This is a genomic window from Halococcus hamelinensis 100A6 (assembly GCF_000336675.1).
In the GTDB taxonomy this organism is placed as follows: domain Archaea; phylum Halobacteriota; class Halobacteria; order Halobacteriales; family Halococcaceae; genus Halococcus; species Halococcus hamelinensis.
This window is the reverse complement of record NZ_AOMB01000035.1, coordinates 1-93,636: the sequence shown is the minus strand read 5'-3', so window position 1 is coordinate 93,636 and position 93,636 is coordinate 1. Positions and strand designations below refer to the sequence as shown.

Genomic DNA, 93,636 nt, shown 5'->3' with positions numbered 1-93,636 from the left:
ATCTCCATCGAGTCGCCCGAGAGGTCCCGCATCGTGTACTCAGCGTTCGGGTCGCTGAGCTGTGTGTAGTCGACCATCGTCGGTAGTGGATTCTACGTGGAGAGTTAAATGAACCTCGTTATGTGTCCCTAACCTCCGTTTCGGTGAAGTACGTCCGACCCGTTCGGGGTACCACCTTCGAGTTGTTTATGTTCACACTCCCGGTAGCGGCGATATCTGAAGCGGAGTGGCCAACGCGGAGTTCGTAGGAACCGTCGTGGACCCTCAGATTCATGTCACGGTCGTGGTAGGCCAACTGCGTCGCGTCGATTTCGAACGATATCCGTGTCGACTCACCAGCATCGAGCGAAACACGCTCAAATCCCACTAGCTCCTGAACCGGTCGCGCTTGATCCGGCGATTCAGCGTGAGCATACAACTGAACCACGTCGCTTCCTCCGCGACCCCCAACGTTCGTGGCGGTGACGCTCGCCGTGACCGAGCCAGATGCGCCGAGAGTGTCCGTCGAGACCTCGAAGTCGTCGTACTCGAACTCGGTATAACTCAAGCCATGCCCGAACGAGTACAGCGGTTCGCTCTCGGTGTAGACGTGGTCCTTGTTCGCCGAGTTCGGACGACGATCGTAGTGGACCGGGAGCTGTCCGACCGACCGCGCGAGCGACACTGGAAGATGGCCACCTGGATTGTAGTCACCGAAGAGGACGTCGGCGATACCCGTTCCACCCTCCTCGCCGGGGAGCCACGCCTGTACGACGGCAGGCACCTCCTCAGCGACCCACTCGATCGAGTGGGGTTTTCCGCTCACGACCACGACGACCAGCGGCGTTCCCGTTTCGTGAACTCGTTCGAGGAGTTCGGTCTGGACGCCCGGGAGACCGAGGTCCGTGACGTCCGATCCTTCGCCGCTGGTCGGGAGTGCCGGATTGGTCACGTCCTCGGCATCGGGGTCGGAGAAATCGACTGCCGAACGCGCGCCGACGAATGCGAGCGTCACGTCCGCGCCGGCGGCTGCCTCGACGGCTGCATCGAATCCGTCGGTACTTGGACCACTCGTCGTACAGCCCTCCTCATAGGCTATCTCGGTGCCGTCGGCGTGTACGCGGATGGCATCGAGCGGCGTCGTAGCGTCGAGCGACACTTCCGCTTCGGGATAGTGCGCGGGATAGGCGTAGTCGCCCATCATCTCCTGACCATCGTCGGCCTTCGGACCGACCACGGCGAGCGAATCGGTATCGTCGAGCGGCAGGAGCTCGTTTTCGTTTTTGAGTAGAACGATCGATTCCCGTGCGGCACGTTCGGTGAGTTCCGTGGCCGCCTCGGTGTTGAACGCGTCGGCCGCCACGCTGGCGTCGACAGTCGAGTCGTCGACGAGGCCCTTTCGGAACTTCATACGGAGTACGCGGCGGACGGCCTCGTCGAGCGTTGCTTCGCTCAGTTCACCGTTCTCGATCGCTTCCGGGAGGTGCTCGTAGCAGTCGGTGGCCGGGAGTTCGACGTCGATACCGGCTTCGAGGGCCATCACGGCGGATTCGCGGTCGGAGTCGGAGACGCCGTGTTCTTCTCTGAGGAAATCGACGCTGTAGTAATCGGAGACTACCGTTCCGTCGAATCCCAGCTCACCCCGTAAGAGGTCCGTCAAGAGCCATTCGTTGCTCGCAGAGGGGATCCCGTCGATATCGTGGTAGGCGTTCATCACCGATTCGGCTCCCGCAGTCGTGATTGCGGCCTCGTACGGGAACAGATGGGTCTCGCGTAGCTCGCGGGGACCGACGTTCACCGACGCCCGATTCTTCCCGCCTTCGGAGGCGCTGTGAGCAGCGAAGTGTTTCAGCGTCGCCGAGATGCCGTCCTCGATCGAGGGGCCCTGAAGACCGGCTACGTACGCACTCGCCATCGCCGCGACGAGATACGGGTCCTCGCCGAAGGTCTCCTCGACGCGACCCCACCGGAGGTCGCGAGCAACGTCGAGCACCGGCGAGAGCGCGTGTGTCGTCCCGATGGCCGCCATCTCCGACCGAGTTCGCTCCATGACCTGCCTCATCAGATCGGGATCCCAGCTACTCGCCATTCCGATGGATTGGGGGAACGTCGTACCCTCCGGGCCCATGTACCCGCTCAGACACTCCTCGTGGGGGATCGCGGGCACGCCGAGCCGTGTCTCCTCGAGGATAGCCTGCAGCTCGTTCGTGACGCGTGCGGCCTCGGTCGGCGGGAGGCTTCCTTCGCCGCCGATACGGGTCAGGTGGCCGATCCCGTTCGCCAGCAGCTCTTCGGCGGCGTCTCGATCCAGTTCGCCGTCCTCGTCTAGGAGTTCGTCCGCGTTCACCGAACCGAGCTGTGCGGCTTTTTCCTCACGCGTCATCCGCGAGAGTAGGTCCTCGACCCGTCGTTCCGTTGGAAGGGATCCGTCTCGATATACCGGGTTTTTCGTAGGGTCCTGCATTACAGTTCGTGGATTCATCGGGACCGGTCTTAACGATTCGGTCCACGATGGACGGGTGGTGGTCGGTGACCCGACCGTCGCTCGGTCGCCGACCGGCGAGGACACACCCTCCGAATTTATCACCTGTCCACCAGTGTGGTTCATCTACGATGGCATTCCTCGACGAGGAGTACCTCCTCGAAACCGAGACGGCCCGAGAACTATACGAAACGATCCGAGGGCTCCCCATCCTCGACCCCCACAGCCACGCTGACGTGGCCGAGATCGTGGCGAACGAAGGCTGGGACGACATCTGGGAGGTCGAAGGGGCAACCGACCACTACGTCTGGGCGGCGATGCGAAAGCGCGGTGTTCCCGAGAACCGTATCACGGGCGCGGCCTCGAACCGCGAGAAGTGGAACGCCCTCGCGGGGGTGTTTCCCGAACTCGCCGGAAATCCCACCTACGAGTGGATCCACCTCGACCTGAAGCGCCGGTTCGGCATCGAGAAACCGGTCTCTGCCGAGACCGCCGACGAGATCTGGGCGGAGACGGCCGCCCAACTCGAGGAGGATTCGATGCGCCCCCAAGCGCTGCTCCGGGAGATGAACGTCGAGGTCGTCTGCAGTACCGACGACCCCACCTCCTCGCTCGACCTGCACGACCGTGCGTCGCGGGAAGTCGACGGTGTGGACGTGCTCCCGACGTGGCGCGCCGACCGCGCGGTCCACATCGACCATCGCGACTGGGACGACTTCATCGGGGATCTCGACGCGGCGACCGACGACGACGACGTGAGCGGGTTCGACGGATTCCTCGACGCGCTCGCGGCCACCCACGACCGCTTCGCCGAGCACGGCTGTCGGGCGAGCGACCTGAGCGTTCGCGAGCCGGTTTCCCGCTCCGTGAGCGAACCCCGCGCGAAGGAGATCTACGAAACGAAACGACGTGGAGAAGCACTCAGCGAACGACAGGTGAGGGACTTCAAGGCGTTCATGCTCGAATACATCGGTTCCCTCAACGTCGAGAAGGGCTGGGTCACACAGCTCCACATCGGCCCCGTTCGGGATTACCGCGACGAGCTGTTCGAGGAGCTCGGGTCGGCCGCCGGGGGTACCGTGACCACGGGCGACATCGAGATCGCCGAAAACCTGCGGTACTTCCTGAACACCTTCGACGGCGAGGGCGAGGTCGTACTCTACTGCGTGAACCCCACGCACTATCCGACACTCACGACCATCGCGAGGGCGTTTCCGAACGTCAGCGTCGGCCCCGCGTGGTGGTTCAACGACAGTCCCGTCGGGATCGAAGGGCAACTGGAGTACGTGGGCTCGGTCGACCTGCTTGCGAACCACGCAGGGATGGTCAGCGATTCACGGAAACTGCTCTCGTTCGACTCGCGCTTCGAGATGTTCCGTCGGTCGCTGGCGAACGTCGTCGGCCGGCAGGTCGAGCGCGGTCGCGTGCCGATGGACGTGGCGCGTGACCTGGTCGAGCACGTCGCTCACGACCGGCCGATGGAACTGTTCGGATTCCGGTAACCGGCGCGTCGCTCGCGACGACCACCGGTCCCTTGGATTGCCGCTTCGGGAATCTGTTTCGGTCGGTCGGTGCTCGAATCGGTATGGGAACCACGGTGACGGTCTGGAACGAGTTCGTCCACGAGCGCGAAGACGACGACGCGACGGCAGTCTACCCCGATGGCATCCACCGAACGATCGCCGACGCACTCGACGAACGTGGCTTCGATACCCGAACGGCGACGTTGGACGAACCCGAACACGGCCTCACCGAGGACGTACTCGACGAAACCGACGTGCTCGTCTGGTGGGGTCACACGGCCCACGAAACGGTCGACGACTCGGTCGTCGAGCGCGTCGCCGACCGCGTCCTCGGCGGGATGGGCCTGCTCGTCCTCCACTCCGCGTCCCTCTCGAAGGTCTTCCGGTCGCTGCTCGGGACGACCGGGACGCTCCGCTGGCGCGAGGCCGACGAGCGCGAGCGGCTCTGGGTGACCGACCCCGGCCACGAGATCGCCGCCGGGGTCGAGGACTTCATCGAACTCGCGGAGGCGGAGATGTACGGGGAGCCGTTCGACGTACCGACGCCCGACTCGGTCGTGTTCACTTCGTGGTTCGAGGGCGGTGAGGTGTTCCGCTCCGGGTGTTGCTGGCGTCGCGGGAAGGGACGGGTCTTCTTCTTCCGTCCCGGTCACGAGACACACCCGATCTACCACGACCCGACGATCCAACGTGTTCTCGCCAATGCCGCCGAGTGGGCGACCCCCGCCGTCGAGGACCGTTCGACGCCAACCCTCCGGAACGTGGACCCATGCGAGCGGATCGAGGGCTACTCGTCGTCGAGCGAGTCGGAGTGACCGGCGGCCGTTCCGGCTTCTCCCCTCACTCGTCGCCGGCGTCGCGTTCGACGTCGGCCAACAGGGTGTCGACAGCAACCGTCTCGCCCGTTTCCGCGCTCTCGACGGCGGCGAAGACGAGGGCCATCGCTCGGAGGTTGTCGCGAGCGTCGGTCGCCATCGGTTCGCCGCCCGCACACCAGTCGGCGAACTGCTCGACCAGCCACGCGTTCCCCCACTTCCCGCGGTCGTCGAGGTCGACGTGGTCGCCCGCCTCGAAACGGGTGTTCCCGGTGAAGCGTTCCTCCCGGGGATCGTAATCGAAGCGCCGTATCTCGCCGCCGTCGAGTGCGAACGTCGTATCGCTACAGTCGACCCGGATGTGTTCGGCCCCCCATCCGTTGAACGTCTCGGCGAGGGTATTCAACCCCTCGTAGCTGACGCTGGTGCCGCTCTCGGTGACGAGGTGGACGACGACGTTCGGATCGCCCGCGAAATCGGAGTGAGGTGGGTTCCACGCGTTACAGAAGACCGTCCGGACGCGCTCGTCGACGAGGTCGGCCAGCAGGTCGAGGTGGTGTATCGACCCTTCGACGAGCATCGGGTGGCGCTCCACGTCGTAGAGGCGTTCGGGCTTCCACGTGCCGTACGAGCGGGCGTTGATCGCGTACCGACAGTAGCAGTTGTCGACGGATCCGGCGTCGGCCGCCCGAACCCGTCGACGGAGCGTCGTCACGTCCCGCCGGTAGCGCTGTGTCATGGTGACGCCCACCTTCAGGCCCGCGGCTGCCGTCCTTCGGGTGATGCGTGCGGCCGCCGCCATCGTGTCGGCCAGCGGCTTCTCACAGAGGAGGTCAAGGTCGCGCTCGATTGCGAGGTCGACGAGCGGCTCTCGGACGCCCGGTGGGACGACCAGCGCCAGTGCGTCGGCGTCGCGCTCGTCGACGGCGTCGGCTACCGAGGCGTAACAGCGCTCGGCCGGCAATCCGAGCAGTTCTCGCCCGCGTCCGAGCGCGTCGTCGTCGGGGTCGACCGCGGCCACGACTTCGACCGTGTCGTCGGCCACGTTCGGCGGCAGGAAGTCCCGACACCACGCCTCGCCCTGATTCCCGGTGCCGACCTGGATGATGCGAACCGTCACGGGTGACAGTCCGGAACCGAGGGCATCACCTTGCCGGAACCGGCAACCCCGGTCATCCCGACCCGGCGGCGAACGACCACGCGCGTTCGGTCGTCGCATCCGGATTCTCCACACGCAAGCTGAAACCGGGATCGAGAGCGGGCCGAGGTGAGGGTCGAATCGCGGCTACCGGTCGGCGAAGTACGGGATGATCTCCTCCTCGTAGTGGGTCATCGTTTCCTCAAAGTCTCCGACCGGGATCACGACGAGGTTGTCGACCCCTGCGTCCTGAAACGCCTCGATGCGCTCGATCGCGCGTTCGGGGTCGCCCGAGACGCTGATCGCGTCGACGGCCTCCTCGGGGATCCGGTCGGCGGCCGCGAGCAGTCGCTCCTCCTGCTCGTCGGTGAACGCCATCTCCCGCATGAGCGGCGTGTTCTCGGCGACGTCCTCGTAGCCCATGGCGGCGAGCAGCGGCGGCCGGAGCGCGAGGGTGGTCCGGTTGCGCTCGATGGCGGTCCGGCGGGCCTCGTCGGCGTTCTCGGTAACGGTGGTCGGAACCATCACCGCACGGTCGATCGACTCGGGGTCCCGACCTCGGTCCTCGGCCACCTCCAGAACCCGCTGGAGGTCGGCCTCGTACTCGTCGGGCGAGTAGATCCACGGGAACCAGCCGTCGGCGACCGCACCCGTGAGGCCGCGCATGCTCGGCCCGTATCCGCCGATCCACAGGGGCGGACGCGGCTCGCTCGCCGGTTTCAGTCCCATGTGGGCATCGTCGAGGTCGAAGTACTCGCCCGCGAACGAGAGGGGTTCCTCGGGCGTGGACTCCCAGAGACCGTCGATCACCGCGACGGCCTCCCGGAATCTTCGGTAGGGGTTCTCCCAGTCGAGATCCGCGATCGGCGCGAAGTTGAAGGCCTCCCCGGCACCGATACCGAGCCCTGCGCGCCCGTCGGTCATCCGGTCGAGCGTCGTGATGGCGTGTGCGAGCTCGGTCGGGTGGCGACGCACCGAGTCGGTGACCCCGGGGAGCAGCGTGGCCTCGTCGGTGCGCTGGCCGATCGCGCCGAGAACGGTGAACGCCTCCCACGGCGGGTCGACGAGGAACTCCGTCGACCCCGTCGGATGGAAGAGGTGGTCGGGCACCGTGATGGTGTCGAACCCCGCCGACTCGGCGCGCACCGCCTGGTCGACGGTCGCGCCCACGTCGCCGTAGCTGACGACCTGGCAACCGAAGCTCATGTCCGTCGATGAGAGTGAGTTCATCGCTTCGAGTATCGGGATATCACAATAAATATCTGGTCGTTCGCGTGCTCGTCCTTGTTGCCGTGTTCTCGGGAGCGGGGTTCCGATGCAGCGGGACCGAGTTCACGCTCGGAGTTCGCGCTCCGTTCGTTCGGAACGCATCGCCTTCAACATCCCTCGGAGATAGCCCACCGTGAACGACCGTCCTCGGTGTTCCCAGTCGGAATCGCCCTCCACATGGGGGGTGTGGTCCGGGATCATCATTCCGTCGAAGCCGACCTCGTCGAGCAGCTTCAACACCTCGTAGGCGTCGTAGTTGCCCTCGTCGACGAAGGTCTCCTTGAACGTCGGAATCGTTCCTTCGACGTCTCGGAAGTGGACGTAGAACAGCTCGTCACGTTCACCGAAATACCGTATCACCGCCGGAAGGTCCGCCCCCATCTCGGACCAGCAGCCGAGACAGAGGTCGAGGCCGTGGTTGTCGCTGGGGACCAGGTCCATCGCGCGCTTGAAGTTCTCGAAGTTTCGGGCGATCTGTGGAACACCGCCCAATCGCTCCATCGGCGGGTCGCTCGGGTGAAGACACAGCTTCACGCCCGCTTCCTCGGCGACGGGGATCATCTCGCGCAGGAAGTACTCGTAGTTCTCCCACATCTCCGACTCCGTGTACTCGCGCCCGTGGGTGAGGCTTTCATCGGCCGCTTCGGCGTCGAACGCCGACACCGACGCGCCGCCGCGGACGGTGTCGTTTCCGGTTCGCCAGACGCCGGCAGGTGCCCAGTGGTAACCGAAATGCGGGATGTCGGCTGCACCCATGTTCCGGACCCGGTCTTTGAGCCGTCGTAGCTGGTCATCGCGTTCGGGTCCTCCCATCATCACGTCGCCGTAGAAGGAGACGGGGACGTTTTCGATGGCGTTCAACCGCAGACCCGCGTTCTCGACCCGCTCGCGGAGCGTCGTCAGGTCATCGACCGACCACTCGCCAGTACGTGAGAGGGGCATTCGTTCGCCGTCGGGCATGTGTTCGTAATTCGAACTGTACTGATACAGGTTCAACAGAACGTCGTTAACCCCGAGCTGCTTGATGAATCGCAGTCGTTCCTCGGTTGGTTCCATGAACTGGCCAAGTCCGACTCGCATTCGCGTATCGGAGGATATCGGTATCGGGTCACTGTCTTCGTCGACCGGCATATCTCACGGGTCGATTCGAGGGGGTAAAAGCGTGCTGGACGGCGAGAGGTACTAATCAACGAGAAACTGCGATTTTTCGGCACGAAAGGCGACGAACACCGACCACACCTATTTAGGCGGTTGTCGTGAAACAACGGTCGATGACGCTAGCGAGCAGTACACACGGATCGGTCGACGGAGACGACGTTCACATCGCCTACATCGGGGGTGGGAGCCGCCAGTGGGCACCGGCGCTCTTCCAGGACCTCGCACTCTCGGGGATCGACGGCGAGGTCCGTCTCTACGATACCACCTCCGAAAGTGCCGAACGCAACGTCCGTTTCGGTAACTGGGTCGACGACCAAGAGAACGCGACCGCCGACTGGAGTTATGGGGCGACCGAGACCGTCGAAGCCGCACTCGACGGCGCGGATTTCGTGGTCCTCTCGACCCAGTACGACCCGGCCGAGACGTTCGTTCACGACCTCGACATCCCACAAGAGTACGGCATCCACGGTGCGGTCGCGGCGACCACCGGCCCCGGCGGACTCTTCCGGGCGATGCGGACGATACCCGTCTATCGCGAGTTCGCCGCTGCGATTCGTGAGCACTGTCCCGACGCGTGGGTGTTCAACTACACGAACCCCGTGCATTTCATCACCCGCGCGCTCTACGACGAGTACCCCGACATCAACGCGATCGGGCTGTGTCACGAGGTGCTCGGAACGCGCGAACGCCTCGCTCGGTACGCCACGGATCATCTCGGTATGGACGCCTCGCGTGAGGATATCTCGGTCAACGTGAAGGGGATCAACCACTTCACCTGGGTCGACGAGGCGAGGTGTCGGGGTGTCGACCTCTGGCCGTTGATCGACGACCTCGCCGGACGCGAGGAGGCTCGCCGGACGTTCACGACCGAGGACCTCGTCGACGAGAGCGTGTTCACCGACAACTGGCAGGTGACGTGGGAGCTCTACCGGCGTTTCGGCGTACTCCCGGCGACGGGCGACCGCCACCTCGTCGAGTACGCGAACTGGTTCATCCAGGGCGGCGAAGCGACGTTGAACCGGTGGGGCGTCAAACGTACCGGCAGCGACTACCGCGCCAAGCACTGGACGCCCGCCGAATCCGACCAGACCACCGACGTCGAGGCGTGGATGAGCGGCGAGCGCGAGTTCACCCTCGAACCCTCGAACGAGACGTTCATGGACGTCCTCGGCGCGCTCCTCGGCGAGGAAACCTACGTCACGAACGTCAACCTCCCGAACGAGGGCCAGATCGAGGACCTTCCCTCGGACGCAGTGGTGGAGACCAATGCCGTGATTCGGCGAAACGAGGTCAGACCCATCGCCGCCGGTGGCTTTCCCCGTCCGGTCCGGAGCCTCATCCGCGGCCACATCGACACCCAAGAGACCGTCGTCGAGGCCTCGCGTACAGGCGATCTCGATGCGGCGTTCGAGGGGTTCCTGATCGACCCGCAGGTCCGCAGCCTCCCACCCGACGACTCGCGGGAACTGTTCGCGGACCTCGTTGGAGCGCAAGAACGATACCTCGAAGACTGGGACCTCGACGGTTCGACCGTGCTCGCCGAGTCGGCGGCGTATCCGACCGAGTAGCCGTTCCCGACCGGACGAACCCACACGACTATTTGGGTCGGCTGCGGTATCGGAGACGATGACAGCACGGACGAGCCTCCGTTCGGTCGCCGAATCGCGGGGATTCGACGTCGGTGCGGCGGTCGACGCCGACCTGCTCCGCAACGATGCGGGCTACTGGAAACTCCTTCGACGGGAGTTCACGACGGTGACGCCGGAGAACGCGCTCAAGATGGGACCCCTCCGACCATCGCCCGATACGTACGACTTCGGGGACGCGGACGCGGTCGTGAACTTCGGTCTGGAGTACGATATGACCGTCCGTGGACACACGCTGGTCTGGCACAACCAGACGCCCGAGTGGTTCGAGGAGTGGGCGTACACCGACGATGGGATCGAGGGGTTCCTGCGCGACCACATCCACACGGTCGCGGGGCGGTATCGAGACAAAATCGATGTCTGGGACGTGGTCAACGAGGCCATCGCCGACGATGGCTCGATGCGCGAGACGGTCTGGTACGACGCGATGGGCGAGGCGTACCTCGACGAGGCGTTCGGGTGGGCCGACGACGTTACCGACGCCGACCTCTACTACAACGACTACGGGGCCGACGGGATCAACGAGAAATCCGACGCGGTCTACGACCTCATCACGGGGATGCTCGACCGCGACGTCCCCATCGACGGCGTGGGACTCCAGCTACACGCCCTCCACGACGAACCCGATCCCGGGTCGGTCGCCGAGAACGTGTATCGGTTCGAGGACTTGGGTCTCGACGTCCAGATCACCGAGATGGACGTCGCGTACCCCGAAGGAGAAGTGCCCGAGGACCACCGCGAACAGCAAGCCCAGTACTACCGCTCCATCGTGGAGGCGTGTCTCGATACGGGCTGTGAGACGCTCGTCACGTGGGGCGTACGCGATGGTGACTCGTGGGTCCCGGGATGGTTCTCGGGGCTCACCGACGACCCGCTCCTGTTCGATGGGTCCACCCCGAAGCCAGCCTATCACGCCATCATGGATGTACTCGCCGAAGGCTCGGACTGAAAACCGTCGCCGGCGATCGATTCGTGCCGGTCGTGGTCAGTCCTCTCGTGGCGGAACGGCCCGATTCGACTCCGTCAGCGGTACCCGACCGTGTTCGTCCGGGATCTCGGAGTGCTCGTAGAAGAACGCGACGAGGGTATCGCGCCATCGCTCGGCCTGGACGACCTGTTCTTCGAGCCGCTCGGCCACATGGCGATACCGTCGGTCATCGATCCTGCCCGCGAGTGCTTGCCATCGCTCCCGGAGGTCCCGCACCACCTCGACGCCCGAAAAGCAGTTGTCGTAGAGCCGTTGGACCACCGTCGTCCCGTCGGCGAGTTCGTACTCCCACGGCAGGTGATGGAAGAACAGAAGCAGTTCCTCGGGACACGTTTCGGGGTCGTCGTAGGTTTCGGCGACGGGCTCGTGATACTGGCCGACGTAACCGCTCCCTCCCGAGGTTCGGTCGATCCCGATGCCGTCCTCGGTCGCGCCGTGATAGCCCGGCCACTCCGCCGGCGAGGGGTCGTAGTGGTTCTCGAGGCGCGCCTCGCCGTTGTACATCATGTGGATCAGCCCGAGGCCGCCGGTCTCGTAGTCGACGGTGGCTGGCAACGAATCGTGGAGGATTCCACTGACGGTGTCGATAACTGCCGGATCGCCACCGAACGTCTGTCGCACCCACTCGTCGGTGACCGTCTCGGTGTCGAGGTCGGGGTCCCACGCCAGCCGTCCGAACCCGTAGAGGTTCGCCTGCGAGAGGTAGTTTCCCGTCCACGTGGGGTCCTCGCCCACGACGCCGACGCCCGCGATCCCAGCGCCCTCGCTCCCGGAAAAGACGTCCTTCGCGGGGGAACCCTCGCCGCTAGCGTGCGTGTCGAAGTCGAGAACCTCCTTCCACTGCGGCACGAGATAACAGGTGTGGACGCCCTGACCGGTGTACTCCTGGGTGATCTGGAGTTCGCAGGCGAGGTCCGTCCCGTCCATCGCCCCGAACAGCGTCGACACCGGCTCGCGGGGCTGGAAGTCGATGGGACCGTTCTTGACTTGGAGGGTGACGTTGTCGAGGAACTCGCCGTCGAGCGGCTCGAACGTCTCGTAGGCCTGGACCGCACGGTCGTCGTGGTCGGCGTAGACGAACGCGCGCCACCAGACCCGTCCCCCGTGGGGTTCGAGCGCGCGCGCGAGGACGTTCGCTCCCTCGGCGTGCGTCCGGTCGTAGTCGTAGGGACCGTTCTGGCCCTCCGAGTCGGCCTTGACGAGAAAACCGCCGAAATCCGGGATCGCGTCGTACACTTCCTCGGCCTTCCGTGCCCACCACTCCTCGACGTCGGGGTCGAGCGGGTCGGCCGTGTCGTAGTCGTCGATCAACATCGGGGCGGCGTAGTTGACCGAGAGGTAAGGTCGGACCCCGTAGCGCCGAAACACCGACGCGAGCGCCGCGACCTTTTCGAGTCCGTCCTGGGTGAGGAGTTGCCAGCCGGCCTTCCCGGAGACGAACTCGTTCGCGCTCCCCCGGCCGGGGATCTTGGTGTTGACGTTGTTGAGGACGACCCCGTTGATCCCCACCGAGGCCAGTAGCCTGGCGTAGTCGACGTACCGTTCTCGGAGGTCGGGAAGTCGCTCCCAGTCGAAGATGGACGGACCAGCGTAGCCCCGTTCGACCGACCGTCGGAACGGGTCGTCCCAGTGGTCGATCACTCGCTCGTGGTTCGCCGGTTCCTCCGTGACGTCGAGGTCGTCGATAGGGTGGCCGTTCGCCATGCGACGGAGGAGGTGGAAGGTACCGTAGACTAGTCCTCGGTCGGTCGAAGCCGTAACGACGACGCACTCGGCTCCCTCCCACTCGACCGACCGGATACGGAACCCGCCGTCGCCGAGCGCCGCCACTCGGTCGGTCGAAACCGAGTCCGCGATCATCTCCATCTCGTCAGGCGTCCCGACCGCGAGAAACCCCTCCACCGACCGCGGCGGATGCTGCCAGAGATGGGGCTCGCGTTCGAGCAGCCCGGTCATCGCGCGTCGGAGTTCGTCGCGAACGGCACCCAGTTCGGGCGAACCCACGGATGCGTAGACGTTCTCACACCGCGTTCGATACGATTCACGACGCTCGCCGTCGGCTGGCTCGTATCGCAGCCAGCAATCGTCGTAGGATTCGAGTGACATAGCCGCATGATCCCGCCGCCTCGGCTAAAGCGTTGCCGGTCATCCGAATCGGGAATCGAACGGAGATATCGAATCGAGCGACACGAGAGCGAGGGCTGTCGCTCATCCGGAAGTGTCCCGCCATCTCGTCCTTTCGACGGTAGTCACCACCGGATCCACCGATAGTGGATCTTATATGTCACGGTCCCCTGGCTCACGCCATGGTACCGAACGACCGAAACAACGGGGGAAAACGGGTCAAATCCGTCCAGCGAGCGTTCGACGTGATTCGGGAGATACAGGGGGCGGGAAGCGTGCGAATCGCCGATTTAGCCGATGGGTTGGAGATGCCGAGAAGCACGGCGCACGTCTATCTGAAGACGCTCGAATCGGAGGGGTTCGTCACTCACGACGATACCGGATATCGACTCAGTTTGCGTTTTCTCCAGACAGGAGTCCTCGCTCGGCACCAATACAGGATCTACTCGACTGCGAAATCGGAAGTCGACAAACTCGCCGAAGCGACGGGGGAAGTCGCGAACCTCGGTATCGAGGAGAACGGATTCCGAGTGATACTCTATCAATCCGAGGGAAGCGACGCTGTCTACGACAACGCACTGACCGGTGAACACTCGAAGATGCACCTGACCGCCCTCGGGAAAGTACTCTTGGCGTACCAGCCATCGGAGTACATCGACGACATCGTCGACCGACGCGGGCTCCCTGCTGCGACCGAAAACAGTATTACGGAATTCGAGGACCTCATCCGGGAGTTCAGAACGATCGAACTACAGGGATATGCTCTAGAGGACGAAGAGCGCAGGAGCGGTATCCGTTCGATCGCCACGCCGATAATCGCGAACGGCACGCTCCTCGGTGCGCTTTCGCTCTCAGGTCCCAAAGAACGCCTCAGGGAGCAACGGATCGCGGAGGAACTGCTCCCGGAACTTCGGAACACGACCAACATCATCGAAGTCAAACACACATACGACTAAGCGCTCGGATCTGCTACTTCACGTGGTCATCGCAACCTGACCCGGACCCTCGTAGGATCGCTCTCGTATGTCGTCCAACCATGGTAGATCGAAATACTCTAATTCGGAACGGATAGAGTGTATATATCGATAAATTTGGACGTTATCCCACAATATTCTACAATTCGTGCCGAAAAGTCAGCTGCCGTACTTATCGACAAATCTACATTATCTCGCTTCCTCTCTGCAGTGTGCCACGGCCATTGTTCATTATTCACCGTGTATAACACGCATATGGTTGTTACTAACGGGCAGCCAGCACGTCTTCCAACACCGACCGGCATACCGCTCAACTCGGACGAGAGCGATCCAGCACTCGACGAAACGTGTGGTCGATCGAGCACGACTAATTCCACTAATCGTGGACCGGACCGATGGACTCGGGTCTGCACTTCGAACGGACCCATCACTACGCTCACCAAGCAGATACAGGCCAGTCCGTGGTGGGTCGCCGTCTATCGCCCGATTCACATTCAAAACGGACCAGTAAATGCTTCCTGTGGGGTGGAATGTTGGAAAGTAGAGCCTGAGAAGGTGGTCCTGGTCCGACCCATGGGAACGATGGCCAGCGGACGACCCTCACGTTTTTAAATTGCCGATGCATGCCTCGAACCATGAACGAAGAATCCCCTCCTCCACTCTCAGAGAGCGGTTCACAAGCGATCTCATCGGAAGACAACAGACGTGAGCTACTCGCCGCGCTCGACTCCCCGAATCCATTGGTTCGCCAGGAGGGGCTCGAAGTCTGTCAGAGCGTCATCGACGAGGATATCCACGCCATAGAACCCTATCTCGACGAGATCGTAGAACACGCCGCCGACGACGACATCACAGTTGCGCTACGAACACTGGAGCTCCTCGATACGGTCGTAAACGAGAACCCGGATATGCTCGAAGGCGAACTGTCACCGCTCGTCGAGGCGCTCAACACCGAACACACCAACATACAGTCACGCGGTGGACGGCTCCTCGCCAGGCTCGTCGTCGATCGCCCCAGCTTTCTCACACCGCATGTCCGGGGTATCGTGGAAGCCCTCGAAGCGACCGAACTCGACTCGAAGCCGCGCCAATTCGACGAGCTCACTGGCGACCCCGTGACCCGGCAAACCCTCCAGGAGCACGAGGAGACGGAACGCAAACGGCGTATCTCTAGCCGTCGAACGCTGATCAACGTAGTGGTCGCCATTACCGAAACAGCGCCCGGCTCCGTCTCCGGAACCGTAGACGGCCTCGCCGAACTGCTTGACGATACGGACCCAGCGATCGTGGGGGGAGCAGTCGATGCGCTCGGTGAGATCGCAGCACGGGATCCGTCCGCCGTCGTTCCGGTCCGCGGTCGCCTGGTCGACTGCCTCGACCATGGCCGAACGGTCGTGCGTGCCCGTGCTGTTCGGGCTCTCGGGCGACTCGGCGACGATAGCGCCGTACCGAAACTCCGGTCAGTCGTGGAGAGCGACGACGACGAAGACGTTCGGGAACTCGCAGCGGAAACCGCGGACTTCCTTTCGAGTGGGTCGTAGATAGTCAACGAACGTCCGCAGGGTTCAGTCGTCCATCGCTCGTTTCGTACAGTACCAGTGGGTCGCACTGAAGAAGAGAAGTGCGGCGACGACGAGGACGATGTCGATGACGAGAATGGGGTAGGATCTGTCACCAGGTTCGACGAACAGCAGCGAGAGGAGGAGAAACAACCCCATCGCGATAACGAGGGCGATTATGAGCCGCATCTGTCGACGCTGAGCGCAGACGAGGTCGAGCAGCGTAGACGTTTTCGACATGGATCACGTTCGGGGGAGGGTTTTTAAAAGCGTAGCGGTGGGCCAGCCGTCCGTTCTATCGTGGCCCAGAGCGTTGCTGGTCACTGGATCGATAGCGAGTTCTTCCTCGGTCATCAGTGGCGATTCGTGTGTCACACCATCCATAACATTTATTAGCAGGCGTATAATCATTGTTCATGTAATGGGGCCCGATAGGAGTCAGAGCGACTACGACGAAGTGATCAGCCGCCGAAAGATGCTGGCGGTAGCCGGAACGTCGGGGATGGCTGCACTCGCTGGATGTACCGGTAACAGCGATGGAAGTGGGAACGGCAGCGGTGGTAACGGGAGTGGCGGTAACAACGGTTCAGGATCCGGTAGCGGCGGAGGCGGTAACAACGTACACGACGTCGCGTTCAGGAACGCTTACACCGGCAACCCCGCGGACCTCCATTTCAACTCGTCGGGGAGTCAGAACTTCGCGTGGCCGGCGGCGAGGCCGGTCTTCGCTCCGTTCCTGAAGTACTCGTTCAACAAGGACGAGTTCATTCTCGGTGCGCTGAGCGACCTACAGGTCAAAGCTCAGCAAGCGACGCTGACGTTCCGCGACGACCTGAAGTGGGACAACGGGGACGACTGGACGACCGAGGACCTCGACGTCCAACTCAAACTGGCGAAGAAGACGGGGACCTCCCTCTGGGGCTACCTCGACGGATACGATTTGGTCGACGAGAAGACCGCTCGATTGAACCTCTCCGGGACGACCAACCCGCGGATCATCAAGTTCGAACTCACGAACTGGTTCGTGGATACGAAAGCCGAGACCCACAGACAGTGGCTGGACGCCTCCGAATCCGAGTTCCTCCAGTGGGCGTGGGAGGACCCCGTCGCGAGCGGCGCGTTCTCGTTCGTGGGCAAGGACCGACAGGCGTTCGAGTACGAGCGCAACCAACAGTTCTACGGGGCCGACAACGTGAACTTCAACTCGTATCTGATCCCGAGTTTCGGTGGGAACACCGCCCAGCAGCAAGCGCTGATATCGGGGCAGGACGTCGACGCGGCGACGAGTCTGTTCGTTCCCCCCGAGATCGTCGACCAGTTCCCGGACTTCATCGAGGAGGTCAACATTCCAGCCAAGTGGGGATACGGTATCGTCTTCAACCACAACGACCCCGTCTTCGGACAGCGCGCGGTCCGACAGGCAGTCGCCCACGTGATCAACCGGCAATCGATCGTCGAGAACGCGGGTCCGCGCTCGAAGTTCGTCACACCGATCCCCTGTGGGATCGCGCCGAAGGACCAGGAGTACTGGCTGGGTGATTGGCAGAGCGACTTCGAGACCTACGGTGCGAAATCGAGCCAGACCAACAAGGCGACCAAACTCCTCCAGGACGCAGGGTTCTCCAAACAGGGCGGCACGTGGCAGGACGGTAACGGGAACACCGTCGGCGGGGATTACTTCTCGCCGGCCGGGTGGACGGACTGGACCACGATGACACAGACCACGGTCAACCAATTGAACGACTTCGGCTTCGACTTCTCGATCAGTACGCTGCCGACGAACGACTGGTTCAGCCGGTACTCGAACAGCAACTTCAAGATGGGAAGTCTCTACTGGCTGCCCGGCGGGTCCCGGTCGACGTTCCCGTACTTCCCGCTCTACTACCAGCTCTGGGAGCCGGAGATCGGCGGTGGCCACGGCTACCGAGAGAAGGCCGATTCCGAACAGACGATCCCGGGCCGGAACGGCGGGCAGATGACGCTCAACCCACTGCAGGCGACCGAGAAGATCGCCCAGCAACCGAGCGACGAGAAGTCCCGCCCCTTCGTCCAGCGGTCCGCGTGGCACAACAACATCGAGTTGCCGTTCCTCGGTCTCGTCTCCAAGTTCGAACAGTCCTGGACGACGACCGACGAGTGGACGGCACCAAACAAGAACAGCCTCCACCGACGCGTCAAATGGCCGCCGTTCTGGTGGGTCAACAAGGGCGAACTGCAGTACAAAGGCTAGTTCGATAACTATAACTAACTTCATTTACGTTATCCAACAATGGATTACTACCTGAAACGGACGGCAAAGATCCCGATAACGATACTCGCGGTGGCGACGCTGACCTTCGGCCTGATCCGGCTGCTGCCGGGCGGACCCTTCACGCAACTCCGAATCGAGCTCCTCCAGCAGGGGGTTCCCGTCGAACAGGTGAACGCACGTATCGAGGCGTTGCAGAACATTCGCCCCGACGCACCGCTGTGGCAGCAGTACATCGATTACCTGATCGGCATCGCTCAGCTCGACATGGGGGAGTCCATATCGCTGGGCCAACCGGTCGTGGACGTGATCGCGGGTGCACTCCCGTGGACGGTGTTCCTCGTCTTGACGTCCACGGTGTTGATGTTCGTCATCGGCGTGCTCGTCGGTGCGGTGCAGGCGTACTGGGAAGGCTCCCGATTCGACCAGTTCTTCTCGGGCGGGTCGATCTTCCTCATGTCGGTCCCCTACTACATATTTGCGGTCATCTTCGTGTTCTTCTTCGCCTACCAGTTCGGTTGGTTCCCCACCGGGAACGCGGTCGACCGCGGTCTCGAAGCCGGTCTCAATCCGACGTACATCATCAGCGTCCTCCACCACGCTGCGCTCCCGATCATCGCGTTCACCATCGGCGGGATCGGATCGACGGCACTCAACATGCGCGGCAACAGTATCCAGGTACTCGGCGAGGAGTTCGTCGAAGTCGCCCGACTCCGCGGACTCACCGACGGGCGCATCGCGACCAGATACGTCGCACAGAACGCCATTCTCCCGATGTACACGGGGTTGTTGCTCCTGATCGGGTTCCGACTCGGCGGAACCGTGGTTCTAGAGGAGATCTTCTCGTACCCCGGCCTCGGTTACTACCTGATCGAGGCGGTCAACGCGAACGATTACCCGCTGATGATGGGGTGTTTCCTCGTTATCACGGTGACGCTCGTCGTCGCGGTCTACATCGCCGACCTGACCTACGGTCTGATCGACCCACGGATCAGCACGGGTGATTCCGATGGCTACTGAGGCGGATTCCTCGTCGGACGAGATAGACTGGCGCTCCGAGGCGTCGTCGGTCGAGGTGACCCGCCGCGAGCGTTTGAACGAGTTCTACCGCAAACGGCTGTACGAGCCCGGTCTGATCGCGTGGTCCGACATGCGTACTCGGATCGGGCTCTCTATCCTGAGCGTGTACATCGCCATGGCGGTCGCGGCGGTGTTCGGTCTGTGGCGGAACCCGTCGCCCAATCAGGCCGAGCGGCTTCTCGCCCCGTTCCAGACGATACAGTACCCCCTCGGGACGACCCAGTCCGGCGTCGACCTCCTGGCGTTGATGATCGACTCGACGCCGTTCATCCTGTTGATGGTGTTGGCGGGCGGGGTGTGGGCGACCAGCCTCGCGGTCGTCGTCGGTACCGTCTCCGGGTACAAGGGCGGGGCCGTCGACAGCGCCATCACGTCCATCTCGGATTTCGTCATGGCGATCCCGGGTCTCCCGTTGGTGATCGTCTTGGCGATCACGCTGAGCCCCGAGAACCCGATCTTCCTCGGCGTCGTCCTCACGATCAACTACTGGGCGGGCTTGGGTCGGTCGATACGGTCACAGGTCCTCTCGATACGACAGAAGAGCTACGTCGAGGCGTCGCGAACGATGGGAACCAGCACGCCGCGCATCATCCTGAAGGACATCCTCCCGAACATCATGCCCTACGTGATGGTCAACTTCGTGCTCGCCGCGCGATACACCATCTTCGCGTCGGTCGGGTTGTACTTCATCGGCGTTCTGCCCTACACGGGCCAGAACTGGGGAGTGACGTTGAACAACGCCTACAATCAGGGTGGCCTGTTCACCTTCCAGGCGTTGCACTGGCTGCTCGTCCCCATCGTCACCATCGTCGGGCTCACGTTCGCGTTGGTTCTGATAAGCCAGGGTATGGACCGCATCTTCAACCCGCGCGTCAGGACCCGCCTCACCGGCGAATCCGAGACGGTGACCGAGGAGAACGAATCAGCGACCACGGAGTCGATGTAGATGGCTACGAACACCACATCCGGACCCCGAACGACCACGAGCACCGTCGATGACCCGATCATCGAGATCAGCGATACGAACGTCACCTACAGCGGCGGCGAAACGCACGTCCTCGAGGACGTCAACGTCAACATCGACCGACACGAGGTTCTCGGCATCGTCGGCGAGAGCGGGAGCGGCAAGTCGATGTTCGCCTCCGCGCTTCTCGACGCCGTTCCCGACCCCGGCAAGCTCAGCGGGCAGATACAGTACCACGGCCAGGACGGGTCGACGGTCGATATCCTGGAGTTGAGCGACGAGGAACTGCGGCAGTTCCGCTGGGAGGAAGTGTCGATGGTCTTCCAGGGGGCGATGAGTTCGTTCAACCCCACGATGAAGATCGGCGGGCACTTCAAGGAGACCCTTCGCACCCACGATAGGGACGTCTCGAAGGGTCTCGATTTCGCTCGGGAGCTCCTCGAGAACCTCTACCTCGAACCCGAACGCGTGCTCGATTCCTATCCACACGAGCTCTCGGGAGGGATGCAACAACGGGCGCTGATCGCGCTGAGTATGGCGTTGAATCCGGAGGTGTTGGTGATGGACGAGCCGACGGCCGCGCTCGACCTGCTGATGCAGCGGTCGATCCTCCAGCTCCTCGACGACCTCCAGAGCGAGTACGACCTGACGATCGTCTTCATCACACACGACCTGCCGTTGGTCGCCTCGCTCGCCGACCGGATGGCGATCATCTACGCGTTCCAGTTCGCGGAGATCGGTCCACGCGACGAGATCATCGGCAACTCGGCGCATCCGTACACCCGGGCGTTGCTGAACGCGACGCCGAACCTCGACGCGCCGCTCTCGGAGATGGAGCCGATCGAGGGCGAGGGACCCGCCCCGGTGAACATCCCTTCCGGCTGCCGGTTCCACCCACGATGCCCGCTCGCGACGGAGAAGTGCCAGCGCGACGAACCGCCGCTCGCCGCGGTCGACGGCGGTACCGAACATCGAGCCGCGTGTCACTACCACGACGAGGCCCGCGAGGAGATCCCGCTCAACTTCGGCGAGACGGACGCCAGCCCCGAGCCACCCCGTTCGTTCGAGGGGCAGAAGGGACGGAGCACGGCCGACGCCGAACCGCTGCTCTCGCTCGACGACGTCGAGGTTCACTTCACGAAAGAGCAGGGACTGCTCGAACGGTTCAGCGGCGACCCGGAGGTGGTGCGGGCGGTCGACGGCGTCTCGCTCGACATCGAAGAACAGGACCTAGTCTGTCTGCTCGGCGAGAGCGGCTGTGGCAAGACCACGCTCGGCAAGACGATGATCGGGCTTCAGCGGCCGACCGGCGGCTCGATCGAGTACCAGGGACAGGACATCTGGGAAGCGGACGAGAGCGATAGCGACGTCTCGTACGACGATATCCGCTCCGCGCTCCAGATCATCCACCAGGACCCGGGCAGTGCGCTCAACCCGAACCGGCGGATCGCCAATATCCTCGCCGAACCGCTCCGACACACGTATCCGAACATCGGCAGGAACGAACGTCGGAGCCGGATGCACTCGTTGCTCGAACGGGTCGGGATGACGCCGGCGGGGGATTTCCTCGACCGGTATCCCCACCAGCTCTCCGGCGGTGAGAAACAGCGCGTCGTGCTCGCGCGCGCCCTCCTGATGAATCCGGACGCGATACTCGCCGACGAGGCGATCAGCGCGGTCGACGTCTCGCTTCGGATCGAGATCATGGACCTGATGTTGGAACTCCAGTCGGATTTCAACACGTCCTTCCTCTTCATCAGTCACGACCTCTCGAACGCGCGGTACTTTGCCGAGCACGGGGACGGACGGATCGCCGTGATGTACCTCGGCGAGATCGTCGAGATCGGGTCGGCCGAACGGCTCATCCACGACCCGCGCCACCCCTACACGGAAGTCCTCCGGTGGGCCACGCCGGACCTCGACTTGGACGCGATGGGAGCCGACGACCCACCGATCAGGGAGATCGACGTACCGGACCCGGTCGACCCGCCCTCGGGCTGCCGGTTCCATACGCGTTGTCCCGTCGCCCGTGAGACGTGTCGTGAACAGCACCCCGACCTCCTGGACGTCGAGGGTGCGGGTGGAAGCGCCGCGTGCTTCCGCGAGGACCCGGACCACGAGTACTGGGACAGCGAACCGCTGGAAGGGGCAGCCAGGGAGGACGCGCTCGCGGATGATTGAGACGAACTATCGCCGGTCACGGGCCTTGGACGGCGTCGAGCGAGACGGAGATCGGGCCGACACGGGCTCCGGACGAAGGCCACGGATGTCTCACGCCACTTCGGATGGGGGGAAGTAACGTGGAACGCGCACTGGTGGTCGTCGACGGAACCGACCAAGGCGACCGGCTGCTCCAGAAGGCGGGTGCGATCGCCGCTGGGGTCGGAACGAAGCTATACCTGTTCGCGACCGTCGACCCGGACGAGTTCGACGAAACCAGAGCCACGCTCGACGTCATCGCCGACGTCGAGAACACCTCCTATAGCGACCGGGACGCGCTGCAGTCGATCCACACCCGTCTGGAGCAAGCAGTAGCGGAGACGTTCGAGGAACCCGCGTTCGAGTACGAGACCATCGGTTCGGTGACGGACCCGGACGACCGCGCCTCGCGGATCATCGCGGCTGCGAGGGAGTACGACTGCGAGCACGTCTTCATCAGTGGGCGGAGCCGCTCACCGACCGGAAAGGCGCTGTTCGGCGATACGGTCCAGTCGGTGCTCCTCAACTTCGATGGCGACATCACGGTTCGTCTCGGGTGAGGAGCACCTCCTTCGGTCGAACCGCGATGGCGACAACGATATTACGCTACGGACGATGCTTCCTACATCGATGAGACGATACGAACCGGAGTGCGAGGGCGAGACGCTGTTTCTCGTTGCTGCGGACGACCGAGTCGAGGTCGGTGAGGTCGACGATATCGTGGCCGCCGTCGGTAGCGATACGTACACGATCGAGTACGACGAGAAACAACGGACACAGCCGTGGCTCGACACCGACGACGGCGTTCTCGATATCGACGTTCGCGAATCCGTGACGACGATCACCCACACCGGCGAGTTCGTCTCCGGAATCCGCGAGTACGACATGACGACCGAGCGGTACGGGCTGCCGAGGCGGACGGTCGAGTTCGCGGACCGGTTCGTCGACGTTCTCGAACGACAGGGCACGAACGACTCCGGCTCGTAGCGTTTTCGTCGGGAGAGGACCGTTCTCCTTTCTACCGTTCGGTCACCTTCGTGGTACTTGGAGTGTCCCGGAACGAGGTCGAGTCAGTCGTTCCCGGCGGTGCTCTCGGGCCGGTACTTTCGGCTGATCCGTTTCCACCGTTCGGAACGGAACCGATAGTAGCTGATGAGCGCCGAGGGGAGACTCTCGCCGAGGAAGGCCAGATACAACCCGACCAAGCCGAGCGACGTCGTCGCGCCGAGATAGGTGAGCGGAATCGCGAACACGAACATCCCGACGGCACGTCCGTAGAACGGCCAGTTCGTGTCGCCCGTCGCATCGAGCGCACCGGCGATGCTCTCCGTGACGCCCTGTGGAACGACCGCGAGACAGGCAGCGTACACGAACCCCGTCGCTACCGGGACCATCGACGATCGAGGATCGGTAACGAACACCGCGACGATCTCCTCGGCGAACACCGCGACGACGACCGCTCCGAGAAGGTACGTCGCCACCGTGAAGTACGTTATCTCGTGACCGTAGACCGCCGCACGATCCTCCTCGTTCGCCCCGAGCGCTCGACCGACGAGACTGCTCGCGGCGAGACCGAATCCCCATCCGGGCACGTTCATCAGTCCCCATATCCGCCGGCTGACGACGTAGGCGGCGACGACCTGTGGGCCGAAGGTGCCGACGAAAACGAGTATCGGAAACCGGGCCACCGTCCAGACGGAACTGCGGCCGACGACCGGCAGGCCGATCGAAACGAGGTCGCCGAAGACCCCCCACTGAACGTATCGCTTGGAGACGTCGATACGTACCGGAAACTCGCCGATCACGGGGAGCCGACCGACCGTCAGACCCAGGGCGAACGCGGTCGTGACCAGCGCAGCGGCGATGATGGTACCGAGTGCGGCCCCGGTGACCCCCATCCCGAGCCCGAAGATCAGGACGGTGTTGAGAAGGGCGTTGACTACCGCCCCGCCCGAGCGGACCACCATCGGCGTCCACGCGTCGTCGACGCCGACCAGCACACGGCTTCCGATCTGGTTCAGGATGGCGAACGGAACCCCGAGCGCGAGAACCCGGAGGTACTCCGCGCCGAACCCGACGGCACCGGGGTCGTCGCTCAACGACCCGACGAGTTCGAGCGGAAAGACCCAGAACGCCGCGGCGACGGGGAGACTGATGACGGTCACCAGGAGAGCGCTCGAACGAACGACCTGTCCGAGTTCGTCGTCGGCACCCGCACCGTATCGCTGGGAGACGAGCGCGATCGTGCCCGCAGCCATTCCGCTGCCGATGGCGAACGTCATTCCCCAGTAAGGTCCCGCGAACCCCATCCCTGCGATGGCCGTCGAGCCGGTGAATACACCGACCATCGCGACGTCCACGACGCTTTTGGACATTCGAGCGAAGCCCGTGACGATGCGGGGCCACGCGAGCTCGGTCGTCTCGTGGGCACGGTTCCGGTCGACGAGGCTCAATCGTTCGAGAACGATGCCGATCCCGATGAGGAGGGCTCGGAGGGGGTTCGTCTGGATCGCCACTTCTCTCACCCTATCCGAGACCGATGATAAGTCTTGCTCATACGAAGGTGGGTGGATTCGGCCTTCGAGTGATACTTCCGATGCGAACGGGTGAGCCAGCCCGAACGATAGTCAGTTGGTGGCGCGATCAACACCGGAGCCTCGGGCGATGACCTACAACTCGATAGTTCTGCCAGTCTCGCTGCTCTCGTAGATGGCGGCGAGCGTTCGTAGATCGACGAGACCGTGTTCGGGCGTTCCGTGGGGGTCGCGTCCCGTGAGGAGACGGTCGGCGAAGTAGTCGAACTCCTCTTCCATCTGGTCGACTTGCTTCCCATCGATGTCGACGGTCTCCCCACTGACCCGGAGCTCTAGGCTGCTCTCGCCGTGGAAGGCGGGTTCGATCAGCAGCATTCCATCCGTCCCGACGACCCGGAGGTGGCTGGTCTGGTGAGCGTTCTGGGACGCGGTGTAGGTCCCGTAGACGTCGTCCTCGTAGGCGACGGTGAACGCTGCGACCTCGTCGGGAACCGCCGAAAAGGCGTCGTGGTCGCTGTTCATCATCGATTGGACCGCGACCGGGTCGCGGTCGAGGACGAACCGTGTGGTGTTGATGGAGTAGATGCCGAGGTCCATCACGCTCGTCCCGTAGCCGGCGAGGGCGGGGTCGAGCCGCCACTGGTCCGCTCCCCACCCGAGAATGCCCTGGGACATATCGCCGTGGACGTGAACCGGGTCGCCGACCGCACCCGCCCTGACCAGTTCCCGTGCCCGTCTGACCACGGGTTCGGTGTGCATTCGGTAGGCAATCATCGCCGTCGTGCTTCCATCCTCGCAGGCATCGACGATCCCCTCGCCACGTTCGACCGTCGCCTCCATCGGCTTCTCACAGAGGATCGGCTTGTCGTGCTCGACGGCGGCCTCGACGAAGGGGAGGTGACGGGCGTTCGGAGTGCAGACGTAGACTGCATCGTAGGCGTCGGTCGCCTCGCCGGCCACGAACTCGTCGTAGGTGAGTCCGACCTGTATCGATCCGTGCTCGTCCTCGACGTTCGCGGCCTTCTCCGCCGACCCACTCACGACGACGGTCGTCCGACAGAACGTCGAATGCTCGACGGCGGGCATCGCCTCGTCGCGGGTCCACCACCCCAACCCCACCATGGCGAACCGAACGACGCCTTCGTCCTCGTTCGATTCGAGCCAATCCCGGTGCGAATACGACTCGACGTACGAAAGGATGCTATCGGGTTCCACGGGACGATATTCGACGTGCCACATCATAAATCATAAGCTTCGGGTTCGGTCACGGCCCACGCCGCTCCGTCGTGCCGATGATGTGGGGGCCGGTACCGTGGTCCGGCTCATCCGCTACGGGCCGCACTCCCTCTTTCGTGCTACTCGATCCCGATCCGAGCAGGCCGGCGTTCGTGGTTCCCGGTCACTCGTCGGTTGGAGCAGGCGAGAGCGCTCCGGATTCGACCATCGTCTCGAACGGGCTCTCGACCCCGTCGAGCGGGAGGTCGACGCGACCACGGCGGCGCACCGATTCGTAGCCACCGAACAGGACCTCGGTGGTGTTGAGGCCGACCCGCCCGGCGATCGGCGATTCCTCGCCGGTTTCGAGCGCCTCGATGGCGCTCGCGACCGAACGGTCCTGAAGCACCGACCCGAACCGGTCGTCGTCCTCGGGCGTGCCGTGTATCGTCTCACCGTCCACGTTGACCGTCTCGCGAACCCCGTCGTGCTCGTGTTCGAGCGTCGGTCCGTCGGCGACGTCGATACGAACCACGCCCTCGGTCCCCCGTAGCACGAACGCGGCGTCGACCATCGGGGTCCCCTCGCCGGTCGAGAGTAGGCCGTAGACGCCGTTGTCGTAGCGCCACTGGGCGAACATCTGGTTCTCCTGGTGGGCCCCGAACCGGACGTCCTCCGCGCGGTAATCGAGCTGGGCGATGACCCACTCGGCGGGTCGGTCGTCGTTGAACATTCCCGCGAGGTCGACGGTGTGTGCCCCGGTGTCGAAGAAGTCACCCCACCCGATCTCGATCCGCTGGAGGTCGCCGATGGCTCCCTTCGCTATCAATCGGTTCGCCGCGACGAACGGCCGGCCGAACCGGCGCTGGCGGTTGAACGTGAGCTGGACGTCGCGCCGCCAGCAGGTCTGGACCATCCGCTGGGCGGCCGGCCACGACAGCGCCATCGGTTTCTCGCAGTGGATGGCGTCGACGACGCCGCTTCGGGCGCAGTCGACGACGACCATCTCGTGGATGGCCGGTGGCACGGCCACGCTCACGATGTCGGGTTCGACGGCCGCGAGCATCGTTTCGTAGTCCTCGAAGACGCGTTCTTCGTCGAGGCCGAACGTCTCGGCGAACGCGGTGGCGTTCTCGGGGACCACGTCGACGCACGCGACGAGCCGACAGTCGTCGTTCTCACGGTAGGCTTCCGCATGGCGATAGCCCATCGCAAACCCCTCGACGGTTGGATTTCGTGGGTCTGGACCGGTTCCGATGACGGCGACGGTGTACTGAGCCATTTCGCGCCGGAGGGTGGTCCGGGAGCAGTATAGCCGTTTCGTTCATGTGATGTGACCGAGAGGTTTATTCGCTCGCTCGACGACCACCACCTATGGACGTCCTCTTGATCGGCGGCACCGGACTCATCAGCACCGGCATCACACGCGGACTCGTCGCTGCGGGCCACGACGTGACCTGTTTCACGCGGGGCGAGACCGATTCGACGGTTCCGGAGTCGGTGGAGTTCGTCCACGGCGACCGAGACGACCACGACCGGTTCACAGCGCAGGTCAGGGACCTAGACACCGACTGCGTGATCGATATGGTCTGTTTTACACCCGACCAAGCCGACCGAGCCATCGAGGCGTTCGGTGACGGGATCGACCAGTACGTGTTCTGTTCGACGGTCGATGTCTATCATCGTCCGACCGAACGCAACCCGGTCACCGAAGATGCGGCGCGCGACCCTCCCGTGAGCCAGTATGGTGCGGACAAGGCGGACGCGGAGGACCGATTCATGGCAGTGGACGACGAGCTGTTCGCTACTACCGTGATCCGGCCGTGGAGCACCTACGGCGAAGGGGGCACGCTGCTCCACTCGCTCGGGACCGACACCCGCTACATCGAGCGGATCCGAGCGGGTGACCCCATCGTCGTCCACGGCGACGGAACCTCGATATGGGGGCCGTGCCACCGTGACGACGTCGCACGGGCGTTCGTCGCCACCGTCGGCAACCCCGACGCGTATGGGGAGGCCTACCACGTCACCAGCGAGGAGAACATCACCTGGAACCAGTACCACCGTCGGGTCGCCCGCGCGCTCGATGCACCCGAACCCGACCTCGTCCACGTGCCGACGGACCAGCTCGTCGCGGCCGTCCCCGACAGGACCGGGATGCTCGAGGACCACTTCCGGTTCAGCACCGTCTTCGACAACACGAAGGCACGCCGCGATCTCGGATTCACCTACTCCATCCCGTTCGAGACGGGCGTCAAGCGTACCGTCGACCATCTCGAAGTTCACGATGCGATCGACGCTGGGGACGACCCGGCGTACGACCGGCTCGTCGAGGCGTGGCGCGAATCGACCGATGCGTTCGTCGAGACGGTTCGTTCGGAATCGACGTAACGTACATTGTTTCGTTCAGAAACGGCGATGAGCGTCCGAAGCAGAGTCAAAACTCGTCGAGGATATCCGCGCCGTGGCCGGCCGACGCCGCAGCATCGGCGGAGTCGTTGGCCCCGACGAGAGGCCCATTATCTGAACTAAAACTGTGAAAGCATCTGTCTATCAGTAGCCCTATACTACCTCTTTCGGTAAGAAGTCCTTACGTAGATACTGTTCATGACGGGACAGCTCATTTGGAAACTATCCCATCACAACTCCACCAGTTGTTCCGAGGGTCGGAGGAAAGCGAGCGACACAGCGGTTCATCTTGGGAAACCATTCAAAAGGATGAAGCCACCAAAAAGATCGAGATGGGTACTGTAACAAGAGGACGACCTGTAACAGAGCATGCTAACTCGATTAGCCCCTCAGTGAGTTCATCGAGGAGTTCTCCAGAGCCTACGCGAGTCACTTATCCGTGAAGAAACTCGTCGGAGGTACCGTAACGCAACCGATTTTCTTCCCGCGCAACTCCACCGGGCCCAATTTATCAGGAAGTATTGGAGACCGCTCAAGCCGCTTCCGAGGAATCGTGCGGGCGATGATTTTCTGAAATCAAAGTATGACCGATCTCGTGATTGATACAGTCTCCCTATCATATCACGCAATAACTTATCTCTTCTACGAACGAGGTACTGAAATTTAACTCTCCATGTTCTATCCCACAAGACGGCAACATGGAATATTTTAATAGTAAAGTCTATCTGGGATACTGTGCGAATATCTTTGAGATCTCAAGATACAATTTTTGAGACTGTTCGTTGAATCCAAAAGCAGTTTGTATTGGTGATGCCAGCGAGCGATGAGTGTCGTCTTCCCCGGCGTAACCACTCGTATGGAAAGAAGCATCCCCGACTCGGTGTTATCCTCGTAGACGACCTCGGGTGTGAATTCACGCCACTGAATGGGGATGCGGGCGGAGGTCGTGTCGGGCTGGTGGTAGACAACGACACGTATCGATAGGTGCTTGAGTGTGACCAGCAGCCGTCGTGATGGCGAGTAAAACCATGGGTTTCGGGCAGCGATGTTACAATAGAATGAATAACCTTATAGAGACAGAACAGTGTAACAATATCATGGCAGATAGCTACCGGGTAGGGATGATTGTTCCCAGCTCGAACGTTACGATGGAAACGGAGATACCGGCGATGCTGCAAGCACGACCCGGGCACTATCAGGAGGATTTTACCTTCCACTCTAGCCGGATGCGAATGCAGAGTGTGACCCAGGAGGAACTCGAACGAATGGACGAACACTCCGAGGACTGTGCGACTCTTCTGTCGGATGCGCGGTGTGACGTTCTTGCGTACGCTTGTCTCATCGGGATAATGGCCCAAGGCCCCGGATACCACGAGGAAAGTGAGTCGAAGCTCCACCGGAAAACCGTCGAGAACGATGGTGCTGCACCCGTTGTCACGAGTGCTGGAGCGTTGGTGCGGGCACTCGAACGGTTGGAGGCCGAGAACGTAGCGCTCATAGCACCGTATATGGAGGACCTCACTCGAACGGTGATCGACTACTTCGAGCACGCAGGTGTCTCCGTAGTCGACTACGAGGCTCTCGAGTGCCCCGACAATCTCGAGGTCGCGAAGCTCGACCAGCGTAACCTCATGAATATCGCTGAAGGGCTCGACACGGACAGCGCCGATGCGCTCGTCCTCTCGTCGTGCGTGCAGATGCCCTCGCTTGCTTCGGTTCAAGCCGCCGAGGACAAATTCGGTCTTCCAACGTTCTCTGCGGCATCTGCAACGACCTACGAGATCCTCGACCGACTCGGTCTTAGCACCCAGGTCCAGGGCGCAGGACGTCTTCTCGACGGTGGAATGAACGAACAGAACCGACACCGATAGTGAACTGCTGACTAGTCCTTACGTCGCCATCGCACGTCGTAGAGAAACCCCCGAACCTCTCTGATGAGCCACACTTTCGAAACGAGGCTTCCATTGGACCGTCTGTCTGGTCTGCCGGCGGGATGTGCCACCTCAAAACGACGATGCTCCTTCGTCCATCGTTTCACTCACCGTCGGCCAGATCGACTAGGGCCGCAACTGCGTGTACACCCCGTTCCGGGGCTTGAAATGTCGGTACACCAAGCCTCTCCATTTCGAGGCGCTCGTCTTCGAGCGAGCCGGCGGGTCCTGCAACGGTGAAGAGGACCGGTTTGTCGACGTCTCTGGAAAGCGCTCCGAGTTCCTCCGTCGGATAGCCGAGCGAATCCTCGTAGATCTCGTAGACCACCAGTATATCGATGTTTTCGTCGCGGGCGACCACGTCGATCACCTCTCCAAATTCGGGTAGCGGTCGACCCGTATCGACTGGATTCCCCGTGTAAGTGATTCCCTGGAGGAGGTCGTCGATCCGCTCGTAGCTTTCGGGTGTGAGGTCCGGAAATTCAACGCCACGTTCGTCGAGCTCGTCGGCGATGATGATCCCGGGACCGGCCTGGGCTGTGACGATACCGACGTTTCGACCCCGGGGGCGCGGTGAATCCGCGATCACGCGACTCGCATCCAGCATCTCGGTCACGGACGAAACGAATACGACCCCCTCTCCGACGAGCCTCTCCTCGTAACTTTCGCGGCTCTGAATCGGGGCAGCGGTGTGCGAGCGAACGAACTCATCGATGTTCTCGCAGCCGACCTTGTAGATCACGATCGGTGTTTCCGCGTTCCGACAGGCGGCGATCGTGTTCTCGATGTCCTCGGTGCCCTCGATGTGAACGGCGATCGCTTCCGTCTGAGGGTCGTCGTCGAGCACCGGTATGAGGTCCGCGAACCCGGTATTCGCCCGGTTTCCGAGCCCGAACATCGTCGACACGCCGTACTCCTCCCTATCGAGCTGGAAGGACGAGGTGATACCGACCCCACCGCTTTGAGCGAGAAGCGCAACGTTTCCGGTCTCGATTTCGCGTATCTGCGGGACGAACGAACCGTAGAGACCGAGACGAGGAATACAGTAACCGGCCGTGTTCGGTCCCAAGACCGTCATATCGTGTTCTTCGGCCGTCCGGACGACATCCGCTTGGAGGTCTCGACCCGCTTCGTCGACCTCCGCGAAGCCGCCAGCGAAGATCACGGCCGCACCGACGCCGCTCTGGCCGCACTCTTCGAGGACTTCGGGCACGGTCGTGCTGGGAACACAACAGAGAGCCAGGTCCGCTTCGACGTCACGAACCGAATCGAAGAACTCGTACCCGTAGACACGTCCCGAACTGGAAGGATTGATCGGATACACGTCCCCGTCGTAGGACCGAATGTTCGTCATCGCGTCATTGCCGAGCTTACCGGGGGTTTTCGATGCACCGATGACTGCGATGCCGTCCGGGTCGAAGAAATCCGTTACTCCCATGGACGGACGAGGGCGAACGATGTAATATAATTTGGGGAGCGAGCGGTATGAGACCCTTCCAGTTCCCCTACAAGCGACGAGTAACCGAATCAGCTCTCGTACTCCAGATAGCGACGCCCCTCTTCGGTTTCGGCGAGCACGTTGTCGAAGATCGCGGCCTCCGTTTTGAATTTGTGGACGCTGTGGAGCATCGTGTTGTGGAAGTGAGATATCAGCACGCCATACTCGACGAAGAAGTCGTGTACCCACCGTTCCATCCGGTCATCCGTTCGAAATTGCGCAAGCATATGCCACTGATAACCGCTGTCTGCCGTGAAGAACATCAGTATATGCGGGTCGTTCAGTAGCACCTCGTAACACTCCTGCCAGTTTTCCGCGAACTCGGAGAAATCGAACGAGAGCCGGAACAGATAATGACGAAATATATCCTTGTTCGGGAGGATGGTCTTCCGGAAGATGCCTTCCTCGGACAGCGTTCGGAGTATTTCGTTCACACGATTGTGGGAAAGCGAGATCCCGTAGTTCTCCTCAAGAACGTCACTGAGTTCCCGAGTTGAAGCAGTAGGGTTGTCGACGCGTGCTTTGAGGATCGTGATGTCACGGGGTGACACATCGAGCGAATCGTTGTTCATCCAGTGAGACTCTCTGGAAGGTATCAGTAAAAAGTCGTTCGATGATGAGAGGGGTACAGTAGACTTATATCCGGTCCATCTGTAAAGGGACCGTCAATCGATGAGCTTTGTACGAACCTGGACCGTACGGTTCTCCGACACGGATCCCTTCGGTATCGCACATTACCCGCGGATGATAGACGCGGTTCACGAGACGTCCGATATGTTCATGGAAGCGATCGGGTGGCCGTACTGGGAACTCCACGACCGGCACGGACTGGGTCTCCCGCTCGTGTCTATGGACTTCGACTTCCAGGGGCAAGTAGCGGGTGGAGACGAGGTCGCGATCGGGTTAGAGGCGAACGTGGGGAACTCCAGCGTGGAATTCGACTACCACGCAACTCACGACGGCGAAACCGTCTTCGAGGGAACGGAACACCGTGTCTGTGTTCCAGTCGGCGCTGACCGAAGTGTCGCGGTTCCAGCGGACCTGCGGAGCGCACTCGAAGAGGGTGACCCCGATTCCCGGTAGATCCGCGGAGACAAGTGGAGTCCGAGGAGCCGGGCGTTGTAAACTCCGTTCACCCGACACAGTGGTCGCTCGATAGTCCGTTGGTCGTTGTATTCCCCGGTGGGTGGGAGTATGTCCCTAGATCAGACCCAGACTGGCAGCCGCGTGAGTCAGCCCAGCCGCGATAGGGATGAGTAGCGCGGTCCGGAGCACGAGCAGAACAGTGAGGTCACGAAACCGCATCGGGATGTCATCGAACATATCGACCATCATGGGGGCCGACGCAGCGAAGAAGATCGCCTGCGCACTCGTTACGATCACCACGAACGACTTCGTCAGAACGTCAGTCTCGACAGCGACCGTTGCACCCACGAAGTACTCACCGGCACCGGCGATGATCGCTATCGCAGCAGTCTCCGGGTCGGGGATGCCGAGAACGTCCATCACCGGAACGACCGGGGTTGCGAGGAGTTCGAAGACGTCCGTGTACGCAACGAGAAGGAGAACGGCGGTCGCTATCGTCATTATCGTACCGAGAATGGTGGCCGTGAGTTTCGTTCCATCGACGAACCCGTCGATCCCCGCTCGCAAGATCGACTTGCCCTCCTCGGCAGTCTTGACCCCTTCGTTGAAGGCGAACTGGAAGTAGTCCGTCACGGAGCCGGAGAACTTCGGCTCCGGGTCCGGCTTCGCGATATACTCCTCCGGAACGGTCGAGAGTGGTGGAAGACGGACGAGGATCACGGCCACGGTCAGCGTTGCGATCAGGTACAGGAGGAGTAAAACCGGGAAGATGTTCAACACACCGAGAATGGCAGCGACCGCACCGACACTCCCGAGGTTCGCCGTCGCAAAGCAGGTGCAGATCGCGAACACTTCACGTTTGTTGTACCCACCACGATCGAAGACGTTACGAGTGAGGTAGTATCCGATGCTGAACGAGCCGAGCCACGAGGCTGCACTGTCGAGCGCCGAACGACCGGGGAGATTGAATAGCGGTCGCATGACCGGCTGGGCCAGTGTGCCGATAAATTCGAGCCCTCCGAGCTCGGCCAGAAGGTTGACGAATATCCCCCCGATCGGAATGACGAGTACGATCGTAATCATGAGAACGTCCCAGGACGTACCGGCGATAGCGTCGGAGAGCAGCCAGTCCGGACCGACTTCGAAGAACATAGCTAGAGCCAAGGGTATCGCGACCACACGAAACGCCCAGAAGAGATTCGATGTCTGCCAGTAGCCCGGTTGGATGGAGTCGCCGAGACGTCCGTTCAGATCCACGATATCGTGCGAGTGGATCATCGATATGCTTGTCAGGATCGCACCGAAGAATATCACAAACAACACGAACAGCTCTACAGCGAGCAGGGACGTAGACTGTACGAATCCCAAGAGAACATCGAGCGGTATCGTCGTTTGCCCCTCGTACTGCACCGGAAAGAGGAAGAAAAACGCGCCGACGCCGAATGCAACGAGGAACTTCAGCGTCGGTTGGAGTCGCTTCTCGGTACGTTCCGTATCACCTATCGACTTCTGCTCAGGCGACACCGACTCTCCCGAGATGTGATCGTCATCTTGCCAGCTTTCGCTCCCGAACATAGAACGACGGACAGGTTCGTTAGCATTAAACATAACGATGGTATATGGGGATCGGCTCTTCGCCTACTACCGTCGCGTCGTGTTCGTGTCTCCGTCGAACCACGTTTCTGGCCTGGTGCGCCGATGACCGGTCTCCCTCCGACGTCAACGAAACCTCAGCCAACCGCAAGTACTATACTGTCACCTTCCCTCATTATTTCGCATGGAGAGCGGGACTACGGATGAGCCAGTACTGGTAGCTGGTGCCGGACCAGTTGGGATGTCAACCGCGCTTGCATTACACGCACGTGGGATCGAAACGGCCATTCTCGAGGCCGAACCCGAGGACCGGGACCGCTCCGGAAGCCGAGCTATCTACGTACACGGGTCCACGCTTCGAACACTCGAACGAGTCCATCCCGGACTCGGGACCGACCTCGTGGAGGAGGGGCTCGTCTGGCCGACACGTCGAACGATGTATCGTGGCAAAACCGTGTTCGACCGGACGTACGAATCGCCCGGGGGTTCCGGGGAGATCCCACACTTCACCAGCATCCCGCAGGTCGTCACCGAGCAGTATATGCTCGAAGCCCTGGAGGACGTCGGCGTCGATATCCACTGGGAGGCCGAGGTCGATTCGGTCTCCTCTTCGGCGGAGAACGTCCGTGTACAAACCGCCGATGGTCGAGAGTGGGAGGCTGAGTACGTAGTCGGTGCCGACGGTGGTGGGTCGACCGTCCGGAGTGAAATCGGGGCGGACTTCGAGGGTGATCAGTCCGAGAACGCCTTCATCATCGCCGACATAGCGGACGAACGGATAAACGACGACCATCCCGACCTAGAGCGCCTGTTTCACTACGATGCACCCGAAGCCGACGGCCGGAACGTCCTGCTCGTCCCGTTCGCTGGGGGCTGGCGGCTCGACATCCAGTGTATCGAGGGCGACGACCCCGAAAGACTCAGCAGTACCGAGAAAATGCGGGAGTTCGTCGGTGATATCATGGGTGAAGAGTACACCGATAGGTTGGATTGGGTGTCGTCCTACTACTTCCTGCAGGTCATGGCGGATACGTTCATCGACGAACACCGCCGTGTACTACTGGCCGGCGAGGCGGCCCACCTCCTGGCACCGTTCGGTGCCCGGGGAATGAACTCCGGGATCGCCGACGCCGATGAGGCTGCCTCGGCGATCACCGTGGCACTCAATGCACGTACTGCTGCGGTTGCCCGAGACGAGGTCGAACTGTTTGCCGCCCGTCGTGAGAAGGCTGCAGAATACAACCTCGAGGCGGCCGGACAGGCCCTCGAATATCTCCAGGGGGAGAACCCCATAACGATCCTTCGGAAGAAAGCGGCCGCCGAACTATCGGACCACTTCGAAGTGGCCGGGGAGTGGCTCGACGATGCACCGTACGGTCCCCACGGGTCCCCACCGATAGTATCGACCGGAAACTACTGAGTCGAGTTCTACGGCCCGTCGGTTCCCTCCGTTGGCGAAGTGTGTGCTGTCTTCAAGGAGACCATGTGCCTGCGTTTTCACCCCAGGTTCAGCCGTTTGGTAACCCAGTGGTCGCGAGCGGCCATCACCAGTGCCCTCTCGTCCGCGAAGTCGGTGGTCTCGGCTACGAACTCGTCCCACTCCCGATGGGCCACTCGTTCGAGTTCGTTCGCAGAATCGGCCGTACTCGGGCTTGCAGCGACCATCTCATCGAACGAGTCGAACTCGCTGTGTGACCGTACGAACGTATCGTCGAAGAGGTCCGTTATGGGGAGCTCCTCGTCCTGGTCGTAGACGTCGTCCGCGTCTGGGATCGAGTCACGTCTCCCCTGAGTCGCGTCGAAATTCGGTTCTAGCTCCATAGCTTCCGTTGGATTCGATTCCTTGTAAACCCACTCCATCCAGGTTCGCTCAGGGGCTGCACCGTGACGTGCGGAAAGCACAGCATCCGTTCGAGGTACGCCTTCTCCCCCGGTGTTTCAACCGATAAAACGAACCCCCGTCCACTATTTAGAACGGAAACTCACGGGGTTCGTGTTGAAGTGATATCCACTTCTTTTCGGTCACCTCGTCGAGAATGTCTTCGCTGTTGTACCCACCCACGCCCGAGGCTCCCGTCCCGCTGAACGGAACGTGCGCTTCGTCGTTGATGGGTTGGTCGTTGACGTGGATCATCCCGGTTTCGATCCGTTCAGCGATACGCTTCCCCGAAGCTACGTCGCCGGCGTGGACCGACCCCGAGAGACCGAATTCAGTGGCGTTGGCGAGTTCGACGGCCTCATCGACGTCCGAGAAGGGGATGATTGGTGCAATCGGGCCGAAATGTTCGTTGCAGGCAGCGGCCATGTCGTTGGAGACGTCGGAAAGGACGGTCGGCGCGACGACCAGCGAATCCTCCACATCGTCGAGCTCGACCGTCTCCCCACCGGTTTCGAGTGTCGCTCCGGCCTCGATCGTCTCTTCGACGTACCCGAGCATCTGGTCGCGCTGAGACTCGTCGATGATCGGCCCGACGGCTACTTGCTCGTGGGCGCTTCCTGCTGGGAGTTCCTGTGCCCGTTCGGAGAGTTTCGTCACGTATTCGTCGTAGACGTCCTCCTGTACCAGGTGGCGATTGATGGAGATACAGACCTGGCCCTGGTGCGTGAAACTCCCGAACACACCGGCATCGACGGCTGCATCGATATCGGCATCGTCCGTGACGATGTGTGCGTTGTTACCACCGAGCTCCATTGCGGCGACCGCGAGGTTCTCACCGGCAGACGCCGCAACACGGCGTCCGACCTCGGTCGAACCCGTAAACGCGACCACGTCGCTTTCGGGATGACCCGCGACACGGTCGCCGATGTCGGAACCGAAACCGGTGACGACATTCAGGATCCCCTCGGGCAGCCCTGCCTCTTCGAATAGACGCGCGAACAGCAAGCCCCCCACGATAGGCGTGTTAGTGGCCGGTTTGAGGACGACAGCGTTTCCAGCCGCGATCGCGGGCGCGACCGCTCGCATCGAGAGGTTGAGCGGGAAGTTCCACGGCGAGATGACCGTCACGACGCCCTGTGGCACGCGTTCGACGATGTTTTCCTTTCCGGGGATATTGGAAGCGGCATGCTCGCCTTTCATCCGCCGAGGAAGCGTCACGGCCTCGGCAGTCTGGTCGGTCGCCAGATGAAGCGACGTCTCTCCCATTCCACGGGTACCGCCCGCCTCGGAAGCGATGAGTTCGATTATTTCGTCTTCGTATTCGTCCAGCGATCCGAGCACCGCCCGGAGAACTTCCTCCCGACGAGCCGGCGGTGTCTCTCGCCAATCGCTCTGTGCTGCGGCGGCAGCCTCGTAGGCCGCATCGACGTCGGATTCGGTCGCGGCCGGTACGGTCGCTACGTTCTCACGTGTCGACGGATCCTCGATTTCGATCGTCTCGCCCCCGTCCGCCTCCCGCCACTCTCCGTCGATGTAGAGACGATTCCAGTCCCCGTCGATTCCGTGTGGTGATGGCTGTGATCGAGTCACACACCCGTGTAGTAATACGAGATGATTAAAGTTTACTATTGGTCTGCAGGATCGCCGTTCGGGCGGGGCTATGGGGCCGATGGCCGAAACGGGATAATTTATATGTCCGGCTCGTGGTGTGTCGGTATGCGACTCGTTAGATTCGACGACGACCGGCTCGGCCTGTTGAACGACGGCAGTATCGTTGACGTCACCGATCGGCTCGGTCTCCGGACGAACGACCCCCTCAAAGAGTACTGTCGCAATAGCCTCGATGCTCGCGAATACGAGGACGAAGAGCCCGACTACGACCTCGAGGAGGTCGCGATCGAGTCACCGGTACGCCGTCCGGGGAAGGTGATCGCTGCACCGTTGAATTACGAGAAGCACGTCGAAGAGGCGCTTGCGGACAAGGACATCGTCACCGATGAGTGGTTCACCATCGAGGATAAAGGCTACTTCCTCAAGGCACCATCGAGCGTCGCGGGGCCGGAAGACGGTATCGAACTTCCGTTCAACGACCGACGCGTCGACCACGAGATCGAACTCGGCTTCGTTATCGGCTCGGACATCAAGGACATCGACGCCGAGGACGTCTGGGATGAGATCCTGGGGTACACGATCCTTCTGGATGTCTCCGTTCGCGGTGACCAGGACCGTTCGAATCGCAAATCCTACGATACGTTCACCATCATCGGGCCGTGCGTCGCGACACCCGACGAAGTCGAGGACCCACACGACCTCGAAATGGAGTTGCAGCTCAACGGCGAAACACGCCAGCAGGAGAACACCGGCGGCATGATCTACAGCTGTGCCGACGTCGTCGAGTACGCATCCATCGGGACGACGATCGAGGCTGGCGATGTCGTGACCACCGGAACGCCGGCGGGAGTCAGCGCGATCACGGGCGGTGACGTGATCGACGCCGAGATCGAAAACGTCGGATCAATGACTGTCGAGGTCAGCGAACGCGACGTCGCGTTCCAAGACATAAACGTGCAGAAGAGCCAGCAGGACAACTAAGCCGGGCGGGGCTGTCGTTGCTGTCGCAACCTATGATATAGAATAGTTGTATAGCCAGCGCAGACCGTGGCGATTCTCTGGTCACGTACTTACGATGGTTGTGCTTCGGCGTATAGGTTGAACGCCTCGAATACCGGCCGGTCGGTCATGCCGAGGAGGGTCGCCTCGTCGTCGGGTTCGTGGTGGTGGACTTCGTTCGGTGGCACGACGAAGATATCCCACTTGTCCCATTCCAGTACCTTCTCACCCACGTGTGTCGCACCCTCCCCTTCGATGACGAAGTACACCTCCGTCGCGTTGTGGAAGTGCGGGTCGGTCGGACCTTCGGAGAGCAGTTGCGCCCTGAACGACATCGTCGGGAAGAGCGGCTCTTTCCCGGTGGCGGGATTGACGTACGCGAGGCTGTACCCGTCGTGTGGGTCCGGGTCGTCGTTCTCCTCACGCTGGCGGAGCGTTTCGAGCATTTCGTCCCACCCGAACCGATAGGGCGGTGTTGCATCCATGCGTCCCTCGAACGGCCCCGGGATCGACCCATCGGACTTCTCATCCGCCGGTCGACCGCCACCGTACTGGGAGTCCCAGTAGCCTTGGGTCTTCGTCACGGGTTGGCGTTCGAGTTCGTGATTCTCGAAAGCTTGACGTGCGTTTAACGAGTCGAGGACGAACGGCAGGTCGAGGACATCGAGCCACGCCGCGGTCTCGTCGGAGTCGTTCACGTGGTCGTGCCACTCCCACTGCGGTGTCGTCACGAGGTCGTTGTTTTCCATCGGGAACTCCTCGCCAGCCACGACCGTTTTCATCTCCTCGTGGCCATCTATCGCGAATCGAAGCGCGTTCGCCGAATGGCGATGTGCTGGAGCGGTTTCACCGGGTGAGACCGTCTGTACCCCGACGTAGATGGAGTTCGATATCGCGGTCGGTGTATTGATCGGCACGGCGACCCGACGCTGGAAGCCCGGTGGAAGGTCCGCGATGGGAACGTCACGCTCGATTCCATCGATGGCACGCTGGATGTCCTCCCACTTCCAGATGTCCGCCTCCACCGTGGGACGGGAGGTCCCCATCTCGTCTTCGACCTCCCAGAGGGGTCGCAAGTCGTGTTTCTCGAGGATATCCCGTGTCTCTGAACTCATCTCCAAGAGTTCTTCCGTATCTTGCTCCGTCTGAGCCATGTCAAATATACCAACCGCAGTCGCAATAAGTGTGTTGGGGACCTCGATCCGAGGCTACCACCGACTTTTTACTATGAGAGAGGTTCCTATTCCGACGGGTCTCGTGGTGGCTATGCCTCTGTATTTGCCTGTTTCTCGAATATTTCGCTCGACGAGTAAACGGAACGGCAGTCCTCACACACCATCTGGCCTTGGATGGCATACTCCCAGAGCTTTCCACCACAGCTCAGACAGTCGAAGTGGGCTCGAACGAACGGATCGGCTTCGGCGTAGGGATTGTCGAATTCAGCCATGAAAGTTCATCGTCAAGGAAGCCATAAAAGCATACCGCACACCCATCCAACAGTATCCGACCGGGAGTCGATGGTGCCTGTAGCCGGTCTTTCTATTCTTCTTCCCTGGATAGTATCTCGTCTCGTTTGATCTTTCCCGTATTGGTACGCGGGATCGACTCCGTGTTTGGACGGATATCGTACTCTCGCGGACGCTTGTAATCCGCGAGACCCGTATTACTTCGACAGAACTCATCGAGTTCCTCCCGGGAAACATCGCCATCGGTGATGACGACTGCACTAACGACGTTTCCCCAGTGTTCGTCGTCGGTCCCGTAGACGAACGCCTCTACTACGGCGTCGTGTTCGACGAGTGTGTGTTCTACCTCGACCGGATATATGTTCTCGCCACCGCTCTGAAACATGTTATCGACACGATCCACGATGAACAGATAGCCGTCCTCGTCGACCCGAGCGACGTCGCGTGTCCGGAGCCAATCGTCGAAGAACGAGCGTTTCTCCGCCTTTGGATTGTCGATATATCCTTTCGCTTTGCCGGGTCCACGCGCGATGACTTCCCCCCTCTCGCCGGCATCGACGGTTGCCTCCGGGTCGGGGTTTTCCCGGACCGGAGCGGGCTCAACGACGCGGAGCTCGTACGTATAGGATTCCTTCCCGATGGTCCCTGGTCGTTCGAGTTGCTCGCTCGGATGGGCGAAGCCGAGATTCGGTCCCGCTTCGGTCATTCCATAAGTGTTGTATATCCCTTCCGAGAGGAGGGCACTGGTTCTTTCGACGAGGGATTCACTGACGACCGAGCCGCCCGTCCGAATATATGAGAGCGAGTCGGTGTCGTATTCCGCGTTCTCCTGGACCTCGTTCATTGCGGCGAGTTGGGTTGGAACGGCCAGCAACCCGGTGGCGTCGTTTTCCGCTATCGATTCGAGGGTCGCTCTCGGGTCGAACTCCGAGCGAAGAAGGATCGTCGCCCCCGCCAGAAGATGGGGGTAAATCCAGGCATCACTACTGACCATGTGGTACCAGGGCGTGGCCATGACACCGATATCGGTCTTGTCGACACCGTGTTCCATCGTTCCCTGGATCGCTCCGTACCACAACTGCTCACTGTTGAACGGGACCGCCTTCGGGAGACTCGTCGTTCCGCTGGTGTAAAATACGCTGCATTGGCTGCCGACCGGGAGCGATGAATCGAGGTCCGACGATGGTTCCTCCAACGCTTCCTCGTAGGGTTCGACGATCGATGCTGCTACCTTCGAATCCCCGATGTGGAAGGCTACTTCGAACTCGCCTAACTCTAGCATCCTCTGGGCAGTCTCAACCGTATCATCGTCGAAGATGAGACCACCCACGTTGGCCGCTTCACACATACGAACGAGTTCCGATGCCTCTCCTCGGAACGGCAATTGAGCGGTAGCGGCACCCCTCTTGTGGCCAGCGATCATCGCCTCGATCACTTCCGGCCGGTTCCTGCTCAACACAGCACACGCAGCGTTCCCGAGACGCTCATAGAGTGTGTTTGCGAGTTCGTTGCTACCACGGTCTATCTCCCCATACGAGACTCGCTCCCCCTCGCTGGCGATGATCGCGGTTTCGGACTTGTAGCAACGCACTGTCCGTTCGAAGGCATCACGGAACTCCATGTATCGAATAGTACGTTTACCGATCATCATTAATGCTTCTGGTGGCGGGTCGGTAACCCCGAATCTGCGCGACTGTCTCGAGCTCGTCCGACTTTCGTCGGGTGAGTGAGCTACCACTTACCTTGGTAGAGACTCTCCGACATATCCGGATCAAGTCGAAGGGGAGCGCGAACGGATCTCTCGTTCATGGTTGTTCCAGACCGTCGCCTTCCCGGTCGACCGTTTTTCCATCCGAGGGAGCGACGTGTACGGACGCCTCCCGATGCTCGCGTTGTAGCCCGTCACGAGTAACTATCCGAAATAACCGAACAATTTATCACCAACAGGGTCGATCGTGTGCTATGGGCAAGACGACACAGCCGCTTCAAACGGTCGCCCGTTCGTTCGAAATCATCGATATTTTGTGGCGATTGAACGGTGTTGGACCGACGGAACTCGCGGAGTATATGGATATCCCTCGGAGTACTGCACACGACTATCTCCGAACGCTCGAATCGACCGGGTATGTCGTCCATACGGGGAACAGCTATCGGTTGGGATATCGATTTCTCGACATCGGGGGACGGCTAAAACACCGAAACCGCTTTTTCCACGTCGCGAGGCCCGTCCTGCAGACCCTGGCCGAAAAGACCGGTGAGCTACCGAACATTGGGGTCGAAGAGAACGGACGATGTGTGATCATCCATGCTATAGAAGGGGCCCAAGCACTCGAGTTGGGTATCTATCCAGGACTGACGTTGCCCATTCACTCCCAGGCTACCGGGAAGGCCATTCTCGCCAATCTCCCCGAGAAACGTCGCTCCGAGATAGTAGAATCGTGCGATCTGGAGCGGATGACCGAACATACGATTACGGACGAACGGACACTGGCGAACGAGCTGGCAACGATCCGAGAGAACGGATATGCGGTCGACTGGGACCAACAGGTCATCGGTATGGGCGTTATCGCGGCTCCCGTCTTCGTCGACGACGAGGTTTTAGGCGCTGTTGCGATCGTTGCTCCCACGGACCGCCTCAAAAAGGAGGACTATAGAACGGAACTCGTACAGAGCGTTCGTGAGGCTTCCAGCACTATCAAGATAAACTACGAGTATGGTCGATAGGTCGCGATCACTGATAGATACACATCGTCAGGAGTGAAGAAACGTCAATGAGGGAGTGTGTAGCAGCGCTATGCGTGTTACGTCGTGCTGTGTCGTGTCGATGTGTTCCGGCTATGATGCTATCTTGTCTACTACTTTCGTGAGTCCTCCTAGGCTGCTAATCGTGTCGTGTAGCTGGTGGTCTCGTTGTTCGATATACGGACCTCCACTCAAAATCGGATCTAGCACTATCATCTAACAGACCATCGCTATCAAACCCCCGCTTCGCCAAATTCCCAATCGTGTTCCTACCAAAAACCTATCTAATCGGTTGGAATCGACTGACTACACAGCTCGGCTATCGAGGCATCAAAGTTATGTAACAAACAATTCAATTCCGGTATAATCGAACACGGTCTCTTCGAGATACGCTGAAGCGGAACTCGATAGGAAGACCGTCGGTGGGAGTGGTTCGCAGAAGATCTCGCACAGGTACTGTTCTCATTCCCGGTGCCGCCGCTGAAGTAGTCAGTCCAGAAGTCTCCCAGCACCGTCTGATCACGAACAGTTATGCTGGTCGTGGGTGTGTCGCCACTGTGACGAACACCGATCCGATCCGTCGACTGGGCGTCTACGACTGGGGAACCCATCCGTGTCCGGCGAGCGCGCTGTCCGACGAACTCGCCGGATCCGACCTCGAAGTCGACGTCTGTGACCTCGATACTGTGGATGAGTTCGATGGCGTCGTGACCGTCTATCACCACGACGAATTCCTCAACGCGGTGGACTGGGTCCATACCATCCGGTCCGGCTACGACGATTTCCCGCTCGATGCGTACGAGGAGCGCGGGGTCATTGTCACGAACAGCACCGGGATCGCAGGTGATCTCGTCGCCGAGAGCGCGATCGGGTTGCTGTGTATGCTCGCGAAGGGCTTCCATCGATTCCGGGACGCTCAGGCCGAACACGAGTGGGGACGGCTCCCGTGGCGACGACCGTTCGAACTCGGTGAGAGCACGGCGTGTATCGTGGGCCTCGGCCAAATCGGGAGCAGCGTCGCCGCGCGCGCTGGCGTGCTCGGAATGGACGTCACCGGCGTCGACGTCCGTCCGGTATCGACGCTCGGCCTCGATCGCATCCACGATGTCGAAACCCTCACCGATGCTGTCCGCGACGCTCGGTTCGTGGTATTGACCACGCCGCTGAACGATGCGACACACGGCCTCGTCGATGCCGAGGTTCTCGCAGCGATGCGCGACGATGCCTTCGTCGTAAACGTCAGTCGCGGCGCGATCGTCGATGAAGACGCCCTCGAAGCTGCGCTCGACACCGGCGAGATCGCCGGCGCGGCGCTCGACGTCTTCGAAACCGAACCCCTTCCCGAGGGATCGCCGCTCTGGGACATGGAGGAGGTCATCGTCACCCCTCACGCCGCTGCCCAGTCGGTCACCTACGGCGAGCGCGTCGCGCGCCTGATCGAGACCAACGTCGGCCGATTCGACCACGGCGCGGAGCCGTGGAACCGGGTGGTCTAACGGTGCCTCACAACCTTTATCCGTGACATTCGCGAACCCATGCTATCCTGCGGGCGGGGGACGGACATCCCCGCCCGATGCGGCCAACCCATGACACCCCCACACACCCCGGACGACGGTGAGAGTACAGTCGCGGAATCAGTGCTTCGGTCGTTGACCGAGGGCGGCGTCGAATACGTTTTCGCGAACTTCGGCACCGACCACACACCGCTGATCGAGGCGGCCGCCCGGCTCCGCGATGCCGGCGAAGCCGACGCGTTTCCGACGTTCGTGCCGTGCCCGCACGAGTTCGTCGCGCTGTCGGCCGCCCACGGCTACGCGGCGGCCTCGGGCGAGCCCCAGGCGGTGCTCGTCCACGTCGACGTCGGTACACAGAACCTCGGTGCCGCGATGCACAACGCCCACCGCGCGAACGCTCCGGTGTTCGTGATGGCGGGGCTCTCGCCGGTTTCGGACGCCGCGAGCCTCGGGGGTCGCGACAACCCGATCCACTACGCTCAGGACGTCTTCGACCAGACCGCCGTCGTCGAGGAGTACTGCCGGTGGACCAAGGAGTATCAGCCGCCTGCCGACCCGGACGAGGTCGTGCGCCGTGGGCTCGAACGGACGATGGCGACCCCGCCGGGTCCCGCGTATCTCTCGTTCGGGCGCGAAGCGTTCGAGACCCGGGTCCCTACGACCGCTTCGCGGTCGCCCCGGCGGACGAGACCCGCTGGCGCGGACGAGCAGGCGGTCGAGGAACTCGCCGACCGAGTGCAGGAAGCCGACAAGCCGCTGGTGGTCACCAGCGATCCGGTCGGCGGGCTCGCGGACAACGGTATCGACGCGCTCGTCTCGTTCGCCGAAGCCGCCGGCGCGGGCGTTGTCGAGCGCAGCCCGTCGGCGCTGTGTTTCCCGCGCGACCACGACCTCCACGTCGGGTTCGACGCCCACGACGCGTTCGAGCATACCGACCTCCTGATGCTCGTCGAAACAACCGTCCCGTGGATGCCCGCCGAGACCGAACTCCCCGAGGACCTCACCGTCGTTCAGATCGACACCGACCCGACGAAGGGCGCTCATCCCCACTGGCCGTTCCGGGTGGACTCGACGGTGATGGCCGACCCCGCGGTCACCTTGCGTGCCGTCGCCGAACGCGTCGAAGCTCCGGCCGACACCGAGACCTGGACCGAACTCCACCACGACCGCATGGCCACCGCCGACGACCGGGTCGCGAGCCACCGCGATAACGACCGGCTTACGCCGGCGGTTCTCTCCGCCGAGATCGCCGAATACGTCGATGAGAACACGACGGTCATGGAAGGCGTGGTGACCAACCGCTCCGCTGCGCTCCACCAGATCCCGCTCTCGGAGCCGGGGTCGTACTTCTGGCGTGGCGGCGCGGGGCTCGGCTGGAGCGTTCCCGCGGGTATCGGCGCGAAGCTGGCACACCCCGAAAAACGGGTGGTCTCACTGATCGGCGACGGCGGCTACCTCTTCAGTAATCCTGCGTCGAGCGCGATCGCCGCCACGAACGCCGACGCGGCCACGCTTTCGGTGGTCTACGACAACGAGAGCTGGGAGGCGGTGCGGGAAGCGACGCGGAGCCAGCACGGCGATGGCGTCTCGGTCGCAAGCGGGGTTCCGGAGGGCGAGTACGGTCGGAGCGTGGACCTCTCGCGGATCGCCTCGGTCACTGATGCGTACACCCGTGTCGTCGGGGATATCAGTTCGCTCGAAGAAACCCTCCCGGAGGCGATCGAAACGGTCGATGCCGGAACCAGCGCCGTGCTCGACGTCAGGCTGGACGAATAACCACTCACGGGCGGCTGGTCAGTGATCGCAGAGTCCGTTCGTTGTTCGTCTCGCATGTGAGGTCGATTCATCCTCGTGTCATAACCCACAGTCCCACCCTCATGTCACAACCCTCAATTCCCAAAGCGTGTCGTGAAGCGAGTCGTCCAGTATCCCCGACTTTCGTTGATTCGATTTTCCCGGAGTCAAACGAGGCATAGCGAAGGATAGGCATTTAAAGACGATCAACACAGTTATTACCCTCAGGGACTTTCGTTTCGTATGGCACAGACGGATAGCCAGTCTCGGCGAGAAGAGGAGCTCGAGTCATACGAAGTGATCGACTGTGATTGCCACTACATGGAGTCGTTCACCGACGTCGCTGAGTACATGGAAGAGCCGTGGAAAACGAGGTTCGAGAAGAGCGGCTTCGACGAAAAAGGGGCGAAGCAGAACCTCAGCTCGTTCTTCCCGTTCTCGACGGGTGACCGTCAGGCGTACGGAAAAATAGACCGTGAGTACTCTTCTTACCCCGATGAACCGGAGACGCCCGAACGGATTCGGGAAGGCATGGCGTCGATCGGTGTCAACAAGACGCTCCTGATCTCGCATCTGGTTCTCGCGGGTGCCGGATCGACGGCCGACGACGAGCGACAGACCGCGTTCGCGAAGGCCTACGTCGAGTACATGCAAGAAGAGGTCCTGGATCCTGACGATGGCATCTTCGGATTAGCTCCTATTCCGTACTCCGATATCGATGCCTCACTCGAAATTCTCGACCGAGTCGAGGGGGAGGAAGCTTACAAGGGTGCCTGCTTCGTCACGGCCGGGGCGGCTCTTCCACTCGGGAATAGAAAGTACGACCCGTTGTACAAGCGATGCGAAGAGATGGACCTCCCCGCAGTTTTCCATACGGGAGGAGCAGGGCTCGACGAGTACGTACGGGGTGGATACGAGGAAATGATCGAGACGCATACGCTCGGTTTCCTCGAATCGAATATGTCACAGATAGTAAGCCTCGTCTGCCGTGGCGTACCGGAGAAGTTTCCGGACCTCGATATCGCGTTCATGGAGTCGGGTGTCACATATCTTCCAGGACTTATCGCTCGACTCGACGAGGAATACCTCAAGCGACCCGAAGAGGCTCCGATGTTGGAAAAGAAGCCCGGAGAATACATCACGGACTTCTACTACGGAACGCAACCGCTGGAGATCTCGGCCGATCCGGAGTTCTTGGCCAAGAGTATAGACATGGTCGGGACGGATAGCCTCATGTTCGCATCCGATTACCCACACTGGGACTATGACCGTCCGACCACCGTTCTTGACCTTCCGTCGCTCTCGGAGGAGGAGAAGCGAGCGGTTCTGCACGAAAACGCAGCAGAGGTGTTCGACCTTTGAGCAGTACATCGCTCGTCCACGTCAAACCGGAGGAGGAGTTTCAGGACGGAGACCGGGAGTTCGTCGAGATCGATGGTACCGAAGTCGGCGTTCTCCAAGTAGAAGGCGACTACTACGCACTCCAGAACTACTGCTTACACGACGGTGGGCCTGTCTGTACTGGTGACACTGGCAAGAAACTGGTCGCTGAGTTCGAAGAACCCGGCAAACGAGTGAACCGGGAGTTCGACGACGACGAATGTATCATCTCGTGTCCTTGGCACGGATGGTCGTACGAACTCGAGAGCGGAGAGCACCTCGCAAACAGCGATATCGTCCTTCCCACCTACGAAGTCGTCGTGGAGGACGGTATCGTGTGTGTCGGGGAGAGGAAGACGTAGCGGAAGGTCCTCTCGGCTGTCTTGTTCGCCCTCCGCTCTAGTTACTATACCCCTCTCTGACCGTCGTTGCTAACGACGTACACGTCCGTAACTGTCACCTTCTACTAGAAAGAACTAAGTCTCTCAGGGCCGCACGCCTGAAGCGGACCATGAGTGCGGAAAAAGATTCCAAACCGGACGGTAGTGAACCGATCGAGCAGCGACATCGGGACGCTGCAAACGATAGCCTCCCAGCCCACTTGACCCACTACATCGGCGGGAAATGGGTTGCGAGCGATTCCGAAGAGACGATCGAAACCTACGACCCCACCTCGGGAGCGGTCTTGGCCGAAGTACCCGCCGGAAACGAAGCAGACATCGACCGCGCGGTCGAAGCAGCACAGACCGCGTTCGAGACGGAGTGGTCGAACTACTCTTCGGGTGACCGACAGCAAGTGCTTTCCGCCCTATCACGGATAGTTCAGGACAACAAGGAAACCCTCGCGACGCTCGAGGTGCTGGACACTGGCAAAACCATCACTGAAGCCATGGGCGATATGGAGCTGGTCGTCGACCACCTCACCTACAATGCGGCGGCGGCACGGATGGTTACCGGTGAGACGATCCCCACCGATGACCTGTTCGACCGGGAAAAACAAGTCTTCACAGTACGTGAACCGTACGGCGTAACTGGGGGCATCGTTCCGTGGAACTTTCCGCTCTTGATAGCTATCTGGAAGATCGGTCCGGCACTGGCAGCTGGAAACACGATCGTCTTGAAGCCTTCCGAAGAAACGCCGCTCTCCATCCTCAAGCTGCTCGAGCTCGGTGATGCGGTCGTTCCCGACGGTGTAATAAACGTTGTCACTGGGTATGGCGAAGAGGCCGGCGCACCGCTCTCGGCACACCCGGATGTCCACAAGCTTTCGTTTACTGGGTCGACGGAGGTGGGCAAAGAGATCGCGAGAAATGCGGTCGATGATGTGAAGAAGGTAACACTGGAGCTGGGTGGGAAGAGCCCCGTTATCATCTATCCGGATGCGGAAGTCGAAGAAGCAGTGGAGATCGCGATGATGGCCATCTTCTTCAACAAGGGTGAATGCTGTGCGGCAGGCTCTCGAATTCTGGTCCACGAGGCGATCAGCGATGAATTCATCGAGTCGTTCGCTAACGCTGCTAGCAGCCTCGAAATCGGCGATCCGCTACTGGAGGAAACGGATATGGGCCCGAAGGTCTCCCAAGAACAGGTGAACCGCACAGCAGAATACGTGGATGCCGCTGCTGATAGCGATGCGAACATCGTCATCGGCGGTCAGCAGCCGGAGGACGACTCCCTGAAACAGGGCTCGTTCTATCAGCCCACGATCATCGATGGGTTGGAACACAGCCATTCCGCGGTCCAAGAGGAGATATTTGGCCCGGTCGTCGAAACGTTCTCCTGGAGCGACGAGGAGACGGCCATCCAGTTGGCAAACGACGTCGACTACGGGCTTGCATCCGGGATCGTGACCAATGACATCACCAAGGCACTCCGAACAGCACGTCGCCTCGAAGCGGGTGTCGTCTGGGTGAATCACTACAATGACGTCTCGGCTGGACAGCCGTTCGGTGGATACAAACAATCCGGCCAGGGACGGGAGAACGCGGCGGAGGCGATAGACGAATACACACAGACGAAGGCGATAAATATCAACCTCGGATAGTAGTAACGCATAGAGAAACGGACGCGTATTCGGGCTGTGGTTGGTCTGTTGGAGATAGCGAGACATAGTCCGAAAGAATTTGATACTTCGCTGGGGTTCGTGAAAACGGATGACCTCCGTCGTCAATGAACCGAACGACCGTCGATGGAGATCCGCAGGCTGTTGTCGTGCCAACTACCGACTTCACCCACGAAGGAAAGTGGATGCCTTCTCTCCCTGAACGAGAACTCCATCTCCGAGGATGCCCTCGCCGGCGCTCTCGAACTGGGTTGTTCAGAGGTCCAACGGACGGCAGGCTGTCGAGGGCCCGACGAGCACGGAGACTGACGCGGCAATGAGCATCGGCGGTTAACCACTGCTCCGCGCTGGACCGACCGTGAAGCCGGGACCTTCTCGTCACCGGCAGGCTCCCTCTACCGTTCGTCGAGTGCAACACGTTGGGAGTGCAGCGACGAGCGTGCCTCGAGCAGTTACCGGAGTTCTCTGTGTACGGCCAACCCGCTTCGACGAATTCCGTTCGTTCGGGCGCTCAATGTACTCCGTCGCAACTCCTCGGAGACGGATCTGTTGAACATCATCGGTAGCGGACCGAACGAAGAGGGCCGGGGAGCTCTTATTCTCCTTCGACGCCCGTGTTCTGACGGTCTCGTGTCGAGAACCTCGTCGTGACGTACGAAATGACGAGTACAACGACTACAACCGCGAGAGTGACGACGAGTACCCTGTTGCCGGAATAGAGCAACGCAAGAGTGAGGCCGATGATTCCCACGACGGAGACGGCCGGGAGCGCTTCGGGACCACCTGCATAGAAGGGCCGCTCCTGGTCCGGTTTCTTGTATCTGAGCACGATCACACATGCTGACACCGTAATATAGACGATGATGAATAGATTGGCGCTTGCATTAATGAGCACGGTCGGGAGCGTCACGGCCCACAGCAGAACCAAAACGATCGCTCCAGTTAGAGCTAACGCGACGTCCGGAGTTTTGAATCGTGGATTTAGATGTCCCAGCACCCCTGGTAAGTAGCCCTCTCGTCCCAGATTCCAGAGTTGCCGTGACGTGCCCGCTAGAACCGCGTTGAAAGTCGCGCCGGTTGCCAGAAAGCTGATGATCGCCATTATCCACATCCCCGTTGCACCGAAGAAGGCTTCGAACGCGACCACTTGGGGGAACGGCGACTGAGCTAGCGCGTCAGCACCCACAGAACCGTCCATTGCGATAATGAACGGAACCCGAACTAGGAAAACCAAGACGACGACCGTGATCATGGCTTTGGGCAGGGTGTTCTCGGCGTCTTCCACCTCCTCTGCGAGCGGACCGAGAACTTCCCATCCCACGAACAGCCAGACGGCGAAGGGCACGAAGGACAGGATAGGGCTCCACCCTGCTTGGGTCCAGGTTAGCTCGGACGGATCGAACTGTGCGGCCCCGAACCCTCCTATCTGCAGAAGCGAGAGTAGCACGATCACCCCTGCGAGTAATCCCAACAATACAGCCGCTGTTTTCCCTACCCAGTTGATCCCGAGAATATTGACTCCTACGAATAGAACGACCAACAGCGTCCCCCACACTTGCCACGGGAGGAATCCCGGGAACACGTAATTCAGAATGTGTCCAACGATGTTGGCCTCGGATGCGAGAGCGACGAACACCAGCCAATATATCAATCCTATCGCCACACCAGCGCTGGACCCGAAGGCGTTCTTTGCGTATGTGGTAAAGCTACCTGCGACGGGGTACATCGTCGAGAGCTCTGAGAGGCCCAGAGCAGCCAGTATCATGAATACGAATGCTATCAGCATACTTATTATCAGTCCGGACCCGATCTGGCCGACCGTATTTCCCGCCACGTATAGGGTAGTCGATGACGTAACCATCCCGAACCCCACGGCTACCGCCGTCCAGAACCCTAACTGTCCACTTCGAAGCTCCGATTTCTTGTCGGACATTGTCGTGCTATACGTTACCAGCATATTCCACACACTTAAATCCACTGGTCGTTGGTCCCTATCGGTAGCGACCGCCCTACGGCACTCGGGCGGCGCGGCATCGACTCGACCACCGTCAGTACCGCAACTGACACTTCTTCGCCATTCGGTCGTACTCTCGACGTGTCCTGACTTATCGGCACCGTTCTCGTGTCGATCGAATCGACACAGTATACCACGCAAACGGGTCCCGATGATCTCAATATGATAGATTACGCTCTTAGAATGACGGTCATATTCCTGTTACAATCGCTCTCTCCTGTCTATTATTTCGAGATAGCCCGTCACTGCTCGACGGCTCCAAACGGACTGAGGTTCCTCGGCACAGTGGGACTCGGAGTCACTGATCGATTTTGTGGAGAGATCGTTCGTGGTGCGACCGCGAAAGGGTAGCGGGCAGGGGCGACTCGGAAGTATCTCCCGGTAGGATGTTTCCGTCGGCTGTACCGAATTCGGTGGGGAATACCGCGGATCTGCTTTCGTCCTCATCGACCGCGGGGCCGGAAAGTGGTACGTGACCCGGTCAAACCAGTGGACGGATCAGCGACTCGGACTCGTTTCTTGGCCCGCTAAAAGGAATCACTGCGGTCTACACGAATCGGTTCCGAGCATACGATCCGCTGGACGATGAGCAGTTTCGCTGCGAGCAGTCACTCACCTGGACAACGAGTACATCGACGATGAAGTTCATGCGAATACCTACGACAGTCACGGTAACACCACTGACTCGTGTCTCTTGCCCATCGAGGCGTTCCGAAGGACGAGTTCACGCACTACCCGAGCGCGTTTCAGTTACAAAGACGAACACATCACGAACCTGGCTGTGAAATGCTGAAGCACGTTTTTCGGGGGATACTCCGCCTCGACAACCAGCGTTCCCCGAGCAGTTCAGGCATTCCAGAATGGAACATTCGTCGTCCTAGAACTACCGTGGGTGGCGGTCGATGCTGGGTTGAGGGAAACATATATACCATACGCTGACGGTCAAAAACATATGGTGCAAGGCCAGCGGTCATCAGAACACCACCCGCTAGACCCGCTCACGGGAGAGGAGATCGATGGAGCAGTTTCGATACTGACGGGCGAGAAAGCCATCGGCGAGGAAAGCCGCTATATCAAGATAGAACTCTCGGAACCCAGTAAGGAGGCCCTTGCTGCGTACGAGAACGAGAACCAAGAACCGGAGCGGAAAGCACGCATCGTCATCCGTGACAGCTCGGATCGCAAAACGGTCGAAGCGATAGTCTCCCTCACGGAGGACTCGGTCGATTCTTGGAACCACATGGAGGGGGTTCAACCCTCCCTCACCATCGAGGAGTTCGTGGCCTGTGAGGAGACGGTGAAATCCAATGAGGAATGGCGAGATGCCCTGAGAGAGCGGGGCGTCGAAGACCCCGGACTCGGTATGGTCGACCCCTGGGCGGCTGGCTACGAGTTCATACCCGAAGACGTAGACCGGTCGAAGCGATTGGCACATGGGTTGACGTACTTGCGGTCGAGCGGGGAGGACGGCGACGAGGGCTACTCACGGCCGGTTACTGGACTCCACACGTTCGTCGATCTGGATCGAATGGACGTCGTGAAGGTTGTGGACTATGGACCACCGGATGACAATAGCCCGTTCCCGCCCGAGGAAATGGCCTATCGGGAAGACGACGTCGAGTTCCGGGACGACGTAACTGCATACAACGTCGACCAGCCCGGCGGCCCTAGCTGGGAAGTCAACGGTCGCAAGCTAGAGTGGCAGGGTTGGCACATGCGGGTCGGCTGGACTCAACGTGAGGGACTCGTCCTCCACAACATCGGATACGAAGACGAGGGTGAAGTCCGGTCGATCATCGACAGGGCCTCCTGTGCGGAGATGTCCGTTCCCTATGGCGACCCGGAGGTCAACGACCGTTTCAAAGGAGTGATGGATATCGGGGAGTACAACATTGGTCGTCTCGCCAAATCCCTCTCGAACGGATGTGATTGCCTGGGTGAAATGCATTATTGGGATGCCGCTATGAACACCGTCAACGGAGAGGTAAACATCTTGGAGAACGCTATTTGTCTCCACGAAGAGGACAACGGTACGCTTTGGGAACGGAGTGACTGGCGTACCGACTCCAGCGAGGTCAGACGACGGCGACGGCTCGTCGTCTCGTTCGTTGCAGCCGTCGGGAACTACGATTATATCTTCAACTGGTATTTCTATCAGGACGCCTCGATCGAAGTGGAAGTTCGTTTGACCGGGATCAACAGCGTGAGCGCAGTGGGTGCCGACGAGGACCCGTCCGGATACAAAGAACTCGTAGCCCCACAGCTCGCTGGCCCCATCCACCAGCACTTCTTCAACTTCCGACTCGACATGAACATCGACGATGGGCCGAACTCGCTCTACCGGGTCGAAAATCAGCCAGTGCCGAGCGGTCCCGAAGGACTTGATCCGATGGGGGAGGTAGACGAGGAGACACTCAACCCGGGTGGAAACGCGTACTACGCCGATCGTGAAAAGATCACATCCGAGGGGGAAGCGAAAGACCTGATCGATCCCTTGAACGGCCGATACTGGCAGATCGTCAATGCACAAGAAACCAATCGGCTCAACAGACCGACTAGCTATCGCTTGATGCCCAGCGGAAACGTCAAGGCACCCATGAAGTCCGATTCGAGTGTTATGAAACGGTCCGGGTTCATCAAGTATCATCTCTGGGCGACGCCGTTCCGGGAGAGCGAGCGTTTCCCGGCCGGCGATTACCCGAATCAACACCCTGGTGGGGCCGGGCTTCCCGAATGGACCGAAGCGGACCGAAACCTCGAAGAGGAAGACATCGTGCTCTGGTATACGCTCGGGATGAACCACGTCACACGGCCGGAAGATTGGCCGATCCTTCCGGCTCAGGTCTATAGTTTCAAACTCCAGCCGACGAACTTCTTCGAAGAAAGCCCCGCGATCGACGTTCCACCGCAACACGCCATTCGGAATCAGGACGTACCGGACCATGAGAGCGGGTAGATAGGAGTAACTCGGGAAGACACTAGTCGAATCCGCAGCTCATTCGCTTTGTTCCCAATCTTCGACGATATCCTCCTCCAACTCGGCCACGTACTCTCTCAGTACTCTTGGCAGCTCCTCGTTCAACCGACGGTCGTCGATCTTGTACACCGGTCCGAACACGTTGAATCCACCGAGCACGACCCCTTCTGTGGGTTCGACGACTATCCCGACTTCTCTCAGCCCGTTGTCCCATTCTTCGTCGGTGGTCGCGTACCCCTGCTCTCTGATCACATCGATGTCCCTAAACAGTTCGTCGGGTGATGTGACGGTCTTCTTGGCCTGTTCTGGAAGACCATATCTCGCAATTATCTCCTCGATCTCCCCATCGCTCTTTTGTGCTAATAGCGCTTTGCCCAGCGCATTGGAATGCATGAAGGCCTTGCTCCCCGCATAGTCGACGACGTTTTTCTTGCCATCCTCCGTGAGGTCCCGAAACAGACCCGAGTCGTACTCCGTGGACGGTAGATATCCGACGATAAGTCCGTTCGATTCCAGTCCGTATTCGACCTGCTCCGGTAGCGTCTCCTTCAGTTCGTCCGTTTTACGCTTGATCCTTCGATAGTTGACCACGCGCTTCTTCACGAACTCACCCAGGTGAAAGAGTTCGTAGCCTGGGAAGTATTCATCACCTCTGGTAGTGAGATATCCCATCTCAACCATCGTATTGAGGTGTTTGTATATCGTGCTTCTATTCAGGTCGCTTTGCGCTTCTAGCTCCGCTACAGTAGCCCCTCCACTGTCTTTTATTGCATTCAATAAGTCGAGGGATCTTGCCGTGGTTTTGATGATGTTGTCGCCTTCTTCGTTCATGCTGGACGAATCTGGACGGAGAACATTAAGGTTTCCTGTAGTGGTATGTAGGATGAGGTGAGCGCGGGTTCGCTACCGTCTCTCTCAGAATCCGAGTACCGATTCGGACATTCGTCCTTGGCAACGATTCGAAGGGAGGTTCAAAACCCGGTAGCGATTCCGTACGAATCGACAGGATCCGGTCCAGTCGTTCGTGGACGACAGACGTATCCAGGGAGATTAAACACTAGGGCAATTGTAGCCGAAGGGATTACGACCGGTGGCATTCACCGAACCACTCGTGGTCGAGACGGTTTACGTGTGTTCGGGGCTCGTGCTGGTGAGTCGCGCTCTGCCGACGCATCCCTTTCGGAACCCGAGAAACGTTGTGACCGCATCGAAACGGAACTTCTCGTCGACAGTGTGGGCTACCCGACGACCGTCGGGCAGCACGACTCGGGCGGCTATTCCGGCTACGTCGTGCAAACTCTGGTCAGATCAGTCGGGAAACGAACGATCTCTGGACTCAACGACGTTCGTATGAAGGATAGTTTTATATATGATCGTTCTCTCTACCCGAGTGTACGATAGCATGACTGGTTCATCAAACTGGGTGCCGATGGGCGATATAGCCGAAGGCTACGGTGCGAATCGGATGGAGGCCACTGATTCGCTCTCGGGAAGGGAGTTCACCCTCAACTTCGAAGACGACTCGTCGGTGAGATACGAGTTCATCGACGGTGAGACGCTGAAATGGACTGTCATGGGTGGTACCGGAGGGGAAGAAAGCGCAGAAGGGAGTTACAATGCGACGCTACCGAGGGAGGAGATATACTTCGTAGACTTCATGAAAACGGACGAGGAGAGAACGTCTGTCTCGCTGTCGCTTGATTTCGAACGGGGAGTCGCAACGGCGGTTACCGCCACCATCCCTTCCTCGAAGGAAGAAATGCCGACGTTGCTGCTCGAAAACGCGATGGCCGATGAGTCGTTGTCAGCGGGTGAGTACGAGGTCCGGTCTGCGACCATCGATGAGCCGTTCACCGACTCGGCCGAGCTCCACGGGAGAACGAACGAGCTGACGGGAAAGCGAGTAAAGTACACCTACAGCGACAACAGCATATACGAACACATCTACCTCAACGACGGGTGCTTCGTATGGCACTGTCTGGAAGGTGAGGAAAAGGATATCGCGGAAGCCACCCCCTGTACCTACTACGAGATCGCTGACTCCCTCTACTTGCTCGTCTGGGGTGAGATCGTTCTCCCCGTGATCGGAGTGATCCTCATCGACCTGCGGGCGCTGAAGACGACTGGAAAGATGCTCTGCGACGACAAGAACGACTTCGAGAACGCGGTCAATATTCCGATGGGAGCCCACGCAGAGCCCCTCAACGTAACTCCCTCCATCCGCTAAGTACGAACCACGTCGTGTGTAGTTGCTCCTAGCGACAACGCGGTACTCATTGGTTGCCGCTGTGAACTCCACGGACTACGAAGCCAAAATCACTCTCTTTCGTCGCTGATCGCCTTGGAGACGGTTCTGTAGCCGCGACCGAGCAGTGACACGATTCGGCCGATGCTGAGGGAAGTATCCACGTAACGGGTCGAGACGACGAGTAATCCGATTCCAGAAATACCTGCTTGTAAAGTGTCATGCCAGAAGTATCGATGGTTCCCGCTCTCGGCGGCCACATTGACTGGAGCCAAGCCGTCGAGCGACCGGAGAGCATCGGCGTCGCAGTTCGGAAGACGATGGTTCGAATGGCTTCGATTCACCGCCCGATGGTATGAGCGGTTCCGGTCGAAACTACCCTACTCCGCCGCCGAAGCGTTCGAAAGGGAACAGCCGGTGCGAAACTGCAGAGGCTCACGTCAGAGGATTCCCACCTGTGAGAGACCGCCCAGGACCGCCAGACCGACGAAACAGACGATCGCGACGATGTAATACGCCAGCCATCCGCTGCTCGGACGGAACTTCTCCGGCACGTGATTGTAGACGAGATACAGGTTGGCCGGATAGATGAAGACCTCTATGAGGAGTCCGGCTGTCCCGAACGCGACGATCAACACGGTGGGTGTCTGTCCGAGAACGACGACAGGGACCGCGCTTAGCAGAGCGAAGAGGACGACGAGTAGCCGTCTCGTCCGGTCGGGTGCAACGTCTATCTCAAGTTCGGACAGGATATTCACGAACACTCTAGCGCCTCCGTCAAGCGACGCGATGACCGTCGACCAAAGCGCAGCGAACGCGCCGACCATCATGACATAGAACGCCCACTGCCCGAAGGATTCGCCGAATATCTCCCCGAGAGCGGCTGCAATGTCCCCTTCGGGCAAGCCCGGGTAGAGAACGCTCGCGGCCAGAGTGGCGAGAATCACCATCAGAAGGTAGCTGAGGAGATACCCGATTCGGAAGTCCTTCAGCCCCGTCTTTAGCCACGCTGAAATATAGTCCTCGTACTCGCTCGCTTGACTGTCCTCGACGTCATCGTGACGCGCACCCTGATTCTTCGTCAGGCTCCACGAGCTAAGGAAGAGACTGCTGTTGATGAGCGTCGGGGTGAGACCGGCCGCGGCGGCGAAGACCGGGAGGAACGGTGATTCGAGGAGGGCGGGAACGGCGAACGTTGTCTCCGTGACGACGGCCATCGAAGGTAGCCCTACTAACAAGCTGAGAACCATGAGAAAGACGAATAGCACGATGAAAAGGAACAGGAACCGCTCCAGAAAGGTGTAGTTCGTTCCCGCGACCAGAAGCGTCGAGACGACGACGATGACGATGAACGCGCCGAGTTGACCGACCGAAGAGAGGGCCGCGACGACGGCGGCTCCGGCCATCCCCACCGCGGCCGTGTTCAATACGACCGCGATGAGAACCACGAATGCGGAGGCCCACAGTGCCCAGTTTCCCGGTCCCGGTAGGTCCTTGTATCCCGCGATGAGGTCCTTTCCGACGGTGTAGTTGTATCTGATCCCCAGTGCCCAAGCGCCGTATTTCACGAGAAAGATGAAGGAGATGGCCCAGATGGCGAAGAGCCCGAAGGACGCCCCGAACGTCGGTGCAAGAACGATATGACTTGAGCCGATCCCGAGGAGGGCCCACATCATCGACGGTCCAAAGTGATTCTTGAAAAAACCTATCCAGTCCTCGGATGGGAGTTCCATTTTTTCTGTTGACATTGTTGTCTCCATCTGGCTGCTAGCGCGTGTGATCGAGTGACATCCTCAATCACGCTACTAGCTACCAGCGGTCATGTATAAATATATCTTAGCATTGTTGACACCAGACCACTGCCGGCTGCTAGAATCGGACAAGCAGTCTGAAAAATCGAGGAAGAGGACACCCATCTGACGATACTTTGGAGGGATCGTAGCAAGGACGAACGGAGGAGCTTCTACGACGACCATGAAGAAAGGACACGCAGAGCTCATTTCGTCCAGGCTTCCCTGCGAGGCGAGACACGCTCAGTGCTGAGAAACAGTGCTGGTTGTATCGACATACCGTTACAGTCAGTCGTTCTGTGGCGGACGATTCGAGTGAGTTCTCTTTCGCAGATAGCCCGCTCGTGTTACAGTCGGCTTCCAGGTCGCCGGTTGTTGCTCGGGACGAACTGACATTCTTTATTTTGACATCAACGAACGAAACTTTGTGAGTGAAATACCGATTGTAGCCTCATCCACGTACACCGAGCTATCTCTCTATTCGTTTGCCTGATGGAACGACTTCGTTGGGTTCGACGTGGTACAGTGTTCGACTCCGGGTCGACGCTCGCTCGGACATGAAGTGAACGATTCCCGATTCCGTTCGGTAAGCGTGTTCGAATATTTCGGAAAGAATTTCTACGTGGTGGATGCAGTACGGTTGGTGGTAACACGTGTGGTACACCTTCAACAATTTTCCTTTAGATAAGCGGTCCATTTCGCCGGATATAATATGCATATGTATGTTACCCCTAAGATGCTGGACCGTTCGGGTTTCTATATGCAGAACGTCGTAGCGCCAGCTCCCGATTTCTGTTCGATTATATCGGACACGGGATGGCCATTGATAACACGACTGTCGCTACCGCGAGGCGAGTTAGCGCTCTCGTCGAACGCAAACCAAGTGGATCTGACGGCTTTGCCGTCTCTGGAACGGTCGGTCGTCTGTGTTTGGATACTGGAGACCAGCCAACGACCCTTCGTCGGTCGAGAAGACGAACGCGCCCTGCTACTGTTTCGTGTGGTCGATACCAGGTTGGCTGGTGTTTCCCATTCTTCCCTGCCGAATCCGATGGAGAGTGGGGTAGCTCAACACCATCATCGCAGCGGATCCGCTTCAGTAGCGATCACAGATGACCCGATACGGATTCTTGGAGTGGGTCCTCCTTCTCACAGCGGGGAGTGCTCGTCACATCCCGTCCACATCGGCCCGTACCGCTTCGTACGCCGTGGCCAACTCTCGACGCTCGCTCCGCGATAACTCCCAGTCGTGGATCTCGGCGACACCGTTCTCATCCAACGTAACTGGAACGCTGAGACAAACGTCTCTGAGGCCGTACTCTCCAGCCAACGGCGTCGACAAACAGATCGGAGTCTCGTTCTCGCCAGCCGCTATGGTCCGGATCACACGGGTAACGCCGGCACTGGTCACCCATCGGGATGTCTCTTGCACACCTCGGCTTTCCGCGATCTCGAACGGAATGTCACGTATGTACTCTCGGATGTCCGCGTACTCGCTCTCGGGGATCTCGACCGGCTCCCCGTCGACACGAGCATGAGAGAACACGGGAACGATGTGCTCCCCATGCTCGCCCATTATCGGACAGTGAACGTTTTGCCCCGCTTCACCCAACTTCCTCCCCACAACGTCCGCAGCCCGGGCCATCTCGGAGAGCGAGTAGCCTATGAATCTCGCTCGCGGCCAATCGAGTACCGACCAAAACCGGTACGTGAGACGGTCGACGGGGTTGGTCACGACGAGTACGGGAACCGGCTCGAGATCCCGGAGCTGGTCAGCAACGGTATCGACGATTTCGAGGTTGCGATCTAGTTCGGCCTCCCGGGCACCGCGGTCGGTCGCCTCTTCTGGTCGTGGTGCGGCGGCATTGAACACGAGAAGGTCGGGATCGAGCCCCTCTAGTCCGGCTGGAGTCGTCGACCGGACCGCTCCCCCCACGTCGGTTGCGGAGTTCGACACCCGTTCGAGCGTTCCCGAAAAGTGGTATTTTGCATGGGAGATATCCGTGGCGTGGGCCCATGCTGCATCCTCATCGATATCGACGAGCGTGACCTCGACGTCCGGATCCATCCCGGACAAGGTATACCCGACAGTGGATCCGATCCTGCTCGCACCACCGATTATCACGACATGCATACTGCCACTGTTCCGGCCGAACTAATGAAGATTGTCCCCGACTCACACTCGGAGTAGGAGGCACTGATCCCGTCGATATCCGAAAGTAGGCAAACACCTCGTCTACCGGCTCCGGAATGCTCAGCATTCGTTGTACACTCTGCCATTCTGTCAACAATACTACGTATACGTTGCGTGCAAAACGACCGCATTCGGCGAGACGGTCCCTGATGTGTACTGATTCGCTCGACTTCGATCTCCCCTCGGTTTTATTAGTTGCTAAAGACAATGTGCAACGTCGAATGGCTAACAAACGATCGACCGACCCCCCTATCCCCCCGGAACCAGCGGAGTACGGAGGCGAGGTCAAGTACCTCTCACAGTCGAACGTGGACGTGCCGACACATCAACTCGTCACGCCCGATGGAACGTACGAGAAGGACGCGATTCCGGCGTTGGACCCGGAGTCGTTCCGTGACCTCTATCGGTGGATGGTGACGAGCCGCGTCTTCAATCGCCGCATGGTCCAGATGCAACGCCGTGGTGAACTGGGCACGTTCGGATCGAATCGTGGTCAGGAGGCCAGCATCGTCGGTAGTGCCTACACCCTACAGCCCGACGACTGGATGTTCCTCGGTCGCGCTTGGACGGCCATGTTCATTCGTGGTGTGTCGATGACGGACATGATCCTCTTCTGGCGCGGCCTCGAAGCGGCACAGCGCTCGTTTGCGGAACACAACTCCCAGATCGCCATCTCGATCGGCTCACACCTCCCGCTGGCTACGGGTACCGCGTGGGGAATAGACATCGAGGGGGAGGATACTGTTTCGATGGCCTACTTCGGCGACGGCGCGACGAGTACCGGCGGGACACACGAAGCCCTGAACCTCGCCGGCGCGCTCGAACTCCCTGTGCTGTTTTTCTGTCAGAACAATCAGTACGCGATCTCGATGCCGTTCTCGAAGCAGACCAAGGCGACCACCATCGCCCAGAAGGCGCTTGCGTACGGTATCGACGCCATTCGCGTCGATGGTCAGGATGTCCTCGCCGTTTACGACGCTGTGGCAAACGCTCGTGAGCACGTCCGCCGTGGAGAGCCCGTCTTCGTCGAATCCGTCACGTACCGACTGGACGCCCACACGACCAGCGACGACCCAACCCGGTATCGTGACGAGGAAGAGGAGGCTGCGTGGGAGGAAAACGACCCCATCGAGCGCTACCAGTCCTTCCTCGAAGCCGAGGACCTCTGGAGTGGTATCGACCACGACGCCGTCGTGGCAGAGGCCGAAGACGAGTTCGACGCGGCCCTACGGACCGCAAACGAGTTCGAAGAACGAAGCATCGACGACGTGTTTCGGTACGTCTACGAGAAACTACCACCGGAACTCCAGCGACAGCTTGCGGAGTACAAAGCACTGCTCGAGGAACGTCCGGAGATGTACGATTATATCGAACAGCGGCCGAAGGGGTAACCAATGCAGGCAAACATCGTCGAAGCCGTCAACGACGCATTGCACACGGAAATGGCGGCGGACGAGCGCGTTCTCGTCTTTGGCGAGGACGTTGCCAAGAGCGGTGGCGTCTTCCGGGCGACCGACGAGTTGCTCGATGCCTTCGGAAGCGACCGTGTTGTCGATACACCTCTTTCGGAGATCGCGATCGTTGGTGGTGCGACGGGGTTGGCGATGTACGGCTACCGACCGGTCGCGGAGATCCAGTTTTCAGGGTTCCTTCCGCCGGCGTTCGACCAGCTCGTCACGAACGCGAGTCGTATTCGCTGGCGAACACGGGGGGAGTTGAGTGCTTCGATGGTCGTGCGGATGCCGTATGGGGCGGGTGTTCGTGCACTCGAACACCACTCGGAGAGTCTCGAAGGGAGTTATGCACACGTTCCCGGTCTACGGGTCGTCGCCCCGAGCACGCCCGCCGACACCAAGGGATTACTCACGAGCGCGATCCGCGACCCCGACCCGGTGTTGTTCATGGAGCCGAAGCGCCTCTACCGGTCGTTCCGAGAGGACGTTCCCGAGGGCGATTACACCGTCCCGCTCGACGAGGCGGTCGTCCGCACGGAAGGCTCGGACGTCACCGTGATAGCATGGGGGGCGATGATGCCACCGACGCTCGAAGCGACCGAAAACCTCGACGCCGACGCGGAGGTGATAGACCTCCGGACCATCTCACCGATGGACACCGAAACCGTCGTCGAGTCGGTACAGAAAACGGGTCGAGCGGTCGTCGTTCACGAGGGTCCCCGAAGCGGTGGTGTCGGGAGCGACATCGTCGCGTGCATCAACGACGAGGCGCTGATGTATCTCGAAGCACCGGTCGAACGCGTTACGGGCTTCGACACGCCCGTTCCACTCCTCTCCATGGAGGATTACTATTTCCCACACCCACCACAGATACGAGCCAGCATCGAGCGGGCGCTCTCGGTTTGACACCTCGTCCTTCGTGAGATTCCCACGGAAACGTATTAGGAGGGCGTGATTCGGTCGGGTTCGATACGAACGTCCTCCGTGGAGAAGAGATCATTCGAACACGAAGTCGCCGTTCACGACTTCACGAACTGATTCGTGATGTGTTCGCCCACGTTGAATCCGCTATCGATCATGCCCAGACTAACGAGATTGTCGATCACCGTCTGCATACGCTGGATATCGGTGACCGGATCCTCTCGGTAGTAGTCGTTTTTCGTGAGGAAGAACGCGTCGATCGTGCTCTGTTCGATATCGAACTGCTCGGAAGCCCAGGAGACGACTTTCGAGCGGTTCTTCTGGATGTAATCGAGGAGGCGGACGTAATCCTGACCCCACGCATTGAGCGCGTCCTGGTTGTTCTCTATCGTTCTGTTCCGTGCGGCCAGGTACGCGAACGGATACTGTTTCCAGACGTCGTGGCTGTCGAATACGACGTTGAAGTTCTTGTTGCGTGCCTGTGGCGCGAACAGGGCCGCGTAAAGCCCGACGTCGATGCGCCCCTCCTCTAGTGCGGCGGTCATGTTCGGGAAGCCGAGCTCGACGACTTCGACGTTCTGGCCCGGAGTGAGACCGACTTTCTGGAACATCTTCACGTACACGGCGTGTGTCCCCGTCCCCAAGCCGTTGGTCGCGACGGTTGCACCTCTCATGTCCTGGGGGCTGGTGATGTTGGAGTCCGGTAACGAGTACGTCGTGAAGCCATAGTTGTCCGGGTGAGCGTCCCAGAAATCCGTCGCGACGAGCTTGATCCCGCCGGGGACGGCGTCCTGTGCTACGGCGTTGGCATAACTCACCGAAGAGAGAAGACCGATATCGACCTCGCCGGCGGACATCTGATTCAGCGTATCCGGTGTCGCCGAATTCCGAGAGACGGAAAGCTCGTAGTCGCTTCCGAGGTTTTCCATCTGGTCCCGTATCTCCGGGATCGCCATCAGGGATGATACGTTCTCGACCGGAACCGTATACGCGAGATTCAGTGACGGCGTGCCGCCACCTCCCACTCCGCCTACTCCCGTACACCCGGAAAGCGCACTGAGCCCGGCGGTGGCTACGACTCCGGACTTAAGAAACTGTCGTCTGGTATTGCTACTTGCTGGCACACAGAGACAACACGAACCCATCCATAAAAACCTATCCCTATATTTCATCTTTGTTAGTAATAGTTAGCGGATCGCTTCGTCCCGGATATAGAGGTCATCTCACACTCGGAGAACGATCCGATAGCTAACCAAAAGTTATTATATTCATGTGTGCTACTGCATTGTATGGTAAGTGGACACGTTACTGTCTCGGATCTTCAGAAGGTCTATCGCTCGGAGAACGAGCGCACCACGGCTATCGAGGACCTCTCCTTTGAGACAGCGGGGGGTGAGTTTCTCACCGTCGTCGGGCCAAGTGGATGTGGAAAGAGCACGTTGTTGTACCTCATTGCAGGCTTTTTGAACCCAACGAAGGGCGAGATCACGGTCGACGGCAGCGGAATTCAGGGTCCGGGAACCGACCGTGGAGTGGTGTTTCAGGACTATGCACTGTTCCCCTGGCGGACGGTGATCAAGAACGTAACTTACGGGCTCGAAGAACAGAACATGTCCAAGGAAGAGCGACGGTCGACGGCACAGCGATTCATCGACATGATGGGACTCAGCGGGTCCGAGGACAAGTATCCCAAGGAACTCTCGGGCGGGATGAAACAACGTGTTGCGCTCGCTCGCACGCTCGCTTACGACCCCGAGATCCTGTTGATGGACGAGCCGTTCGGCGCACTCGACCAGCCGCTTCGAGAGTCGTTACAGGACCACCTGCTCGACATCTGGCGAGAAGTCGAAAAGACGGTCATCTTCATCACTCACGACGTCGAGGAAGCGGTCTATCTCTCGGAGAAGGTGATGGTGATGACCCGACACCCCGGAACCGAAAAGGAGACGCTCGCCATCGATATCGACCGGACACGGGACCGCGAAGCGATCGTCACGTCGGATGAGTTCACGAGCCATCGGAACGAGGTCTGGCAGCTCCTCCACGAGGAGACACGAAACCAGCGGTAACCACGACGATGTCACATCAAAACACCACGTTCGACCAACGCCTCCTCGACTCGTTCCCACCGCTGGTGCGTCCCATCGTTCGGTTCGTCGTCGAATGGCTCCCGCTCGTGATAGTCGCAGGACTCTGGGAGTACGTCAGCGGTACTGTCGTCCCGAGATCGGTTTTACCCCCGATGACCGACGTAGCGGGAACCGCCGTCACACTGCTAACCACTGGCGAGATCATCCCTCACCTAACGATCTCACTCGTTCGCGTCGCTTTGGGGCTCGGAGCGAGTATCGTCGTGGGCGTACTGCTCGGTGTCGGAATGGCCCAATCGGACCGGGTCGAGAACTTCTTCGATATCTTCCTCACACTGCTGTACCCGATCCCGAAAACGGCGCTCGTCCCGCTTGCCCTCCTCTGGTTGGGTGTTGGGACGGAGGCAGCGATCCTCATCGTGTTCTTGGCATGCTTGCTACCGATCGTATTGAACAGTTACAACGCGGCACAAGACGTGGACCAGAACCTCATTCGGTCCGCCCAGATGATGGGCACCGACGGATGGAGGGTTACCTGGAAAGTCCTCATCCCGGAGACGATCCCCGAGATACTAACGGGTATTCGACAGGCGATCCCGTTCGCCTTCATCGCGTTGGTGAGTGCGGAGTTCATCGCTGCGAACAGCGGCGTCGGGTCACAGATACTCGCCTACGGACAGATCGGGAACTACCGGCCGATGTTCGCCGTCATCGTCATAATCTCGATAACGGCGTACGTCGCTGTTCGTGGGTTCGAGGGACTCAAAGAGAGGTTCGTCGTATGGATATAACGGGTTCATCGGACACCGGTGGGCGAACCGTCGTCGACTCCCTCATCTCGGCTGGAAAGTCGATATACTCCCTGGTACTCCTGTTGATTCTGTGGGAACTCGTGACGCAGCTGGGGCTGGTGTATCCGTACTTCCTTCCAGCACTCTCGGACGTACTGTCGGTTCTCTACGACCAGCTGGTCTCCGGTAACCTTCTCTATCAAGCATACCTCACGCTCCGGCGGGCGTTCGCCGGGTTACTCATCGCTATCGTGGTCGGTGTTCCGGTGGGCGTTCTGTCGGCACGGTCACGGATCACTGGATGGTTCTTCAACCCGATCATCGCCGTCGGGTATCCCGTCCCGATAATCGCACTGATTCCGGTGTTCGTACTGTGGTTCGGCATCGGCGACGTTTCGAAGATCCTTCTGGTGGCACTGGGCTCTTTCTGGCCTATCGCCGTCAACGCGCGGGACAGTACGCAAACCGTCAAGGAGAACCTGCTCAGGTCAGCGCGAATGATGGGGACGTCTGAACGGGGCCTCCTGTGGAAGGTAGTCATGCCGGCATCGGCTCCTGGGATCCTCACCGGCATCGAAATCGCTCTCCCGATCTCGCTTATCATCACATTCATCTTCGAGATGGTCGCAGGCGGCGGTGGCCTCGGGTACCTCGAGATCCAGGGGGTTCGAAACTTCGAGGCTCCGCAAGTCTATGCTGCGATCTTCACCATCATGGTGATCGGGCTTCTCCTCAACCGAGCACTCAGGTCGATCCGACAGCGGCTCCTCGTCTGGACCTGACCGCCTTCGTACTTCAACCGAAAAAGCAGTTGATCGGCATGTAGTCCCGCTGGTAAGGTGTGCACCTGGTTCTTGCGAGTGACACTCGTCGGAAGACCAAGCAGTTGCTCGACAGTGCACGGGGTCGCGTTCATCTCGCCGGAGTGGTGAGAGAACGGGCGTTCGTTAGTCAGCATCTGCTCGAACAATCCCCGAGCGCGGCTCGACCGATACGGTCACAAAGCGGAGGTCTACCACGAGAAGACCTCAGTAAAACGGTTGCTCGGTCAGGTCGGACTACTACATCACCGAACGAAAACTCATCTCGGGAACGACGAGCCGAACGAGACCAGGTTCGTTTACAAGTCCAATTCGGATCGAATAGGTCACGGCTAGTATGCCGCGTTCATGGCGAACCGCCCAGCACGTCGTTCGTTATCCCTACCGGACAACGGCTACGAGTACAGCGCTCTGGAGTATCACCAGGCGAACGTACTCCGGTCCCGTGCCTACGAAGGTATTCGAAGCCTTCTCGACGAGTACGACCTATTGTTCACGCCGACGCTCGCCGCACCGCCGTTCGAGAAGGGAGCGTGTGCGCCGAGGACCATCGACAGGACGGCGCCAGCATCGGATTTAGAGACCTTCCTTACTTGGCGGTTCAACCTCACCGGTCATCCCGCTGCGTTCATCCCCGCGGGGTTCTCCGCCGATGGCCTTCCACTCGGCGCGCAGATCATCGGCTCCCGGTTTGAAGAAACGACCATACTGACAGCCAGCGACGCGATCGAGCGCCGCCGGCCGTGGGCGGACGACTACCCAACAGTAATCTAGAAGGGTTACAACAGTCACTCGGGTTTGGTCTCATTCTACTAGATCTGATTGCTCGTTTCGGAGACCACTTGCTGGAAGCGATTTCCTCTATAAACGATTCCTCAGAGTTATCATCACACACTGAGGAGGACTCTCTGTGCGCATCCGATTGCAATGAAGCCGCTCGCTTGGTTTGGAGTCGAATAGAGAGTTGGATCTTCCGTGACAGGGATGAGCGTACGTCGAGATATCAATGAGATATACCTTCGGCGGTATCCCCCAGTGACACGGTAGAAAAATCATCCCGCCGGACCGACCGGGTTTCGGTACTCGGCGAAGATCTCGACGAGAACGATGAGGAGTCCGAGGACGACTGGACCGAAGAAGACCCCCATGAACCCGAACACCGCGAGGCCGCCGAAGATTCCGACGATGAACACGCCGGGATTGAGTTGTGCTTCGCGCCCCCCGATCACCGGGCGAAGATAGTTGTCGGAGAGGCTCACGACGAGCGTACCGTAGGCGAGCAACACCACGGCGATCACCGGCCGATCGATCACGAAGAGATATCCGACTGCGGGAACCCAGACGATGAACGCACCGATAACCGGCAACAACGACAGTACGGCCGTCACTATCGTCCAGAAGATCGCGTTCGGTACCCCGAGGACGGCGAAGCCGATCCCGACGAGTACACCCTGGACGATACCGACCAAGAGATTCCCGAACAGAACCGCGTACATGAGCCGGTCGATCCGGTCATAGAGGCGGTCGAACGTCGACACCCGGAACGGTGAAACGGCCCGCAGCCACGACACCAGGGCCGGACCGTCCACAAGCAGATAGTAGAGGACGAACAGAAGAACCATGAGACCGATAGCGATGTCCGTCACCCTCCCGAAGACGCTCACGAGGTTGGTGACGACTCGTGTTGCGTTGTTGAGGAGTGTTGTGGTGTTTCCCCCTCCAGCGCCGCCGAGTGCTGTAGAGGCGTCGAAACCCGATCGCAACAGTAGTCGTTGGAGGTCGACCGAGACGCCGACTTGCCGACCCAGGAAATTCTCGAGCGCCCCCACGCCGACATCCCCACGGTTGATGGCCGTGAGGATCGATATCGCCTGTCGGACGGCGACCCTGACGAACACCCCGAGCGGAACGATCACCGCGAGGAACACACCGATAATGAGGAGGCCTGCCGAGACCCGTGGTCCGACGGAGCTACGGAGACGGCGCTGGAGCGGATGGAGGAGATACGCGAGAAGGATCGCGAGCAATAGATACTGCTCGTAGGGCAGCACCATGAGCACGGCCAGCACGCCGAAAAGAGCGATCGTGACGAGGAGCAGCCGTTGTTCGGTGGACATACGCTTCGCACGGTTGGAACGTTCATAAGCGATCACACGACCCGAAAGCGGGACGCAATCCGATCGGAGCGTTGTCACCGTCTCAACTGACTTTCGTTCGCCGAGTGCTCGCTCAGCCGAGCACCCGAATCGCGTAGTCGAGCAGGAACTGGACGACAGAGATGCCGGCGACAACGCCAGCAACCGACCCTTCGTCACTCGTGTTCCGTTGTGAATCGGAGGATAGCTGGAAGACGGGGAACAAAGTGAACGAGCGCTGACAGGTCGGAATCAGTTCGAATGAGTATTTTTTATTGAAGCTATTACCCGAGGAGGGTGATCGAGACTAGTGTACTCCGAGTCGGTGCTGGGAGCAGTCGGCTCTTTTGACATCCTCCCCGCCCTGAAAGGCGAGGATTCCCTACCGGCGGTGGGATATTAGGGTTCGCAATGCGCCCGCTCTTGTGGATGGAATTGACCATCCGTAGCGTCGAACGAACACACTGCTGGCTGTGCCAAACAGCCGTTATCCCTATCCAATCTGTCGAATGGGTCTGGATTCGGGAGTAGCGTTTGTCTGATATTCTCCGCGCCGTTCGCGTCGGCGTTCGCCGTCCGACCACACTGCTGGCAGTGGTACAGACCGCGCTCAACGCGCTGACTACCGTTTTTGTGGCTACAGACCGAACACGTCTTCGACGTGTCGCGTTCGGATTCGATGACCACCTCGATACCTGCGGCCTCGCCCTTGTACTCGAGCATCCTCGTGAGTATCCCGAAGCCCTACCCGTGGAGCATCTTGTTCCCGTGACGGCCCCAATTCCGACCAGAGCCGGCTTCTTCGGAGCGAATACCACCGAGGTCGCCGACCATGAGGCGTCCAACGTTTCGTCCGGTGCACTCGGCGACGATACGCTTCGAGAGCGTGTGGTGGAAGTGCCGGCGTCGGTCCTTGAGAGTACGTTTCACGTTCCGAGCGCGGCGCGAAAGCCCGTTCTCGCCTTCACACTCGTCCTCGACGCGCTTGTAGTAGTGCTTGGACTCTTTGAGCCAGCCGCTTCGAGTAGCGCGGGTCGCTCTCGTTTCGTCACTAAGGCCGGAGTTAGGAGCTCTCCTCGTCCTCGACGTCGTACATATTGTCGTCGAGGTCGTAGTAGCTGTCGTCAGTGGTGGTATCTTGGGTTCGATCCTGGCCTCCGAAACCGGTACTGCTCCGGGTGTTTCCGAGGGTACCGCCGACCTGGACGTTGAGGGAGCCATTCTGGAGCTTCTTGCGGACGGACGGGGTGATCACCCAGCGTTTGAGTGCGACGCGAAGGGGGGCACGCGTGAAGGGGATCACGAACAGGAATCCGGTGAGGTCGGTCAACAGACCCGGCGTGATGAGGAAGCCACCGCCGAGGACGATGAGCACACCGTCCAGTAATTCGTCGGTCGGTGCCTCGAAATTTTGGAGCCGTCGTTGAAGACGATGGAGTGTTGCACGGCCCTCGCTGCGCACCAACAACGACCCGACGAGGGCGGTCAATACGACGAGACCGATGGTCAGGAGTGCGCCGATCTGCCCCGCCACGATGAGCAGAACGAACGCATCGGCCAACGCGAGTATGAGAGCAGCAAGTAGCAACCGGCCAAACATACCCGATGTAGATACCAGGCGTGGAAAACGATTGCCCCTAACGCCGAATCGTTCGTCTTGACATCCTCCCTGCGCTGCAGGGTGAGGATTCCCACGGCCGCACCGTAACGCTGGGTTGGGAGTTTCAGGTTCGTGGACGGACGTTCGTGCGCCCACTGGGAGTGCCAAGCCCCCGGTACTCCTCTCGTTCGGCGAACGCATCGCCTTTCGGCGGGGCGTCCGGGCGGTCGTCGATCCCCGACTCGACTCGGCGGTACTTCTATCGCACCGCCTATCACCTTCGGCGACGGTCGTTCGCTGAGTGCGGTGGGTTGTCGAAGATCGTCCGATCGTCCCGGTATGGGTGCGGACGTGCCGCACTCGATACCGCACGATAGGCACTCAGAGAGCCTATGTACTGGGGTTTGGGCGGTCGCGGAAGGTCACGAACAGAGCGGACGGCGTTGACGAGACGCGGAGCGTCTCGTTCGCACGCCAGAACGCGAAGCGTTCTGGGGACGCTGTATCCCCGTCGTGAACGGTGAGGCTTTAACGCCTGATTTATACGTAACCTGAGTTCGTCGACTGCTTTCCTCGGGTCGCCATCTCACCATCGGCGCAGTAGGTATACAACCGGAAGAAGACAAAGCAGGATCGGTGCAAGAGGGTGTTCATCGTTCGAAAACCGAGAGTTCTGAGTGACGAGTCGTCGTCGTGGACGGAGAATATACGTTGCTATACCGTCGTCACAACGCATTTACCGCTGATAATGGCGTACTGGTCGTAGATCTATCGAGTTCGAAGGGACGTCGAACACGACGTCGATTCGGAACCGCTCGTCACGTCGCGAGCGAGACCAACGTCTCCGCGAGTGCCTGCGTTGCTACCGAGCAGTCGTCCCAGTCCGTCCACTCCCGAGGACTGTGTGAGACCCCGTTTCGGGAGGGCGCAAACAACAGCCCCGCATCGGTCGCGTTCGCGACGTGCATCGTGTCGTGGAAGGCTCCGGAGTGCATCTCCAACGTCTCTATTCCCGCCGCCTCACACGCCGAGTGGGCGACCTCACGGCATCGCTCGTCCATCGACACCGGCCGAACGTCGAACTCACGCTCGAACGCCGTACTGACGTTTCGCTCGGCAGCGATCCGATCGAGGCTTCGCTGAGCCTGGTCGACCATCTCGTCGATCGAACCGTACTCGATACTACGGATGTCGAGGTTCATCTCGACTCGCCCGGGAACGATGTTCGTCGCGTTCGGTTCGGCGTTTATCTTTCCGACCGTCCCGACCGCGGTGCGCTCCTCCGAACTCCGCTCCCGTGCGACCCGCTCGAAATCGACGATGAACTCCCCGGCGGCGCTCAAAGCATCGGCTCGCTCGTCCATCGAGGTCGTTCCAGCGTGGTTCTCCTCACCGTCGATGGTCACCTCGCAGTGAGTGATGCCGGTGATCGTGGTAACGACCCCGACCGGAACATCCGCCGTTTCGAGGCGTTCGCCCTGCTCGATGTGAAGTTCGATCCACGCGTCCCACTCGTCCGCGTCGACTCGGTCGGTGCCGTTGTAACCTATCTCCGAGAGTGCCGTCTCGAGATCGGTACCAGCGTCGTCGGTCAGTTGGAGCGCGCTCTCCGCCGATCGGTTCCCAGCAGCGACTGACGACCCCAGCGTTCCTCCAGCGAACCGTTGGCCCTCCTCTTCGGTGAAACAGACGACTTCGATGGGATGGGTTAGTTCGACGTCTGCGTTCTGTATCGTCCGAACGGCTTCGAGTGCCCCGTAGACGCCTAACGGCCCGTCGAAGATACCGCCCCGCGGTACCGAATCGAGGTGGCTCCCCGTAGCGATCGGTTCCGCATCCGCCCCAGGTGGTGACCAGCGTCCGGCGATGTTCCCGACCGAGTCGACCCGAACGTCGAGACCGGCTTGCTTCAGCCGCTCGACGAACCGATCACGCGCTCGTCGATTCGGCTCGGTACCCGCGAACACGGTTCGACCGGTCCCCTGCTCGACGTCCACTGCTCCGAAGGCCGCGTTCGTCTCGATGTCCTCCCGAAGACGATCGCCATCGACGTTCATGGGGAATCTTCAGCCTCTTGGAGTATTATTCTTCTGTAGCCGCTCACGTTCAGATCCGAAGACGACCGAACCGGCGATCCTGCGTGAATCCGATCAAGGACCGTCGAGGAGCCTCTCAATCGTCGGTCGTCGTGCTTTCGTCCGAGACATCGGTGACGACGTCGTCCCCCGAGGAGGTCACGGCCATGTCCTCGTCGTCGCGGATGTCCTCGATGTAGTCCCGGAACGCCTCCGATTCGAGGATCTCGTATTCGTTCCTGAGCCCGAGATAGACGGTATAGCACATCACGAGGAGCACCACGGCGAAGGGGAGCCCGGTCGTGACGGCGGCGGTCTGGAGCGCACTGAGACCACCGGCGTAGAGCAATACCGCCGCGACGAGCCCCTCGGTGAGCGCCCAGAATATCCGTTGAACTTTCGGGACGTCGTGTTTCCCCCCCGAGGTCAGGTGGTCGATCACCAACGAGCCCGAATCCGAGGACGTGACGAAGAAGGTGACCACGAGGAGCGTGGCGAGGATCGATGCGACCGCCCCGAACGGATACTGGGAGAGCATCGAGAACATCGCGATGGCCTGCCCCTGATTCGAGAGCGCGGCCAGGATGCCGCCGCCACCGAGCTGGGCGAACAGCGCGCTCCCGCCGAACGTCGAGAGCCAGAGGAACGAGAACAGCGAGGGCAACACGAGCACCCCGGCGACGAACTCGCGGACGGTTCGACCCTTCGAGATCCGCGCGATGAACATCCCCACGAACGGCGACCAGGATATCCACCACCCCCAGTAGAAGATGGTCCACGACCCGAGGAAGCCCTGTGCGGACTGGCCCGCGAACGCCCCGGTATAGAGGCTCAGCCCGGGCAGGTTGACGAGGTAGGTACCGAGACCGTTGACGAGCCCCTTGAAGATGTAGAGCGTGGGCCCGACGACGATGAGAAAGCCGAGCATGAGGAGCATGAGATAGAGATTGACCGTGCTCAGCCGTCTGACACCGTCGTCGAGCCCCGCGGCGACCGACGCCGTCGCGATCAGTGTGATCACGGCGATGAGCACGATCTGCGGGGCGGTCCCGGTCGGAACACTGGCGTTGAACAGCGACCCCGCCACGGCGTTGAGCCCCTGGTTCACCTGGGCGACGCCCAGCCCGAGCGAGGTCGAGAGGCCGAACAGGGTCGCGAACACCGAGAGAAGGTCGATGACGTGACCCGGCCAGCCGTAGATCCGCTCGCCCAGCACCGGCCAGAAGATCGACCGGAACGTGAGCGGCAGCCCGCGGTTGAACGAGAAGAAAGCGAGGCCGAGCCCCACGAGCGCGTAGATCGCCCACGGGTGGAGCCCCCAGTGGAAGAAGGTCTGGGCGAGCGCGGGGCCCGCGGCGGCGGCGGTGCCGGCCTGGGCGCTCCCCGCGAAGAAGGGTGGGATCCCATCGAAGAAGTACATCGGTTCGGCGACGCTGTAGAACATCAGCCCGATCCCCATGCCGGCGCTGAACAGCATCGCCATCCACGAGAACCGGCTGAACTCGGGTTCNGGCGACGCTGTAGAACATCAGCCCGATCCCCATGCCGGCGCTGAACAGCATCGCCATCCACGAGAACCGGCTGAACTCGGGTTCGGCCTCGACACCGCCGATCCGGATCTGGCCGTACTTGCTCACCGCGAAGTACCCCACGACGAGGATGAACAGGGTGACGAGCAGGATGTAGAACCACCCGAAGTAGGCGTTGATCCCCTCGAAGAGCCACTCGTAGGCGGCCGATGCCTGACCGCCGAGCAGGACCGTCGCCGCCACGAACAGCACGATGACCGCCAGCGCGACGGGAAACACCACCGGATGAACGTCGAAGCCGAAGCCCCGATAGTTGGTATCGCCGGGTTCGCGGTCCGAGTCCGGATGGAAGAGCTCTACCTGGAGTCCGTCGGACATCTCACCGCTCGTCTCGCCCCGCTCAGCGTCGGACATGCTCCTGCTCCGGACGAATGCCATTCCCTGCCCGATACGATCTATTTCTGAACGATGGGTATCCGAGATCCTGTTTTCGTATCATTGTTTTGTTTGTCGACAATATCCTTCCACACTCAGAATATCGACTTCCTCCGATGTGTCCTAGTTGTGGAAGTGTATCGATTGATGTTTATACTCATGATCGCGGTTCGCACAGTACGGTATAAAAATTGCTGACAATAGCTGGCGGTGTTTAAATGGGAACAGGCCAAGTCCCTTCCTCAAGGAGTGAGCGCAGTGCGGAAGCGAGCGAGTAGGGAGGGGATACAGCCGTAGGTTACTTCGCTCGGCCTGAATTTCGAGCGACGACGCAGCTATTATGCAATTGGGTATCCCCACATAGACAAGCCAAATGGAGTACGACCTCGATTCGGGAGCACATTCGGTGTATGCCCTGCACTATCACCTGATACTGGTGACGAAGTACAGGCAAAACACCTTCACACCCGGACGGTCAGACTTCATGCGGCGCGTGGTCGAAGGGTTCGCCGAGAACTACGGCGTTGAAATCAAGAACTTCGAGGGCGACCGCGACCACGTTCATATGCTCTTCAAGGCGAAGCCAACTACGGATCTCGTTCGGTTTGTGAACACTCTCAAAGGGCCGTCGGCGCGACGAATCAAAAACGAGTTCGACCTCGACCGCGAATTGTGGGGCGACTCGTTTTGGACTGATTCGTACTGCCTGCTTTCAACGGGACAGGTATCGCTCGACGCCCTCAAACAGTACGTGGAGGACCAGCGCGGATGAACTACAACTATCGGTATCGGATTCGACCACCCGACGACGTGGCCAACGAACTCCGTCGCCACATCGACACCTGCCGACAGTTGTACAACCACTGCCTGTACGTGCTGAACGAGAGCGACGACATTCCCGCCCGCTACGAGGTGCAGGGGACGCTCCCCGACCTCAAGCAGTGGTGGGGTGGTCTGAAGAACGTTCACTCGAAAGTGCTTCAGATGGTCGTCAAGCGGTTGTACGACAATCTCTCGACGCTCCGTGAACGAAAGAAGCGTGGATACCGCGTCGGACGCCTTCGGTGGAAGCCGCCACGGGAATACCGTTCGTTGACCTACAATCAGACTGGCTTCAAGCTCGAAAACAAGAGCGGCCAGCCGACGTTGTGGCTCTCGAAAATCGGTGAAATCTCGCTGGTGTACCACCGTGAGATACCCGACGACGCGACGGTGAAGCAGGTATCCATCAAGCGCGAACCGACGGGAGAGTGGTACGCTGTTCTCGGTATCAAGACCGAGGACGAAGCGCCACCGAAACCCGACAATCCCGAAAAGGCGGTCGGTATCGACGTGGGGATACTCAAATACACCCACGACACCGACGGTCTTTCGGTGGGTTCGCTTGACCTGTCGGACGAACGTGAGCGGCTTGAACGCGAACAGCGTGCGCTCTCACGAAAGGACCACGGTTCGGCCAACTACCACAAGCAACGCCGGAAGGTGGCCGAATGTCATGCCGACCTGAAACGGAAGCGTCGGGACTTTCTGCACAAGCTCTCGACGTGGTACGCGGAGGAATACGACTTCGTGGCCGTCGAAGCCCTGAACGCGAAGGGACTCATGGAGCTGCCGTCGAACTCTCGCAACCGAGCATCCGCCGCATGGGGTACTTTTCTACGGATGCTCGAATACAAATGCGAGCGCGAAGGTGCGTACTTCGTGGACGTTCGACCGCACGGGACCACCAAAGAGTGTTCTCAGTGCGGCGTTTCGACTGACAAACCGCTATGGGTTCGGCAACACTCGTGTCCCGCTTGTGGTTTCGAGTGCGACCGTGACGCGAACGCCGCTCACAACGTGCTGAACCGTGCTATCGAGAAATCGGATATAGGGATGGGCCAGCCCGAATCAACGCCTGTGGAGACTGGAGCCGCTACGGACACCGAAATTCCATCGGTGTCTGCACGCACCGTCGTAGAAGCAGGAAGCCCCACCCTCAACGAAGCCGCGTCAGCGGCGGAGTAGGGTGGGGAGGAGGTCACATGGGATCGGGTGGCTACGCGTCCAGAAGAACGGGGGAAGATCGGGGGTACCCAGACGACGCTGCGGATACGAAAATACCGTAGAAGGACAACTGAAACGCGGGCGCGACGCAAAAATCCGGGCACGTGGATCCCCGGAGTGTGTACCTCGGGCGAGCGAGCGGATGGATGTGGAAGCGTTGGGGCGCTTCGTCGTTGGCTTCCTATCGCATTCGCTCCATGTCCGGGTCGAACAACGGCTCGCTCTCGACCGTCGCGCGATAGCGTTCGTTCTCGTAGCTCACCTCGACCGATGTTCCCGGCTCGGCGTACTCCGTCGGCAAGTACGCGTACACGATGCCGGCGTCGATGGTGTACCCGTAGTCGGCGCGGCATCCGTAGCCGAGAACGTCCTCACCGTCGAGGATCGGATGTCCCGAGTCGACGACCATCCCCGTCTCGTCGAGCGTGAGGGGGACGAGCTGCTGGTCGATACCCTCCTCTCGTGCTTCGAGGATCGCCTCTCGACCGATGAACTCCGTTTCGGTGTCGACGGCGAAACCGATGTTGGCCTCGTAGGGGTTGTACTCGGGGGTGACGTCGCTCCCCCAGAGCCGGTAGCCCTTCTCCAGACTCGTCGAGGCGAGCGCTTCCCAGCCCATCGGGGTGATATCGTGCTCTTGGCCCGCATTCCAGACGATATCCCAGAGTCGTGCGCCGTACTCCGTCGGCGTGTAGATCTCCCATCCGAGTTCGCCGGCGTACGATAGCCGGAGCATCGTCACCGGGATGTCCTTGAGGTAGGTCTCGCGCACCGAGTAGAACGGGAACCCGTCGTTGGAGAGGTCCGTTTCGACGAGCGGTTCGAGTAGCTCTCGGGCCTCTGGTCCCCAGACACCGATACCCGACCGGCTCGAATCGTGGACCGTGATCGAGACGTCCTCGGGCGCGTGGTCTCTGATCCACCGGGAGTGGATCGTCGCGGAGTTGCCACCACCCGTCGTCAGGAGATACCGGTCCGGGCCGAGTCGTGCAGCGGTTATGTCCGCGAGGATACCGCCGTCCTCGTTCAGCATTGCCGCATACCGCATCCGACCGACCGAAACGTCCATGTCGTTGGTGAGGAGGCGCTGAAGGAACGCCATCGCTCCCTCGCCAGTGACCTCGATACCGGTGAAGGTGGTCATGTCGAACATCGCGACCTTGTCACGGACCGCCTGGTGCTCGACACCTTGTGCTTTCGACCAGTTCCGTGCGAGCCAGTCCGGCCGGTCGGGAACGTCGTACTCATCGAGGAGCGACTCGTTCGATTCGTACCACTGCGGGACTTCCCACCCGTTGGTGTCGTAGAACTCGGCCCCTAGCTCGTCCTGTCGGTCGTAGAACGGGCTCCGTCGGAGCGTGCGTTGGTCCGTCGGTTGCTCACGCGGATGGATGAGCTGATACACCTCTCGATACTGTTGGGCCCCGCGGCCGTACGTGAACTCCCGGCTCCCCGCGTGGGACTGGAACCGGCTGATGTGAGCGGGGGTGGCGTCGATCCGTTCGCCGTCGAGTCGTGGGACACCGTTCTCCATCCACTCGGCGACCACGCTCCCTGCACCGCCGGACTGCGTGACCCAGATGGCGAGCGACCACCAGAGGCCGTCGGTGCCTTCGTCGGGACCGAGAACCGGCATCCCGTCCGGCGTGAAGCAGAACATCCCGTTGATCTGTTTCTCCCAGTCACAGTCGTCGAACGCCGGCACGAGTTCGCGAGCGGCGTCGTAGGCGGATTTCTCGTGGTCGGGGTGGGTGTTCTCGTAGAAATGCTCGGCCGTGAACTCCCGAAGCGAGGGATATTCGAGCCCGAGGTCGTCGAGCTTCTCCGGTCCGTAGATGTCCTCCGGGTCCACGAGCAGCGGCTCGTGGTTGTACGACCCCACGCCGTACGATTCACCGTGCTGGCGAAAGTACTCGGAGAAATCCTGGTGTCGGAGGAGTGGCTGTTCGATCTCCCGTTCGGCTCCGGCGAGTTCCTCCAACGGCTCGCTCACGAGGTACTGATGTGAGCACGGGACGAGCGGGATGTCCGTATCGACCATCTCGCCGAACAGCGGCCCCCAGATGTTCGTGGCCACCAGCACCTCGTCACAGGCGATCGGACCGTCCTCGGTGACGACCGCCTCGACTGCACCGTCTTCGGTCTCGATGTCGGTGACGAGCGTGTTCCCGTAGAACTCGTGACCTGCGTCGCGGGCGCGTTCGGCCATCTCCCGCGAGGCATCGACGGCGTGAGCTTTGCCGTCCGTCGGGAGGTAGTACCCGCCGTGAATCACCGCCTCGTTTATCTGCGGGATTCGTTCGGCCGTCTCGGCTGGCGAGAGGAGTTCGCCGCCATCGAACCCGTAGGACTGTCCCCACTCGCGTTTTCGCTTCAGGAGATCCCACCGGTCCTCGGTGTACGCGACTTCGATCCCACCCGACATACGATAGCTGTCGAGGTCGTAGTAGAGGTCACGCGTGTACGCAGCCATGTGGCTCATCATCTTCCCACCGGCGGTCTGATACACCAGTCCCGGTGCGTGCGAGGTCGAGCCGCCGGTTTCGAACAGTGGTCCCTGATCCACGACGACGACGTCCTCCCGACCCTGGTCGGCGAGGTGGTACGCCGCCGAACAGCCGACACAGCCCGCTCCCACGACGACGGTTCCAGCCCTCTCGGGTACGGTATCTTCTCTACCCATATGGATGACCGCTCCGCCGTCTATGATAAACAACAGGGTGAGTTATTGGAGCCGTTTAGTAGACGGGGGTGATCGACGCCGGGGGCACGCGGAGTGGCGGGAACGATCCGGAGTTACGCGACACGACGGAGGCGACGACTCAACAGCACGGATCGAGTCGGTACTCGGGGGATACTACGGGGCGACGGGGTCTGACTTATACGTGTTTGACTATGGCGACGAACTACTAACGGATGGCAAAGATGATGGGTTTCTCATGTTCGCCTCCCGGGCAGCGCGAAACAGAACGAAAGCCGCTACGACAACGGAGGGGTCGTGACCGATGTCCGTCGAACGCCACTCCGGTACGGCAGCCGAGGTGACCGACGAGTTACTCACCGGTCCTCGATTCGAACTGATGCCCTTCGAGAGCTTCGAAGGGCAACTGGAACATCTGCCGGACGGGGCGACCATCGCCATCACCACGTCACCGCAGCTCGGCCTCGATGCGACGGTCGAGCAGGCCGAAATGGCCGCCGCACGCGGGTTCGACGTGAGTCCGCACATTGCCGCGCGTTACGTACGGGACGAGGACCACCTGACCGAGATCGCTCGCCGTCTCACCGAGGCCGGTGTCACGGATATCTTCGTTCCGGGTGGCGACCGTGAGGAGCCGGCGGGGGAGTTCGAGTCGGCATACGAGCTCCTGACCACGCTTTCGGATATCGAATACTCGTTCGAGGAGGTCGGAATCACCGGCTATCCGGAGGGGCACGATTTCCTCTCGGACCGGGTCCTGGCCGACGCGATGGAGAAGAAGGCACCGTTTGCGACGTACATCGTGACCCAGCTCTGCTACGACCCCGAAGCAGTTATCGAGTGGGTAGAGGAGGTTCGGGATCGGGGTATCGACCTCCCCATCGAGGTCGGCATACCAGGTGTCATGAAGTATCAACGGTTGCTGAGCATCTCACAGAAGGTCGGCGTCGGCGATTCGGTACGCTTCCTGAAGAAGACAACCGGTATCGTCGGGTTCGTTCGCCAACTCGTCGGGTCACGCGGCAAGTACACCCCCGACGACCTCATCGAGGGGCTCACACCGTACGCTACCGACCCCGAGTACGGTATTCAGGGCGTTCACATCTACACCTTCAATCAGACGTCGGATACCGAGTCCTGGCGATGGGGGGCCTTGAATCAGTAATCGGTACGATAGTCGTCGGAGAACGCTGGAAGGAAGTCACGCACGACCCGTTTCGTCGCCGAATCGAATTTCAATTCGGGAGGTATCCTCCCCTCGAATCGAATACATTTCGGGTGTGGATCGACCATTTCGTAAATCGTCTACCGATCCGCCTGTTGGAGGGAAGGTAATAAAGGGGTGTTCTCTTTAACTATTGATCTTATGCTCCATGCAGCGATATTCGCAGGCGATGTCGGAAAACCAACCGGCGAGCAGGGAAGACGAATCGCATCCGAACCATCCGAGCGTCGACCAATCGGATCGAACCGTCCCGCGGAACCTACGCCAGTCCGGCGACCCGGGCATCGAGATGCTGGTCTCGACCCGCGTCCGGAAATCGCCGTTCTTCCACAAGTCCTTCGTCGAGGAGGGCGCGTGGCGCGCAACGGTCTACAACCGCATCTACCACCCGCGCGGCTACGTTGAACCCGAAGACGGCGGCACGAGTGTCGAACACGACGCCCTCGTCAATCACGTGACGCTGTGGGACGTGGCGGTCGAACGGCAGATCCGTGTCAAGGGCTCCGAAGCCGAAGCGTTCGTCAACCACGTCATCACCCGGGACGCGACCGAGATCGACGTGATGGCCGGCAAGTACGTCATCCTCTGCAACGAGGACGGTGGCGTCCTGAACGACCCCGTTCTCCTGCGTCCCGAGGAGGACGAGTTCTGGTTCTCGATCTCGGATTCGACCCTGATGCAGTGGCTCCAGGGTGTGAACTCCGGTGAGAACTACGATGTCGTGATCGACGAGATCGACGTCGCGCCGATGCAGATCCAGGGCCCCCTCTCCGAGGACGTGATGCGGGAGCTCGTCGGCGATGCCGTGAGCGACGTGCCCTACTACGGGCTGATGGAGGCCGAAATCAACGGCTGTGACATCCTGATCAGCCAGACCGGCTTCTCCGGTGAGAAAGGCTACGAGATCTACGTTACGGAGGCGATGAAGAACGCGGACGCCGTCTGGGACCCGGTCGCCGAGACGGTGAAAGACCACGACGGCATGGTGATCGCACCGGGCCATCAGCGGCGAATCGCCGCGGGCATCCTCTCGTGGGGACAGGACCTGGACCACGAGACCTCGCCGTTCCAGGTGAACCTCGGCTATCAGGTGCCGGACGACAAGGACGCCGACTACATCGGGAAGGAGGAGCTCGAACGTCAACAGGAGATGATCCAGAACGGCGAATACCCCTTCACGCAGAAGATGGTGGGTCTCAAACTCGGTGGTGAACCGATCCGGGACTACCCATCCGACTTCTGGCTGGTTTCGGACCCCGAAACCGGCGAGGAGTGTGGGTACATCACCTCCGCGTGGTACAACCCCGAGCTCGAAACCAACATCGCGCTCGCACACGTTCCGGCCGAGAAGCTCGACGGCGACGTCCGGGAGGTCTACGACGGCGAGATCGACACCGAATTCGAAGTCCATCTCCCCGACGAGTACGCCGAAGAGCCGGGCGAACCGGTGTTCGCCATGGTCGCGGAAGTGCCGTTCAAGGAGTCGGTGAACCTGAGCGCGCGCGAGCAGGCCAAGCTCGGTGCCAGACAAGAGGCGAGCGAGTAACTCCGTCCACGAGCGAGCTCGGAGGTTTCCCGCCGCCCCGCACCGAAGCGGGTTCGACGATTCTTTCGTGGTTTCAGCCCCTTCCGACCGTCCGAAGTGCGGTCTGTCGATAGTTCTCCGAAGCCCACACGGCGGAATCCCCGCCCGTCTGATGGAGGAGACGTCAGTCCGTTCGCACCGTGTCTTCTGCGGTGGCGATGGCAGCGGCGTTTTCGGCCACCTCGTGAACACGGACGATATCGACACCACGGTCGACCGCCAACGCCGTCGCAGCGACGGTCGGTATGAGGCGGTCGTCGGAATCGGTCCCCGCGGGTTCGAACATCGACTTCTGGGAGTGGCCGATCATGAGGCTGGTCCCCAACCCCCGGAACTCGTCCAGCCGGTCGAGCAACGCGAAGCTCTCGGGTCTGGTCTTCCCGAAGCCGAGCCCGGGGTCTACGATGAGGTTCGAACGGTCGATACCCGCTCGTTCAGCGAGTAGGATGCGTTCGGTGAGCTCCTCCAGCACGTCGTCGACCACGTCATCGTACTCGTATCGATGGTCCGGATCGACGGGTGCCGAGAGGCTGTGCATCATCACGGCTGGAACGTCGAAATCGGCGACCACGCGACGCATCGCAGCGTCTTCGAGACCAGTCACGTCGTTCACCAGATCCGCACCGGCCTCCAATGCGGCTTCGGCGACCGTCGGCTTCCTCGTATCGATCGAGATCCACGTATCGAGGTCGTCGAGTCGCTCTATGACCGGTAGAACACGGTCGCGTTCCCTGGCAGCCGAAACCGGTTCGGCTCCCGGTCGAGTGGACTCCCCACCGACGTCCACTATTCCTGCCCCGGCCGCGACCATCCCCTCGGCTCGGTCGACCGCGGACTGGGTGGCCCGATAGTCGCCACCGTCGTGAAACGAGTCCGGCGTGACGTTCAGTATCCCCATGACCGTCGTTTCCTCGTCCCAGGGATATCCCCCGGCAGTCCTCTCGGTATCCGCTTCGATTTCGGTATCGAGTTCGAGAACCCCGTTCAACTCCGCAGCGATATCTCCCTCGCTTCGGTCACGCAATCGCTGAACGAGCCTCCGGAACTGACTGCGATTTCCCGAGAGAACCACACTGATGGGTTCGTGGTCGAGGACGCCGGAGACGCCACACGAACCACCGATCGAGAGCATGAGCTTCTCGAGGGTAGCGGCCTCCTCCCGCCGGACGTGCATTCGAAGGGAGCGATGGACGAGTTGGTCGACGTGTTCATCCCGCTCTCTCGTCGGTACGTCCGAACGACTCAGTGCCGACCGAGCGCTTCTCGTCGAACTCGTCGAGAGGGGCGTCGTCATTCGCGTCCACCGGTCACGAGCCTCGGCGACGGCATACAACGAACCCGTCGTCACGACACAATCGTCGGGGTCGGCAGCCTGGATAGCTGCATCGAGCGCAGCTCGGATCGAATCCCGTTTTAGGACCGTCGCGTCGGTCTCACGTCGGAAGACGCCGGCCAGGGTATCCAGTCCCTGTGAACGGCCGACGGCGGGTTCGGCGAGGAACGCCCGATCTACCGGGGGAAGGGAGCGGCAGACACGTCGATGGTCCTTGTCCCGCATCGCACCGAACACCAGGTACAGGTCGTCGTACTCGAAACGGTCCAAGAGGGTCGCGAGCTTTTCGGCGGCGTCCGGGTTGTGTGCTCCGTCGAGAACCACGAGCGGATCGTGGCGCATGACCTCGAATCTCCCCGGCCAGTGAACGTTTCTGATACCGCTCTCGATGGTCGATTCGTCTACGCCCGTTCCAACGTGATTCCCGACCTGCCGTGCGAGTGTCGCGGCGATGCCGGCGTTCACCGCCTGGTGGTCCCCGAGCAACGGTGTCGCCGTTCGAACGTCCCAATCCGGGCCGACCAGCGAGACCTGGGACTCCGTCTTCGAGACCATCCCCATCTCGCTCGCGACTACGTCCGCCCCCTCGCCTCCGACGGTCACGGTGTCCGCCTTCTCTTCGATCGCTTCGAGTGCGCTCCCAGTCGCACCAGTCACGAGACGGACGTCCGGTGGGGCGACCTGTACCTGGTCACGGGCGATCTCCTCGACCGTGTCGCCGAGGATGTCCGTATGTTCGAGGCTCACGGACGTAACAGCCGCCGCCACCGGGTCGACGACGCTGGTCGCATCGTATCGGCCACCGATTCCGACCTCGAGGATGGCCACGTCGACCGCCTTTCGCTCGAAGTACCAGAGCGCGAGAGCCGTGAAGGTCTCGAAGAACGTGGGTGCGTCGTCCGCTACCGACATCTCGGTTACGTGCGGCCAAACCGTTTCGACGAACCGTCCCACCTCGGATTTCGGGATCTTCTTCCGTCGAACCCGGATCCGCTCGCGAAGGTCGTTCAGGTCCGGCGACGTATAGAGACCGACGTCGAGACCCGCTTCGTCGAGGATCCGTTCGAGAACACGGGCCGTGCTTCCCTTCCCGTTCGACCCGGCGACCTGCACGGCGGTCATCCCCTCGTGGGGGTCGTCGAGGGAGTCGAGCAGGGTGGCCGTCGTTGCCGTCCCCAGCTTTGGACGAACCCGGCGCAACCGTTCCAACGCGTTTCTCGCCTCATGATACTCCATCCTCCGGATCTGGGCGATACGCCGTCAAAAAGTCCGCTCCGAGTATATGAACGCTTTTTAATGACGTTGCTCGGCTTCGTCCATCCCGGATGAGTAGCGGTCGTATCCGAGTGGCTGCCGTGTCTCAGGTGGGCCAAAGCACGTCACGGAAGCCCGAATATCCGTGACTCGACCGCGGGGAGCGCTCACTCCTCGATGAGCGTCGTTTCGAGAAGCGCGGCGACACCACGACGAAGGCGACCACCGACGGCCGTCGGCGAGATGTCGAGCTTCTCGGCCAACCCTTCCAGCGAGATCTGCCGGGGCTCCTCGAAGTATCCCTCCTCGTAGGCCGTGAGCAACGTCTCGAGCTGTGGGTCGGTGAGGGTCGTCAGGTCCGAACTGTTCCACGGCTGGTGGCGGAATATCCGCTGGAGCTCGAACGAGATGTCGCTCTCCTCACAGAACCCCCACAGATCCGATATGTCCTTTCGGTTCTGGAACTGGAGTCGAAGGGTCCACCCCGTTGCGTCGCTCGTGGCTTCGCGCATCAACCCGCCCAACTCGAACGTCTTCGGGGAGAGAAGTATCGTCTCCGGCGTGTGCTGGAGTTGATAGACCGACCCGGACTCGGAGCTAGCTATCGTCTCCCATTCGGCGACCGTGTGGTCCGATTCGAACGCGGACTCCACGGATCGGTCGTCCCTCTCGACGAAGAAGAAGAACAGATCCGTCTCGGGGTCCGTCGCCGCCTGTGGCATGACCCGGATCGTGGTCTCCGGGTTTTCCCGGATCGTCGGGGACAGTGCGAGGTCCGGATGGGCGACGTGTACCAGCGCGATGACGCTCACGACCCGTTCCTCCCGGTACAGCGGCTATCGGTTCCGTCCTCGATCCCGTGTCGAATAGCTGTAAACTTGGCACGTGGTTTTGTAGGCTCATCACTAGCGCGTACCCAGGTATTGCGTGAGCACGCCGGACGAGAAGGAGCGTAGCGTCGATGTCCGTCTTTCAACCCATCAGTGGTGCTCGACAACACAGTACCCATCAAGACTCCTGTGACTGTATCACCGGGGGGACTTATATCTTTACCTCGCATCGGACTCGCAGTCATACGATGGCTGCTCATGGCTCCTTGAGGGAGGGGCCTTAGCGCCTAAATTTAGATAAACAGCACCACATATGCACCTGAACTGTTTTGGAAGTGATGTTTCACCGATCGAGTGATGCGTATGCCACGGGACCACGCCAGTTCGGAGATGCTCACGGAGATAACCGTCGTCGGTGACGACGATACGGGGATAATCACGGAGATCACGGCATATCTCTCCGATCACGCGGTCAACGTCGAAGAGTTGGACCAGGCGGTTCAGGACGGGATATTTCGGATGACCATGTACGCGGACACGTCCGAAATGGCGGTCTCGCAAGCGCGTTTGCGAGCGGACCTCGACGACCTCGGGGACGACCTCGACGTCGATACACGGGTCTGGTTCCCGAACCGTACCGAAACCCAGTCGCTCGCGGTCCTCGTGACGAAGGAGAGTCACTGTCTCGAAGCGCTCCTGGAGGAGGCGAGAAACGACGACCTCGATGCGGAGATCGGGGTCGTCATCGGGAACCACAGCGACCTCGAACCGCTCGCCACCGAACACGGCGTTCCGTTCCACGACATCGGCGACGAGAAGGGGGTTCCCAACGAGGACGAGCTGCTCCACCACCTCGATAACTACGATATCGACCTCCTCGCTCTCGCCCGCTACATCCGGATCCTCTCACCCAAGGTCGTCTTCCGCTACCGAAATCGCATCATCAACGTTCACCCGAGCCTGTTGCCCTCCTTCCCCGGTGCTTCGGCGTACTCCCAGGCGATCGAGAAGGGCGTTCGTATCGCGGGCGTGACGGCGCACTACGTCACGACCGACCTCGACCAGGGACCGATACTCACTCAGCGAGCGTTCAACGTTCCGCACGGCCCCACGGAACGGGAACTCGAAGAACGCGGGCAACCTCTCGAAGCCGAGGCGCTGATCGAAGCCATCGACCTCCACCTCAACCAGCAGGTCTCCGTCCACCGCGGCCGAACGGAGCTCCGGGACCCGGACGGAACCACGACACAGCTCGGGATACCCGAGCACATCGAACGGCTCAATCCCGACGGGCCGGTGGACGGTCACGACCGGTATGCCGAGGGATACGTCGAGAAGAAAGCGAGCGCGGACAGCTAGGTCGGCCGCGGCTCGGCCATTGCCTTACGTGTAGAGGGGATACGAGTCGGTCAGGTCGTCGACTCGGTCGCGGGTCGCGCTGACGACGGCTTCGTCGTCGGGAGCATCGACGACTTCGCCGATGAGGTCCGCCACCTCGCGACAGGCATCCTCTTCGAAACCTCGGGTGGTGAGTCCGGGCGTCCCGGCTCGGATACCCGACGGATCGAACGGGGAGCGGGTTTCCCCGGGAACGGTGTTCGCGTTGAGAACGATACCGGCCGCTTCGAGCGCCTCCTCTACGTCCTTGCCCGTCGTGTTCGGATGGGAGGGGCGTAGATCGACCAAGACGAGGTGGTTGTCGGTCCCACCCGAGACGAGTGAAAGCCCGTGTTCCTGTAACCGATCGCCGAGTGCTTTCGCGTTGGAGACGGTCCGTTCGGCGTAGGCCTCGAACGCAGGCTCCAGTGCTTCGCCGAAGCCGACGGCTTTTCCGGCGACGTTGTGCATCGCCGGACCACCTTGCGTCCCGGGAAACACCGCGCTATCGACTGCGTCGGCGTGTTCCTCGTCACACATGACGATCCCACCACGCCCGGCACGGATCGTCTTGTGCGTCGAACCGGTGACGAAATCGGCGATGCCGACCGGGGATCGATGAACGCCGGCGGCGACCAACCCGGTGATGTGGGCGATGTCAGCGAGATGGTACGCTCCGACGGCGTCCGCCGCCGCTTGAACCCGCTCGAATTCGACTTCGCGAGGGTATGCAGAGTAGCCCGAGACGATGATATCCGGCTCGACGTGTTCCGCGGTCTCGTGTAGTTCGTCGTAGTCGATGTACCCGGTTTCGGGATTCACCTCGTACTGTTCGACGTCGTATATCTGTCCCGCGAAGTTCGCCGGATGGCCGTGTGAGAGGTGCCCACCGTGGTTCAGATCGAGCGAGAGGATCGTGTCTCCCGGCTCCAACACCGCGAGATACACGCTCATGTTCGCCTGCGACCCCGAGTGGGGTTGGACGTTGACGTGGTCGGCGTCCCAGAGCTCTTTCGCGTACTCGATGGCCAGCTCCTCGACCTCGTCGGCGAACTCACAGCCGCCGTAGTAGCGCGCACCCGGGTACCCCTCGGCGTACTTGTTCGTCAGCTCGGAGCTCTGTGCCTCCATGACGGCCTCCGAGACGTGATTCTCGGAGGCGATCATCGAGAGGGACTCGTTCTGTCGCGTGCGCTCTTCTTGGAGCGTATCCGCGATCGTGGGGTTCGTATCGCGGACGGTTTCGTAGTTCATGGTCGAGTTAGGGGTGGTCGTCGTCTTCGTGCGTCTCGATCGCGTCGCGGAACCGCTGGCGTTCGTCTTCGGCCGTCGAGTCGCTGCTCGCTCGTGTCGTCGTTTCCGTCTCCGATTCGACACCGCGCATGGACTCACAGAGATGCGTCATTCGCAGTTCGACGAGCACGTTTCCCGCATCGATCTCCTCTGTGAGTCCATCGGCGAGCTCTCGCGTCAACCGTTCCTGTATGGTCAAGCGCCGGGACTTCCACTGAACGTATCGAATCAGTTTCGAAAGTCCGACCACCGATCCGTTCGAACGATAGGCGACGTGCGCGGTTCCGTAGAACGGAAGGAGGTGGTGTTCACAGAGGCTGTACACCGGGATACCGGTCTTCACGACCCAGTCTTCCCCTTCGCTTTCGAAGGTTCTCATGGCCGGTTTCGCCTCGATTCGGTATCCCTCGCTCAACGATTCCATGGTGGCTGGAAGCCTCCGTTGCCACGTTTCGACGAGGGCGCTCCGCTCCGGGTCCTCACCGATCGCTTCGAGGAACAACCGGGCGGCTTCCTGGGCTTTCGCCCAGTCGATGGCCCTTTCGCTACCCGCTGATCCGGAAGTGGACCCAGTGGGCCGGTCGTCGTCTACCTGCATCGGTTTCTCCGAGTGTCACGAGAGATCCGCTCGCCCGCGTGGGGATTCATCTATCCTTCTCCCCGGATATCTCCGAATGTGGGTTCTCCCACCCATCTTCGGGAAGTATTCGATCTCGGGCCGTATCTCGAAACGGTCGAGTGTGACGAGGGTGACACGCTCAATCCATCCGGTTCGAAGGGCTATCCGATTCGGAAGCGTCGCTCACCGCGATCGCTTCGATCTCCACTCCCGCACCCTTCGGAACGTTACCCGCCTCGACGGCGCTTCGAGCGGGAGGGGCCTCGGTGAAGAAATCGCTGTACACGCTGTTCATCGCGTCGAACTCGTCGATGTCGTCGAGGAAGATCGTCGTCTTGACGATGTCCTCCATGCCGAGGCCCTCCGCGGCGAGGACCTCCCTCACGTTCTCGAGGCTCTGGCGGGTCTGTTCTTCGACCGGTTCGTCTTCTAAGAGTTCACCACTGGTCGTCAGCGGGAGTTGACCCGAGACGAACACGAGGCCGTTAGCGACGGTCGCCTGACTGTAAGCACCAACGGCCGCCGGTGCTTCGTCGGTGTTGACGGTGCGCTTCACACTCCGTTGACTGCCGGAGTGATGGCTTAAATCTCGGTCCGTCGATACGCAGGTCGTTAAGTGAAAATACGAAAGAACCCTGTTGCGATATCCGCCGTTCTCGCCTCTTGCATGTGTGGGTTCGGATACGGATTCGAATGCGTTTGTATCGTGCGAAAAGAACGGTACTCTGCTGCTGGGTTGACTTCCGTATCTCTAGTCGAATCTGCTCAAGCGGAACATATCGATCGGGTGGTCCGTCCCGTCGCCGGTCGTGAGGTCGGCGAGTATCTCGCCGATGACGCTCGCGAACTTGAATCCGTGGCCGGAGAACCCGGCCGCGACGGTCACCTGTGGGTGGTCCGGAAGCGTGTCGATGATGAAGTGTTCGTCCGGCGAATTGGTGAACATACACGTCGCAAGCCCCATCGTCGAGCCGGTTCCCTCCGGGAAGTACCGTTCGGCGAACTCCCGGAGCACACGCTCGTCCTCGGCGTTGGGGTCACGGTCCCACTCGTCCGGGTCGATCTGCTCGTCTCGGTGATGATACTTCCCCAGTTTCATGCCCGGTACGTCGTGGACCGGGAATCCGTAGAATCGGCCCTCGGGGACGGAGAGATTCCACACGGGAAAGGTATCCGGCTGAAACAGCGCCGGGGACGTCGGCTGAAACCAGGACAGGACCTGTCGTTCCGGAACGGCAAGCCCTTCGAGTGCGTCGGCGAGCTTGTAGTTCCACGCGCCTGCGGCGAGAACCAAGCTGTTCGCCTCGTGGCTCCCGCGGTCGGTTTCGACCCGAACACCGCCGTCGGGTGTCTCGGTCCAGCCCTGAACCCGTGTCCGAGCGTGTATCTCGGCACCTGCCTCCTGTGCGGCCTGGGTGTGGGCGACGATCGCTTGTTCCGGAATCACGAACCCGCCGTCCTCCTGATAGAGTGCTTTGTATCCCTCCGGGAGTCGATATCCAGGGAATCGGTCCGTGAGCTCTTCACTCGAGAGGACTTCGTGTGGAATGTCGTGTTCCTTACACGACTGCAACGAACCCTCGAACACCGGGTCGTCGGGAGGCCCGGCGTCGATAGAGCCCGTACGATGAATGATGGACCGGCCCGACCCCTCTTCGAGGCCATCCCAGAGGTCGTAGGCACGCTCGATGAGGGGGACGTAGGAGGGATGCTCGTAGTACGCTCGCCGTATGATACGGGTGATCCCGTGGGAGGAACCGTTCGTATGCGGAATATCGTACCGCTCCAACCCCAACACGTCCTGCTCTCGACGTGCGAGGTGATACGCGGCCGCGCTTCCCATTCCACCGACGCCGACGACTATCGCATCGTATTTCCTGTCGGTGTCGCTCATATCGAGGGATTTCCTCATCGGGGTATTACTCTTTGGATGGAATAGCACGCCCGTTTATCCCACCGTTGCCGTCCCCGACGTACTGGATAGCGGGTTGGGAAACGATATCCGTTGGACGTAACTCAACCCGGGAGACGTTCGAGCGCTCGTTCCAAGGGGACGGGGCTGAACTGCTGGTGTATCGAGTCGTCGTCGGAACCGAACGCTGGAACCTCCTCCGGGTGATCCATCGATTCGATGGTCGCTTCGAACCACTCGTTCGCTGGCCGGCGTGGTTGACGAATCGAGAACGTCGCGTCGCTCGGCCGACCGTCCGGAGCGTACACGTAGCAGGAGTCCATTCGCCGACGAGCGCTCTGGAGCGCGATGTCGGCCACGTTCGGTGACGTGGGTGGCCCATCCGGAACCAGCAGGATCGTGATCGCTCGGTCGTTGATCGCTTGTAAGAGGTGCTCCGCATCGGGTTCGACTGCGAGGTTCTTGTGGTCGGGATAGATATCGAGCATGCGATAATCCGCGGGGTCCTCGGTCGTCTGGAAGGTGTAGTAATCGGGATATTCGAAGAAATCCCCCTCGCGAGTCTCCCCGAGATAGTCGTAGAACGCGGTGACACAGGACAGGAGGAAACTACCGGCCCCGAGCCCTTCAGCCCCGGTTCTCATCACGATACCCACACGGTCATTCGACGCGATGGATGGCATGACCCTCTCTCGAGGGACTGGGTTCCCCGCAACCCGATACTCGAACGATGTCCCATCCAGCCCTTCGGTCGTATGCATCTCCGGTGATCGGATGGCCCCAACACCGTAAATGAGTTCGGCGGGCTATACGCAGCTGTTTAATGCACGAGTCGCAGTCGTCGGCGACAGTTACACGAGTGCTTTTCGGTAGTCGCCCTCTCTCAGCAGGAGGAGCTGGAAACACGGTTTATCGACCGGCTCCACCGATTGCTCGACGGAGGCGTAACGACATCGCTACGGATGGCTCACATGGAAAGTCGCTGTCTTCGCTCGTACTGACCTGGTCTATCGACTCGAAATCGGCTACATCAGACACCGGTTTTCCTCATCGGCGGATGTAGTCGACCGAATGAGACCGCCAAACTCAGCTATGCGAATCTCGTCAGTCAGTCGATCGAGATGAAGGAGTGGTCTATGCCCCCTTAGGATGACGCGATTCTGCTTGAAGCGGCGAGGTGGGAGATAGGGAAACCACCTCGCTTTGGGAAACGCTGATGAGCCTTCTCCCGCGCTCCAACGGTGCCTATGGTCCTCGAAGCACCGAAATACGATATCAGAGTAACGAACAAATCGAACCGGCTTGCACCAGCAGGCGGTGATCCGAGCTACCGAGGAGGTGATACACCAGGTGACGCCTCTTTGGACCGGGATCGGCAGAATCGGAACCCGAAGCTGGCGCTGACTAGCTCAGTATCGGCTCTGCGGTCGTGGGCGATACATCGCACGCATTGAAGATGATGCGTTCAGCGAATCTCCGTCGTCACGACCACCCCATCCCGAACCAGCTCTCTGTATGACGGACAGACTCGGACGGTGTCCATTCGGCTGGTGTGAACAGGCGCGATGATGACGTCAATCGATGGTATTGATATCGTTAGCTGGGTGCTGGTATCGCCTGCTTTGCTTGCTCAGTTGTTGGGGAGGGTTATAGAGGGGCGAATCCTTATCCACCTGTAGCATTAAGTAGTATATAATGACACTCACACTTTTACAGATCCCTGGTGTCGGGATCTCGACGATCGTCCTACTGATCGTGGCACTCGCGGTCGTTACCGTCTACAGCGCGATAGAGGTCGTCAACGCCTACGAAAAGCGCACGCTTACCGTGTTCGGCGACTACCGGAAGCTCCTCGAACCCGGGATCAACTTCGTGCCGCCGTTCGTCTCGAAGACGTATTCGTTCGATATGCGAACCCAAACGCTCGATGTCCCCCAACAAGAGGCCATTACGCGCGACAACTCGCCAGTGACGGCGGACGCGGTGGTCTACATCAAGGTCATGGACGCGAAGAAGGCCTTCCTCGAAGTCGACGACTACAAGCGCGCGGTCTCGAACCTCGCTCAGACCACCTTGAGAGCGGTCATCGGCGACATGGATCTAGACAGCACCCTGAGCAAACGAACGGAGATCAACGGTTACATCCGGGAGAACTTGGACGAACCGACCGACGAGTGGGGCGTGCGGGTCGAGTCGGTGGAGGTGCGAGAGGTCAATCCGTCATCGACCGTCCAGCAGGCGATGGAACAACAGACCGGTGCCGAACGTCGTCGTCGCGCGATGATCCTCGAAGCGCAGGGTGAACGCCGGAGCGCGGTCGAGAGCGCCGAGGGTGAGAAACAGTCGAACATCATCCGCGCCCAGGGTGAAAAGCAGAGCCAGATCCTCGAGGCACAGGGTGACTCGGTTTCGACAGTTCTCAGAGCGAAATCCGCCGAATCGATGGGCGAGCGCGCGGTCATCGAGCGCGGGATGGAGACCCTCCAGTCGATGGGCGAGAGCGAGTCCACGACGTTCGTCCTCCCCCAGGA

General features: G+C 60.6%; 72 protein-coding genes and 1 pseudogene. 37 read left to right on the top strand and 36 right to left on the bottom strand.

The window, feature by feature from the left end; translation table 11 throughout:
- Positions 1-118: 118 nt before the first annotated feature.
- Positions 119-2,362, bottom strand: coding sequence for a glycoside hydrolase family 3 N-terminal domain-containing protein (locus C447_RS12920; protein ID WP_007694569.1), 2,244 nt, complete (start codon positions 2,360-2,362; stop codon positions 119-121).
- A 230-nt stretch (positions 2,363-2,592) separates the two neighbouring features.
- Between C447_RS12920 and uxaC the strand changes: the two genes are divergently transcribed.
- Together uxaC and C447_RS12910 are read left to right on the top strand one after the other, a co-directional pair.
- Entirely contained in the window at positions 2,593-3,963 is a 1,371-nt protein-coding gene (uxaC, locus tag C447_RS12915; RefSeq protein WP_007694567.1) for a glucuronate isomerase, read from the top strand.
- A gap of 83 nt (positions 3,964-4,046) precedes the next feature.
- A complete protein-coding gene (locus tag C447_RS12910; RefSeq protein WP_007694565.1) occupies positions 4,047-4,799 on the top strand; it encodes a ThuA domain-containing protein in 753 nt (250 codons plus the stop codon).
- Positions 4,800-4,824: 25 nt separating this feature from the next.
- Here the strand turns inward: C447_RS12910 and C447_RS12905 are convergent, their stop codons facing one another.
- From C447_RS12905 to C447_RS12895, 3 genes are all read right to left on the bottom strand, one after another.
- The gene (locus tag C447_RS12905) at positions 4,825-5,919 is read right to left on the bottom strand and encodes a Gfo/Idh/MocA family protein (protein WP_007694564.1); all 1,095 of its coding nucleotides are present in this window, start codon (positions 5,917-5,919) and stop codon (positions 4,825-4,827) included.
- Between the two features lie 165 nt (positions 5,920-6,084).
- Positions 6,085-7,167: an LLM class flavin-dependent oxidoreductase gene (locus C447_RS12900; protein ID WP_010612632.1), complete on the bottom strand. Its 1,083-nt coding sequence runs from the start codon at positions 7,165-7,167 to the stop codon at positions 6,085-6,087.
- A gap of 102 nt (positions 7,168-7,269) precedes the next feature.
- Complete coding sequence (locus tag C447_RS12895; protein ID WP_007694562.1) at positions 7,270-8,337, bottom strand: mannonate dehydratase; 1,068 nt, start codon at positions 8,335-8,337, stop codon at positions 7,270-7,272.
- Positions 8,338-8,477: 140 nt separating this feature from the next.
- Here C447_RS12895 and C447_RS12890 point away from each other — a divergent pair, with 140 nt between their 5' ends.
- Together C447_RS12890 and C447_RS12885 are read left to right on the top strand one after the other, a co-directional pair.
- Positions 8,478-9,932, top strand: coding sequence for a family 4 glycosyl hydrolase (locus C447_RS12890; RefSeq protein ID WP_007694561.1), 1,455 nt, complete (start codon positions 8,478-8,480; stop codon positions 9,930-9,932).
- Positions 9,933-9,990: 58 nt separating this feature from the next.
- Positions 9,991-10,959: an endo-1,4-beta-xylanase gene (locus C447_RS12885; RefSeq protein ID WP_007694559.1), complete on the top strand. Its 969-nt coding sequence runs from the start codon at positions 9,991-9,993 to the stop codon at positions 10,957-10,959.
- Positions 10,960-10,995: 36 nt separating this feature from the next.
- Here the strand turns inward: C447_RS12885 and C447_RS12880 are convergent, their stop codons facing one another.
- Complete coding sequence (locus C447_RS12880; RefSeq protein ID WP_007694555.1) at positions 10,996-13,104, bottom strand: alpha-glucuronidase family glycosyl hydrolase; 2,109 nt, start codon at positions 13,102-13,104, stop codon at positions 10,996-10,998.
- 200 nt (positions 13,105-13,304) lie between these two features.
- On the opposite strand from C447_RS12880, the gene C447_RS12875 reads away from it, so the two are divergent.
- Complete coding sequence (locus C447_RS12875) at positions 13,305-14,078, top strand: IclR family transcriptional regulator (RefSeq protein ID WP_007694552.1); 774 nt, start codon at positions 13,305-13,307, stop codon at positions 14,076-14,078.
- Positions 14,079-14,731: 653 nt separating this feature from the next.
- Positions 14,732-15,637, top strand: coding sequence for a HEAT repeat domain-containing protein (locus tag C447_RS12870; RefSeq protein ID WP_237713443.1), 906 nt, complete (start codon positions 14,732-14,734; stop codon positions 15,635-15,637).
- Between the two features lie 24 nt (positions 15,638-15,661).
- Here C447_RS12870 and C447_RS12865 read toward each other — a convergent pair whose 3' ends face one another.
- Entirely contained in the window at positions 15,662-15,895 is a 234-nt protein-coding gene (locus C447_RS12865) for a hypothetical protein (protein WP_029601976.1), read from the bottom strand.
- Positions 15,896-16,130: 235 nt separating this feature from the next.
- On the opposite strand from C447_RS12865, the gene C447_RS12860 reads away from it, so the two are divergent.
- The 6 genes from C447_RS12860 to C447_RS12835 all read left to right on the top strand — a co-directional run bounded on the left by C447_RS12860 (position 16,131) and on the right by C447_RS12835 (position 23,133).
- Entirely contained in the window at positions 16,131-17,885 is a 1,755-nt protein-coding gene (locus C447_RS12860; RefSeq protein WP_007694547.1) for an ABC transporter substrate-binding protein, read from the top strand.
- Positions 17,886-17,924: 39 nt separating this feature from the next.
- The gene (locus C447_RS12855) at positions 17,925-18,923 is read left to right on the top strand and encodes an ABC transporter permease (protein ID WP_007694545.1); all 999 of its coding nucleotides are present in this window, start codon (positions 17,925-17,927) and stop codon (positions 18,921-18,923) included.
- The gene (locus C447_RS12850) at positions 18,913-19,929 is read left to right on the top strand and encodes an ABC transporter permease (protein WP_007694543.1); all 1,017 of its coding nucleotides are present in this window, start codon (positions 18,913-18,915) and stop codon (positions 19,927-19,929) included. Before C447_RS12855 ends, C447_RS12850 begins: the two co-directional genes overlap by 11 nt.
- Complete coding sequence (locus C447_RS12845) at positions 19,930-22,128, top strand: ABC transporter ATP-binding protein (RefSeq protein WP_007694542.1); 2,199 nt, start codon at positions 19,930-19,932, stop codon at positions 22,126-22,128.
- Between the two features lie 119 nt (positions 22,129-22,247).
- The gene (locus C447_RS12840) at positions 22,248-22,706 is read left to right on the top strand and encodes a universal stress protein (protein WP_007694540.1); all 459 of its coding nucleotides are present in this window, start codon (positions 22,248-22,250) and stop codon (positions 22,704-22,706) included.
- A 70-nt stretch (positions 22,707-22,776) separates the two neighbouring features.
- Positions 22,777-23,133, top strand: coding sequence for a hypothetical protein (locus C447_RS12835; protein WP_007694538.1), 357 nt, complete (start codon positions 22,777-22,779; stop codon positions 23,131-23,133).
- A gap of 83 nt (positions 23,134-23,216) precedes the next feature.
- Here the strand turns inward: C447_RS12835 and C447_RS12830 are convergent, their stop codons facing one another.
- The 3 genes from C447_RS12830 to C447_RS12820 all read right to left on the bottom strand — a co-directional run bounded on the left by C447_RS12830 (position 23,217) and on the right by C447_RS12820 (position 27,177).
- Positions 23,217-24,662 carry an MATE family efflux transporter gene (locus C447_RS12830; RefSeq protein WP_007694537.1) on the bottom strand — a complete coding sequence of 482 codons (1,446 nt, stop codon included), beginning with the start codon at positions 24,660-24,662 and terminating at the stop codon, positions 23,217-23,219.
- Positions 24,663-24,815: 153 nt separating this feature from the next.
- Positions 24,816-25,922 (bottom strand): D-xylose 1-dehydrogenase Gfo6, encoded by a 1,107-nt coding sequence (gfo6, locus tag C447_RS12825; RefSeq protein WP_007694534.1) that lies wholly within the window; start codon positions 25,920-25,922, stop codon positions 24,816-24,818.
- Positions 25,923-26,079: 157 nt separating this feature from the next.
- Positions 26,080-27,177: a Gfo/Idh/MocA family protein gene (locus tag C447_RS12820; protein ID WP_007694532.1), complete on the bottom strand. Its 1,098-nt coding sequence runs from the start codon at positions 27,175-27,177 to the stop codon at positions 26,080-26,082.
- A gap of 92 nt (positions 27,178-27,269) precedes the next feature.
- Here C447_RS12820 and C447_RS12815 point away from each other — a divergent pair, with 92 nt between their 5' ends.
- Positions 27,270-28,286 carry an NAD-dependent epimerase/dehydratase family protein gene (locus tag C447_RS12815; protein ID WP_007694531.1) on the top strand — a complete coding sequence of 339 codons (1,017 nt, stop codon included), beginning with the start codon at positions 27,270-27,272 and terminating at the stop codon, positions 28,284-28,286.
- 1,115 nt (positions 28,287-29,401) lie between these two features.
- Positions 29,402-30,175, top strand: coding sequence for a maleate cis-trans isomerase family protein (locus tag C447_RS12810; RefSeq protein ID WP_079255019.1), 774 nt, complete (start codon positions 29,402-29,404; stop codon positions 30,173-30,175).
- A gap of 163 nt (positions 30,176-30,338) precedes the next feature.
- Here the strand turns inward: C447_RS12810 and C447_RS12805 are convergent, their stop codons facing one another.
- Complete coding sequence (locus C447_RS12805) at positions 30,339-31,673, bottom strand: CoA-binding protein (RefSeq protein WP_007694527.1); 1,335 nt, start codon at positions 31,671-31,673, stop codon at positions 30,339-30,341.
- Between the two features lie 89 nt (positions 31,674-31,762).
- On the bottom strand, positions 31,763-32,305 hold the full coding sequence (locus C447_RS12800; RefSeq protein WP_049904489.1) for a winged helix-turn-helix domain-containing protein: 543 nt from the start codon (positions 32,303-32,305) through the stop codon (positions 31,763-31,765).
- Positions 32,306-32,405: 100 nt separating this feature from the next.
- Here C447_RS12800 and C447_RS12795 point away from each other — a divergent pair, with 100 nt between their 5' ends.
- A complete protein-coding gene (locus C447_RS12795) occupies positions 32,406-32,816 on the top strand; it encodes a thioesterase family protein (RefSeq protein ID WP_010612206.1) in 411 nt (136 codons plus the stop codon).
- 117 nt (positions 32,817-32,933) lie between these two features.
- Here C447_RS12795 and C447_RS12790 read toward each other — a convergent pair whose 3' ends face one another.
- A complete protein-coding gene (locus C447_RS12790) occupies positions 32,934-34,394 on the bottom strand; it encodes a YjiH family protein (protein WP_007694522.1) in 1,461 nt (486 codons plus the stop codon).
- 202 nt (positions 34,395-34,596) lie between these two features.
- Between C447_RS12790 and C447_RS12785 the strand changes: the two genes are divergently transcribed.
- Complete coding sequence (locus C447_RS12785) at positions 34,597-35,832, top strand: FAD-dependent monooxygenase (RefSeq protein ID WP_079255023.1); 1,236 nt, start codon at positions 34,597-34,599, stop codon at positions 35,830-35,832.
- Between the two features lie 77 nt (positions 35,833-35,909).
- Here C447_RS12785 and C447_RS12780 read toward each other — a convergent pair whose 3' ends face one another.
- Entirely contained in the window at positions 35,910-36,233 is a 324-nt protein-coding gene (locus C447_RS12780) for a hypothetical protein (protein ID WP_007694519.1), read from the bottom strand.
- Positions 36,234-36,381: 148 nt separating this feature from the next.
- The gene (locus tag C447_RS12775) at positions 36,382-37,881 is read right to left on the bottom strand and encodes an aldehyde dehydrogenase family protein (protein ID WP_007694517.1); all 1,500 of its coding nucleotides are present in this window, start codon (positions 37,879-37,881) and stop codon (positions 36,382-36,384) included.
- A gap of 126 nt (positions 37,882-38,007) precedes the next feature.
- Here C447_RS12775 and C447_RS12770 point away from each other — a divergent pair, with 126 nt between their 5' ends.
- On the top strand, positions 38,008-38,883 hold the full coding sequence (locus C447_RS12770; protein WP_029601864.1) for a fumarylacetoacetate hydrolase family protein: 876 nt from the start codon (positions 38,008-38,010) through the stop codon (positions 38,881-38,883).
- Positions 38,884-38,972: 89 nt separating this feature from the next.
- Here the strand turns inward: C447_RS12770 and C447_RS12765 are convergent, their stop codons facing one another.
- The 3 genes from C447_RS12765 to C447_RS12755 all read right to left on the bottom strand — a co-directional run bounded on the left by C447_RS12765 (position 38,973) and on the right by C447_RS12755 (position 41,988).
- Positions 38,973-40,016: a cupin domain-containing protein gene (locus C447_RS12765; RefSeq protein ID WP_007694513.1), complete on the bottom strand. Its 1,044-nt coding sequence runs from the start codon at positions 40,014-40,016 to the stop codon at positions 38,973-38,975.
- Positions 40,017-40,165: 149 nt separating this feature from the next.
- On the bottom strand, positions 40,166-40,348 hold the full coding sequence (locus tag C447_RS12760) for a hypothetical protein (protein ID WP_007694510.1): 183 nt from the start codon (positions 40,346-40,348) through the stop codon (positions 40,166-40,168).
- Positions 40,349-40,440: 92 nt separating this feature from the next.
- Positions 40,441-41,988: a class I adenylate-forming enzyme family protein gene (locus tag C447_RS12755; protein WP_007694509.1), complete on the bottom strand. Its 1,548-nt coding sequence runs from the start codon at positions 41,986-41,988 to the stop codon at positions 40,441-40,443.
- Positions 41,989-42,329: 341 nt separating this feature from the next.
- Between C447_RS12755 and C447_RS12750 the strand changes: the two genes are divergently transcribed.
- The 6 genes from C447_RS12750 (at position 42,330) to C447_RS12725 (ending at position 49,841) form a co-directional block, all read left to right on the top strand.
- A complete protein-coding gene (locus C447_RS12750; protein ID WP_007694507.1) occupies positions 42,330-43,091 on the top strand; it encodes an IclR family transcriptional regulator in 762 nt (253 codons plus the stop codon).
- 575 nt (positions 43,092-43,666) lie between these two features.
- Complete coding sequence (locus C447_RS12745; RefSeq protein WP_007694505.1) at positions 43,667-44,605, top strand: D-2-hydroxyacid dehydrogenase; 939 nt, start codon at positions 43,667-43,669, stop codon at positions 44,603-44,605.
- 90 nt (positions 44,606-44,695) lie between these two features.
- Complete coding sequence (locus C447_RS12740) at positions 44,696-46,399, top strand: thiamine pyrophosphate-requiring protein (protein ID WP_010612235.1); 1,704 nt, start codon at positions 44,696-44,698, stop codon at positions 46,397-46,399.
- A gap of 261 nt (positions 46,400-46,660) precedes the next feature.
- A complete protein-coding gene (locus C447_RS12735; protein WP_007694501.1) occupies positions 46,661-47,779 on the top strand; it encodes an amidohydrolase family protein in 1,119 nt (372 codons plus the stop codon).
- On the top strand, positions 47,776-48,159 hold the full coding sequence (locus C447_RS12730; protein ID WP_007694500.1) for a Rieske (2Fe-2S) protein: 384 nt from the start codon (positions 47,776-47,778) through the stop codon (positions 48,157-48,159). The genes C447_RS12735 and C447_RS12730 overlap by 4 nt, the downstream gene beginning before the upstream one ends.
- A 149-nt stretch (positions 48,160-48,308) precedes the next feature.
- The gene (locus tag C447_RS12725; protein ID WP_010612234.1) at positions 48,309-49,841 is read left to right on the top strand and encodes an aldehyde dehydrogenase family protein; all 1,533 of its coding nucleotides are present in this window, start codon (positions 48,309-48,311) and stop codon (positions 49,839-49,841) included.
- Between the two features lie 613 nt (positions 49,842-50,454).
- Here C447_RS12725 and C447_RS12720 read toward each other — a convergent pair.
- A complete protein-coding gene (locus tag C447_RS12720; RefSeq protein WP_237713379.1) occupies positions 50,455-51,792 on the bottom strand; it encodes an APC family permease in 1,338 nt (445 codons plus the stop codon).
- Between the two features lie 1,033 nt (positions 51,793-52,825).
- On the opposite strand from C447_RS12720, the gene C447_RS12715 reads away from it, so the two are divergent.
- Positions 52,826-54,829, top strand: coding sequence for a primary-amine oxidase (locus C447_RS12715; protein WP_007694497.1), 2,004 nt, complete (start codon positions 52,826-52,828; stop codon positions 54,827-54,829).
- Positions 54,830-54,868: 39 nt separating this feature from the next.
- On the opposite strand, the gene C447_RS12710 is transcribed toward C447_RS12715, so the two are convergent.
- A complete protein-coding gene (locus C447_RS12710) occupies positions 54,869-55,681 on the bottom strand; it encodes an IclR family transcriptional regulator (RefSeq protein WP_007694496.1) in 813 nt (270 codons plus the stop codon).
- 571 nt (positions 55,682-56,252) lie between these two features.
- Here C447_RS12710 and C447_RS12705 point away from each other — a divergent pair.
- A complete protein-coding gene (locus tag C447_RS12705) occupies positions 56,253-57,077 on the top strand; it encodes a MoaF C-terminal domain-containing protein (protein WP_029601810.1) in 825 nt (274 codons plus the stop codon).
- A 458-nt stretch (positions 57,078-57,535) separates the two neighbouring features.
- Here the strand turns inward: C447_RS12705 and C447_RS12700 are convergent, their stop codons facing one another.
- Both C447_RS12700 and C447_RS12695 read right to left on the bottom strand, forming a co-directional pair.
- The gene (locus C447_RS12700; RefSeq protein WP_239639182.1) at positions 57,536-58,828 is read right to left on the bottom strand and encodes an Nramp family divalent metal transporter; all 1,293 of its coding nucleotides are present in this window, start codon (positions 58,826-58,828) and stop codon (positions 57,536-57,538) included.
- Positions 58,829-60,053: 1,225 nt separating this feature from the next.
- The gene (locus C447_RS12695; RefSeq protein ID WP_007694493.1) at positions 60,054-61,019 is read right to left on the bottom strand and encodes a malate dehydrogenase; all 966 of its coding nucleotides are present in this window, start codon (positions 61,017-61,019) and stop codon (positions 60,054-60,056) included.
- Positions 61,020-61,228: 209 nt separating this feature from the next.
- Here C447_RS12695 and C447_RS12690 point away from each other — a divergent pair, with 209 nt between their 5' ends.
- The gene (locus C447_RS12690) at positions 61,229-62,470 is read left to right on the top strand and encodes a thiamine pyrophosphate-dependent enzyme (RefSeq protein WP_239639181.1); all 1,242 of its coding nucleotides are present in this window, start codon (positions 61,229-61,231) and stop codon (positions 62,468-62,470) included.
- Positions 62,471-62,473: 3 nt separating this feature from the next.
- A complete protein-coding gene (locus C447_RS12685; protein WP_007694491.1) occupies positions 62,474-63,439 on the top strand; it encodes an alpha-ketoacid dehydrogenase subunit beta in 966 nt (321 codons plus the stop codon).
- A gap of 113 nt (positions 63,440-63,552) precedes the next feature.
- Here C447_RS12685 and C447_RS12680 read toward each other — a convergent pair whose 3' ends face one another.
- A complete protein-coding gene (locus C447_RS12680; RefSeq protein WP_237713399.1) occupies positions 63,553-64,578 on the bottom strand; it encodes an ABC transporter substrate-binding protein in 1,026 nt (341 codons plus the stop codon).
- A gap of 165 nt (positions 64,579-64,743) precedes the next feature.
- Here C447_RS12680 and C447_RS12675 point away from each other — a divergent pair, with 165 nt between their 5' ends.
- The 4 genes from C447_RS12675 (at position 64,744) to C447_RS12660 (ending at position 67,930) form a co-directional block, all read left to right on the top strand.
- Entirely contained in the window at positions 64,744-65,523 is a 780-nt protein-coding gene (locus tag C447_RS12675; protein ID WP_193363180.1) for an ABC transporter ATP-binding protein, read from the top strand.
- An 8-nt stretch (positions 65,524-65,531) separates the two neighbouring features.
- Positions 65,532-66,335: an ABC transporter permease gene (locus C447_RS12670; RefSeq protein WP_007694488.1), complete on the top strand. Its 804-nt coding sequence runs from the start codon at positions 65,532-65,534 to the stop codon at positions 66,333-66,335.
- Positions 66,326-67,117, top strand: a complete 792-nt coding sequence (locus C447_RS12665) for an ABC transporter permease (protein ID WP_007694487.1) — start codon at positions 66,326-66,328, stop codon at positions 67,115-67,117. The genes C447_RS12670 and C447_RS12665 overlap by 10 nt, the downstream gene beginning before the upstream one ends.
- A gap of 387 nt (positions 67,118-67,504) precedes the next feature.
- Positions 67,505-67,930, top strand: a complete 426-nt coding sequence (locus C447_RS12660) for an amidase family protein (protein ID WP_007694486.1) — start codon at positions 67,505-67,507, stop codon at positions 67,928-67,930.
- Positions 67,931-68,208: 278 nt separating this feature from the next.
- On the opposite strand, the gene C447_RS12655 is transcribed toward C447_RS12660, so the two are convergent.
- From C447_RS12655 to C447_RS12640, 6 genes and pseudogenes are all read right to left on the bottom strand, one after another.
- The gene (locus C447_RS12655) at positions 68,209-69,273 is read right to left on the bottom strand and encodes an AI-2E family transporter (protein WP_007694485.1); all 1,065 of its coding nucleotides are present in this window, start codon (positions 69,271-69,273) and stop codon (positions 68,209-68,211) included.
- A 417-nt stretch (positions 69,274-69,690) separates the two neighbouring features.
- The gene (locus C447_RS18445) at positions 69,691-70,026 is read right to left on the bottom strand and encodes a transposase (protein ID WP_272942169.1); all 336 of its coding nucleotides are present in this window, start codon (positions 70,024-70,026) and stop codon (positions 69,691-69,693) included.
- 9 nt (positions 70,027-70,035) lie between these two features.
- Positions 70,036-70,389 carry a transposase gene (locus tag C447_RS18885; protein WP_338034866.1) on the bottom strand — a complete coding sequence of 118 codons (354 nt, stop codon included), beginning with the start codon at positions 70,387-70,389 and terminating at the stop codon, positions 70,036-70,038.
- Positions 70,355-70,891 (bottom strand): FxsA family protein, encoded by a 537-nt coding sequence (locus C447_RS12650; RefSeq protein WP_007694483.1) that lies wholly within the window; start codon positions 70,889-70,891, stop codon positions 70,355-70,357. The genes C447_RS18885 and C447_RS12650 overlap by 35 nt, the downstream gene beginning before the upstream one ends.
- 818 nt (positions 70,892-71,709) lie before the next feature.
- Positions 71,710-72,948 carry a M20 family metallo-hydrolase gene (locus C447_RS12645; protein ID WP_007694481.1) on the bottom strand — a complete coding sequence of 413 codons (1,239 nt, stop codon included), beginning with the start codon at positions 72,946-72,948 and terminating at the stop codon, positions 71,710-71,712.
- Between the two features lie 115 nt (positions 72,949-73,063).
- Positions 73,064-74,909, bottom strand: a pseudogene (locus C447_RS12640) (BCCT family transporter).
- Between the two features lie 394 nt (positions 74,910-75,303).
- Between C447_RS12640 and tnpA the strand changes: the two are divergent.
- Positions 75,304-75,702 carry an IS200/IS605 family transposase gene (gene tnpA, locus C447_RS12635; RefSeq protein ID WP_007694477.1) on the top strand — a complete coding sequence of 133 codons (399 nt, stop codon included), beginning with the start codon at positions 75,304-75,306 and terminating at the stop codon, positions 75,700-75,702.
- The gene (locus tag C447_RS12630; RefSeq protein WP_029601968.1) at positions 75,699-76,937 is read left to right on the top strand and encodes an RNA-guided endonuclease InsQ/TnpB family protein; all 1,239 of its coding nucleotides are present in this window, start codon (positions 75,699-75,701) and stop codon (positions 76,935-76,937) included. Before tnpA ends, C447_RS12630 begins: the two co-directional genes overlap by 4 nt.
- A 220-nt stretch (positions 76,938-77,157) precedes the next feature.
- On the opposite strand, the gene C447_RS12625 is transcribed toward C447_RS12630, so the two are convergent.
- Positions 77,158-79,659, bottom strand: coding sequence for a GcvT family protein (locus C447_RS12625; RefSeq protein WP_029601969.1), 2,502 nt, complete (start codon positions 79,657-79,659; stop codon positions 77,158-77,160).
- A gap of 322 nt (positions 79,660-79,981) precedes the next feature.
- Here C447_RS12625 and C447_RS12620 point away from each other — a divergent pair, with 322 nt between their 5' ends.
- Both C447_RS12620 and C447_RS12615 read left to right on the top strand, forming a co-directional pair.
- Complete coding sequence (locus C447_RS12620) at positions 79,982-80,842, top strand: methylenetetrahydrofolate reductase (RefSeq protein ID WP_007694470.1); 861 nt, start codon at positions 79,982-79,984, stop codon at positions 80,840-80,842.
- A gap of 229 nt (positions 80,843-81,071) precedes the next feature.
- Complete coding sequence (locus C447_RS12615) at positions 81,072-82,448, top strand: aminomethyltransferase family protein (RefSeq protein WP_007694469.1); 1,377 nt, start codon at positions 81,072-81,074, stop codon at positions 82,446-82,448.
- A gap of 163 nt (positions 82,449-82,611) precedes the next feature.
- Here the strand turns inward: C447_RS12615 and folP are convergent, their stop codons facing one another.
- On the bottom strand, positions 82,612-85,056 hold the full coding sequence (gene folP, locus C447_RS12610; protein WP_007694467.1) for a dihydropteroate synthase: 2,445 nt from the start codon (positions 85,054-85,056) through the stop codon (positions 82,612-82,614).
- Between the two features lie 185 nt (positions 85,057-85,241).
- The gene (locus tag C447_RS12605) at positions 85,242-85,886 is read right to left on the bottom strand and encodes a helix-turn-helix domain-containing protein (protein ID WP_007694465.1); all 645 of its coding nucleotides are present in this window, start codon (positions 85,884-85,886) and stop codon (positions 85,242-85,244) included.
- A gap of 381 nt (positions 85,887-86,267) precedes the next feature.
- On the opposite strand from C447_RS12605, the gene C447_RS12600 reads away from it, so the two are divergent.
- Entirely contained in the window at positions 86,268-87,263 is a 996-nt protein-coding gene (locus C447_RS12600) for a formyltetrahydrofolate deformylase (protein ID WP_007694463.1), read from the top strand.
- A gap of 24 nt (positions 87,264-87,287) precedes the next feature.
- On the opposite strand, the gene glyA is transcribed toward C447_RS12600, so the two are convergent.
- The 5 genes from glyA to C447_RS12575 all read right to left on the bottom strand — a co-directional run bounded on the left by glyA (position 87,288) and on the right by C447_RS12575 (position 91,749).
- Positions 87,288-88,535, bottom strand: coding sequence for a serine hydroxymethyltransferase (gene glyA, locus C447_RS12595; protein ID WP_007694461.1), 1,248 nt, complete (start codon positions 88,533-88,535; stop codon positions 87,288-87,290).
- A 7-nt stretch (positions 88,536-88,542) separates the two neighbouring features.
- The gene (gene folE, locus C447_RS12590; protein ID WP_237713423.1) at positions 88,543-89,172 is read right to left on the bottom strand and encodes a GTP cyclohydrolase I; all 630 of its coding nucleotides are present in this window, start codon (positions 89,170-89,172) and stop codon (positions 88,543-88,545) included.
- A 160-nt stretch (positions 89,173-89,332) separates the two neighbouring features.
- Positions 89,333-89,749 carry a Rid family detoxifying hydrolase gene (locus C447_RS12585; RefSeq protein WP_007694457.1) on the bottom strand — a complete coding sequence of 139 codons (417 nt, stop codon included), beginning with the start codon at positions 89,747-89,749 and terminating at the stop codon, positions 89,333-89,335.
- Between the two features lie 195 nt (positions 89,750-89,944).
- The gene (gene solA / locus C447_RS12580; protein WP_007694456.1) at positions 89,945-91,087 is read right to left on the bottom strand and encodes an N-methyl-L-tryptophan oxidase; all 1,143 of its coding nucleotides are present in this window, start codon (positions 91,085-91,087) and stop codon (positions 89,945-89,947) included.
- A gap of 122 nt (positions 91,088-91,209) precedes the next feature.
- Positions 91,210-91,749, bottom strand: a complete 540-nt coding sequence (locus C447_RS12575) for a hypothetical protein (protein ID WP_010612539.1) — start codon at positions 91,747-91,749, stop codon at positions 91,210-91,212.
- A 1,051-nt stretch (positions 91,750-92,800) separates the two neighbouring features.
- Between C447_RS12575 and C447_RS12570 the strand changes: the two genes are divergently transcribed.
- A partial coding sequence (locus C447_RS12570; RefSeq protein WP_049904492.1) for an SPFH domain-containing protein occupies positions 92,801-93,636 on the top strand: 836 nt, incomplete at its 3' end.

Coding starts and splice junctions, on each gene's coding strand:
- C447_RS12920 (WP_007694569.1), bottom strand. CDS start 2,362: ATGACGCGTGAGGAAAAAGCCGCACAGCTCGGTTCGGTGAACGCGGAC.
- uxaC (WP_007694567.1), top strand. CDS start 2,593: ATGGCATTCCTCGACGAGGAGTACCTCCTCGAAACCGAGACGGCCCGA.
- C447_RS12910 (WP_007694565.1), top strand. CDS start 4,047: ATGGGAACCACGGTGACGGTCTGGAACGAGTTCGTCCACGAGCGCGAA.
- C447_RS12900 (WP_010612632.1), bottom strand. CDS start 7,167: ATGAACTCACTCTCATCGACGGACATGAGCTTCGGTTGCCAGGTCGTC.
- C447_RS12895 (WP_007694562.1), bottom strand. CDS start 8,337: ATGCCGGTCGACGAAGACAGTGACCCGATACCGATATCCTCCGATACG.
- C447_RS12890 (WP_007694561.1), top strand. CDS start 8,478: ATGACGCTAGCGAGCAGTACACACGGATCGGTCGACGGAGACGACGTT.
- C447_RS12885 (WP_007694559.1), top strand. CDS start 9,991: ATGACAGCACGGACGAGCCTCCGTTCGGTCGCCGAATCGCGGGGATTC.
- C447_RS12880 (WP_007694555.1), bottom strand. CDS start 13,104: ATGTCACTCGAATCCTACGACGATTGCTGGCTGCGATACGAGCCAGCC.
- C447_RS12875 (WP_007694552.1), top strand. CDS start 13,305: ATGGTACCGAACGACCGAAACAACGGGGGAAAACGGGTCAAATCCGTC.
- C447_RS12870 (WP_237713443.1), top strand. CDS start 14,732: ATGAACGAAGAATCCCCTCCTCCACTCTCAGAGAGCGGTTCACAAGCG.
- C447_RS12865 (WP_029601976.1), bottom strand. CDS start 15,895: ATGTCGAAAACGTCTACGCTGCTCGACCTCGTCTGCGCTCAGCGTCGA.
- C447_RS12860 (WP_007694547.1), top strand. CDS start 16,131: ATGCTGGCGGTAGCCGGAACGTCGGGGATGGCTGCACTCGCTGGATGT.
- C447_RS12855 (WP_007694545.1), top strand. CDS start 17,925: ATGGATTACTACCTGAAACGGACGGCAAAGATCCCGATAACGATACTC.
- C447_RS12850 (WP_007694543.1), top strand. CDS start 18,913: ATGGCTACTGAGGCGGATTCCTCGTCGGACGAGATAGACTGGCGCTCC.
- C447_RS12845 (WP_007694542.1), top strand. CDS start 19,930: ATGGCTACGAACACCACATCCGGACCCCGAACGACCACGAGCACCGTC.
- C447_RS12835 (WP_007694538.1), top strand. CDS start 22,777: ATGAGACGATACGAACCGGAGTGCGAGGGCGAGACGCTGTTTCTCGTT.
- gfo6 (WP_007694534.1), bottom strand. CDS start 25,922: ATGATGTGGCACGTCGAATATCGTCCCGTGGAACCCGATAGCATCCTT.
- C447_RS12820 (WP_007694532.1), bottom strand. CDS start 27,177: ATGGCTCAGTACACCGTCGCCGTCATCGGAACCGGTCCAGACCCACGA.
- C447_RS12815 (WP_007694531.1), top strand. CDS start 27,270: ATGGACGTCCTCTTGATCGGCGGCACCGGACTCATCAGCACCGGCATC.
- C447_RS12810 (WP_079255019.1), top strand. CDS start 29,402: ATGGCAGATAGCTACCGGGTAGGGATGATTGTTCCCAGCTCGAACGTT.
- C447_RS12805 (WP_007694527.1), bottom strand. CDS start 31,673: ATGGGAGTAACGGATTTCTTCGACCCGGACGGCATCGCAGTCATCGGT.
- C447_RS12800 (WP_049904489.1), bottom strand. CDS start 32,305: ATGAACAACGATTCGCTCGATGTGTCACCCCGTGACATCACGATCCTC.
- C447_RS12795 (WP_010612206.1), top strand. CDS start 32,406: ATGAGCTTTGTACGAACCTGGACCGTACGGTTCTCCGACACGGATCCC.
- C447_RS12790 (WP_007694522.1), bottom strand. CDS start 34,394: ATGTTCGGGAGCGAAAGCTGGCAAGATGACGATCACATCTCGGGAGAG.
- C447_RS12785 (WP_079255023.1), top strand. CDS start 34,597: ATGGAGAGCGGGACTACGGATGAGCCAGTACTGGTAGCTGGTGCCGGA.
- C447_RS12780 (WP_007694519.1), bottom strand. CDS start 36,233: ATGGAGCTAGAACCGAATTTCGACGCGACTCAGGGGAGACGTGACTCG.
- C447_RS12770 (WP_029601864.1), top strand. CDS start 38,008: ATGCGACTCGTTAGATTCGACGACGACCGGCTCGGCCTGTTGAACGAC.
- C447_RS12765 (WP_007694513.1), bottom strand. CDS start 40,016: ATGAGTTCAGAGACACGGGATATCCTCGAGAAACACGACTTGCGACCC.
- C447_RS12760 (WP_007694510.1), bottom strand. CDS start 40,348: ATGGCTGAATTCGACAATCCCTACGCCGAAGCCGATCCGTTCGTTCGA.
- C447_RS12755 (WP_007694509.1), bottom strand. CDS start 41,988: ATGGAGTTCCGTGATGCCTTCGAACGGACAGTGCGTTGCTACAAGTCC.
- C447_RS12750 (WP_007694507.1), top strand. CDS start 42,330: ATGGGCAAGACGACACAGCCGCTTCAAACGGTCGCCCGTTCGTTCGAA.
- C447_RS12740 (WP_010612235.1), top strand. CDS start 44,696: ATGACACCCCCACACACCCCGGACGACGGTGAGAGTACAGTCGCGGAA.
- C447_RS12735 (WP_007694501.1), top strand. CDS start 46,661: ATGGCACAGACGGATAGCCAGTCTCGGCGAGAAGAGGAGCTCGAGTCA.
- C447_RS12725 (WP_010612234.1), top strand. CDS start 48,309: ATGAGTGCGGAAAAAGATTCCAAACCGGACGGTAGTGAACCGATCGAG.
- C447_RS12720 (WP_237713379.1), bottom strand. CDS start 51,792: ATGTCCGACAAGAAATCGGAGCTTCGAAGTGGACAGTTAGGGTTCTGG.
- C447_RS12715 (WP_007694497.1), top strand. CDS start 52,826: ATGGTGCAAGGCCAGCGGTCATCAGAACACCACCCGCTAGACCCGCTC.
- C447_RS12710 (WP_007694496.1), bottom strand. CDS start 55,681: ATGAACGAAGAAGGCGACAACATCATCAAAACCACGGCAAGATCCCTC.
- C447_RS12705 (WP_029601810.1), top strand. CDS start 56,253: ATGACTGGTTCATCAAACTGGGTGCCGATGGGCGATATAGCCGAAGGC.
- C447_RS12700 (WP_239639182.1), bottom strand. CDS start 58,828: ATGGAACTCCCATCCGAGGACTGGATAGGTTTTTTCAAGAATCACTTT.
- C447_RS12695 (WP_007694493.1), bottom strand. CDS start 61,019: ATGCATGTCGTGATAATCGGTGGTGCGAGCAGGATCGGATCCACTGTC.
- C447_RS12690 (WP_239639181.1), top strand. CDS start 61,229: ATGTGTACTGATTCGCTCGACTTCGATCTCCCCTCGGTTTTATTAGTT.
- C447_RS12685 (WP_007694491.1), top strand. CDS start 62,474: ATGCAGGCAAACATCGTCGAAGCCGTCAACGACGCATTGCACACGGAA.
- C447_RS12675 (WP_193363180.1), top strand. CDS start 64,744: ATGGTAAGTGGACACGTTACTGTCTCGGATCTTCAGAAGGTCTATCGC.
- C447_RS12670 (WP_007694488.1), top strand. CDS start 65,532: ATGTCACATCAAAACACCACGTTCGACCAACGCCTCCTCGACTCGTTC.
- C447_RS12665 (WP_007694487.1), top strand. CDS start 66,326: ATGGATATAACGGGTTCATCGGACACCGGTGGGCGAACCGTCGTCGAC.
- C447_RS12660 (WP_007694486.1), top strand. CDS start 67,505: ATGGCGAACCGCCCAGCACGTCGTTCGTTATCCCTACCGGACAACGGC.
- C447_RS12655 (WP_007694485.1), bottom strand. CDS start 69,273: ATGTCCACCGAACAACGGCTGCTCCTCGTCACGATCGCTCTTTTCGGC.
- C447_RS12650 (WP_007694483.1), bottom strand. CDS start 70,891: ATGTTTGGCCGGTTGCTACTTGCTGCTCTCATACTCGCGTTGGCCGAT.
- C447_RS12645 (WP_007694481.1), bottom strand. CDS start 72,948: ATGAACGTCGATGGCGATCGTCTTCGGGAGGACATCGAGACGAACGCG.
- tnpA (WP_007694477.1), top strand. CDS start 75,304: ATGGAGTACGACCTCGATTCGGGAGCACATTCGGTGTATGCCCTGCAC.
- C447_RS12630 (WP_029601968.1), top strand. CDS start 75,699: ATGAACTACAACTATCGGTATCGGATTCGACCACCCGACGACGTGGCC.
- C447_RS12625 (WP_029601969.1), bottom strand. CDS start 79,659: ATGGGTAGAGAAGATACCGTACCCGAGAGGGCTGGAACCGTCGTCGTG.
- C447_RS12620 (WP_007694470.1), top strand. CDS start 79,982: ATGTCCGTCGAACGCCACTCCGGTACGGCAGCCGAGGTGACCGACGAG.
- C447_RS12615 (WP_007694469.1), top strand. CDS start 81,072: ATGTCGGAAAACCAACCGGCGAGCAGGGAAGACGAATCGCATCCGAAC.
- folP (WP_007694467.1), bottom strand. CDS start 85,056: ATGGAGTATCATGAGGCGAGAAACGCGTTGGAACGGTTGCGCCGGGTT.
- C447_RS12600 (WP_007694463.1), top strand. CDS start 86,268: ATGCCACGGGACCACGCCAGTTCGGAGATGCTCACGGAGATAACCGTC.
- glyA (WP_007694461.1), bottom strand. CDS start 88,535: ATGAACTACGAAACCGTCCGCGATACGAACCCCACGATCGCGGATACG.
- folE (WP_237713423.1), bottom strand. CDS start 89,172: ATGCAGGTAGACGACGACCGGCCCACTGGGTCCACTTCCGGATCAGCG.
- solA (WP_007694456.1), bottom strand. CDS start 91,087: ATGAGCGACACCGACAGGAAATACGATGCGATAGTCGTCGGCGTCGGT.
- C447_RS12575 (WP_010612539.1), bottom strand. CDS start 91,749: ATGAGAACCGGGGCTGAAGGGCTCGGGGCCGGTAGTTTCCTCCTGTCC.